This is a genomic window from Franconibacter sp. IITDAS19, assembly GCF_023079515.1.
GTDB lineage: Bacteria > Pseudomonadota > Gammaproteobacteria > Enterobacterales > Enterobacteriaceae > Franconibacter > Franconibacter pulveris.
This window is the reverse complement of record NZ_JALJCP010000011.1, coordinates 115344-199245: the sequence shown is the minus strand read 5'-3', so window position 1 is coordinate 199245 and position 83902 is coordinate 115344. Positions and strand designations below refer to the sequence as shown.

The 83902-nt window shown below is 57.0% G+C and carries 79 protein-coding genes, 4 tRNA genes and 3 pseudogenes (1 of these 86 running past the window's edge); 37 read left to right on the top strand and 49 right to left on the bottom strand.

The window, feature by feature from the left end; translation table 11 throughout:
• From MT962_RS21370 to tamA, 4 genes and pseudogenes are all read right to left on the bottom strand, one after another.
• Positions 1-129 (bottom strand): annotated as a pseudogene (locus MT962_RS21370) (type 1 fimbrial protein); the annotation flags it as partial.
• A gap of 476 nt (positions 130-605) precedes the next feature.
• Positions 606-950, bottom strand: a complete 345-nt coding sequence (locus tag MT962_RS21365; RefSeq protein ID WP_024558105.1) for a gamma-glutamylcyclotransferase — start codon at positions 948-950, stop codon at positions 606-608.
• Between the two features lie 2 nt (positions 951-952).
• Complete coding sequence (locus MT962_RS21360) at positions 953-4735, bottom strand: translocation/assembly module TamB domain-containing protein (RefSeq protein WP_247366372.1); 3783 nt, start codon at positions 4733-4735, stop codon at positions 953-955.
• Entirely contained in the window at positions 4732-6468 is a 1737-nt protein-coding gene (gene tamA / locus MT962_RS21355) for an autotransporter assembly complex protein TamA (protein WP_024558107.1), read from the bottom strand. Before tamA ends, MT962_RS21360 begins: the two co-directional genes overlap by 4 nt.
• Positions 6469-6692: 224 nt before the next feature.
• On the opposite strand from tamA, the gene msrA reads away from it, so the two are divergent.
• Together msrA and MT962_RS21345 are read left to right on the top strand one after the other, a co-directional pair.
• The gene (gene msrA, locus MT962_RS21350) at positions 6693-7331 is read left to right on the top strand and encodes a peptide-methionine (S)-S-oxide reductase MsrA (RefSeq protein WP_024558108.1); all 639 of its coding nucleotides are present in this window, start codon (positions 6693-6695) and stop codon (positions 7329-7331) included.
• A gap of 339 nt (positions 7332-7670) precedes the next feature.
• A complete protein-coding gene (locus tag MT962_RS21345) occupies positions 7671-9002 on the top strand; it encodes a hemolysin family protein (protein ID WP_048887101.1) in 1332 nt (443 codons plus the stop codon).
• A 123-nt stretch (positions 9003-9125) separates the two neighbouring features.
• On the opposite strand, the gene MT962_RS21340 is transcribed toward MT962_RS21345, so the two are convergent.
• Positions 9126-9332 carry a DUF1107 domain-containing protein gene (locus MT962_RS21340; RefSeq protein WP_008501430.1) on the bottom strand — a complete coding sequence of 69 codons (207 nt, stop codon included), beginning with the start codon at positions 9330-9332 and terminating at the stop codon, positions 9126-9128.
• 330 nt (positions 9333-9662) lie between these two features.
• Here MT962_RS21340 and MT962_RS21335 point away from each other — a divergent pair, with 330 nt between their 5' ends.
• Complete coding sequence (locus tag MT962_RS21335; RefSeq protein ID WP_188724458.1) at positions 9663-10220, top strand: YtfJ family protein; 558 nt, start codon at positions 9663-9665, stop codon at positions 10218-10220.
• On the opposite strand, the gene cysQ is transcribed toward MT962_RS21335, so the two are convergent.
• A complete protein-coding gene (gene cysQ, locus MT962_RS21330; RefSeq protein WP_024558111.1) occupies positions 10210-10953 on the bottom strand; it encodes a 3'(2'),5'-bisphosphate nucleotidase CysQ in 744 nt (247 codons plus the stop codon). The genes MT962_RS21335 and cysQ overlap by 11 nt on opposite strands.
• Positions 10954-11166: 213 nt before the next feature.
• Between cysQ and MT962_RS21325 the strand changes: the two genes are divergently transcribed.
• Positions 11167-13113 (top strand): bifunctional 2',3'-cyclic-nucleotide 2'-phosphodiesterase/3'-nucleotidase, encoded by a 1947-nt coding sequence (locus MT962_RS21325; protein WP_247366374.1) that lies wholly within the window; start codon positions 11167-11169, stop codon positions 13111-13113.
• On the opposite strand, the gene MT962_RS21320 is transcribed toward MT962_RS21325, so the two are convergent.
• Positions 13110-13514, bottom strand: coding sequence for a helix-turn-helix domain-containing protein (locus MT962_RS21320; protein WP_024559744.1), 405 nt, complete (start codon positions 13512-13514; stop codon positions 13110-13112). The two genes, MT962_RS21325 and MT962_RS21320, sit on opposite strands and share 4 nt — an antisense overlap.
• 84 nt (positions 13515-13598) lie before the next feature.
• Between MT962_RS21320 and MT962_RS21315 the strand changes: the two genes are divergently transcribed.
• From MT962_RS21315 to MT962_RS21295, 5 genes are all read left to right on the top strand, one after another.
• Positions 13599-14456 (top strand): SDR family oxidoreductase, encoded by an 858-nt coding sequence (locus MT962_RS21315; protein ID WP_247366371.1) that lies wholly within the window; start codon positions 13599-13601, stop codon positions 14454-14456.
• A 100-nt stretch (positions 14457-14556) separates the two neighbouring features.
• Positions 14557-14928, top strand: coding sequence for a lysozyme inhibitor LprI family protein (locus MT962_RS21310; RefSeq protein ID WP_024559746.1), 372 nt, complete (start codon positions 14557-14559; stop codon positions 14926-14928).
• An 85-nt stretch (positions 14929-15013) separates the two neighbouring features.
• Positions 15014-15838 carry an AraC family transcriptional regulator gene (locus tag MT962_RS21305; RefSeq protein ID WP_247366370.1) on the top strand — a complete coding sequence of 275 codons (825 nt, stop codon included), beginning with the start codon at positions 15014-15016 and terminating at the stop codon, positions 15836-15838.
• Between the two features lie 49 nt (positions 15839-15887).
• A complete protein-coding gene (locus tag MT962_RS21300) occupies positions 15888-16469 on the top strand; it encodes a DUF1349 domain-containing protein (protein WP_247366369.1) in 582 nt (193 codons plus the stop codon).
• A gap of 77 nt (positions 16470-16546) precedes the next feature.
• Positions 16547-17530 carry a DMT family transporter gene (locus MT962_RS21295; protein ID WP_024559748.1) on the top strand — a complete coding sequence of 328 codons (984 nt, stop codon included), beginning with the start codon at positions 16547-16549 and terminating at the stop codon, positions 17528-17530.
• Between the two features lie 15 nt (positions 17531-17545).
• On the opposite strand, the gene MT962_RS21290 is transcribed toward MT962_RS21295, so the two are convergent.
• A complete protein-coding gene (locus MT962_RS21290) occupies positions 17546-19210 on the bottom strand; it encodes a methyl-accepting chemotaxis protein (protein ID WP_024559749.1) in 1665 nt (554 codons plus the stop codon).
• Positions 19211-19452: 242 nt separating this feature from the next.
• On the opposite strand from MT962_RS21290, the gene ytfE reads away from it, so the two are divergent.
• Positions 19453-20118, top strand: a complete 666-nt coding sequence (gene ytfE / locus MT962_RS21285) for an iron-sulfur cluster repair protein YtfE (RefSeq protein WP_024558120.1) — start codon at positions 19453-19455, stop codon at positions 20116-20118.
• A gap of 61 nt (positions 20119-20179) precedes the next feature.
• On the opposite strand, the gene cycA is transcribed toward ytfE, so the two are convergent.
• Positions 20180-21592: a D-serine/D-alanine/glycine transporter gene (gene cycA, locus MT962_RS21280; protein WP_024558121.1), complete on the bottom strand. Its 1413-nt coding sequence runs from the start codon at positions 21590-21592 to the stop codon at positions 20180-20182.
• A gap of 283 nt (positions 21593-21875) precedes the next feature.
• Positions 21876-22496, bottom strand: a complete 621-nt coding sequence (fklB, locus tag MT962_RS21275; RefSeq protein ID WP_024558122.1) for an FKBP-type peptidyl-prolyl cis-trans isomerase — start codon at positions 22494-22496, stop codon at positions 21876-21878.
• Between the two features lie 239 nt (positions 22497-22735).
• On the opposite strand from fklB, the gene MT962_RS21270 reads away from it, so the two are divergent.
• Entirely contained in the window at positions 22736-23356 is a 621-nt protein-coding gene (locus MT962_RS21270; protein ID WP_247366368.1) for a LysM-like peptidoglycan-binding domain-containing protein, read from the top strand.
• Positions 23357-23398: 42 nt separating this feature from the next.
• Here MT962_RS21270 and MT962_RS21265 read toward each other — a convergent pair whose 3' ends face one another.
• From MT962_RS21265 to rpsF, 5 genes are all read right to left on the bottom strand, one after another.
• Positions 23399-24328: a DMT family transporter gene (locus MT962_RS21265; protein ID WP_247366367.1), complete on the bottom strand. Its 930-nt coding sequence runs from the start codon at positions 24326-24328 to the stop codon at positions 23399-23401.
• Positions 24329-24480: 152 nt separating this feature from the next.
• Entirely contained in the window at positions 24481-24930 is a 450-nt protein-coding gene (gene rplI / locus MT962_RS21260; protein WP_024554930.1) for a 50S ribosomal protein L9, read from the bottom strand.
• A 41-nt stretch (positions 24931-24971) separates the two neighbouring features.
• The gene (gene rpsR, locus MT962_RS21255) at positions 24972-25199 is read right to left on the bottom strand and encodes a 30S ribosomal protein S18 (RefSeq protein WP_000135199.1); all 228 of its coding nucleotides are present in this window, start codon (positions 25197-25199) and stop codon (positions 24972-24974) included.
• Positions 25200-25203: 4 nt separating this feature from the next.
• On the bottom strand, positions 25204-25518 hold the full coding sequence (gene priB, locus MT962_RS21250) for a primosomal replication protein N (RefSeq protein WP_024559754.1): 315 nt from the start codon (positions 25516-25518) through the stop codon (positions 25204-25206).
• 6 nt (positions 25519-25524) lie between these two features.
• A complete protein-coding gene (gene rpsF, locus MT962_RS21245; RefSeq protein ID WP_024558126.1) occupies positions 25525-25920 on the bottom strand; it encodes a 30S ribosomal protein S6 in 396 nt (131 codons plus the stop codon).
• A 338-nt stretch (positions 25921-26258) separates the two neighbouring features.
• On the opposite strand from rpsF, the pseudogene MT962_RS22340 reads away from it, so the two are divergent.
• Positions 26259-26547: pseudogene (locus MT962_RS22340) on the top strand (hypothetical protein).
• A 57-nt stretch (positions 26548-26604) separates the two neighbouring features.
• Here the strand turns inward: MT962_RS22340 and yjfP are convergent.
• Complete coding sequence (yjfP, locus tag MT962_RS21235; protein WP_247366366.1) at positions 26605-27330, bottom strand: esterase; 726 nt, start codon at positions 27328-27330, stop codon at positions 26605-26607.
• A 207-nt stretch (positions 27331-27537) separates the two neighbouring features.
• Here yjfP and bsmA point away from each other — a divergent pair, with 207 nt between their 5' ends.
• The 3 genes from bsmA (at position 27538) to MT962_RS21220 (ending at position 30355) form a co-directional block, all read left to right on the top strand.
• A complete protein-coding gene (gene bsmA / locus MT962_RS21230; protein ID WP_247366365.1) occupies positions 27538-27852 on the top strand; it encodes a biofilm peroxide resistance protein BsmA in 315 nt (104 codons plus the stop codon).
• A gap of 144 nt (positions 27853-27996) precedes the next feature.
• Positions 27997-28272, top strand: a complete 276-nt coding sequence (locus MT962_RS21225; protein ID WP_024558130.1) for a DUF1471 domain-containing protein — start codon at positions 27997-27999, stop codon at positions 28270-28272.
• A 151-nt stretch (positions 28273-28423) separates the two neighbouring features.
• Positions 28424-30355: a Cache 3/Cache 2 fusion domain-containing protein gene (locus MT962_RS21220; RefSeq protein WP_247366364.1), complete on the top strand. Its 1932-nt coding sequence runs from the start codon at positions 28424-28426 to the stop codon at positions 30353-30355.
• Here the strand turns inward: MT962_RS21220 and MT962_RS21215 are convergent, their stop codons facing one another.
• The 18 genes and pseudogenes from MT962_RS21215 to nnr form a co-directional block, all read right to left on the bottom strand.
• A complete protein-coding gene (locus MT962_RS21215; RefSeq protein ID WP_024557206.1) occupies positions 30356-31990 on the bottom strand; it encodes an isovaleryl-CoA dehydrogenase in 1635 nt (544 codons plus the stop codon).
• 83 nt (positions 31991-32073) lie between these two features.
• Positions 32074-33237 (bottom strand): glutathionylspermidine synthase family protein, encoded by a 1164-nt coding sequence (locus MT962_RS21210; protein WP_247366363.1) that lies wholly within the window; start codon positions 33235-33237, stop codon positions 32074-32076.
• Positions 33238-33807 (bottom strand): DUF1190 domain-containing protein, encoded by a 570-nt coding sequence (locus MT962_RS21205; protein WP_235146799.1) that lies wholly within the window; start codon positions 33805-33807, stop codon positions 33238-33240.
• A gap of 76 nt (positions 33808-33883) precedes the next feature.
• Positions 33884-34282: a DUF350 domain-containing protein gene (locus MT962_RS21200; protein ID WP_024557209.1), complete on the bottom strand. Its 399-nt coding sequence runs from the start codon at positions 34280-34282 to the stop codon at positions 33884-33886.
• A 200-nt stretch (positions 34283-34482) separates the two neighbouring features.
• Positions 34483-35214: a 23S rRNA (guanosine(2251)-2'-O)-methyltransferase RlmB gene (gene rlmB / locus MT962_RS21195; RefSeq protein WP_247366362.1), complete on the bottom strand. Its 732-nt coding sequence runs from the start codon at positions 35212-35214 to the stop codon at positions 34483-34485.
• A gap of 74 nt (positions 35215-35288) precedes the next feature.
• Positions 35289-37742: a ribonuclease R gene (gene rnr / locus MT962_RS21190; RefSeq protein ID WP_247366361.1), complete on the bottom strand. Its 2454-nt coding sequence runs from the start codon at positions 37740-37742 to the stop codon at positions 35289-35291.
• A 34-nt stretch (positions 37743-37776) separates the two neighbouring features.
• Positions 37777-38202, bottom strand: coding sequence for a nitric oxide-sensing transcriptional repressor NsrR (gene nsrR / locus MT962_RS21185; protein ID WP_024557212.1), 426 nt, complete (start codon positions 38200-38202; stop codon positions 37777-37779).
• Positions 38203-38353: 151 nt separating this feature from the next.
• On the bottom strand, positions 38354-39652 hold the full coding sequence (locus tag MT962_RS21180) for an adenylosuccinate synthase (RefSeq protein WP_024557213.1): 1299 nt from the start codon (positions 39650-39652) through the stop codon (positions 38354-38356).
• Between the two features lie 102 nt (positions 39653-39754).
• Positions 39755-39952 carry a DUF2065 family protein gene (locus MT962_RS21175; RefSeq protein WP_024557214.1) on the bottom strand — a complete coding sequence of 66 codons (198 nt, stop codon included), beginning with the start codon at positions 39950-39952 and terminating at the stop codon, positions 39755-39757.
• Positions 39953-40027: 75 nt separating this feature from the next.
• Complete coding sequence (gene hflC, locus MT962_RS21170) at positions 40028-41032, bottom strand: protease modulator HflC (RefSeq protein WP_024557215.1); 1005 nt, start codon at positions 41030-41032, stop codon at positions 40028-40030.
• 2 nt (positions 41033-41034) lie between these two features.
• Positions 41035-42276 (bottom strand): FtsH protease activity modulator HflK, encoded by a 1242-nt coding sequence (hflK, locus tag MT962_RS21165; protein WP_024557216.1) that lies wholly within the window; start codon positions 42274-42276, stop codon positions 41035-41037.
• Positions 42277-42347: 71 nt separating this feature from the next.
• Positions 42348-43631: a ribosome rescue GTPase HflX gene (gene hflX, locus MT962_RS21160; protein ID WP_024557217.1), complete on the bottom strand. Its 1284-nt coding sequence runs from the start codon at positions 43629-43631 to the stop codon at positions 42348-42350.
• A gap of 75 nt (positions 43632-43706) precedes the next feature.
• Positions 43707-44012: an RNA chaperone Hfq gene (gene hfq / locus MT962_RS21155; RefSeq protein ID WP_024557218.1), complete on the bottom strand. Its 306-nt coding sequence runs from the start codon at positions 44010-44012 to the stop codon at positions 43707-43709.
• A gap of 102 nt (positions 44013-44114) precedes the next feature.
• A complete protein-coding gene (gene miaA, locus MT962_RS21150; RefSeq protein WP_024557219.1) occupies positions 44115-45062 on the bottom strand; it encodes a tRNA (adenosine(37)-N6)-dimethylallyltransferase MiaA in 948 nt (315 codons plus the stop codon).
• Positions 45055-46965, bottom strand: a complete 1911-nt coding sequence (gene mutL / locus MT962_RS21145) for a DNA mismatch repair endonuclease MutL (protein ID WP_247366360.1) — start codon at positions 46963-46965, stop codon at positions 45055-45057. Before mutL ends, miaA begins: the two co-directional genes overlap by 8 nt.
• A 9-nt stretch (positions 46966-46974) precedes the next feature.
• Positions 46975-48303 carry an N-acetylmuramoyl-L-alanine amidase AmiB gene (gene amiB, locus MT962_RS21140; protein WP_247366359.1) on the bottom strand — a complete coding sequence of 443 codons (1329 nt, stop codon included), beginning with the start codon at positions 48301-48303 and terminating at the stop codon, positions 46975-46977.
• 13 nt (positions 48304-48316) lie between these two features.
• A complete protein-coding gene (gene tsaE / locus MT962_RS21135) occupies positions 48317-48778 on the bottom strand; it encodes a tRNA (adenosine(37)-N6)-threonylcarbamoyltransferase complex ATPase subunit type 1 TsaE (RefSeq protein ID WP_024557222.1) in 462 nt (153 codons plus the stop codon).
• Positions 48771-50298, bottom strand: a pseudogene (nnr, locus tag MT962_RS21130) (bifunctional ADP-dependent NAD(P)H-hydrate dehydratase/NAD(P)H-hydrate epimerase). The gene tsaE and the pseudogene nnr overlap by 8 nt, the downstream one beginning before the upstream one ends.
• Here nnr and queG point away from each other — a divergent pair.
• Complete coding sequence (gene queG / locus MT962_RS21125) at positions 50297-51436, top strand: tRNA epoxyqueuosine(34) reductase QueG (RefSeq protein ID WP_247366358.1); 1140 nt, start codon at positions 50297-50299, stop codon at positions 51434-51436. The pseudogene nnr and the gene queG sit on opposite strands and share 2 nt — an antisense overlap.
• Positions 51437-51707: 271 nt before the next feature.
• Here queG and MT962_RS21120 read toward each other — a convergent pair.
• The 4 genes from MT962_RS21120 to orn form a co-directional block, all read right to left on the bottom strand.
• A tRNA-Gly gene (locus MT962_RS21120) sits at positions 51708-51783 on the bottom strand.
• Between the two features lie 155 nt (positions 51784-51938).
• A tRNA-Gly gene (locus tag MT962_RS21115) sits at positions 51939-52014 on the bottom strand.
• A gap of 155 nt (positions 52015-52169) precedes the next feature.
• Positions 52170-52245: transfer RNA gene (locus tag MT962_RS21110), tRNA-Gly, on the bottom strand.
• 166 nt (positions 52246-52411) lie between these two features.
• The gene (gene orn, locus MT962_RS21105; protein WP_024557224.1) at positions 52412-52957 is read right to left on the bottom strand and encodes an oligoribonuclease; all 546 of its coding nucleotides are present in this window, start codon (positions 52955-52957) and stop codon (positions 52412-52414) included.
• 111 nt (positions 52958-53068) lie between these two features.
• On the opposite strand from orn, the gene rsgA reads away from it, so the two are divergent.
• From rsgA to mscM, 3 genes are all read left to right on the top strand, one after another.
• Positions 53069-54124 carry a small ribosomal subunit biogenesis GTPase RsgA gene (gene rsgA / locus MT962_RS21100; protein ID WP_024557225.1) on the top strand — a complete coding sequence of 352 codons (1056 nt, stop codon included), beginning with the start codon at positions 53069-53071 and terminating at the stop codon, positions 54122-54124.
• A 106-nt stretch (positions 54125-54230) separates the two neighbouring features.
• On the top strand, positions 54231-55193 hold the full coding sequence (gene asd, locus MT962_RS21095) for an archaetidylserine decarboxylase (protein WP_024557226.1): 963 nt from the start codon (positions 54231-54233) through the stop codon (positions 55191-55193).
• A 24-nt stretch (positions 55194-55217) separates the two neighbouring features.
• A complete protein-coding gene (gene mscM / locus MT962_RS21090) occupies positions 55218-58553 on the top strand; it encodes a miniconductance mechanosensitive channel MscM (protein WP_247366357.1) in 3336 nt (1111 codons plus the stop codon).
• A 142-nt stretch (positions 58554-58695) separates the two neighbouring features.
• Here mscM and epmA read toward each other — a convergent pair whose 3' ends face one another.
• Positions 58696-59673 (bottom strand): elongation factor P--(R)-beta-lysine ligase, encoded by a 978-nt coding sequence (gene epmA / locus MT962_RS21085; protein ID WP_024557228.1) that lies wholly within the window; start codon positions 59671-59673, stop codon positions 58696-58698.
• Positions 59674-59963: 290 nt separating this feature from the next.
• Here epmA and frdA point away from each other — a divergent pair, with 290 nt between their 5' ends.
• The 5 genes from frdA (at position 59964) to MT962_RS21060 (ending at position 63936) form a co-directional block, all read left to right on the top strand.
• The gene (gene frdA / locus MT962_RS21080) at positions 59964-61754 is read left to right on the top strand and encodes a fumarate reductase (quinol) flavoprotein subunit (RefSeq protein WP_024557229.1); all 1791 of its coding nucleotides are present in this window, start codon (positions 59964-59966) and stop codon (positions 61752-61754) included.
• Positions 61747-62481 carry a succinate dehydrogenase/fumarate reductase iron-sulfur subunit gene (locus MT962_RS21075; RefSeq protein ID WP_024557230.1) on the top strand — a complete coding sequence of 245 codons (735 nt, stop codon included), beginning with the start codon at positions 61747-61749 and terminating at the stop codon, positions 62479-62481. The genes frdA and MT962_RS21075 overlap by 8 nt, the downstream gene beginning before the upstream one ends.
• Positions 62482-62491: 10 nt before the next feature.
• Positions 62492-62887 carry a fumarate reductase subunit FrdC gene (gene frdC, locus MT962_RS21070; protein WP_024557231.1) on the top strand — a complete coding sequence of 132 codons (396 nt, stop codon included), beginning with the start codon at positions 62492-62494 and terminating at the stop codon, positions 62885-62887.
• A 10-nt stretch (positions 62888-62897) separates the two neighbouring features.
• Positions 62898-63257: a fumarate reductase subunit FrdD gene (gene frdD / locus MT962_RS21065; RefSeq protein WP_024557232.1), complete on the top strand. Its 360-nt coding sequence runs from the start codon at positions 62898-62900 to the stop codon at positions 63255-63257.
• A gap of 145 nt (positions 63258-63402) precedes the next feature.
• Positions 63403-63936, top strand: coding sequence for a lipocalin family protein (locus MT962_RS21060; RefSeq protein WP_048887124.1), 534 nt, complete (start codon positions 63403-63405; stop codon positions 63934-63936).
• On the opposite strand, the gene sugE is transcribed toward MT962_RS21060, so the two are convergent.
• Positions 63933-64250: a quaternary ammonium compound efflux SMR transporter SugE gene (sugE, locus tag MT962_RS21055; protein ID WP_024560641.1), complete on the bottom strand. Its 318-nt coding sequence runs from the start codon at positions 64248-64250 to the stop codon at positions 63933-63935. The two genes, MT962_RS21060 and sugE, sit on opposite strands and share 4 nt — an antisense overlap.
• A gap of 284 nt (positions 64251-64534) precedes the next feature.
• Here sugE and MT962_RS21050 point away from each other — a divergent pair, with 284 nt between their 5' ends.
• Positions 64535-65140, top strand: coding sequence for a LuxR C-terminal-related transcriptional regulator (locus tag MT962_RS21050; protein WP_024557235.1), 606 nt, complete (start codon positions 64535-64537; stop codon positions 65138-65140).
• 36 nt (positions 65141-65176) lie between these two features.
• Here the strand turns inward: MT962_RS21050 and ecnB are convergent, their stop codons facing one another.
• From ecnB to efp, 3 genes are all read right to left on the bottom strand, one after another.
• Entirely contained in the window at positions 65177-65323 is a 147-nt protein-coding gene (ecnB, locus tag MT962_RS21045) for a lipoprotein toxin entericidin B (RefSeq protein WP_024553405.1), read from the bottom strand.
• Between the two features lie 104 nt (positions 65324-65427).
• Complete coding sequence (locus tag MT962_RS21040) at positions 65428-65559, bottom strand: entericidin EcnA/B family protein (RefSeq protein ID WP_247366356.1); 132 nt, start codon at positions 65557-65559, stop codon at positions 65428-65430.
• Positions 65560-65619: 60 nt separating this feature from the next.
• Complete coding sequence (gene efp / locus MT962_RS21035; protein WP_024557236.1) at positions 65620-66186, bottom strand: elongation factor P; 567 nt, start codon at positions 66184-66186, stop codon at positions 65620-65622.
• A gap of 40 nt (positions 66187-66226) precedes the next feature.
• On the opposite strand from efp, the gene epmB reads away from it, so the two are divergent.
• The gene (epmB, locus tag MT962_RS21030) at positions 66227-67255 is read left to right on the top strand and encodes an EF-P beta-lysylation protein EpmB (RefSeq protein ID WP_024560640.1); all 1029 of its coding nucleotides are present in this window, start codon (positions 66227-66229) and stop codon (positions 67253-67255) included.
• A gap of 129 nt (positions 67256-67384) precedes the next feature.
• On the opposite strand, the gene MT962_RS21025 is transcribed toward epmB, so the two are convergent.
• From MT962_RS21025 to MT962_RS21010, 4 genes are all read right to left on the bottom strand, one after another.
• On the bottom strand, positions 67385-67738 hold the full coding sequence (locus MT962_RS21025; protein WP_029696937.1) for a DUF4156 domain-containing protein: 354 nt from the start codon (positions 67736-67738) through the stop codon (positions 67385-67387).
• 150 nt (positions 67739-67888) lie between these two features.
• Positions 67889-69532 (bottom strand): chaperonin GroEL, encoded by a 1644-nt coding sequence (gene groL / locus MT962_RS21020; RefSeq protein WP_024557239.1) that lies wholly within the window; start codon positions 69530-69532, stop codon positions 67889-67891.
• A 46-nt stretch (positions 69533-69578) separates the two neighbouring features.
• Positions 69579-69872, bottom strand: coding sequence for a co-chaperone GroES (locus MT962_RS21015; protein ID WP_024553409.1), 294 nt, complete (start codon positions 69870-69872; stop codon positions 69579-69581).
• 134 nt (positions 69873-70006) lie between these two features.
• Entirely contained in the window at positions 70007-70483 is a 477-nt protein-coding gene (locus tag MT962_RS21010; RefSeq protein ID WP_024557240.1) for an FxsA family protein, read from the bottom strand.
• 337 nt (positions 70484-70820) lie between these two features.
• Here MT962_RS21010 and aspA point away from each other — a divergent pair, with 337 nt between their 5' ends.
• The 8 genes from aspA (at position 70821) to MT962_RS20970 (ending at position 79544) form a co-directional block, all read left to right on the top strand.
• Positions 70821-72257, top strand: coding sequence for an aspartate ammonia-lyase (gene aspA / locus MT962_RS21005; protein ID WP_024557241.1), 1437 nt, complete (start codon positions 70821-70823; stop codon positions 72255-72257).
• Between the two features lie 117 nt (positions 72258-72374).
• Positions 72375-73676, top strand: coding sequence for an anaerobic C4-dicarboxylate transporter (locus MT962_RS21000; protein ID WP_247366355.1), 1302 nt, complete (start codon positions 72375-72377; stop codon positions 73674-73676).
• A gap of 94 nt (positions 73677-73770) precedes the next feature.
• Complete coding sequence (cutA, locus tag MT962_RS20995) at positions 73771-74094, top strand: divalent cation tolerance protein CutA (RefSeq protein WP_188724439.1); 324 nt, start codon at positions 73771-73773, stop codon at positions 74092-74094.
• Entirely contained in the window at positions 74070-75923 is a 1854-nt protein-coding gene (locus MT962_RS20990; RefSeq protein ID WP_247366354.1) for a protein-disulfide reductase DsbD, read from the top strand. Before cutA ends, MT962_RS20990 begins: the two co-directional genes overlap by 25 nt.
• Positions 75924-75972: 49 nt before the next feature.
• A complete protein-coding gene (locus MT962_RS20985) occupies positions 75973-76548 on the top strand; it encodes a transcriptional regulator (protein ID WP_024557245.1) in 576 nt (191 codons plus the stop codon).
• Between the two features lie 112 nt (positions 76549-76660).
• Positions 76661-76736 (top strand) — tRNA-Phe (locus MT962_RS20980).
• A 565-nt stretch (positions 76737-77301) separates the two neighbouring features.
• Entirely contained in the window at positions 77302-79077 is a 1776-nt protein-coding gene (locus MT962_RS20975) for an S-type pyocin domain-containing protein (RefSeq protein WP_247366353.1), read from the top strand.
• Positions 79077-79544 (top strand): DUF6392 family protein, encoded by a 468-nt coding sequence (locus MT962_RS20970; protein WP_247366352.1) that lies wholly within the window; start codon positions 79077-79079, stop codon positions 79542-79544. Before MT962_RS20975 ends, MT962_RS20970 begins: the two co-directional genes overlap by 1 nt.
• Positions 79545-79620: 76 nt before the next feature.
• On the opposite strand, the gene MT962_RS20965 is transcribed toward MT962_RS20970, so the two are convergent.
• Positions 79621-80217 (bottom strand): NAD(P)H-dependent oxidoreductase, encoded by a 597-nt coding sequence (locus MT962_RS20965; RefSeq protein ID WP_024557249.1) that lies wholly within the window; start codon positions 80215-80217, stop codon positions 79621-79623.
• A gap of 111 nt (positions 80218-80328) precedes the next feature.
• Here MT962_RS20965 and MT962_RS20960 point away from each other — a divergent pair, with 111 nt between their 5' ends.
• The gene (locus MT962_RS20960; RefSeq protein ID WP_247366351.1) at positions 80329-80925 is read left to right on the top strand and encodes a TetR/AcrR family transcriptional regulator; all 597 of its coding nucleotides are present in this window, start codon (positions 80329-80331) and stop codon (positions 80923-80925) included.
• 27 nt (positions 80926-80952) lie between these two features.
• On the opposite strand, the gene MT962_RS20955 is transcribed toward MT962_RS20960, so the two are convergent.
• Positions 80953-82371, bottom strand: a complete 1419-nt coding sequence (locus MT962_RS20955) for an aldehyde dehydrogenase family protein (RefSeq protein ID WP_024557251.1) — start codon at positions 82369-82371, stop codon at positions 80953-80955.
• Positions 82372-82474: 103 nt separating this feature from the next.
• Here MT962_RS20955 and MT962_RS20950 point away from each other — a divergent pair, with 103 nt between their 5' ends.
• Positions 82475-83383, top strand: coding sequence for a LysR family transcriptional regulator (locus MT962_RS20950; RefSeq protein ID WP_247366350.1), 909 nt, complete (start codon positions 82475-82477; stop codon positions 83381-83383).
• Between the two features lie 249 nt (positions 83384-83632).
• Positions 83633-83902 carry the 5' end (the start) of a metal ABC transporter ATP-binding protein gene (locus tag MT962_RS20945; RefSeq protein ID WP_247366349.1) on the top strand. Its footprint extends 414 nt past the window's final position, so only the first 270 of its 684 coding nucleotides appear in the window; the start codon lies at positions 83633-83635; the stop codon falls past the right edge of the window.

Sequence of the window (83902 nt, the reverse complement as noted above, 5' to 3'; positions counted from 1 at the left end):
GATGGAGCACGGTGCGTCGATAATGGAGCCGGTGAAGGTCACTTTACCGTGGCCCTGATCTGCCGCCTGTGCAGACGCCGCCAGAACCAGACCCATTACCGAAGCCAGAGCAACTTTTTTGAAGTTCATACGTATATCCTTTAAAAAATAATTAAGTCCTTGGGGTTAAATACGCAACCAATAAACACAATATTCATAACGCCAATAATAAAAAGCATTCTTTCATATTTCATAAACTGTGCTGCGTAGTGGAGGCTAATTTTAGACTTTAGTGCTATTTCCTCAATCACCAAAGCAATCCAAAATAAGACCTTCCATAAAGCTCGTGAATCAAAATTGAGACTTGCCTCATTAATTCAATTCACTGACGAAATAGAACTTCATGTCCGATTCGTTGTGTATATAAAACACCATAATCAGGCCAAAATAAAATTAAGCATTCTAAATATGGACTTTAATAAAGTTTAAACCTGGACTTTAAATAACAGCGGCGTAACAAACCCGCGTTAAGGCGCTGATTAGCTTTAATAATAAAAGTGAGCGATCAAAGAAGTGTTTTAGGAAATAGAAAGAAAAACCACGCCGAAGCGTGGTTTGGGGAGGGGTTAATTAGCGTCTCTGTCGAGCCAGTTGCCGCTGTCGATACGTGTTAAGCCTTCGACAGGGCGCTGGTAGACATACATCCAGGCACTGCCGTAAGGCGTCTGGATGAGCTGCCGTTTGTATTCGCCGCCGCTGGTACGCAGAGCGTCCAGTTCGGCGAGCGTGGAGGCGTCTATGCGATAGACCTCGCCCGTTACCGTTCCCTCGCCTGGCACCGCACCTGGGTAGTGGCCGAGGCTGTAAAGCTGGTAATGGTCGATGTCATAGTCGCCCAGCCACTGAGCGTTGGTCATCCAGTGGCTGTTGCCTTGTTTGCGTCGTAAACTGCCGTAGACAAATATTCGCATTGCTAAAACTCAAACTGATAGAGCAGATCAAGTGCCTGATCTACGCCAGACACCGCTTCCAGATATAGCTTAGGCATAAGGCGGTAGCGCAGCGTGAGCGTCGCCAGCGAGTCAAAAATACCCACGCCATACTTCACCTGTAGACCCGGCAGTACATAGCCGCTGACCACCACCTGGGACGAGTCGCCCACCCCTTCGGTATCCAGCGCCAGATTCTTCACGCCAAACGTCTCGCCGATTTTACCCACAACCTGCCCACTTTGTGCAACCCCCAGACCAATCAGCATCGACGTCATCGCTTCGCTGTCGCTCTGGTTGCTCTCAAGCCCTTGTCCGCGAAGCAGATAAGAGAGCGCTTCCTGCTGGGACATGGCCGGGTCGGAGAAAACCTCTACCTTAGGCGCGTCCGGCGTACCGGTGACTTTAACGCCTGCGGTAACATCGTTCTCGGTGGCGTCCGGGTTACGAATCGCTTCGATGTTGAACACAGGTTGATCCGGCGGGCCGGCGAAGAGGATTTCCCCTTTACGCACGATCAGATCCTGACCGTAAGCATGGAAGCGCCCTTCGCCATCCGGAATGTTAATCTGGCCGTTAAGCCCCAGCCCTTGCTTATCCTGGCCGACTTTCAGGTCGCCGGTAAGCCGCGCTTTTAGCCCAAAAGCGTCTATCCGCACGTTGTTGCCCACGTGAACGGTCAGATTACTATTAATCGGGATGGATGCGCTCGGGTCTTTTTCTGGTTTCAGATTTTCATCGAGCATAACTTCGTCTTTGGAGACGCCAACGGCGCTTTCCGGCAAGTCCTTCACGACGATACGCGCCCACGGCACGTCGGCGTTGCCGTCGAGCGTGATAAGGTTCGGCGTGGCTTCCAGCACCACGTCCGGCGACACGTCCAGCCTCACCATCGGCGGCACCGTAATGCGCACCCGGCTGCCCTTCGCGGCGATGCGCGCCCGCCAGTTATCGAGCTGGCTCCAGTCGGCGTTGCCGTTAAGGGCAATCTCCCCCTGCTGCGTGCGCACCACGCCCTGCAGGGTTGAGCTCATGCCATTGAAGTTCATCGCCAGTTGGCTTGGCTGCATGTCGAATGGCATAAAGTTGCCTTCGATATCCACGCCGTTAAGCTGCATCTGGCCGAAGAGCTGCGGGCGTTCGGCGTTGCCGCCAAGTCGTAAGTTCGCATTAAGCGTCCCCGCCGCTTTTTCTCCACGCGAGAAAACCGGGTTGGCAATCGCCAGCGAGAAGTTGCGGATATTCACGTTGCCCGCCAGATTACGGCGATCCTGCGGGTCGCTGATTTGCACCTGGCCGTCAAACTGGCCGTTGTTGACCAGGCGAATCAGCCAGTTGAGCTCCGCGCGGTTATTGCGCAGCTCCGCGCTCAGGTTGAGCGTATCGAAAGCGACCGGCAGCGCGTTGTCGTTGACTATCTGCGTTACGCGTACGCCCCGGCCAGCCAGCTGCACTTTGCCCTGCGGCAACCCTTCTTTGGTGGTGTCCCAACTCACGTCCGCGTTGCCGCTGAAGATGCCGCTCGCCTGGGTCGCTTGCGGCATAAAGGGCTTCAGCATCGCCAGATCGAAGCGATTGAGATTCACTACCGCGTGCCCGGCTGCGCCCGCATCCACCGTCTGCGGTACGCAAAGTTCAGCGTTCGGATTCGCCCAGCAATGCGGTCCGATGCTGACTTTCTGCTCTTCGCCACGGTAATCCAGCGCAATGGCGCGGGTCAGGGACCACGGCCCTACCGGCGTTTCGAAGCGGGTGTTATCGAGCGTGCCGCGCCAGCGCGTGGTCTTACGATCGAAGCTGCCGCGCAGATCTAACTGGCCGGAAACCGGCTCGCCCTGCGCGCGCAGCTGGAGCTGGTGCTCTTTTTCGCTGCCTTTCGCCGCAAGCGTAATCAGGCGCATAGTAATATCGCCCTGCACCAGCCGCTCCACGCGTAGGTCAAGGTTGCCCGCTATCTGGTCGGTCGATTTTATATCGCCCTGCAAACGCGCCAGGGCGACAGAAAGCTCCTGCCAGCGCAGGCCGCGTGCGGTAACGTCGGCCTGGAGCTGCGGGGCGTCCACGCTGCCGCGGATCTTCACCAGCCCTTTCGCCGTACCGCCCAGGCCTGGCAATGCATTATCCAGCCCCGGCGCGTCGATAACGGCGTCGAGCGCCAGGTCCTTCACGCCCAGTTCGCCTTTTACGTCCGCCTTATTGCGTCCCAGTTCCAGATGCAGGCCCGGGATGGTCCACTGCATGTAGCTGTTGCCTTTAAGCTGGCCGTTGACGTTCACTTTATTTTGCTTAACGTTGCCGGCGAGCTTCAGCTCCGGCACATCGAGCTGCCAGCTGCTGCCGTAGTAACTGCCGCGCAGTTTCATCAGCCCGTCCAGCTTTGAAGGCCAGTCCGGATACTGTTTCGCGGTATTGATGCCGTTCAGCGCCAGTTCGCCGCGCCAGCTGATGGCCTGACGCCAGTCGAGCAGCGCTTTCAGGGTGGTATGCCCCTGCAGCGCCGCCACGTCCAGCTTATCGATATTGATTTGCTGCTCGTTGCCTTTGCCGTCCAGCGTAATGGTGGCGGGCGGCAGTTGCTCGCCGCGTACCGCGGTGCGGAACGAGAGCGCATAGTCGGTCATCTTGCCGGTGAATTTCAGCTTAATGTCATCCGCCTGGTACTGCTTCGGGCCGGTGAGCGGCCAGTAAAGCTGCTCGCTGGTCAGCTCGAGGTTCAGCGGCAAGCCGGGTTCAGCAAGGCGCGTCTGAGCGCGCAGCACCGCATCGAGCGGGCCGGAGAGGTTAACGCCAAGCTCCAGCTGTTCGCGCAGCGCGCCGCCAAGCTTCAGCTTCACCTTTTCGCCCTTAAGCGGGTCCACATTCAGCGTGCTGTTCAGGGTGATGTCTACCGGCCAGCTGTTGCGAAGCTCCGCCGTGCCGGTGGCGTTCACGATGCCCTGGTTGGAATCGATATCCAGCGCGTCGAGCTTCGTCATGCCGTCGACGCTGCTCACCTTCAGCAGCATAGTGCGCACGGTGATATCGGTATCGCCCGTCAGGCGCAGCTGTTCGCCGCGAAATTCCTGAATGGTGAGGTTCAGCGGCAGATGCACGTCGGTCATCTCCGGCAGCACCGGTTTCGAGAAGAGATCGCGCAGCGTTTCGCCAAGCGGCGCCTCTTCCGGGCGCGGCTTATCTATCTTCGGCTCCACCACCTCTTCCTGCGCCACTTTCGCTACCTTCGGCAAGGCGACCAGCAGCCCCTGAAGGGAAGTGGGCAGCAGCGTCAGGTTGCGATCTTCCCAGCTCAACCCGGAAGTGAAATCCATTACGGAAACGGTGGTGTCATCGATTTTGACGTTGACGTTGTTCAGCGCCACGCGGGAAAGCGTTATGGGATAAGGCGTTGAGAGGTTAAGCGGTCCGCTATCTTCTTCCTCCACTTGCGCGGCAGGCGGCATTTTTTTGGTATCGACCACTACGTTAATATCTTTGAGCGAAAGATCGTTCACGCACAGGCTGCTGTCGCGCAGGCAGCCGAGCTTCACCGCCAGGTGCAGTTCGCCTGCGGTGACATCCACGCCGGGCTGCTCATAGCGCACGTTTTTAAGCGTCAGGTTGCGCCAGCCGCCGGTTACGCTGCCAATATCCAGCCCCGGCACCCAACGATTTGCGGCGTTAAATAAAAGATGCAGGCCGCTGGTCGTCCCCACCAGAAACGCCGCGGTACCCAGCAACAACAAGATAAACACCAGCACGGCGAGGCTGATTTTTTTCCAACGACTCATAATTCAGGCCCCAGACCGATGTAAAACTGCAAACCATGCTCCTCTTTGTCGCCAACCGGCACGGCGAAATCGAGCTTGATGGGGCCGACAGGCGACTGCCAGCGCACCCCGACGCCCGCGCCGGTCTTGAAGTTGCTTTGCTTGATATCGTTCACCGCCTCGCCGGAATCGACAAAGGCTGCGCCCCACCACTTGCCGGTCACGTTGTACTGGTATTCCAGCGACCCGGTAGCGAGCTTTGAAGCGCCGGTCAGCTTGCCGTCATCATCTTCCGGCGAGATAGATTTATATTTGTACCCGCGAATACTGCGGTCGCCGCCTGCGAAGAAGCGCAAATCTGGCGGCACGCGGTCGAAATCGTTGGTCTCAATCCAGCCGAGATTGCCGCGCACGACAAAGCGATGGCGATCGTAGAGGGTGCGGATCCAGACGTTTTGCGCCTGCAGCACCACGAAATCGACATCCGATCCCCAGGCCGTATCGGAGTAGTCGATGGAATAGCGCTGCGAATCGCCCCAGGTGGGCATCAGGCCGCCGCGCGAGCGGGTACGGCTTATCATCACCCCGGGGTAGAGCAGCATCGTAGTATTCGTAACATCCGCCTGCGTAAAGTGGTCGAGACTCCAGCGCAGGTTAATGGCGCGCTGCCAGCCGCTGGAGAGATCCCAGTAGCGAGAGAGCGCAAGGGTCGTGGAATCCGCCTCGGTGTCATTGAGATCGGTGCGCTTAAAACCGCCCTGCACCAGATAATATTGCTCCAGCGGGTTCTTCAGCAGCGGCACCTTGTAGCTGAAATCAAGCTGTTGTTCCGGCGCGGAGATGCTGGCGGTGGTCGAAAAGCTGTGGCCGTAAGAGTTTATCCACGGCTTGCGCCAGGTGGCTTTTACCCGCGGGCCGACGTCGGTGGAGTAGCCCACGCCGGTTTCAATGGTGTTCTCGGTGCGCGGCGATACCACGGCGCGCAGCGGCAGCACCTTCGTCTGTCGGGATTTTTCAAACTCCGGCGCCACCACGACGGAATTGAACCAGCCGGTAGCTGAAAGGCGACGGCTCAGTTCGCCTACGTCGCTGGAGTGGTAGTACTCGCCCTCTTTAAAAGGCACGAGATTCTGCAGGTATTCGTCGCGAATTTGCGAGTTAGCGAAGGTAACTTCGCCGAAACGATAACGTTGACCGCTGTCATAGTCGATATCCCAGAACGCCTGATGGCGCTCAAGCGACACGCCGAGCTGGCTTTTTTTGTATTCGCTGTCGAAGTAGCCCCGACGCAGCGCCACGCTGGTCAGCCCCTTTTTGAAGCTGTCGTAATCATTGTGGTTAAGCACCGTGCCGATGGCCGGGCGCTTTTTTAATAAGGAAAGGTACTCTTCGTCGTTTCGCGCGCCGCCGCGCAAAATCACATCCGTGCCGCCTATGCGCACCGGTTCGCCCGGCGAGACGCGGGCAATCAGCACCTGCCTGCCGCCCTTCGCCGGCGGCGGACGCAGCGTAAAGTCTATTTTCGGTTCGTAATAGCCAAGCGCTTTCAACCCTTCGCGGATGGCGTCATCCACGCGTGCGCGAAAACGCCGGTCTGGTGTCACTTCATCGCTTTCAATGGTAGACAGTTGGGCGCGGACATTTTTTTGCAGCTCTCCGCTCAACCCTTCAACCTGGAGGCGGACGCTGGCGGCGTCAACGGCTCCGCTCGCCAGCAGCAGGCTGGCGCAGCATAACATACGGATTCGTGGCACAATTTCTCCTGAATAGCCTTGTTTCCACCCCGGTCAGGAAACTTTAGTGCCGCTCCGCGGCTTAACAAATCTCCGATTGTGGAGTTGAAAAAGCGACGACACCCCAAATATTTCTTATGTTTAATCTAGTCGCATTCACCAGATTTATTGTGAGCAAAGAGTCGCTCCGTGACAACCGCCGCGCCGCTTTTGCTCGTCCCCCTTATTCCTGGAGGCCCCTCATTATGAGTATTTTCGATAAAAAACAGCTGGTTACTCAGTCCGAGGCGTTGCCGGGCCGTAATACCCCCATGCCTGTAGCAACGCTGCACGCCGTTAACGGCCATTCAATGACCAACGTACCGGACGGTATGGAAATTGCGCTGTTCGCCATGGGTTGCTTCTGGGGCGTGGAACGTCTCTTCTGGCAGTTACCCGGCGTATATAGTACTGCGGCAGGGTATACCGGTGGCTATACACCTAATCCGACTTATCGGGAAGTGTGCAGCGGTCGTACCGGGCATGCGGAAGCGGTCCGCGTCGTCTATGACCCGAAAGTGGTCAGCTATGAAAAACTGCTGCAGGTATTCTGGGAAAACCACGATCCGGCCCAGGGCATGCGCCAGGGCAACGACGTCGGCAGCCAGTACCGCTCGGCGATTTATCCGTTAACGCCGGAGCAGAACGCCGCAGCGCGTGAAAGCTTCAAACGCTTCCAGGCGGCGATGGAAGCGGCGGGCGACCGGCGCCACATTACGACCGAAATCGCCAACGCGACGCCGTTCTATTACGCAGAGGACGATCACCAGCAATATCTGCATAAAAACCCTTACGGCTACTGCGGTATCGGCGGCATTGGCGTTTGCCTGCCAGCCCAGGCGTAACGCGCGTAGAAAAAGGCAGCGTAATGCTGCCTTTTAGCGGGCTTGCGGCGCCCTGCTTCATCCGAGACAAGACCGACAAATTGAATAAAAAATGCGCATTTTCTTCTATAACGTTCGCTCGGAATCGATTATAGTTAGCGCGGCGACTCACCTTTAAATGAGAATGCTTCCCATCAAAGCTGCTGCCCGCTTTTCGCCTACTGGCAGCCTTATCAGGGCTTACGCTATACTAGCCGTTGAATTTGCTGGACTCACACGCTACGAGACAGCATTCACCTGTGTTTTACTCAACAAAAATCCACTTCCCTTCCGAGGATCCGGTCGATGACTGGATAAGATATGTTAAACAGTATTTTGATAATACTTTGTCTGATCGGCGTCAGTTCGTTCTTCTCGCTCTCTGAGATTTCGCTGGCCGCTTCCCGCAAAATCAAACTTAAGCTGATGGCCGACGAAGGCAACATCAACGCGCAACGCATCCTGAAAATGCAGGAAAACCCCGGCACCTTCTTTACCGTCGTGCAGATAGGCCTTAACGCCGTCGCCATTCTTGGCGGTATCGTGGGCGATGCGGCGTTTTCTCCGGCGTTTTACGGCATGCTTATCAACTTCATGTCGCCCGAAGCGGCCGAGCAGGTCAGCTTTATTCTCTCCTTTACGCTCGTCACCAGCCTGTTCATTCTGTTTGCTGACCTGACGCCGAAACGCATCGGTATGATTGCGCCCGAAGCCGTGGCTTTGCGCATCATCAACCCGATGCGCTTCTGCCTGTTTATCTTCCGCCCGCTGGTCTGGTTCTTTAACGGCATGGCGAACGTGATTTTCCGCATCTTCAAGCTGCCGATGGTGCGTAAAGACGACATCACCTCTGACGACATCTATGCCGTGGTGGAAGCGGGCGCGCTGGCGGGCGTGCTGCGTAAGCAGGAGCATGAGCTGATTGAGAATGTCTTTGAGCTGGAGTCGCGTACCGTGCCCTCCTCAATGACGTCGCGCGAGAACATCGTCTGGTTCGATCTGCATGAAGATGAGCAAAGCCTGAAGAACAAGGTTGCGGAGCATCCGCACTCTAAGTTCCTGGTTTGTAATCAGGATATCGACCACATCATCGGTTATGTTGACTCGAAAGACCTGCTCAACCGCGTGCTGGCGAACCAGAGTCTGGCGCTTACCAGCGGTGTGCAGATCCGCAATACGCTGATCGTGCCCGATACGCTAACCCTTTCCGAAGCGCTGGAAAGTTTCAAAACCGCCGGCGAAGACTTCGCCGTTATCATGAACGAATATGCGCTGGTGGTGGGCCTGATTACGCTTAACGACGTCATGACCACATTGATGGGCGACCTGGTGGGCCAGGGGCTGGAAGAGCAGATCGTCGCGCGTGATGAAAACTCATGGCTTATCGACGGCGGCACGCCGATTGATGATGTAATGCGCGTGTTGGATATCGACGAGTTCCCGCAGTCCGGCAACTACGAAACCATCGGCGGGTTTATGATGTTTATGCTGCGAAAAATCCCGAAACGTACCGACTCGGTGAAATTCTCCGGCTATAAGTTCGAAGTGGTGGATATTGATAACTACCGCATCGACCAGCTGCTGGTCACGCGTATCGACAGCAAGCCCACCACGCTTGCGCCGAAACTGCCGGATGAACAATCCGCGGCTTAACTGTTAAGGGCGGCATAGCCGCCCTTTTCTTTTGTCCGCTCCCGGGCGGCTAAATTACCGGATGCCAGAAACACCAACGGCCCCATCGGGGCCGTTTGTCTTACTGCATGCACAACCTTTTAGTTAGGCCATCTCAGTCTGGAGACGCATAACCTGACGGTTTACTTCGGACATTACCGATAAATGCTGCTTGTCCTTCACTTTCGGGACCAGGATTTTGCCCTTATCGAACTCGAAAGCGCCAACATCCTTGATATACAACCGTCCACGAAACAGGATCTTCACGTACTTCGCCACCTGAAGCGGGTTGTAACGTTGGAAAATTTTCATTGTTCTCTCCTGCGAAATCGTACGCCCCTGCGGTCCACATTCGGCCCGACAAAAATAAGGCGCAAATTTTGTTGCCAGAAAACTATAGACCAGAAACCGATTGGTGCGCACTTTACCCGGTCTTATTTACGCTTTTATTACAATCTTTCAGAATTATCTTTTCAAAACGACAAAAACTGCAGAACAACCATACTTTTTTATCAGGAACTGTGCCTCAGCCCGCAAACTGGCATCCCTGTTGCGGGTAAAGCGAACTGAGAGCGTTTATGCTTAACGGGCCGGGACCAAGTGGTCCGATCACCTGCCAACACAAATGATAAGGAGTCAAGTATGACCCTGCGCGGAACACTGGCGCTTACCTGCCTGCTGCTGCCCTTGATGGCTTCGGCACATAACTTTGAGAAGAATCAGCGCGTGGCGCCTGTCGGCATCAGCGACCGGGGCGAGCTGATGTACAGTAACGACAAGTTTAGCTACAAAACCTGGAATAGCGCGCAGCTCCCTGGAAAAGTGCGAGTGGTGCAACATATTGCGGGGCGCGTTTCCGCCAAGGAAAAAAACGCGGCGCTGATTGAAGCCATCAAGGCGGCGAATCTACCGCACAATGCTTACCAGACCACCACTATCGTCAATACCGACGACGCTATCCCCGGCTCCGCCATGTTTGTGCGCAGCAGCCTGGAGGACAACAAAAAACTCTACCCGTGGTCGCAATTTATTGTCGACAGCAACGGCATCGTGGCTAAAGCCTGGCAGCTTGAGCCGGAAAGCTCAGCGGTCGCGGTGCTCGATAAAGACGGGCGTATTCAGTTCGCGAAAGATGGCGCGCTGACGCAGCAGGAAGTGCAGCAGGTGATGGACCTGCTGCATAAGTTACTCAGTAAATAGTGACGCGGAAAGCAGGGTTAAGGAAGGATTCGCGCGGCGTGTAGTCCAGCGTTTTGCCCTGCCAGTCGTGCACGTGCGCCCCGGCCGCCACCGCCACCGCGTGGCCGGCGGCCGTATCCCAGATATTGGTGGGCCCAAACCGCGGATAAAGTTGCGCCTGTCCTTCCGCCACAAGGCAGAATTTCAGCGACGAGCCGATCGATGTGGTCTGGTGCTCGCCCAACTGCTGCAGATACTCTTTGAGCTCTTCGTTGTTGCCATGGGAGCGGCTGATAACCACCAGCGGTGGACGGGCGTCGCGAATGTGAATGGGGTTACGCACGCCGCACTCTTCTTTCCACGCCTTGCCATCCGCTGCGCTGTACATCACGTTCAGCACCGGCGCGTAGACCACGCCCAGCACCGGCTTGCCGTTTTCAATCAGGGCGATATTAACCGTGAACTCGCCGTTGCGCTTAAGGAACTCTTTGGTGCCATCGAGCGGGTCTACCAGCCAGTAGCGCTGCCAGTGCTGACGCACTTCCCAGCCCGGTGGGTCCTCTTCGGAAAGCAGCGGGATATCAGGCGTCAGTGTCTTTAACCCGTCGGCGATAATTTTATGCGCGGCAATATCCGCCGCCGTTACCGGAGAATCATCGAGTTTACTGGTGGCCTCAAGCGGCTTTTTCCCTTCGTAGACGTCCATGATGGCGCTGCCCGCTTCCCGCGCCAGTTGGCAAATCTTCTCTAACATCGTCCACCTCTTTTGTGTCGCGACAGTACTTCCTCGCAGATTAACACATTGTTTTATCGATATGATTTTTATATCACCCCGCGCAGCTTGCGCTATCTGTGAAGCGATCCCAGGTTCCGGACATTTTTTTCTGGCAGGATTCACACTTTTGTAAGCAACAGAAGATAGATACATACACTTTTGTGGCTCTGCTCTTAAAAAAGGACCTGCATGATGATTAAGTTTAGTGCAACGCTGCTCGCCACGCTGGTTGCCGCCAGCGCCCACGCCGCTACGGTGGAGTTACGCATCCTGGAAACCACCGACCTGCACAGCAACATGATGGACTTTGATTACTACAAAGACGCGCCGACTGAAAAGTTCGGGCTGGTGCGCACCGCAAGCCTTATCAGCGCCGCGCGCAGCGAAGCGACGAACAGCGTGCTGGTGGATAACGGCGACCTTATTCAGGGCAGCCCGCTTGGCGATTACATGGCGGCGAAGGGGCTGAATAAAGGCGAAGTGCACCCGGTCTACAAAGCGCTGAATACGCTGAACTACGCCGTGGGCAACCTTGGCAACCACGAATTCAACTACGGGCTTGATTACCTGAATAAAGCGCTGGCTGGCGCGAAATTCCCCTACGTTAACGCCAATATTATCGACGCGAAAACCAATAAGCCGCTCTTCACGCCCTACCTCATCCAGAACACCGACGTAAAAGATAAAGAAGGTAAAACCTGGACGCTGAAGATTGGCTACATCGGTTTTGTGCCGCCGCAAATCATGACCTGGGATAAAGCCAATCTGAGCGGCAAAGTCACCGTCAACGACATTACCGAAACCGCGCGCAAGTATGTACCGGAAATGCGGGCTAAAGGCGCGGATCTGGTCGTGGTGGTCGCCCACTCCGGCCTCGCCGCCGAGCCGTATAAAGCGATGGCGGAAAACTCGGTTTACTACTTAAGCCAGGTGCCGGGCGTAGACGCCATTCTGTTTGGCCACGCCCACGCCGTTTTTCCCGGCAAAGATTTCGCCGCGATTAAGGGGGCGGATATTGCGAAAGGCACGCTCAACGGCGTGCCGGCGGTCATGCCAGGCATGTGGGGCGACCATCTCGGCGTGGTGGACTTAACGCTCAACAACGACGGCGGAAAATGGCAGGTTACACAGGGCAAAGCCGAGGCGCGGCCGATTTACGACGCGGCGGCGAAGAAATCGCTGGCGGCGGAAGAGGCGAATATGGTGAAGGTGCTGAAAGCGGACCACGACGCCACCCGCGAGTTTGTCAGCCAGCCTGTCGGGAAATCCGCTGACAACATGTACAGCTACCTCTCGCTGGTGCAGGACGACCCGACGGTTCAGGTCGTTAATAACGCCCAGCTCGCCTACGTGAAGCATTTCATTCAGGGCGACCCGAATTTAGCAGACCTGCCGGTGCTCTCCGCCGCCGCGCCGTTTAAAGCGGGCGGCCGCAAGAACGACCCGGCAAGTTTTGTTGAGGTGGAAAAGGGTCAGCTCACCTTTCGCAACGCCGCCGATCTCTATCTCTACCCCAACACGCTGGTGGTCGTGAAAGCGACGGGCGCCGAAGTGAAAGAGTGGCTGGAGTGCTCCGCCGGGCAGTTTAATCAGATTGATGTACACAGCACGAAGCCGCAGTCACTGATTAACTGGGACGGCTTTCGCACCTACAACTTCGACGTCATTGACGGCGTGAAGTACCAGATTGATGTGACGCAGCCGGCGAAATATGACGGCGAGTGCCAGCCGGTGAACAAAGACGCCGAGCGCATTAAAAACCTTACCTTTAACGGCAAACCCATCGATCCGAAAATGACTTTCCTTGTCGCCACCAACAACTATCGCGCTTATGGCGGCAAGTTTGCGGGAACCGGCGACAATCATATTGCCTTCGCTTCACCGGATGAAAACCGTGCGGTGCTGGCGGCGTGGATAAGCGCGGAAACCAAACGCGCCGGAGAGATTCATCCGGCGGCGGATAACAACTGGCGCCTCGCGCCCATTCACAGCGACAACAAGCTGGATATCCGCTTCGAAACCTCGCCTTCGGAAAAAGCGGCCGCCTTTATCAAAGCCAACGCGCAGTATCCGATGCAGCAGGCTGGCAGCGATGAGACGGGCTTTGCCATCTATCAGCTAGACTTAAATGTGCGCTAATCCGCGCTGGCGTCCTGCTCCGGCGGGCGGGACGCCAGCACCTGCGGCAGGTTGAGCTCTATCCAGTCGGCCAGCGCCGCCACCTTCTCACTCACCTCCAGCCCAAGCGGCGTCAGGCTGTACTCCACATGCGGCGGAACGACCGGAAACGATTTGCGATTGATGAAGCCGTCATGTTCCAGCCACTGCAGCGTCTGCGCCAGCATCTTTTCGCTTACGCCGCCCACTTTGCGCCGCAGGTCGCTAAAGCGATGGGTGCCTTCGCGCAGCGCCACTAAGATCAGCACGCCCCAGCGGCTGGTGACATGTTTGAGCACATCGCGCGAAGGGCACTGCTCGGCGAAGAGATTCCCGTTACGCATCTGGTCGCTCAGGCTGACAGGAGCGTTGATTTTTTCCATACTTACCTTTTTGTGCGTACTTACTAAAAGTTAGCTTGGGTGATAGTGTGCCACAACAGTCACCCAACATGAAGGAGTAAACCTATGATTGCTATCACCGGCGCTTCCGGCCACCTTGGCCGTCTTGTTATTGCCGACTTACTGAAAACCGTGGCGGCAGAGCAGCTCGTCGCCATCGTACGCGATCCGACGAAAGTCGCCGACCTGGCTCAAAAAGGGGTGCAGGTGAGGCGCGCCGAATATGGCGATGCCGCCGCCCTTCAGGCTGCGCTAACCGGCGTGGAAAAGCTGCTGCTTATCTCCTCAAGCGAAGTGGGACAGCGCGCGCCGCAGCACCGCAACGTGATTGAGGCGGCGAAAGCGGCCGGGGTAACATTCATCGCCTATACCAGCCTGCTGCACGCCGACCGCTCGCCGCTGGGGCTGGCGGAAGAACATGTCGCCACGGAAAAGATGCTGGCGGAATCGGGCATCCCCTTCGCGCTGCTGCGTAACGGCTGGTATACCGAAAATTATCTGGCGAGCGTGCCGCCTGCGCTGGAACATGGCGCGTTTATCGGCAGCGCCGGAGAAGGCAAGATAGCCAGTGCAACGCGTGCGGACTACGCCGAAGCCGCCGCCCGCGTAATGACCCTGGATAATCAGGCGGGCAACGTTTATGAACTGGCGGGCGACGAAGCCTGGACGCTTTCCGACCTGACCGCGCAGCTAAGCGAACTGAGCGGCAAACCGGTGGTTTACCAGAACCTCAGCGAAGCCGATTTTAAAGCGGCGTTGCAGGGCGCTGGCCTGCCGGAGCCGTTCGCCGCCCTGCTTGCCAACTCAGACGTGGGAGCATCAAAAGGCGGGCTTTTTGACGACAGCCGCCAGCTCAGCACGCTTATCGGCCACCCGACCACGCCGCTTGCAGAGAGCCTGCGCGCCCTGCTTCAGACTAACTGATTGATTGCTAATTCTGGCAGGCTGCGCTTTGTCAGCCTGCCCTGTACAATGCGTGCCCTCATTTACGATTCAAGCCTGTGGGCTTAAAAAGGAACGTCCCGTGAAAGCACGCCTTATCGCCTTTTCTCTGCTGCTTGGCAGCGCTTCAGCCTGGTCTATGAGTTGCGACAATCCGCGCAGCGCCTATGACCTGACCTACTGCGCCGCGCTGGAGATGGTGCAGAGCGACCGCGACCTGAACCAACAGTATAAAAACACGATGTCGGTACTCAGCCCTGAGCAAAAGCCGCTGGTGAAAAAAGCGCAAATCGCCTGGCTTAAGGCGCGCGACCAGGCGTGCGCGGAAGGCTCAACCCTGCTGCTGGGCTGCGTAAACGAAAAAATGGCCTCCCGCATCGAACTGCTGAAAAGCATTGAGCGCGAATGCCGCAACGCGGGCTGCGACGACGCCAACCTCTCTCGCGTCGAATAAGCGATACGTTAAATAAACGTTAATAACGGTGGCGTCACACAGGCTTGTTCCTATAATGAAGCCTCATCCTTAGCGGAGAGCCACCGTGCAAGGCGTACCCGAGCAATTTCCTGACGAAAAAGACAGCGCCCGCTTCCGGCAATTGCCGCAGTTGCCAGGCGTTGAGCTTTATCACGCCCATATCGCCCGCTACGCCTTTGAACCGCACACTCACGAGGCTTTCGGCATCGGCACGATTGAACTCGGCGCGGAGCGCTTTCGCTATCGCGGCGCGCAACACGTGGCGGCGGTAAATTCGCTTATCACCATGAACCCGGATGAGCTGCACACCGGCGAAGCGGCGACTCAGGAAGGTTGGCGCTATCGGATGATCTACCTTGAGCCGCCGTTGCTTGAGCAGCTTACCGGCGAGAAAAACTGGTGGTTTAGCGAGGCGGAGCGTCACGACCCGCAGCGTTCGCGCCACGTAGGGCGGCTTATACATCAGCTCTGGACGCAGCCCGACCCGCTCGCCTGGCAGGGCATGCTGCTTGAGCTTATCGACGCCTTTCGCCCTTACGCCCGTCATTCGCCGCCCGCCGCAACGCCCGGACAACAGCGCTTTGACCGGGTGCGCGACTATCTGCACGACAACTATATGCAGCCGCTAACGCTCGACGCGCTGGCGGAGGTGGCGGCCCTTAGCCCGTATCATTTCCAGCGCCAGTTTAAGCGACGCTTTCACGTTACCCCTCATCAGATGCTGATGGCCATTCGCCTGTGGCGCGCCAAGCAATTCCTCGCGCTCGGCATGCCTGCGGCGGAGGTCGCGGCGGCGGCGGGATTAGTCGACCAGTCGCACCTTACCCGCGCCTTCACTCGCCGCTACGGCATCACCCCGGTACGCTACCAGAAACAGGTGGCGCGCTGACATCCTCTGCGCCGCTATACTTCAGGCACATCTTCAGGCGGGAGGCGTTATGAAACAGACAGAAAGCTGGCGCTGGCTCAACGCGCCGCAGCAGTGGACGTTGCGCGATGACGTCCTGCATGCGACCACGGATAATGAAACCGATTTTTGGCAAAACACCTGGTATGGTTTTCAGCGCCACTCCGGCCATGTTTATGGGGTGGAAGCGAGCGGCGATTTCACTTTTCAACTGCGTGTCGAAGGCGACTTCACCACCCTTTACGATCAGGCGGGGCTGATGCTGCTCATTGATGAGCATCGCTGGCTCAAAGCGGGCATTGAGTATAACGACGACGCGCCAATGATAGGCAGCGTGCTGACGAACCCGAACTCCGACTGGGCGACCGGTATTTTCCCGGCGCGGCAAAACCACTTCTGGTTGCGTCTGACGCGCCTGAAAGGCGCGCTGCGCTTGCAGTATTCCACCGACGGCGACATCTGGCCGCTGCTGCGCCTGTGTCCCTTTCCCGAAGCGGAGCGCTATTTTATCGGCGCGATGTGCTGCTCCCCTGGCCGGGCCGGGTTAAAGGTCGCTTTCAGCGAGCTCCAGCTCACCGAACCGCTCTCCAGAGCGCTGCACGACCTGAGCTGAACTGCGCAATTTCATACAATACGCCGGCACGCCTCCCCTTCTAAGCTACAGGGCGGATGAGAAAAGAGAGGCAGTAGATGTTAACAGGCGTGGTGTATGCCCTCGTGGCGGGGCTGTTCTGGGGATTGATTTTTGTTGGGCCGCTGATCGTGCCGGAATACCCGGCGGCGTTGCAGTCGATGGGGCGTTATCTGGCGCTGGGCCTGATTGCGCTGCCCATCGCCTGGCTTGGCCGCGCGCGGCTAAAACAGCTTTCCCGCCGGGACTGGCTCACCGCGCTGGCGCTTACCATGATGGGCAACCTTATCTATTACGTCTGCCTTGCGAGCGCTATCCAGCGCACCGGCGCGCCTGTCTCCACCATGATAATCGGCACTTTGCCGGTGGTTATCCCGGTCTTCGCTAATCTGCTTTATAGCCAACGCGACGGCAAGCTGCCGTGGCGGCGCATGGCGCCTGCGCTGCTTTGCACCGCTTTTGGGCTGGTTTTCGTTAATATTGCGGAGCTCGATCGCGGCCTGCCCGACTTCAGCCTCTGGCGTTACAGTAGCGGCATTGCGCTGGCGCTGGTTTCGGTGGCCTGCTGGGCATGGTATGCGCTGCGTAATGCGCGCTGGCTGCGCGAGAACCCGAACAAGCACCCGATGATGTGGGCGACAGCCCAGGCGCTGGTGACGCTGCCCGTCTCGCTGGCCGGCTATGTGGGTGTCTGCTTCTGGCTGGATGGGAGCCAGGGCGACTTCGCGCTGCCTTTCGGGCCGCGGCCTGGCGTTTTTATCGCGCTCATGGTGGCGATTGCGGTGTGCTGCTCGTGGATTGGCGCGCTTTGCTGGAACCAGGCGAGCCAACGCTTGCCGACGGTTGTCCTCGGGCCGCTGATTGTCTTTGAAACGCTGGCCGGGCTTTTATATACCTTCCTGCTGCGCCAGGCTATGCCGCCGCTGATAACGCTTGCGGGTATCGCGCTGCTGGTGGCGGGCGTGGTGATAGCGGTGCGCGCGAGGCCGGAAAAGCCGACGGTGGAACCTGCGTCGGTGGATGAAAATAAACGCGCCGCATAAAGCGGCGCGTTCTTATCAGAAGGTTTCCCAGTTATTGTCCGCCGGACCGGCAGGCTGGGCTTTCAGCACGGGCGCCGCAACCGGCGTTTTCAGCGCGGTTTTCGTCGCGCCCGCCGCGGCCTGACGGCGCAGCTTGAACACGGCGACCGCGTCGTTAAGGCGCGCCGCCTGTTCTTCAAGCGCGGCCGCTGCGGCGGCGGACTCTTCCACCAGCGAGGCGTTCTGCTGGGTCACTTTGTCCATTTCCGCGACCGCCTGGCCGACCTGGTCGATACCACGGCTCTGCTCGTCCGAGGCAGAAGCGATTTCACCCATGATGTCCGTTACGCGCGTCACCGCGCCCACTATCTCTTTCATGGTGTCGCCCGCTTCGCGCACCAGCGTGCTGCCCGCATCAACGCGGTTGCCGGAGTTTTCGATCAGCGCTTTGATCTCTTTCGCCGCCTGAGCACTGCGTTGCGCCAGCGTGCGTACTTCGCCCGCCACGACGGCGAAGCCGCGGCCCTGCTCGCCCGCGCGCGCCGCTTCCACCGCCGCATTCAGCGCGAGGATATTGGTCTGGAAAGCGATGCCGTCGATAACGTTGGTTATCTGCGCAATCTGACTGGAGCTTGCCGCAATCTCATCCATCGTTTTCACCACGCTGCTAACCACGTTGCCGCCTTTCTGCGCGGTTTCCGAGGCGCTGCGCGCCAGCTGGGTCGCCTGCCGGGCGTTATCCGCATTCTGCTTAACCGTTGCCGTCAGCTGTTCCATGCTGGCGGCCGTCTCTTCCAGCGACGCGGCCTGCTGCTCGGTGCGGGAAGAGAGATCGTTGCTGCCCGCAGAGATTTCGCCGGCGCCGGTGAAGATAGTATCGGTGCTGTCGCGTACGGCGCTGACGGTGTTGACCAGCGCCTGCTGCATTTCATGCAGGTTGCGGGCCAGCAACGCCATCTCGTTTTTGCCTTCCGCGTCGATAGCCTGCGTCAGGTCGCCTGCGGCAATAGTGCGGATGTGGCTTATCACGTCATGCAGCGGCATTAACAGCACCCGACGCATCGCCATCCAGCTTGCGATGATAACGGCGACGACAACCGCCATGATGGCGCTAAGCACCCAAAGGATACGCTTGTAGTCGTTTTCGTTGTCCGTAACGCCCGCGCTGGTAAGCTTCGCCTGCGCTGCGCGCCATTCGCGGTAAACCTTCTGCATGGCGACCTGCTTCTGCTCAGCGTTTTGCTTGAACATCTCCTCCAGGTTGCCCTGCGCCAGGAAAGTGTTCATGCGGGCAAGCGTGGCGTGGTAAATGCCATAGTGCTCTTCCAGACTATCAACAATATGCTCATCCATCCCCGGCGTTTCCGGCAGCGCATAGTATTTATCATAATGGCTCTGCGCTTCCGCCAGCAGGTTGTTCGCATTTTTCACCAGCTCATTGAGCTGCGCACCGTTAATCTGGTTCGCCATGCTGCTTTGCAGGCGCAGCATGCCGCGGTTAAGGGTAACGCGCGCCTGGTTGAGGCTTATCCAGGCGTCGGTAAACTCCGCCACGTTCTGGCTGGAAATCTGAGAGACGGAAAAGTTGTTTTTGTCGTTATTCAGCGCGCTGATAAACACGCCCGCTGAAATGAGCTGCAGCGCGCCCAGAACGCCCAGAACGGTGATTAAGAGAGTTATAACTTTTATACGTTTAAACATGAATTGCCTTATTGCAGGTGTTATCAGACGTGTATCTATCGGCAGGCAAAGCAGCTTGTTTAATAACTCTCCAGCGCATCGCGCCCGCAAACGCGCCTTTCCTGATAGCAATCAGCAAGTTAAATGTGGAAAAAAATTGTGACGCACCTCTCATTTTAATCCCCTGCCTATAAGGGGTTATAGCTTCACTTAAAACATGTATTTAATATGCATCTTATATTCCTGATGATGAGGTAATCCCTATGGCCTTTCGCGATCGGCCCCTTGGCGAGCTGGCGCTTACCATTCCCCGCGCCTCTGCTTTATTCCGTAAATACGAACTCGACTTTTGCTGCGGCGGCAAGCAAACCCTGCTGCGCGCTGCGACCCGGCAGAATCTGGATCTGGAAGCTATCGAAGCTGAACTGGCGACGCTTTCAGAAGAGCCGCTGGAGAAAGCGTGGCATAGCGCGCCGCTGGCGGAGATCATCGACCACATCCTTGTGCGTTACCACGACAGGCACCGTGAGCAACTGCCGGAACTCATTTTGCAGGCCGCCAAAGTGGAGCGCGTTCATGCGGATAAGCCTGGCGTACCGAAAGGCCTCGCCAAGTACCTGACCATGCTGCATGAAGAGCTGACCAGCCACATGATGAAAGAAGAGCGCATTCTGTTTCCGATGATCAAACAGGGCCAGGGCCGCCAGGCGGCAGGGCCGATAAGCGTCATGGAGAGCGAGCATGATGAAGCGGGCGAACTGCTGGAAGTGATTAAGCACGCCACCAATAACGTGACGCCGCCGCCGGAAGCCTGCACCACCTGGCGCGCGATGTATAACGGCATTAATGCGCTGATTGACGATCTGATGAACCACATCAGCCTTGAGAACACGATTCTTTTCCCGCGTGCCCTCGCAGGTGAAAAATAAAAAAGGCGCCCATTGAGCGCCTCTTCGTTTGACCTTTCGGGCCCGATACGTGGGCCCTTTTTTATTTGCGGAAGCTCGCCAGCCGTTTCTTGCCGATAAACAGCCAGCACACGCCCAGCACGACAAACCACAACGGCGTGACCAGTAGCGCCTGGCGGGTATCGTCTTCCAGCGTCAGCAGCGCGATAACAAAGACAAAGAACGCCATACAGACCCAGCACATCAGCTTACCGAGCGGCATCTTGTAGATAGACTTCTCATGCAGTTGCGGACGCTGTTTGCGATAAACCAGGTACGAGCAAAGGATGATGGTCCAGACGAACATAAACAGGATAGCCGATACCGTCGTAATCATGGTAAACGCGGTTATCACGTTCGGGTTCACATAGAGCATGACGACGCCGCCCAGCAGGCAGATACAGGAGAACGTCAGCCCTTTCGCCGGCACGGCGCGCTTAGAAAGTTTGGCGAACGCCTTCGGCGCCACGCCATCCTGCGCCAGCCCATAAAGCATACGGCTGGTGGAGAAGACGCCGCTGTTGGCGGAAGAGGCCGCAGAGGTCAGCACCACGAAGTTAATCAGGCTCGCCGCCGCAGGCAGACCCACCAGCACGAACAGCTCAACGAACGGGCTCTTCGTCGGCACTACCGAGCTCCACGGCGTGACGGACATGATGATAATCAGCGCAAACACGTAGAACATGATGATGCGAATCGGAATGGAGTTGATGGCGCGCGGCAGCGATTTCTCCGGATCTTTGGTTTCCGCAGCCGTGGTGCCAACCAGCTCAATCCCCACAAACGCGAAGACCGCAATCTGGAAGCCGGCAAAGAAGCCGCTCAGTCCTTTCGGGAACCAGCCGCCTTCGTTCCACAGATGCGCGAACGACGCTTCAACGCCGGTCGGCGATTTGAAGTGCATCAGCACCATCACCAGCCCCACCACAATCAGCGAGACGATGGCGACGATTTTGATCATCGCGAACCAGAACTCCATCTCGCCAAACATCTTAACGGTGGCGAGGTTCAGGCTCAGCAGCAGCACCACGACGGCAAGCGAAGCGACCCAGTCTGAAAGACCGGGGAACCAGAACTGGGCGTAGGCGGTTATCGCCACCACGTCCGCCATGCCGGTCACGACCCAGCAGAACCAGTAAGTCCAGCCGGTAAAATAGCCCGCCCACGGGCCCAGCAGGTCGGCGGCAAAATCGCTGAAGGACTTGTATTCGAGATTGGAAAGCAGCAGTTCGCCCATCGCGCGCATCACAAAAAAGAGCATAAAGCCGATTATCATATAGACGAAAATAATCGACGGCCCCGCGAGGCTGATGGTTTTGCCGGAACCCATAAACAACCCGGTGCCGATAGCGCCACCGATGGCAATAAGTTGAATATGGCGGTTAGTGAGATTGCGCCGTAGCGACTGCTCCTCCGGAGCGGCCGTGGTATCGGCGACTTTAACCTGATCTACCATGTTTGTTTCCTGTTGTGTTGTTCAGGCTCTGCTGGCCTCTATATACGCGTTGAAGAGACGATGTCTTTCGCAAAACATCCTCGATATTAGGTAAGAACCGGAAGGTTGAATACTGAGTTTTAAATGCAATGTTAAATATATGTTTAAAATGAGTGTCAAATCACTTTCAGGCCGCGAAACGCATCACAAAAACACTACGGGCGCGAACGTAGCCAGCATAATTGCGCGTTTCTCTACCGTCTTATAAACAAAACCCCCGCCGAAGCGGGGGTTGTGGGTTCCTTTACAGGATTTCCAGCAATTCCACTTCGAATATCAGCGTGCTGAACGGTGGGATAGAAGCGCCCGCGCCGCGCTCGCCGTAAGCGAGGTTGTACGGGATAGCCAGTTCCCACTTTGAACCGACCGGCATCAGGGTCAGCGCTTCAATCCAGCCAGCGATAACGCCGCTTACCGGGAACTCTGCCGGTTCGCCGCGCGCAACGGAGCTGTCGAATACGGTGCCGTCGATAAGTTTGCCGGTATAGTGCACGCGTACGTGATCTTTACGGGAGGGGATCGGACCTTCGCCCTGGGTAATGACGCGGAACTGCAGGCCGGTTTCGGTGCTGTTCACGCCTTCACGCTGGCGGTTCTCTTCCAGATACTTTTCGCCTTCCACCGCCAGCGCTTTCTGGCGCTCGCGACGCACCGCATCGGCGCGTTCATGAATTTCACGCAGCGCGCGATGCACCACGTCTACCGGCACGACAGGCTGATTCCCTTCCAGCGCGTCACGCAGACCCGCCAGCAGCGCTTCCGGCATCAGCCCTTCCAGGCCGGACTCACGCAGCTGCTGACCAACCTGCAGACCAATACCGTAACTTGCTTGCGACTCGATGGTGTCAAAAGAAGGGGTCGTCATGGGTTTTCCTTTCATGAAGTGAAAAAATTCCGCGCAGCATAGCAGCCCTGCCACTCAGGGTAAAACTTTCCGTGGGAAAGATGACAAATTACGGAGAAACGGAAACAATACATGCAGACGTATACAATAAGGCGCTGACGTCACGAAAGATGACATTGCCACAGGCATCAAGCAGTTAGACAACTATACTGGATACACTTGCGCAGGCGACAGCGCGATGACACACACGGGAGGAACGCATGCCTGGACAATTCGCCTTTAAACCCACCCTGGCGCGGATTTGGCACGCCCCGGACCGGCTGCGGATTATGGATCCGCTGCCGCCCTTACATCGCCGCGGCATTATTATTGCCGCCGTGGTTATTATCATCTGCTTTCTCTGGCCTTCGCCGGAAGAGCCCACAAAGCCGGTCACGCGCGACGCCCAGCTCGATATCCGCTCCTCCTCACAGGAGCCGATGCAGGCGGAACTGGTCAATCCGCCCGCCAGCGCCCCGCAAACAACGCAGCCCGTGGAGCCGCAGCCGGTACAGGAGCCTGCACCTGCTGAAAATCAGGCGTCGCAGCCTTTCCAGCCGAAGAATAATGATATCGATCAGCAGTGGCGCACCTATCGCGTAGAGTCGGGCAAAACGCTGGCGCAGCTGTTCCGCGACCATAATCTTCCCGCGACAGATATTTACGCGATGGCGAAAGTGGAGGGTGAAGGCAAGCCGCTGAGCAACCTCCAGACCGGCCAGATGGTGCAGGTTCGCCAGAACGCCAGCGGCGTGGTGACGGCCCTGACCATTGATGTTTCCGAGAACCAGCAGGTGCTGTTTACCCGTCAGCCGGACGGCAGCTTTATTCGCGTCCGTTAAGTCTCTGAAAGCCGGGCAAGCCCGCCCTGCCCGGCGCTCTCCTCAAGCGCTTCTTTTATTTACCCACCAGATCCCCGAGCAAACCAGCACCAGCGCGAGGGCATATTTGATCTCGAAAATGTTTTCCCCGAGGAAAATGGCGGAGAGCACCGTGCCTGCAATCGGCACCACAAAGTTAAACGGCGCTATCATGCTCACCCGGTTGTGCTTGAGCAGCACGCTCCATAACGCGAAAGCGACAGAGGAGAGCAGCGTCAGGTAAGCCAGCACTGCCGCCGCCTTTGCGCTATGCAGCTCCAGCGTGCCGCCTGTCAGATAGCCGCCCGCCACCAGCACGCCGCCGCCAAAGGCGAGCTGCCAGCCGGTCATCACCGTGGGGTCGACAGTCTGGGAAATGCGTTTCCCGTAAAGCGTGGCCGCCGAGAGAATAAACGCCGCCAGCACCACGAAGCCGTCGCCCGTCCAGACAAAGTGAAAATCCACCAGCGAATCGGTAAAGTTCACCAGCATCACGCCTGCAAACCCAAGAACGCAGCCCAGCGTTTTGTTATAGCTCAGCCTGTCGTTCTGGTAGATAAAATGCGCCAGCAACACGCTGAAGAACGTGCCAGTGGCGTTCATGATCGAGCCCTTCACGCCGGTGGTAAAGGCAAGCCCTACATAGAAAAACACATACTGAATCGAGGTCTGCGTGAGGCCCAGCAGGGCCAGCTGTCCGTACTGCTGCGAACTGAGCCTGGCGATAGGTTTTCGCTGCGCAAGGGCGAAAAGCAACAGCAACAGCCCGGCAAACAGGAAGCGGTAGCCTGCGAAGACAACCTTCGACGGGATATCGTCAGTGGCTATCTGAAAGAGTTCATAACCGATCTTGATGACGGGATAAGCGCTTCCCCACAGTAAACAGCAGAGCGTTGCGCCAGCATAAGCGACATTTTTACGGGCAAAAAGAGGGGCCTGAAGCGTGGTTTCCATGGCACGTTCCAAATATAAAATAGCGTTTCATTTTATTATCAAGGAACGGAGGGAGAATAGCCATCATACCAGAACAAAAGCGGGAGCCAGCTAGCTTTAAAAGCAAAACGCCGGCGCAAGGCCGGCGTTTCTACGTAATGATGAATAATAACTTATTCAGCGACTACGTTTACAGTCAGTTTAGCGAATACTTCGCTGTGAACCTGGAAGTCCACTTCGTGCTCGCCAGTGGTACGCAGAACGCCGTTCGGCAGACGAACTTCGCTCTTAGCCACTTCAACGCCTGCTGCAGTTACAGCGTCAGCGATGTCGCGGGTACCGATGGAACCGAACAGTTTACCTTCGTCGCCAGATTTGGACGCGATGGTAACAGAGCCCAGCGCGTTGATTTTCTCAGCGCGAGCTTCAGCAGCCGCCAGAACGTCAGCCAGTTTAGCTTCCAGTTCAGCACGACGTGCTTCGAAGAACTCAACGTTTTTCTTGGTAGCCGGCACAGCTTTGCCCTGCGGAACCAGGAAGTTACGAGCGTAGCCCGCTTTAACGTTTACCTGGTCGCCCAGGCTGCCCAGGTTTGCTACTTTATCAAGCAGAATAACTTGCATTACCTTATCCTCTCAAAGTCGTATTAATGGACCGTGACCGATTACTGATGACGATCAGTGTACGGCAGCAGGGACAGGTAGCGAGCGCGTTTGATAGCGCGAGCCAGCTGACGCTGGTATTTTGCACGGGTACCGGTGATACGGCTCGGGACAATCTTACCGCTTTCGGTGATGTAGTTTTTCAGCGTAGCGATATCTTTATAGTCGATCTCTTGAACGCCTTCCGCGGTGAAACGGCAGAACTTGCGACGACGGAAATAACGTGCCATTTGGCTAGTCTCCAGAATCTATCAATTCAATCTGCTCGGCATGCAACACCATTTTCGTCAGGCCATTTCGCGCCTTGTGGCAGCAGATAAAGCCATGAACGGTAATGTGCGTGCCGACCGTTATACTGTGAGTAACGGCCTGGTTCTCGTGCCCGCTGATAATAACCGGCATCTGACACCACGCCTGCCGGTGAAAACCGGCTTCCTCCTGCACAGAACGGTGCTCAAGCACGAACTGGCAGTGAGGAATTCCTGATGGGCTGACCTTTCGAAGGGGTGCCCTGCACACGGTGCCGGACAACACCAGACGGTTGGCCATCAGTAATTACTCTTCAGAATCCCCAGCATCAGCATCATCTGCGGTTTCGTTTGCGAAATCTTCGCGACGCTCACGGCGCTCGTCTTTCGCTTTAACCATCGGAGATGCTTCAGTCACGGCGTGTTTGGTACGCATAACCATGCTGCGGATAACGGCATCGTTGAAGCGGAAGTTAGTTTCCAGCTCATCGATAACTTCCTGCGGCGCTTCAACGTTCATCAGAACATAGTGCGCTTTGTGCAGTTTGTTGATCGGGTAAGCCAGCTGACGGCGGCCCCAGTCTTCCAGACGGTGGATCTTGCCTTCTGCACCAGTGATAGCACCAGTGTAACGCTCGATCATGCCCGGAACCTGTTCGCTCTGGTCAGGATGGACCATAAAAACGATTTCGTAATGACGCATCGAATTGCTCCTTACGGATTATTCAGCCTCCTGTCTGGGTCAGCCGCGGCCCGGGGAGGCAAGGAACGTGTTAAAGGGCGGCTGAAAAATTGACGCGTCATTCTACTTGCGCCCCTTCGTAAACTCAAGGTAATTGAGCAAATAATTACCTCCCGCGCTCAGGCGCTTTCTAATGTGTTGTTTTGCTGTCTTTAACCGCTCTTCGCCGCTGTTTTTTGCACGACTTGTTCAAAAACGGTCGCTTTTTAAACAAGAAAGTGGCGTTACACTTTTTATAAGGGTCATTAAGAAAGGAGGAACAGCCGAACGTAACTGATTAGCTGTAGTGGAGCGTGCCTATGAAAACCTTCACATTGATTCTTCTGGCTGCGCTTTTACCTGCCGTAAACGCAACCGCAGCCATAGAAATGCAAGGCCCTATGGCCAGAAATATGGACGATGTGCACAGCCTTGGCGTTATTTATATCAACCATAATCGCGCCAGCGGCAGCGAGGCGGATCGGATGATAATTAACAAGACCGGGGTGGTCAGCGCGACGGCGCATCTTCCGCCTGCTGAACCGCAAATCCGGTAATAAATTCAGGATGAATGTGGGTACAGGCATTCATCGACTTACACCAGGATAACCACAACGAGAAAATTGCCAGACCTTTTCCGCCCCCGTTCCGGGGGCTTTTTTCTGTTTATAAATGCGCAGTGAAAAAGCGCGTGGCGGACTCCAGCGCCAGCGGCGTGATGCGATGCTTAACGCCCGCCTCCCATACGCAAGTTAAATTTTTATTCAGTTCCTCGCGCGCCAGCGCATGCTGCAGGCGGAAACTCTCAACCGTAGGCACCACGTCATCGGCTTCACCATGCCATAAAAAAAGCGGCCGATCGGCAAGGTTCTCCAGTTGCCGCCCCGCCTCATAAGGAGCAAGCGGCGCCAGCACGCTGTCGAACGCTTCCGGCGGCGGGAACAGCGTTTTTGCAAGCGAACTATAATAGCCCGACCCCATCAGCGAAGCTACGCAGCGCACCTCGGCATGACGTCCCATGATGCCCAACGCCGTCATGCCGCCCATGGAAGCGCCGCCCACCGCCAGCCGCCCTTCCTCCACCAGATTGGCAGCGAACAAAGCGTCCCGCAGCGCCGGATATTCCGCGAGGTTGCCATGCAGGATAGGCCAGAAACGCTGCGAACGACCTGCCGCATCGCCGTTGAACCGCGCGCCATGTTCTGGCGCGTCCGGCATGACCACGCGAAAACCGACCTGCGCCAGCGCGACGGCGAAATAGCTGTAGACCGTTTTGGATGAGGCAAAGCCGTGATAAAACAGCACCGTAGGTAAAGGCGTGTATCGCTGCCCTGCCGGAAAGGCATGAAGGACTTCGCCTTCGCACAGCCTGTCTGTTGTGATTTCAATCATCGCGAGTAAGCCCCTTGCGTACTATATATGCATATATGGACGTTTTTTGTTCTGTAAAACCACCTTGTCAATCAGGCGGCAGGTTGAGATGTACATTACGCTTTTGGCATCCGCTCACCCGAAAAGCGCGCCTGAGATAACAGAACGGGAACCTCCCTCATACTTTCTGTTTATCCCCAACTACACTGAGGCTATGAGGTAAAGAGAATGGTAATGCAACGAATCGTCCCCCTTTTGCTGGTTTTTACGCTGAGCGCGTGCAGCGCGCTACAGGGTACGCCCCAACCTCCTCCGCCGGTGACTGACCAGCCGCAGGAGATTCAGCGTAATCAAACGCAGGGACTGGTGAAAATCGGCACCGTCACCTCGCTTGAACGCGGTTCGCCTGATGACAGCCTGCGAGAGTTGCGTGCAAAAGCCGCGGCGGCAAAAGCCGATTACTATCAGGTGTTGGTGAACGACGAAACCGTCGTTCCAGGCCGTTGGTATGGCCAGGCGATACTGTTTCGTAAAGCACCATAACAACGGTAATTAAGCAAATTTACACTGCCTTGCGTACGTTGATCGTTACTTGTGCACAATTATCTCCTGTAAAGCCTGACGGACCGGGACCAGAACGCGAAGGAACGCCCTGCTCAGACAGGGTAATGTGAGGAGACGATGATAATGAAACAATCGCTTGCTTTGACCTCCCTGCTGCTTTCCGTAGGGCTTATCACCACCTCTGCCCAGTCGGCGGAAAACGCCAGCGCTGACCGCGTAACCGGGCTTAACGAAATCGGCACCATTTCGGTGAGCGAAGTCGTTGGCAGCCCGCAAGAGGTCGAGCGCATTATCGCCTGGAAAGCGGACGAACAGGGCGCCTCCTACTACCGCATCGTGCAGATGCATGAAACCACCCGCGCCGACAGCTGGCAGGTGCAGGCGATTATCTATGCCTGACGGTGTCATTTTCGCCATGAAATGGCGATTTATACCGCTCGCCATGATCTAAATCATTATTCATAGAAATAAATGGTTACATTTGAGTAATAAATATTCGTCATCTGCTGCCGTTGAACGAGCCAACCCCTAACTTTCTACAGGCTCGTTTATGACACTTTTTTTTCGCCGCTGGGGGCTTGGCGCGAAGCTCTCCTTGCTGACCGGTCTTGCCGTCGCCCTGCTTTTTTTGCTTTTTACGCTCGCCCTAAGCCATAAAGCCAGCCAGCAGCTTGAGGCGCTGGCCGTCGAGGACTTACATAATCAGGCCACCAGCGTGGTGGATATGGTGCAGATGTTCGACAGCAGCCTGAACGCCGAAGTGGCGAGCTACACCACGCTGTTCAACAGCTTTCTGCCGCAGCCTCTTACCCGTGACGCCAGCCAGCCGCAGACTATTAACGGCATTCGCGTGCCGATGCTGAAAGGTGGCGACGTTTCGCTGCATGAAAACAACGCGCTGCCCGATGATTTTCTCGCCCGCACCGGCGCTATCGCCACGCTGTTCGTCCGCAGCGGCGATGATTTCGTGCGCGTAGCGACTTCGCTACGTAAAGAAAACGGCGATCGCGCTATCGGCACGCAGCTTGACCGCGAAAGCCCCGCCTTCGCCGCCATCGCCCGTGGCGAGACGTATCGCGGTCTGGCCTACCTGTTTGGCAAGCGTTACATCACTCAATATCAGCCCGTTAAAGACGCCAGCGGCGAGGTTATCGCCATTCTGTTTGTCGGCGTAGATATCACCGCCTCCTGGCAAGTGATGCGCGAAAAAATCCTTAGCCGCCGCCTGGGCGACAGCGGTCATTTCTATGTGCTGAATGGCGCAGCCGGCAAAAACTACGGCCAGTTTCTGTTCCACAGCAAACAGGAAGGCCAGCTTCCGCAGTGGCCGGACGCCATCCAGCAAACGCTGCTGAAAACGGATTCAGGCACGCTGGAGCGGGAAAACGCCCAGGGCCGTAAGGTGTTGATGAGCTTTACCCGCCTGCCCGGCTGGAACTGGGTTATCGTCGGCGAAGCGGATAAAGCGGTGCTGCTGGCGAACGTCACCACGCTGCGCAACCAGTTCCTGGCGGCCGGCATCATCATTTCTCTTCTCTTTGCCGCCGTCTTTGTCTGGATGACGCGCCGCCTGTTGACGGCGCCGCTGCGTGAAGCGATAGCGCTGGCGCAGCAGTACGCAGCGGGCGATTTACGCTCGGCTATTCAGACCGACAGGCATGATGAAGTCGGCCAGCTTATTCATGCGCTGAACGGCATCGGCAACGGTTTGCAGGAGATTGTGAGTAAAGTGCGCGACGCCGCTGGCGATATCCGTCAGGGCACAACCGCCCTTGCCGCCGACAGCGGAGAGATCAGCGAGCAAATCAACAAGCAGGCGAGCAGCGTGGAAGAGACCTCCGCCAGCATGGAGCAGCTGGCGGCCACCGTGCAGCAGAATGCGGCCAATATGGCGCAGACGCAGAGCCTGGTGAAAGAGGCCTCCCACGCGGTGCATGAGGGGGGTGAAACCGTTGGCAATGCCGTGGTGACGATGGACGCAATCCGCGTTGCGTCGCAGCGCATCGCCGATATCACGCAGGTTATCGAATCCATCGCGTTCCAGACTAACATCCTGGCGTTGAATGCCGCCGTTGAAGCCGCCCGCGCGGGTGAACATGGCAAAGGCTTTGCGGTCGTCGCGCAGGAAGTCCGCGCGCTGGCGGCGCGCAGCGCCAACGCGGTAAAAGAGATTGATGAGCTTATCAGCGACACGCTTGGCAAAGTGAGCGAAGGGCACCAGCTGTCTGAGCAGACGCGCCAGGCGATGGAGGTCATCATTGGCCGCATCGATCAGATAAACCAACTGGTGACAGAGATAAGTCACGCCTCGCACGAGCAATCCGCGGGTATCGGCCAGGTCAATATCGCCATGGCGCAGATTGGCGAAGCGACGCACATCAATGCCGGGCGGGTCTCCCGCAGCGAACAGACGGCGCAGTCGCTACGGGAGAAAGGGCATCATCTCAACGAGCTGGTAAGCCTTTTCCATCTGAAAGGGTAATTACCCCGCCCCGCCGGTGGCGCGCAGCAGCACATCGTTCAGAACCGATTCTGAAAGCTGGCTGCCGCCGCGGGCATCGAGCGCCATCTGGCACCAGGCTTCGGCCATCGGCGGTGTGACGTGTCGGAGTAACTGCGCGCCGACGACAAGCGCGTACAGTTGCTCCGTCAATAACCTGGCGGCAGCCTCCTGCGGCTTACGCAGCTGCTGCTGAAGCTGCCGCCAGGCGCGATCGAAATGGCGATTGCGTCCTTTCACTTCATCAAACTCCGCGTGCAGCATCTCCATCGTCCCTGCGTGGCGCGATAGCACGCGCAGCACGTCAAGACACATAATATTGCCGGAGCCTTCCCAGATGCTGTTGACCGGCATCTCACGGTAAAGACGCGGCAGCTCGTTTTCTTCGCAATAGCCGATACCGCCCAGCACCTCCATCGCCTCGGCGACGAAAGGAATGCCGCCTTTACAGACCGCGTATTTCGCCGCTGGCGTAAAGAGACGGCAAAACGCCGTGTCCCGCTCGTCGCCGCGCTTCTCCCATGCGCCCGCCAGGCGAAACAGCAGCGCCGTTTGCCCTTCAAGCTGCAGCGCCATTCGTCCCAGCACCTGGCGCATCAGCGGCTGTTCAATCAGGTTTTTGCCGAACGCCTGCCGCTGGTGGGCGTGATAAAGCGCCACCGACAACGCCCGACGCATCAGGCCGTGGCTGCCCAGCGCACAGTCAAAGCGGGTCATGCCGCCCATCTTCAGGATCTGCCTGACCCCTTCTCCCTCCTCGCCCACCAGCCAACCGGCGGCGTCAAAAAACTCCGCTTCGCTGCTGGCGTTGGAGCGGTTGCCAAGCTTCTCTTTCAGCCGCTCAAGTCGCACCGCGTTGCGCTGGCCGTCCGGTAAAAAGCGGGGGACGAAAAAGCAGGAGAGCCCGCCTTTCGCCTGCGCCAGCACCAGATGCGCGTCGCTCTGCGGCACCGAGAAAAACCATTTATGCCCCACCAGCCGGTAAGCTTCTCCCGGCCCCGGCTGCGCCAGCGGCTCCGCCCTGGTGGTGTTGCTGAGCACGTCCGAACCGCCCTGTTTTTCCGTCATGCCCATGCCAATCAGCAGGCCGCGCTTCTGCGCGCCAGGCTGCAGGTGGGCATCGTAACGGTCGCTCAGCAACGGCTTTAGCCAGTCCTGAAACGGCGCAGGCAGCGCGCTTTGCAGCAAAGGCGTGGCGGCGAACGTCATGGTGATGGGGCAAAGCGTACCCGCCTCTACCTGCGCATGCAGCACAAAGCGCGCGGCGCGGGCGACAAACGAGCCGTGACGCGCCTCCTCCTGCCAGGGAAGGTTATGCACCCGGTTGGCGCATAGCCCCTGCATAAGCAAGTGCCAGGCGGGATGAAAACGTACATCATCCAACCGCGCGCCGCTGGCGTCATAGCGCAGCAGCTCCGGCGGGTTGGCATTCGCCAGCCGCCCCAGCTCCAGCGATTCCGCCGTGCCGAGCTGCTGGCCGATGCTGGCGAGCAGCTCGGCATCCCACCCTGCACCTTCGCGGTTTACCGCCTCGCGCAACGCGGCGTCGGATAAAAAGAGGTTGCTGTTATTTAAGGGAATGGGTTGGTTAAATACGGTATGCGTTTGCCACGGCATGCTTACTCCCTCCGTTGCGAATCCCGCCACTTATTATGGCAGCGGGGAAAAGGCGCGCGCGGGATGAGGTCACAAAAGTGCGGTTAGCCTGCGATATAGTGCGGCACAAAACGCGAAGTATCTTTGGTAATCAGCGTACTGTCTTCGCGAATGCCCATTCCTGCCGCCTCGTCATCCACAATCCAGCTGCCTATCAGCGTATAGCTGTCGCCAAAACGCGGCAGCGGCTGAAAAGCCTGCCAGACAACCGGCTCTGCGCTATAGCCGCCGCCCTGCTGGTCCACAACATTATGCTGGCCGTCAAAGATAGCGATGTTTTCGCCTTCACGAGAAAAGAGCGGCTTTCGCACATAACTTTCTCCCGGCGCAACGAGCGCCGCGTCGCCATCAAACCAGGCGGGAAGCAGGTTGGGATGGCGCGGGAAAAACCGCCACAGCAGCGGCAGCAGCCCTTTATTGCTCAAAATGCTTTTCCACAGCGGCTCTATCCAGCGCTCATGGCGTTTACGCAGCAGCGGACCGTTATCGTCACGCATCATCCATTCCAGCGGGTAGAGCTTAAAAGCGTGCCGCACAACGTTATCCTGCAAATCCGTCAGCAAGCCGCCCACGCCGAGCCCCAGGTCTTCCATATAGATAAAGCGCGTATCAAGGCCCGCCTGAATGGCGCAATCTTGCAGATAAAGCACGGTGCCGCGGTCTTCATCCGTCTCTTTGCAGCAGCAGAAATAGAGCGGCTCTGCGCCTTTTATTTCGGCAAAGCGGGCGATCAGTTTTTCCTGAATCGCGTTGTACTGATCGGCATGGCGGGGAATTAGCCTCTGGGCGCGCGCATCCTCCAGCCAGAGCCACTGGAAGTAAGCGGATTCATACAGCGAGGTGGGCGTATCGGCATTATATTCCAGCAGCTTTACCGGCCCCTGTCCGCACCAGACAAAATCCATGCGGCCATAGAGCGAAGGGTCTTTTTCCCGCCAGCTGCGCGCAACCGCGTCCCAGTACAGTTCCGGAATAGCCAACTGCGTCAGAATAGCGTCATCGCGTACTGCCCGGTCGACCACCTCAAGACACATCGCATGCAGTTCGTTGGTCGGTTGCTCAATCTGATCTTCAATCTGCTTGAGCGTAAAGCGGTAAGCGCGGCTCTCATCCCAGTAGACCTCGTCATCAATAATATGAAAATTGAAGCCGTGGCTGCGGGCGATGCGCTCAAGCCCTGGGCGCACCGGCACATGATGACGCAGCATCTAGCCTCCCCAACTGCCGTGGGAGCCGGAAGCGCGTCCGAAGCCGCCGCGCGAGAGCGTTTTAACGCTTCGGGTCGCGTAGCCATTCACGCTGGATTTTGAACGGGAGCGCCAGGCGTAATCGCCTGATGTGTTGCGCCAGACCGGGCGGGAAGAATAGACCGAGCCGCCATGGTAATAAGTGCTGTGGCTCTGCTGGTCTTCATCTGGTTTTTGCCGTTTCGCCAGCAGGAAACCAGCCATGACCGGCACCCATGTGCGCCGCGGCGCATCATAAGTGCAGCTCTCGTAACGTTCATAACAGGCAGCCCAGGTCAGCGGCAGCGAAGCCTCTTGCTCAAAGGCGACCTTCGCGTTATCCCAGGCGGCAGTACAGGCTTCACGCGGGTTATCATCGGCTACGCAGGCGTCGACAGACTGATAAAAATAACCGTCGCCATCGTTATCGCTGGCTTTGTCACCGCTTTTAATCGCGAAAAAGGCCGCGCCGCCCATAATGGCAAGCGTTAACACTTTCGGCCCTTTTCTTTTCTTATTGCCTTTATAAATATCCAGATCGGCAGAATTCATTACCGGACTGGGGAGACGGCGTTTCTTGCGCCTCTTCCTTGATGCCGCCATGTTTACCCTTTATTACCGTTGATGTTTACCAGGTCATGCATGCCGCGTTGAGAATGCCGCCCGCCAGCGACGCAGCGCCCATAAATACGCCGGCGGCAATGTTGCCATCTGCGATTTTATTACTTAGCTTCGGCATATAAACCCGCACGCCGCCGTAGATTATAAGCTGAACGACCAGCGCAATCGCCCCCCAAATTAAATAGTCCAGCAGGCTCACAGAGTTGATGGCCGCGCTGGCAAGGGGGATGACATAGCCGAGTATCGCTCCGCTAAATGCGGCGGCGGCCGAGCTATTATTCTCTTTAATTAACTGCCATTCGTTGTACGGGGTGATGCGGGTGTAGATAAACATAAAGCAGTTAATCATCACCAGCCCGATAAAAAAGTAAGCGCAAAACGCCATCAATCCATGGAATGTCTGCACGGTCGCTTCTCCCGATCCGGTTAAAAGTAATGAATTCATCAGGCCTTGCGCCTGTGATGTTTATGGTAGCAGTCTGCGCAGAGTAACTGATTTTGCTGCCAAAACTTTACACTACGCATGGGCTGAAACCGATCTCTTTTTGGTATTTCAGGCAATAAAAAAGCCACTGCGAAGAGTGGCTTAGGGTTCGGTGAGAGCGATTAGCCGCGCTGGCGCACCGCTTCAAACAGACAGATACCTGTGGCGACCGACACGTTCAGCGAGGAGACGCTGCCCGCCATCGGGATGCTGATAAGCTCATCGCAGTGCTCGCGCGTGAGACGGCGCATGCCTTCCCCTTCCGCGCCCATCACCAGCGCCAGCGGGCCGGTCATTTTGCTCTGGTAGAGCGTATGATCCGCCTCGCCTGCCGTGCCGACTATCCAGATATTCGCCTCCTGCAACTGACGCATGGTGCGCGCCAGGTTGGTAACGCGAATCAGCGGTACGCTTTCCGCCGCGCCGCAGGCCACTTTTTTCGCCGTCGCGTTGAGCTGCGCCGAGCGATCTTTGGGCACGATAACCGCGTGTACGCCCGCTGCATCCGCGCTGCGCAGGCAAGCGCCAAGGTTATGCGGATCGGTCACGCCATCCAGGATCAACAAAAACGGCTGTTCGAACTGGGCGATCAGAGCCGGCAGATCGTTTTCCTGATACTGACGGCCCGGCTTTACGCGGGCGATAATGCCCTGATGCACCGCGCCATCCGCTTTCTCATCCAGGAACTGGCGGCTCGCCACCTGAATCGGCACGCCCTGCGCTTCAAGCGCATGAATCAACGGCAGCAGACGCTTGTCTTCACGTCCTTTAAGAATAAACACCTCCTGAAAACGCTCTGGCGCGCGTTCCAGAAGGGCCTGAACGGCATGAATGCCGTAAATCATTTCACTCATGAATAGTACTCATTATGGGCGGCGAACCGCCTTTTTTACTTGCTTCCCTCCCCCATCGGGGGAAGGGATTAAGATCACTCAGCCTGCTTTTTCTTCGCTGCACGCTTCGATTTTGTAGCGGCGGCGATTTTAGCGGTTTTTGGCGAAGGTTTTTTCCCTTTCGCTTTGCCTTTCGGCTCGTCGCGATCGTCACGCTTAGCCTTAGGCTTGCCTTTGCGGAAGGCGCTGTCCGGCTCGAAGTTGACCCGCTTTCCAGTCTGACGACGTCTGCCGCCTTTACTGTTCTCTTTCGCGCCCCGTTTTTCACGTTCGCGAGCCGTTTTCCCCGCACCACGCGGCGCACGTTCGCTGGAAATAAGCGAGAAGTCTATCTTGCGCTCATCCATATTGACCGCCTCCACGCGCACTTCAACCCGGTCGCCCAGGCGGTAGGTCTGGCCGCTGGACTCGCCAATCAGCCGCTGGCCAACCTGGTCGAAGCGGTAATAGTCGTTATCCAGCGAGGAGACATGCACGAGGCCATCGATAAAAAGATCGTTCAGGCGCACAAAGAAGCCAAAGCCGGTGACGCTTGCGATAACGCCGGAGAAGGTGCTGCCAACGTGATCCTGCATAAAGTCGCACTTCAGCCAGTCCGCCACTTCGCGTGTCGCTTCGTCGGCGCGGCGTTCCGCCATGGAGCAGTGCTGACCAAGCTGCAGCATCTCATCCATGTTGTAGTGCCAGCCGCCCGTTTCAGTGCTCTCGCCTTTGTGCCCTTCCTGCTTAGCCACCAGATATTTCAGCGCGCGGTGCAGCAGTAAATCGGGATAACGGCGAATCGGCGAAGTAAAGTGCGCGTAAGATTGCAGCGCCAGGCCGAAGTGGCCGCGGTTCTCCGGATCGTAAATCGCCTGCTTCATGGAACGCAGCAGCATCGTTTGCAGCATTTCATGATCGGGACGATCGGCGATCGATTCCAGCAGCTCTGCGTAATCGCGCGGCTCCGGCTTATTGCCGCCCGGCAGTTCAAGGCCAAGCTCCGCCAGCACCGTGCGAAACGCGGTAATGGCGTCGTTGGTCGGGCGATCGTGGATACGGAACAGCGCCGGCTCTTTGTTCTTTTCAACAAAACGCGCCGCAGAAATGTTCGCCAGGATCATGCACTCTTCGATGAGCTTGTGGGCGTCGTTGCGCTCGGTCTGCTCAATGCGCTCAATACGGCGTTCGGCATTAAAGATGAACTTCGCCTCTTCGCTCTCAAAGGAGATGCCGCCGCGTTCGTCGCGCGCTTCATCCAGCGCTTTGTAGAGGTTGTGCAGCTCTTCGATATGCCTTACCAGCGGCTGGTACTGGCTGCGTAAATCCTGATCGCCCTGCAGTATGTGCCATACCTTGGTATAAGTGAGGCGCGCATGCGAGTTCATGACCGCTTCATAGAATTTGTAGCCGGTCAGACGTCCTTTGGCGGAGACCGTCATTTCGCACACCATACACAGGCGGTCGACCTGCGGGTTAAGGGAGCAAAGGCCGTTAGAAAGCACTTCCGGCAGCATCGGCACCACCTGCGAAGGAAAGTAAACCGAAGTGCCGCGGTTACGCGCTTCTTTATCGAGCGGCGTATAGGGACGCACGTAATAGCTGACATCGGCAATCGCCACCCACAGACGCCAGCCGCCGCCGCGTTTTTTCTCACAGTAAACGGCGTCATCAAAGTCGCGGGCGTCTTCGCCATCAATGGTCACCAGCGGCAGCTGACGCAGATCCACGCGCCCCGCCTTCGCCTCTTCCGGCACCTCTTCTTTCAGCCCGGCTATCTGTTGCTCTACTTCTTTTGGCCAGACATAAGGAATTTCATGGGTGCGCAGCGCCATATCGACCGCCATGCCGGTGCCCATGTTGTCGCCCAGCACCTCAACGATTTTACCCACCGCCTTGGTGCGGCGCGTTGGACGCTGGGTCAGTTCGACCACGACGACAAAGCCCATGCGCGCGCCCATGATCTCTTCAGGCGGAATAAGGATATCAAAGCTCAGGCGGCTGTCGTCCGGCACCACGAACCCTACGCCCGCATCGGTAAAGTAGCGTCCGACGATCTGGCTGGTTTTCGGCACCAATACGCGAACGATGCGCGCTTCGCGGCGGCCTTTGCGATCGGCGCCAAGCGGCTGTGCCAGCACCACATCACCGTGGATGCAGGTTTTCATCTGTTCTGATGAGAGATAGAGATCGTCTTTACGCCCTTCCACACGCAGGAAGCCGTAGCCGTCGCGGTGACCGATAACGGTGCCTTTCAACAGGTCAAGGCGCTCCGGCAGCGCGTAGCACTGGCGGCGGGTAAAGACTAACTGACCGTCGCGCTCCATGGCGCGCAGGCGACGACGCAGCGCTTCCTGCTGCTCTTCGCCTTCAATATTCAGCTCCAGAGCAATCTCTTCACGATTTGCCGGCTTTTCCCGTTTGGTTAAATGTTCGAGAATAAATTCCCGGCTTGGGATCGGGTTTTCGTATTTTTCGGCTTCTCGTTCCTGAAAAGGATCTTGTGACATTGCGGTTCCTCCGTTGTCAGCTGCGGCGCAATGATTATTCCACCAGCAGTAATTTGTAGAGCGGCTGGTTTTCTTCCACTAAATCGGCCAGCGTGTAGTTATCCAGTTCCTGAAGGAAACTCTCCACCGCCTTGTTCAGCGCCTGTTTCAGGCGGCAGGCGGGAGTGATGTGGCAAAACGCGCTGCTGCAGTTCACAACGGACAGCGGCTCCAGCTCGCGCACCACGTCTCCAATGCGAACTTGCGAAGCCGGTTTGCCAAGGCGAATGCCGCCGTTTTTCCCACGTATGGCAGCGACATAGCCTGCGCGGCTCAGCTGATTAATGATTTTGACCATGTGATTACGGGATACGCCGTAGACAGCCGTCACTTCCGAAATACTGGTCATGCGTCCTTCAGGCAGCGATGCCATATAAATCAAAGCACGCAATCCGAAATCGGTAAAACTCGTTAACTGCACATCAACCTCAGAACAGGGCAGGAAAAAACGCGGATCGCCATGTGGCGAGATATATTGATGATAAACCAGCCAGCGATAAGGCCGCTAATTTATTTGAAAAAGGCGGGTAAAAAGGGTGTAAAAAGGGCGCGTCTGGCGCGCCCTTAGACAATTATGCGTCGAACGGATCGCGCAGAATCATGGTCTCGGTGCGATCCGGACCGGTAGAAATGATGTCGATCGGCACGCCAGTCACTTCTTCAATACGTTTGATGTAGTTCAGCGCCGCCTGCGGCAGGCCGCTACGCTCTTTGACGCCGAAAGTAGACTCAGACCAGCCCGGCATCGTTTCATAAATCGGTTCGATACCTTCCCAGTCATCCGCCGCCATCGGGGTAGTGGTGACTTCACGGCCATCCGGCATACGGTAAGCGACGCAGATTTTCACCTCTTCCAGACCGTCCAGCACGTCCAGCTTGGTCAGGCAGAAGCCGGAAAGGGAGTTGATCTGCACCGCGCGGCGTACAGCCACCGCGTCCAGCCAGCCGGTGCGACGACGACGGCCGGTGGTGGCGCCGAACTCGTTGCCCTTCTTGCACAGGAACTCGCCGATGTCGTCAAACAGCTCGGTCGGGAACGGACCGGCGCCCACGCGGGTGGAGTATGCTTTGATGATGCCGAGCACGTAGTCAACGTAGCGCGGGCCGATGCCGGAACCTGTCGCTACGCCGCCTGCGGTGGTGTTAGAAGAGGTTACGTACGGGTAGGTGCCGTGGTCGATATCCAGCAGCGTGCCCTGAGCGCCTTCGAACATGATGAAGTCGCCGCGCTTGCGCGCCTGATCCAGCAGATCGGAAACGTCCACCACCATGGAGGTCAGGATGTCGGCGATAGCCATCACGTCATCCAGCACTTTCTGGTAGTCCACCGCTTCCACTTTGTAGAAGTTAACCAGTTGGAAGTTATGGTATTCCATCACTTCTTTCAGCTTGTCAGCGAAGGTGGCTTTGTCAAACAGGTCGCCGACGCGCAGGCCGCGACGCGCAACTTTATCCTCGTAAGCCGGGCCGATGCCGCGACCGGTAGTGCCGATGGCTTTGGCGCCACGCGCTTTTTCACGCGCTACGTCGAGCGCCACGTGGTAGTCGAGGATAAGCGGGCAAGCTTCGGAGATAAGCAGACGCTCGCGAACCGGGATACCGCGGTCTTCGAGTTCTTTCATCTCTTTCATCAGCGCGGCCGGAGAGAGCACTACACCGTTGCCGATGATGCTGGTGACGTTATCGCGAAGAATGCCTGAAGGAATAAGATGGAGAACGGTTTTCTCACCGTTGATTACAAGAGTATGGCCAGCGTTGTGGCCACCCTGGTAGCGAACCACATATTTAGCGCGTTCAGTCAGAAGATCGACGATCTTTCCTTTGCCTTCGTCACCCCATTGGGTGCCCAGTACGACGACGTTGTTACCCATTTTTCAAAATCACCGTTTGCTTAAAAATGGATTCTAACACCAGCTTCCCGGATGATCAGCACTTTTTGTATACAAATTCAGGCGAAAGCGCCTGAAATTTACTCAGTTAATCGTTTTCGTCAACATGTAGTAGATGACTACGCCCGCAACCACAAGACCGCCGCCGAAGCGCCGCAACAATGTATCCGGCAATTGGGCCATTCCGAGGATCATGCGCCGCCAGATACGCGGAAAAAGCATCGGGCCCAGCCCCTCGAGCACCAGCACCAGCGCGAGCGCCAGGATAATAGTGGTATTCATGATTCCCTTTTCTGCTCCTGTCTTATGATAAAAAAAGAGCCGGTCGAAACCGGCTCTTGTCTGACAATGGCGATATTAACGCGTACTGTTGGCTGGCGTCTTCATGTAGCGGAAGAAATCGCTGTCCGGGCTCAGCACCATGACATCCTGATTGCTACGGAAGCTGTTTTCGTACGCGCGCAGGCTACGGATAAAGGCATAGAAATCCGGGTCCTGGCTGAACGCGTCCGCGAACAGTTTCGCCGCTTCGGCATCACCTTCACCGCGCAAAATACGCGCCTGACGTTCGGCTTCCGCCAGCGTGCGGGTCACTTCGTAATCCGCCGCTGCGCGCAGTTTTTCCGCTTCTTCCTGGCCCTGGGAACGGTGACGACGGGCTACCGCCTCACGCTCGGCGCGCATACGGTTGAAGATAGCTTCGGAGACTTCCGCAGGCAGGTTGATCTGCTTGATGCGCACGTCCACCACTTCAATACCCAACGCCGCCATGCTGTTTGGGTTGATAACCGGCACTTTACCGTTGGTTTCCGCCTGAACGCGCTCTGCGGCTTTGGCAATCGCATCATCCGCAGCTGGCGTAGCCACTTCATCCTCGGTGCCTGCCGAACCAGAGTTCAGCGCGTCGCGCACTTCCAGGGTCAGGCGACCGCGGGAGTCAGTCACGATGTCTTTTACATCAAGACGACCAATTTCAGAACGTAAACGGTCTGAGAACTTACGCTTCAGCAGCACTTCGGCCTGAGAGACATCGCCGCCGCCTGTCGCCAGGTAGTAGCGGCTGAAGTCGCTGATGCGCCACTTGATATAAGAGTCAACGATCAGGTCTTTTTTCTCTTTGGTTACGAAGCGGTCAGCCTGGTTATCCATGGTCTGGATACGGGCGTCCAGCGTCTTCACCGATTCGATAAACGGGATCTTGAAATGCAGACCCGGCTCGAAAACCAGCGGTTTGTTTTCGTTGTCACGCAACACTTTGCCAAAACGCAAAGTGATGCCGCGCTCGCCCTCTTTCACCACGAAAATCGAGGTGTAGAGCACCACCAGCACGATAATGATGATTGCAATAACTGACTTACGCATCGTTATTCACCCCCCTGGCGCTGGAAGTCATTACGCTGCGCGTTGGCGCGGCGCTGGTCCATGATATCGCCAGCGCTGCCGGAAGGCGTCGTGGTGGCGTTGCTGTTGCTGCCTGCAGCAGGCGGTAAACGCAGCAGAGAGTTCGGGCTGTCGCTGGTGGAAGCTGGCGCCGAACCGCCGCCTTTAAGCATCTGATCGAGCGGGAGCACCATCAGGTTGCCGCCTTTATCGTTGACCAACACTTTACGGGTATGGCTAAGCACGCGTTCCATCGTTTCGATATAAAGTCGCTCACGGGTAATTTCCGGCGCGGCTTTATATTCCGGCAGGATTTTCGCAAAGCGAGCCACCTCACCCTGCGCTTCCAGGATAGTTTGCGTACGGTAAGCGCGAGCCTCTTCCAGCGTGCGCTGCGCCTGACCGTTGGCGCGCGGCTGCACTTCGTTGGTATACGCTTCCGCCTCGCGAATATATTGCTGCTCGTTTTCACGGGCCGCGATAGCGTCGTCAAATGCCGCCTTCACCTCTTCCGGCGGACGCGCCGCCTGGAAGTTTACGTCCAGCAGGGTGATGCCCATGTTGTAAGGACGGATGGTTTCTTCCAGTTCACGCTGGGTATCGCTACGAATAACGGTACGGCCTTCGGTGAGGATGCGGTCCATGGTGTACTTGCCGATAACGCCGCGCAGGGCGCTGTCGGTCGCCTGACGCAGGCTGTCGTCGGCGCTGGTCACGCTAAACAGATAACGCTGCGGATCGGTGACGCGATACTGCACGTTCATTTCAACGCGCACGACGTTTTCGTCAGATGTCAGCATGATGCCGGAAGCCGCCAGTTCACGAACGGCTTCCACGTTCACGGCGACAACATCATCAATAAAGGTGGGTTTCCAGTTCAGGCCCGGCTCGACCAGATGACTGAATTTGCCAAAGCGGGTTACCACGCCGCGTTCGGCTTCTTTAATGGTGTAGAACCCGCTTGCGGCCCAGATAATCACAACTGCCGCCGCCACAATGCCTACTACGCGACCGCCCATGTGGCCGCGAGGGCCCTGAGTGGCGCCGCCGGTTCCTTTACCGCCGCCGAAACCGCCAAGCTTCTTGCTTAACTTACGGAAGATATCGTCCAGATCGGGCGGTCCCTGATCGCGACCGCCTTTGTTACCCCCAGAGTTGCCGCCAGGCTTGCTGCTTCCCCACGGGTCGCGGTCTTGTCCGTTATTACCGGGCTGATTCCACGCCATGTTTGTGCTCCATATTTGTTATGCGGTGAGATCCCCCAGAGGGGAAAAGTCTTCAGGCTTACAGCGGCCGGTTAGACAACATAGTCAACCAATGCCGGTTCCTGCTTACAGAGGCGACGCCAGTCCACCACCGGCATGCGCACCTGCATCCCGACACTACCGTCCTCCTCTACCCACTCTTTTTCTATCGCCTGAAGCTGATAAAAACGGCTCCGCAAACGGCCCGCCTCATCGGGAGGTAAATGCAGCGAATGCTGCGCTATCTCACCAGACAGGCGCTCCGTCAGGGCCTGGAAAAGCAGTGGTACGCCTTCACCCGTCTGGGCGGAAAGCCAGACGCGTATGGGCAGATTCTCATCATTGCGATCGATACGCGGTTCGAATTCCTCAAGCATATCGATTTTGTTCATTACCAGCAGAGTCGGGATCTCATTGGCCTCGATCTCTTCCAGCACGGTATTTACCGCATCTATGTTTTCCCGCATGCGCAGGTCAGCGGCATCCACCACATGCAACAGCAGCGTCGCCTGGCGCGTCTCCTGCAACGTAGCTTTAAACGCCGCCACCAGATCGTGCGGCAGATGGCGGATAAAGCCTACCGTGTCCGCCAGCACCGTTTCGCCAACGTCCGGCACGTCAATGCGGCGCAGCGTGGGATCCAGCGTCGCGAACAGCTGGTTAGCCGCATAGACATCGGCTTCGGTTATCTGGTTAAAGAGAGTGGATTTACCGGCGTTGGTGTAACCCACCAGCGAAACGGTTGGAATATCAGCTTTTGCGCGCGACCGACGTCCCTGTTCGCGCTGTTTTTCAACGCGTTCGAGGCGCGACAGGATTTGGCTGATTCGGTTTCGCAGCAAACGGCGGTCGGTTTCCAACTGGGTTTCACCCGGGCCCCGCAGGCCGATGCCGCCTTTCTGGCGCTCAAGGTGAGTCCAGCCGCGTACCAGACGCGTCGCCAGATGGCGCAACTGCGCCAGCTCAACCTGCAGCTTACCTTCATGGGTGCGTGCACGCTGGGCGAAAATATCTAAAATCAGTCCGGTGCGGTCGATAACACGACACTCGCACAGGCGCTCAAGGTTGCGCTCCTGAGCGGGGGTCAACGCATGATCGAACAGCACGACAGACGCCCCAGTGGCTTTCACTGCCTCGGCGATTTCGACTGCTTTACCTTCACCGACATAATATTTTGGGTGCGGAGCTTTACGGCTACCGGTAATCACCTGTAATGCTTCGACACCGGCGGAAGAGACCAGAGATTCAAACTCCTGGAGGTCTTCCATATCTTTGTCTTGCGTAAAGTAGATGTGTACCAGCACCGCCTGCTCACCGGCATCATAACGGTCAAACAAGCGTAAACCCTCTTAAAAGACCAGCGGGGAACACAGATGACCTGGTCCCCCGACATGGAACAACAGCCATCGACTTTATTCGGCGTCTTCGCTGTCTTGCTGCGGCGCAGAAGTTTGCGCGTTATTGCTGTGGTGATAGTTGCTGGAACCGCCACCCGCGCTGTTACTGTGATGAGACACCGGACGAGAAGGCACCACAGTAGAAATCGCGTGCTTGTAGACCATCTGGCTGACTGTGTTTTTCAACAGAATCACGAACTGGTCGAAAGATTCGATTTGACCTTGCAGCTTAATACCATTCACCAAATAAATAGAAACTGGAACACGTTCCCGACGCAGTGCGTTGAGGAACGGATCTTGTAAAGATTGCCCCTTAGCCATTCTATCTTTTCCTTATATGCTTGTTGTTTATACTCATGAGCCCATGGGCTCTGAAAATACATAAAATTTTGCGCACGATACCAATTCAATTGTACACATTCATCAGTGCTTCGCACCAACAACCTGTAATACTTCTTTACGCGCTTGTTCAGGCGCTTCACTGTCAAGCCAGTGAACGTCTTCCCAGCCGCGCAGCCAGGTAATCTGGCGCTTTGCCAATTGTCTCGTGGCGCAAATACCTCGATAAACCATGTCGTCGAATGGGATCTCGCCTGACAGATACGACCACATCTGGCGATAGCCTACGCAACGAATGGAAGGCAAGTCCGTATGCAAATCTCCACGGGCGAAAAGCGCCCTTACTTCTGCTTCAAAACCTGAAGCCAACATCTGGTGAAAACGCTGCTCAATTCGCTGATGGAGCAGTTCACGGCTCGCCGGGGCGATGGCGAACTGGTGCACCTGATACGGCAGAGCTTCTCCTGACGTTTGCGTCAGTTCCGTTAAAGTTTTACCCGAAATGAAAAAAACTTCCAGTGCCCGGGAAAGCCTTTGCGGGTCGTTGGGATGAATACGTGACGCCGCCACAGGATCGATCTCCTGGAGCTGGCGATGCAGCGTTTCCCACCCCTGCTCTGCTGCCTGTTCTTCAATCCGCGCCCTTATCGCCGGATCCGCCGACGGCAAGGGAGAAAGCCCTTCAAGTAACGCTTTGAAGTAAAGCATGGTGCCGCCTACCAGCAGCGGTATCCGCCCTGCTGCGGTGATATCCGCCATCTCCTTTAGCGCGTCGCGGCGAAAATCCGCCGCTGAATACGCCTGCGCTGGATCCAGAATATCGAGCAGGCGATGCGGCGCTTCGGCCAGCTCCTGCGCGCTGGGCTTGGCGGTGCCGATATCCATCCCTTTATAAATCAGGGCGGAGTCGACGCTAATCAACTCTACCGGCAATGTTTTACGTAAATTAATCGCCAGCGCGGTTTTGCCAGAGGCCGTCGGCCCCATTAAAAAAATAGCCTTCGGCAGGCCAGCCTTGCTTACTTCAGTCATGTTTCAGGGCATTCATCGCCGGTTGTAAATCAACAGGTTGTAATAAACCACCAGGCGGTGACTTCACCAGTTGCGGGCAGAGCCGTTCGACATCGGCGAGCAGCGCAATAGCCTGCGCCACGCTCCACTGTTCATGCTCGCTCGCCAGATGGCGGGCCAGCCACAGCGCGATAGCCGCCGCGTCAATCTGACTCTGCTGCGCCAGGTAGCCTATCAGTTCAGGAATCAAGATTTGTAAATTTTGTTGGCGCAAGGGTAAAGGCACCGCCCGAATCGTCACATATTGTGCATCGCTGACCAACTCCATGCCCATTCCGGCAAGAAAAGGCTTAGCGCTGACAAGGGTTTCACGCTCTTCGGGAGAAACTTTAAAGCGCACCGGGATAAGCAGCGGCTGAGCGCAGGGCTTTTCTTCGCCCGGCAACAGCTGCGCCTGTTTAAGCCAACGTTCCGCCACCTCCAGCGCCAGCAACATAAGCCGTCCTTCGCGTTCCAGCAGCGCGAGGTTGTTATGCACAATGGTCAGCACGCGGCCGAAGCTTTGAGCGTGGCCTTCCAGCGCAGGCTGCGTCATCGCGGGCGCAGGCGTTTTCGCTACTGAAGGCGTCCGGGGCGCCTGAGGCGTTTCCAGCAGTTGGCGATAAACCTCGCCCTGCTGTTTCTGATAACCCGGCGTCGCGTGTGGCCAGCTGGCGCCGCCGCCTTTGGCCACCGCCCCGCCGCCGCTTCCGCCCGAGCTCCGCGCAGGCGTGGAGCCTGAGGTTGCCGAAGGCGAAGAGTAGTCAGACACGGGGCGCTCTTTCGCCGCAGCCGGTTCGGCAAAGTGATTCTTCCCCGCAGCTATGCGGTTTTCCGGCTGCCAGCGCGGCGTCTGCGGCGTTTCCAGCGGCAGCGAGCTGGACTGCTGTGCCTGTAGCGCGCTCAGTACGCCCTGGTAGATGAAGTCGTGCACCAGCCGCGACTGATGAAAACGCACCTCGTGCTTGGCCGGGTGTACGTTCACATCCACCTGGTGCGGATCGATTTCCAGATAAAGTACGTAGGCGGGCTGTTGATTAGCGCCGAGCTTGTCTTCACAGGCTTGCCGGATGGCGTGGTTAATCAGCCGGTCGCGCATCATTCGGCCATTGACGTAACAGTATTGAATTTCCGCCAGCGCCGCCGTGGTACCTTTTGGCTCCGCCACCCAGCCGCGAAGGGCCAGGTCGCCATGCTGCCAGTCAATCGCCAGCGCTTGTTCGAGAAATGCAGTGCCGCAGATAGCGCCCAGGCGACGCTCGCGCGGCGCATTTGGCTGCACGGCGCGATACTGACGCACCATCTTGCCGTTATGGTTGAGGTTAATGGTGACGTCAAAGCGCGCCAGCGCGATGCGTCGCACCACCTCGTCAATATGGCCGAATTCGGTTTTCTCGGTGCGCATGAACTTACGCCGCGCTGGCGTGTTGTAGAAAAGATCCAACACCTCAAGAGTGGTGCCGACCGGATGCGCCGCTGGTTTAACGGTCACTTCCATATCGCGCCCTTCCGCATACGCCTGCCACGCTTCTTGCTGATCGGCGGTACGGGAGGTGAGCGTCAGACGCGAGACGGAACTGATACTGGCCAGCGCTTCGCCGCGAAAACCGAGGCTGATAATCGCCTCCAGGTCGTCAAGCGTGGCGATTTTGCTGGTGGCGTGACGCGCCAGCGCCAGCGCCAGCTCCGCTTTACCAATGCCGCAGCCGTTATCGCGAATGCGGATAAGCTTCGCACCGCCGCGTTCAATATCGATATCAATGCGGGTCGCGCCCGCATCGAGGCTGTTTTCAACCAGCTCTTTCACTACCGATGCAGGACGTTCCACCACTTCGCCGGCGGCGATTTGGTTCGCGAGCTGCGGCGGCAGAACCTGAATCGGCATGAAATCTCCTTAATTGGTTACCGCGATCTGATTAACAGCGTCATGGGTAGCGCGGGCGGTCTGGCCCGCGCCGCCGTTATTTTTCGGCGCGGATTGTAACGGGTGTGCGAGGAAGTAATTGCGCAGACCTTTATAAATGGCCTCGGCAAGCTGCTCCTGATAGTCGCTGCTTGCCAGCAATTTTTCTTCGCCGCTGTTGCTGATAAACCCGGTTTCCACTAACAGGGAAGGAATATCGGGCGAGCGCAATACGCCAAGGCTCGCATGTTCCGGACGGCGTTTATGCAAGTCACCCACTCTTTGCAACTGGCTCAATACGCTGGTGGCGACATCATACCCGACGCGCTGGGAATGACCGAACTGCAAATCCAGCACCGCCTGACTTAAATAGGGGTCCGCCTGGCTGTTTGCAAGCACATCCCCTGCGCCGCCGAGCAGTTCCGACTGTTTCTCGTGCTGCTCAAGCCAGCCCGCCATTTCGCTGTTGGCGCGACGGTTTGACAGCACCCAGACCGAAGCGCCCGTCGCTTCGCGGTTTGGCGCGGCGTCGGCATGAATAGAAACCAGTAAGTTAGCGTTCTGCTGGCGAGCCACATCGGAGCGGCCCATCACCGAGATAAAATAGTCGCCGTCGCGGGTCAGCACGCCCTTAAACATCGGGTCGTCATTAAGCAGCGCGCGCAGCTTTCGGGCAACGGCGATGGTGACGTTTTTCTCGCGTACGCCGCCAGGACCAATAGCGCCAGGATCCTGGCCGCCGTGGCCGGCGTCAATCGCGACAATGACCTGATCGGACGAGACAGTAGTATGGCTGCGCGCCGGACGCGTTGCGCTATTGCTGCCAACAACGCTGGTCACACGGTCGTTTTCATTACGAAACGGGTTACTGGCGGGAGTTGACGAACGCGGCGCAGGCGGTGCTGCACGCTTAGCCACAACGGGCGGCGGCGGCGCATCGGCGTTAATGGTAAAAACAACCGTATAGCTGGCGCCGTTTTGCTGCTTCACCGCGCGGGTTTTGCCGTTCTTCGTCAGGTCGACCACCAACCGCAGCGACTGATTGTCTTTCGGCTGACCGGAACGAATGCTTTTCACCAGATTGCTGCCGCTAAAAATCAGCGGCAACCCCTGTATAACGCCGGTTTGCTGAATATCCAGCGCCACGCTGCGTTTATCCTGCTGCGAAAAGGCGTATTCCGGGTCGCCCATAAAGCTCAGGGTGATCCGGGCCTGGTCATCGCCATTGGAAACCTGAATATCGGACAACACCGCCGCCCCGGCCTGAGCGCTCAGCGCCAGCAGTGCCGCTATCAACCAACCTTTTACGCGAGTCATCATCCCGTCATCCTGGTTATTTGGCTAAGCGCGCCAGTAACGAATTGCCTGATGGGGAAACGGCTTTGACGAGCGCTTCGCGCCCCTGCGCCTGATACGATAAGTGAATTTCGACATCCGGGTCGGGCAAGACGCCCGCCCCCTGCTGCGGCCACTCCACCAGGCAAATAGCGTCATTGGCGAAATAGTCGCGAATCCCCATAAACTCCAGCTCCTCCGGATCCGCCAGACGATAGAGGTCGAAATGGTAAACCGTCAGCGTCTCCAGCGCGTAGGGCTCCACCAGCGTGTAGGTGGGGCTTTTCACGTTGCCGTTATGGCCTAACGTCTGCAAAAAACCACGGCTAAAGGTGGTTTTACCCGCGCCCAGGTCGCCATAAAGATAAATGACGGTCGCGCCTTCGCAGGCCTGCGCCACACGCGCGCCGAGAGCGAGCGTCGCCTGCTCATCGGGTAGAGGAATAACACGATTAATCATGGTTTACGTCAATTCACATCCGGGTTAACAAAACGGTGAAGCACTGAAAGCAGATCGGTCGCCAGCATGCCGCGAGCGCCGTAACGGCTGGCGAGGAGGTCCGCCGCCGCGCCGTGCGCCACGCAACCGGCGCAGGCTGCATCATACGGGGAGAGCTTTTGCGCCAGCAAGCCGCCGATAATTCCGCTCAGCACATCTCCCATACCGCCGCTGCCCATACCAGCGTTGCCAGCATCAATAATGCCCGGCCCCGCGTCGTTGCTGGCAACAAGGGTGCCCGCACCTTTCAGCACGACGCAACCGCCATACCGTTTTACCAGACGATCGGCAGAAAGTAAGCGATCACTTTCAACTTCTGATACGGAAACATTCAGCAATCTTGCGGCTTCGCCGGGGTGCGGCGTAAGGATGCGATTGTGACGTTTATCGGGATGGATTGCCAGCAGGTTGAGCGCGTCGGCGTCCCACAGCATCGGGCCGGTAAAGTTCTCTACCTTTTGCAGCGCCTGCTTACCCCATGCCTGCTGACCAAGCCCCGGCCCAACCACCACCACATCAGCCCATTCAAGGCTTTCGCTAAGCGATTGCGGCGTGAGTTCATGCACCATCAGCTCCGGACGAGCGGTCAACAGCGGTGCGATATTCTCTATGCGAGTAAGTACTCGCACCAGCCCTGCGCCCGCTCTTAACGCCGCTTCGCCCGCCATGCGAATCGCACCAGCCGTGCCGTGATCGCCGCCTACTATCACCAGCTTGCCGTTATCGCCTTTATGGCTGGTAGGGCGCCGCGGCCTGAGCCACTCGCCAAGCTGCGAGGCGTCATAGCGGGCAATGGGCGCCTGCTGCCCCGCAAGCCAGGGTTCCAGCCCCAGCGCGTGATGATGCAGAACGCCCACCACATCCCGCGCTTTGCCGGTGAGCAACCCCGGCTTGAGCGCGATAAAGGTGACCGTATGCGCCGCGTTAATCACCGCGCCCGGCGTGGCGCCGGTTTCCGCCAGCAGGCCGGAAGGAATATCGAGCGCCACCACCGGGGCCGGATGGCGATTCGCTTTATCAATCAGACCGGCGACAGGCTCCCGGGGGGCGCTTTTCAGGCCAGTCCCGAGCAGAGCGTCGATGATAAGCGTCACGCCGTCCGGCCAGGCCGTTTGCGGCGAATGAATCATTCCCCCGGCATTAAGCCAGGCCTCACGCGCGGCGCTCGCCTCTTCAGGCAAAGGCGCTTCGCTCTCCTGCGCCAGCAACGTGACGCGAATGCCCGCCGCCTGCGCCAGTCGCGCCACGACATAACCATCGCCGCCGTTGTTGCCGTGACCACACAGCACCAGCCAGTGCTCGCTTTCAGGATAATAATCATAGGCGATATGAAAAGCGGCCTCGCCCGCACGCTGCATCAGCTCGAAGAGCGTGAGGCCAAGAGTGTCCGCCGCCTCTTTTTCTGCTGCCCGCAGCCAGTCTGCGGGCCAGACAGAGTGTGGTATACTACGGCCGTTTTTCTTCATCTGATGGTCCGTCATGTCTGCTCCCCTCGATCTCAACCAGTTAGCGCGCGATATTAAACAATGGGGCGCGGAGCTGGGTTTTCAGCAGGTTGGTATTACCGATACCGACCTGAGCGCCAGCGAGGGCGCGCTGCAGGCGTGGCTCGATAAACAGTATCACGGCGAGATGGAATGGATGGCGCGTCATGGCATGATGCGCGCCCGCCCGCATGAACTCTTACCCGGCACGCTGCGGGTGATCAGCGTACGGATGAATTATCTGCCCGCCAACGCCGCTTTCGCCCGCACGCTGAAAGATCCCTCGCTCGGCTATGTAAGCCGCTATGCGCTGGGTCGCGATTACCATAAGCTGCTGCGTAACCGGCTCAAAAAGCTCGGCGAGCGCATTCAGCAGCAGTGCGCGTCGCTGAATTTTAGACCTTTTGTCGATTCCGCGCCGCTGCTGGAACGGCCGCTGGCGGAAAAAGCGGGACTGGGCTGGACGGGTAAGCATTCACTTATCCTCAGTCGCGATGCGGGCTCGTTTTTCTTTTTGGGCGAATTACTCATCGATCTGCCGCTGCCTGTGGATAAGCCAGTCGAAGAGGGTTGCGGCAAATGCGTAGCCTGCATGACCATCTGCCCCACCGGCGCCATTGTCGAGCCTTATACGGTGGACGCGCGCCGCTGTATCTCTTATCTCACCATTGAGCTGGAAGGCGCTATCCCTGAAGCGTTTCGTCCGCTTATCGGCAATCGTATCTACGGCTGCGACGATTGCCAGCTTATCTGTCCCTGGAACCGTTTCTCGCAGCTCACGGATGAAGAGGATTTCACTCCCCGTCAGGCGCTGCATGCACCGAAGCTGGTAGAACTCTTTGGCTGGAGCGAGGCGCATTTTCTGAAGGTAACGGAAGGATCGGCGATTCGCCGTATCGGGCACCTGCGCTGGCTGCGAAATATCGCCGTCGCGCTAGGCAATGCGCCCTGGGGTGAAGCGAATCTGCAGGCGCTGGAAAAAAGAAAAGGTGAGCACCCACTTCTCGATGAACACATTGAATGGGCGATTGCGCAACAAATAGCCAGACGGAATGCCAATGTTATCGAGGTGCAATTGCCACAAAAACAACGGCTGGTTAGGGTGGTTGAAAAGGGCCTGCCGAGGGACGCCTGAGCTTTCCACAGGCTGTGCATAAAATAAAAAATGCTTTGTCATTCAACGCACAAAAAGTAATCAGCGGCGCATATTAATATTTTGAAATCTTATTAAGTTTAGTATTAACAGGAACTTATATAAAAATTGTAAATAAAATTAACGCGCTTTTCACGCTGTGAAGCGGATCCCGACTGTGGATAAGTCTGTTCAGAAAGTTTTGATGGAAGCAAAAAACATCAGCCCCAGCGCGCTTTGTCGCTGTGGATAATTTATTCGTTCTGGAGAAATTTGGAGCGGGAAACGAGACTCGAACTCGCGACCCCGACCTTGGCAAGGTCGTGCTCTACCAACTGAGCTATTCCCGCTTAATCTTCGTCTTTCATGCTGCCACGGCGTTGGCTTTCTTCACTCACCACAGTCACTTACTCGTGTAAGCTCCCGCAGATTGGTTCCGTTGCCGCCTTGTTGCAACCTGAAATCCTGTGATTAGGATGGTGCTGCCTTTCGGCATTTCAAATTTTGGAGCGGGAAACGAGACTCGAACTCGCGACCCCGACCTTGGCAAGGTCGTGCTCTACCAACTGAGCTATTCCCGCTTAATCTTCGTCTTTCATGCTACTACGGCGTTGGCTTTCTTCACTCGCCACAGTCACTTACTCGTGTAAGTTTCTGCGGATTTGTTCCGTTGCCGCCTTGTTGCAACCTGAAATCCTGTGATTAGGATGGTGCTGCCTTTCGGCCTTTCAAATTTTGGAGCGGGAAACGAGACTCGAACTCGCGACCCCGACCTTGGCAAGGTCGTGCTCTACCAACTGAGCTATTCCCGCCCTGCGTGTTTCACATTTCTGTGTCGTCACGGGAGGCGCATTATACGAGAAATGATTTTCGCCGCAACCCCTTAAACGAATTTTTTCGCGTTTTTTGTTTGAATGCCGATTAATTCGCCAGAGCGGTGATTTTATCGGCAACAGAGGGGTAAAACCCCTCTCCCGGTCACAGCTTAATAAAATGTTCGCGGTAGTAAGCAAGTTCCGCGACCGATTCACGGATGTCATCCAGCGCCTGGTGCGTGTTCTGCTTCTTAAAGCCGTCGAGAATAGCCGGCTTCCAGCGGCGCGCCAGTTCTTTCACCGTGCTGACATCCAGATAACGGTAGTGGAAGTAGGCTTCCAGTTCCGGCATGTATTTAAACAGGAAGCGGCGGTCCTGGCCGATACTGTTGCCGCAGATAGGGGATTTACCTGCCGGCACCCACTCTTTCAGAAAGGCGATAGTCGCCAGCTCTGCTTCGCGATCGCCCATCGCGCTCGCCTTTACACGATCAACCAGGCCGCTGGCGGTATGGGTGCGCACGTTCCAGTCGTCCATCAGCGCCAGCTGTTCGTCTGACTGATGCACCGCAATCACCGGACCCTGCGCCAGGATATTTAAGTCCGCGTCGGTCACCAGGGTGGCGATTTCGATAATGCGGTCGCGCTCCGGATCGAGCCCGGTCATCTCCAGATCGATCCAAATCAGATTGTTTTCATTTCCACTCATGCTATTTTCCACCCTTCTCGCGTCACCCCACGGTGACTCTCAGTTAATTCGTATAAAATAGCGTGTATCATAGAGGTTTTGCCCATCACGGGCGACCAGGAGCCAGGGCGATTGAGTAAAAATAAACTCTCCAAAGGTCAGCAGCGCCGCGTAAAGGCCAATCATCAGCGTCGGCTTAAGCAGTCGACGGAGAAGGCCGATTACGATGACAACCTGTTTGGCGAACCGCGCGAAGGCACGGTCATCAGCCGGTTTGGCATGCATGCGGACGTGGAGTCGGCAGACGGCGCCGTGCACCGCTGCAACATCCGCCGCACTATCCGTTCGCTGGTAACCGGCGATCGCGTGGTGTGGCGCCCGGCGAAAGAGGCCACCGAAGGGGTGACCATCAATGGCATCGTGGAAGCGGTGCATGAGCGCACCTCGGTACTGACGCGCCCGGATTATTACGATGGCGTGAAGCCCGTCGCCGCCAATATCGACCAGATTGTTATCGTCTCCGCCATTTTACCGGAGCTGTCGCTGAACATTATCGACCGCTACCTGGTGGCTTGCGAAACCCTGGAGATTGAACCCCTTATCGTGCTTAACAAAATCGACCTGCTGGATGAAGAAGGCATGAATTTTGTTAATGAACAGATGGATATCTACCGCGGTATTGGTTATCGCGTGCTGCTGGTCTCAAGCCATGCTGAGCACGGGCTGGAAGCGCTGGAGCAGGCGCTTATCGGTCGCATCAGCATTTTCGCCGGCCAGTCCGGCGTCGGCAAATCAAGTCTGCTGAACGCCCTGCTGGGGCTCAAAGAGGATGAAATCCTCACGAACGACGTCTCGGATGTCTCCGGCCTCGGCCAACACACCACGACGGCAGCCCGCCTTTATCACTTCCCGCATGGCGGCGATGTGATTGACTCCCCAGGCGTGCGCGAATTCGGTCTCTGGCACCTTGAGCCGGAACAAATCACCCACGGTTTTGTCGAATTTCACGACTATTTAGGCACTTGTAAATACCGCGATTGCCGCCACGATAATGACCCAGGTTGCGCCATTCGCGCGGCGGTGGAGCGCGGCGAAATCGCCGAAAGCCGTTTCGACAACTATCACCGTATTCTGGAAAGTATGGCGCAGGTAAAAACGCGTAAAAGCTTTTCTGAAACCGACGACTGACAATTAAGCTGGGCGTCGCTAAAATCGCCCCTTTTTTTCTGCGATGCCCGCTCCGCCGCGCGCGGAACGGGCCAGGACTGGCAAAATACTTAGCCTGGAGGCTACCTTGCTAAACGACATCAAACTTTCGCTTCAATACCTTCTGCCGAAACTGTGGCTCACTCGCCTGGCGGGCTGGGGCGCAAGTAAGCGTGCCGGCTGGCTGACCAAACTGGTTATCGACCTGTTTGTGAAATATTACAAGGTCAACATGAAAGAGGCGCAGAAGCCGGATACCGCCAGCTACCGCACCTTTAATGAATTCTTTGTTCGCCCGCTGCGCGACGACGTGCGTCCGGTGAATACCGATCCGAACGTGCTGGTGATGCCAGCCGATGGCGTTATCAGTCAGTTAGGGCGCATCGAAAACGACAAGATCCTGCAGGCGAAAGGCCATAATTACAGCCTGGAAGCGCTGCTGGCGGGCAATTACATTATGGCGGACCTGTTCCGCAACGGCGCTTTCGCCACCACGTATCTCTCGCCGCGTGACTACCACCGCGTCCACATGCCGTGCAACGGTATCCTGCGCGAGATGATCTACGTGCCGGGCGATCTCTTCTCCGTTAACCATCTGACGGCGCAGAACGTGCCTAACCTGTTTGCCCGTAACGAGCGCGTTATCTGCCTGTTCGATACCGAATTCGGCCCGATGGCGCAAATTCTGGTCGGCGCGACGATCGTCGGCAGCATTGAAACCGTCTGGGCGGGCACTATCAACCCGCCGCGCGAAGGCGTTATTAAGCGCTGGACCTGGCCGGAAGGCGAGAGCGAAGGCGCCGTGGCGCTGCTGAAGGGCCAGGAGATGGGCCGCTTCAAGCTTGGCTCTACGGTTATCAACCTGTTCGCGCCGGGTAAAGTCGAGTTGGTAGGGCATCTGCAAAGCCTGTCAGTGACCCGTCTTGGCGAACCGCTGGCGGTCTCCACCGAAGCCGTGGCTGCAGACACTGCGCCTGCCATTATCCCGGCGCAGGAAGTTCAGGCCGAGCGCGAAGCCAACCCGCTGGTCGACGACAAAGAAGAAGGTTAACAGCACAACCAAAGGTAGACTGACGTGCGCCTGATTATCACTATACTGATGGCCTGGTGCCTCAGCCTGGGGGCGTACGCCGCGACGGCCCCCGATGCAAAACAGATAGCCCAGGAACTGGAGCAGGCGAAGGCTGCTAAAGATCAGCCGAATCAGCCGGAAACGGTAGAGACGCTCCAGTCCGCCCTCAACGCGCTTGAGGAGCGTAAAGCCTCCCTCGAGCGCGCCCAGCAGTATCAGGACGTTATCGATAATTTCCCTAAACTATCGCAAACGCTGCGCCAGCAGCTCGGCAGCCTGCGCGATGAGCCCAAAAGCGTGCCTGCGGGCCTGACTACCGACGCGCTCAATCAGGAGATTGTGCAAGTCAGCAGCCAGTTGCTGGATAAAAGCCGCCTGGCGCAACAGGAGCAGGACCGCGCCCGGGAAATCGCCGATTCGTTAAGCCAGTTGCCCCAACAGCAAACCGACGCCCGTCGCCAGTTGAATGAAGTGGAACGCCGCGCCGGCGGCCAGAACGGGGCCAGCGGTCCGCTCGCTCAGGCGCAAAGCCTCGCCGCCCAGGCGGAATCGGCGCGGTTGAAGGCGCTGGTGGATGAACTGGAACTGGCGCAGCTCTCCGCCAGCAACCGTCAGGAGCTTTCGCGCCTGCGCGCGGAACTGGCGCAAAAACAGGCGGAACAGCTGGATGCGTATCTTCAGGCGCTGCGCAATCACCTCAACAACCAGCGGCAGAAAGAGGCGGAACAGGCGCTGGAGAGCACCGAGATGCTCGCTGAAAACAGTGCCAACCTGCCGCCAGAGATCCTCCAGCAGTTTAAAATCAACCGTGAACTCTCGCAGGCGTTGAACCAGCAGGCGCAGCGCATGGATCTCGTCGCCTCGCAGCAGCGCCAGGCCACCGGACAGACCCTGCAGGTACGCCAGGCTTTAACCACGCTTCGCGAGCAGTCGCAATGGTTAGGCGTTTCCAACGTGCTTGGCGAAGCGCTGCGCGCGCAGGTAGCGCGTTTACCCGAAATGCCTAAACCGCAGCAGCTTGATACCGAAATGGCCCAGCTTCGCGTTCACCGCATGCGCTATGAGGATTTGCTGAATAAACAGCCCCAGTTGCGCCAGATCCGTCAGGCGGACGGCCAGCGACTGACCGCCGAGCAGAACCGTATCCTTGAGGCGCAGCTGCGCACCCAGCGCGAATTGCTCAACTCGCTGCTTCAGGGCGGCGATACGCTGCTGCTGGAGCTGACCAAGCTGAAAGTCTCCAATAGCCAGCTTGAGGATGCGCTTAAAGAGGTGAACGAAGCGACGCACCGCTATCTGTTCTGGACCTCGGACGTCAGCCCGCTCACTTTCGCCTGGCCGCTGGAAATCGTGCAGGATCTGCGCCGCCTGATTTCGCTCGATACCTTCGGCCAGCTTGGCAAAGCCGCCATCATGATGGTGACCAGCAAAGAGACGCTGTTGCCGCTTTTCGGCGCGCTGCTGCTGGTAGGCTTTAGCATTAGCTCACGCCGCCATTTTACCGCCTTCCTTGAGCGCTCCAGCGCGAAGGTGGGTAAAGTGACGCAGGACCACTTCCGCCTGACGCTGCGCACCGTTTTCTGGTCGGTACTGGTGGCGTCGCCGCTGCCGGTGCTATGGGCGACGCTCGGTTACGGCCTGCGGGAGGCCTGGCCTTACCCTATCGCCGTGGCGGTCGGGGATGGCGTAACGGCGACGGTTCCGCTGCTGTGGGTGGTCATGATTTGCGCCACCTTTGCCCGCTCCAACGGCCTGTTCATCGTCCACTTCGGCTGGCCGCGCAACCGCGTGGCGCGGGCAATGCGCTATTACCTGATGAGCATCGGCTTCATTGTGCCGCTTATCATGGCGCTCATCATGTTTGATAACCTCAACGACCGGGAGTTTTCCGGCTCGCTTGGGCGACTGTGCTTTGTGCTGATTTGCGGCGCGCTGGCGATAGTCACGCTAAGCCTCAAGCGCGCGGGCATTCCGCTTTACCTTGATAAAGAGGGCAACGGCGATAATTGGGTAAACCGCCTGCTATGGAACCTGATGCTGTGCGCGCCGCTTACCGCTATTCTCGCGGCGGCGGTGGGCTACCTGGCTACGGCGCAGGCGTTGCTGGCGCGTCTGGAAACGTCGGTCGCCATCTGGTTCCTGCTGCTGGTGGTCTATCACATTATCCGCCGCTGGATGTTTATTCAGCGCCGCCGTCTGGCGTTTGATCGCGCCAAGCAACGCCGTGCGGAGATCCTCGCCCAGCGCGCCCGCGGCGAAGAAGAGCCGGTCCAGTCGCACAGCACGGAAGGAACGGCGGAAGTGGAAGTGGCGGAGATCGATCTCGATACCATCAGCGCCCAGTCGCTGCGGCTGGTGCGCTCGATCCTGACGCTTATCGCCCTGCTCTCGGTCATCGTGTTGTGGTCGGAAATTCATTCAGCGTTTGGCTTCCTTGAGAACATCACGCTGTGGGACGTGACCTCCACGGTGAAAGGGGTGGAAAGTCTGGAGCCGATAACGCTCGGCGCGGTGCTTATCGCCATTCTGGTGTTCATCGTCACGACGCAACTGGTGCGTAACCTGCCTGCGCTGCTGGAGCTGGCGCTGCTGCAGCACCTTGAATTGACGCCCGGCACCGGTTACGCCATTACCACTATCACCAAATACCTGCTGATGCTGTTCGGCGGGCTGGTGGGCTTCTCGATGATTGGCATCGAGTGGTCAAAGCTGCAGTGGCTGGTAGCCGCGCTGGGTGTAGGGCTTGGCTTTGGTTTACAGGAGATCTTCGCCAACTTTATCTCCGGCCTGATTATTCTCTTCGAAAAACCGATCCGCATTGGCGATACGGTAACCATTCGCGATTTAACCGGCAGCGTGACGCGCATTAACACCCGCGCCACCACCATCAGCGACTGGGACCGCAAAGAGATCATCGTGCCGAACAAGGCGTTTATCACCGAACAGTTCATCAACTGGTCGCTCTCCGACTCGGTTACCCGCGTGGTGCTGACAGTGCCCGCGCCGGTGGACGCCAACAGCGAAGAGGTCACGCAGTTACTATATCGGGCCGCAGAGAAGTGCAGCTATGTGATAGACAACCCGCCGCCGGAAGTCTTCCTGGTGGATCTGCAACAGGGCATTCAGCTGTTTGAGCTGCGCATCCACGCGGCGGAGATGGGCCACCGCATGCCGCTGCGCCATGAAATCCATCAGCTGATTTTGCAAGGTTTCCGCGAGCACGGCATCGACCTGCCCTTCCCGCCTTTCCAGATGCGTCTCGAAAGCCTGGACGGCAGGCGCACCGCGCGAACCTTCACCTCCGCCGGGAAAACCACCCGCGCGCCGGGAAGCTTGTAATAAAAAAGGGAGCCAGATGGCTCCCTTTTTTTCGGGCGAATCGACAGACGAAAAGAGTGTGTTGCCGGGCCAGGGTGGGCGTCGTTATTAGCGCTGGAACGCGCCATTTGCGATGCATATTCCCGTCAGCGTTAAGCGCTTATCAGGCCCGGTCCACCGTAAAAGCAATCACCTCAGACAGGCTTTCCGCGCCCAGCGCCAGCATAATCAGGCGGTCAACGCCCAGCGCCACGCCGGAACAGTCCGGCAGGCCCGCTTCCAGCGCGCCCAGCAGGTTATAATCCACCGGCTGCTGTTCCAGCCCGCGCGCTGCGCGCTTGCGGTTATCCTGCTCAAAACGCTGGCGCTGTTCGCGCGCGTCGGTCAGCTCGTGGAAACCGTTCGCCAGCTCAATACCTTTAAAATAAACCTCGAAACGCTCCGCCACGCGGTGGTCTTCCGTGCTGATCTGCGCAAGCGCCGCCTGGCTTGCCGGGAAATGGTAGACAAAGGCCGGACGCTCTTTACCGATGTGCGGCTCTACGCCCATGGTGAACAGCAACTGCAGCAGCGTATCGCGATCCTCTTCCGTATCGGCGATGTTGCTTAAATCGAGCCTCGCCGCCGCTTCCCGCAGCTGGGTTTTATCCGCCGACAGCGGGTCGATTTCAAGGTGGCGTAAAAATGCTTGCTGATAAGAGAGGCTTTCCGCTGGCTGGCACTCCAGCACCTGCTGCAGCAGGTCATCTACCTCATTCATCAGGCGGTACATATCATAGTGCGGACGATACCACTCCAGCATGGTGAATTCCGGGTTGTGGTGACGCCCCATCTCTTCATTACGGAAGCTGCGGCAAAGCTGGAACACCGGGCCGCAGCCCGCCGCCAGCAAGCGCTTCATGTGGTATTCCGGGCTGGTCATCAGGTAGAGATCGAGCCCCTGCGAATGGCCAGGGCCCACGAAGCGAGTTTTGAACGGGAAAAGGTGAATATCAGTCACCGTCGCCTGGCTCATGCAGGGGGTTTCCACCTCCAGAACGCAGCGGTCCGCAAAAAAACGGCGGATCTCCGCCATGATCGCGGCGCGCTTCAACAGGTTGGGGATGGATGCGCTCGGCTGCCAGCTGGCCGTCTCGCTCATGGTGCTTTTCTCCTAAGACAAACAAGGGCACGAAGTCTACTCGTTACCGCGCCACGAGACAAATTTTGCGCAATAGCGGTTTATCCTTCGCCCCCACCCTGAGCTGGATGATAAAAGCCTGCCAGAACGGCAAAAAAATCGATCGGGTCAAATTTCCTTATCATTGGCGCGGTTATACTCGATTACCCACAAAGGAGCAGGGGAATCGTTTCGCAGCGGCGTCAGCTTGTCGTTTTTACTCCCCCTGGGCAGTAACGCGTTGCGAAAAAACCAAAATCTGGAGGAATGTCGTGCAAATCTTTCAAGCCGATCTTGCCGTGATAGGCGCCGGTGGAGCGGGACTTCGTACTGCCATAGCCGCAGCGCAAGCCAATCCCAATGCGAAAATCGCTTTGATTTCTAAAGTTTATCCTATGCGCAGCCACACCGTCGCCGCTGAAGGCGGATCGGCGGCTGTCGCCCAGGATCATGACAGTTTCGATTACCATTTCCACGACACTGTTGCTGGCGGCGACTGGCTCTGCGAGCAAGATGTCGTTGACTACTTCGTGCATCACTGCCCGACGGAGATGACCCAACTGGAGCAGTGGGGCTGCCCCTGGAGCCGCCGCCCGGACGGATCGGTGAATGTGCGCCGCTTCGGCGGCATGAAGATTGAGCGTACCTGGTTCGCTGCGGATAAAACCGGCTTCCATATGCTCCACACTCTCTTCCAGACCTCCCTACAATTTCCGCAAATTCAGCGCTTCGACGAACATTTCGTACTCGACCTGCTGGTTGATGACGGCCAGGCGCGCGGACTGGTAGCGATGAACATGATGGAAGGCCAGCTTGTGCAAATCCGCGCCAACGCGGTGGTGCTGGCCACGGGCGGCGCAGGCCGCGTCTATCGCTACAACACCAACGGCGGCATCGTTACCGGCGACGGAATGGGCATGGCGCTGGCGCATGGCGTACCGCTGCGCGACATGGAATTTGTGCAGTACCACCCCACCGGGCTGCCCGGCTCCGGCATCCTGATGACCGAAGGGTGTCGCGGCGAAGGCGGCATCCTGGTGAATAAAGACGGCTACCGCTACCTGCAGGATTACGGCATGGGCCCGGAAACGCCGCTTGGCGAGCCGAAGAACAAATATATGGAGCTCGGCCCACGCGATAAAGTCTCGCAGGCTTTCTGGCACGAATGGCGCAAGGGCAATACCATCGCCACGCCGCGCGGCGATGTGGTTTATCTCGATTTGCGCCACCTCGGCGAGAAAAAACTGCTGGAGCGGCTGCCGTTTATCTGCGAGCTGGCGAAAGCCTATGTCGGCGTCGACCCGGTAAAAGAACCGATTCCGGTGCGTCCGACGGCTCATTACACCATGGGCGGCATCGAAACCAATCAGCAGTGCGAAACTCGCATCAAGGGGCTCTTTGCCGTAGGGGAATGTTCAAGCGTCGGGCTGCACGGCGCCAACCGCCTTGGCTCTAATTCGCTGGCGGAGCTGGTGGTATTTGGCCGCCTCGCGGGCGAGCAGGCGATGGCCCGGGCGAACGAAGCGCAACCGGCGAACGAGGCAGCGCTTAGCGCGCAGGCCACCGACGTTGAAGGGCGCCTGAAAGCGTTGGTTAATCAGCAGGGCAATGAAAGCTGGGCGAAAATTCGCGATGAGATGGGCCTTTCCATGGAAGAAGGCTGCGGTATTTATCGCACGCCAGAGCTGATGCAGAAAACCATCGACAAGCTTGCCGAGCTGCAAGAGCGCTTTAAGCGCGTTCGCATTACCGACACCTCCAGCGTTTTCAATACCGATCTGCTCTACACCATTGAGCTGGGTCATGGCCTTAACGTCGCCGAATGCATGGCCCATTCCGCTATGGCGCGTAAAGAGTCGCGCGGCGCGCACCAGCGCCTTGATGAAGGTTGTACTGAGCGCGATGACGTCAACTTCCTGAAACATACCCTCGCCTTCCGCAATGCGGACGGTACTACCCGTCTCGACTACAGCGACGTGAAAATCACGACGCTGCCGCCAGCGAAACGCGTTTACGGGGCGGAAGCGGAAGCGGCCGAGAAGAAGGAGCAGGCGAATGGCTGAGATGAAAAACCTGAAAATAGAAGTGGTGCGCTATAACCCGGAAACCGACAGCGCCCCGCACAGCGCGTTTTACGAGGTGCCCTGGGATGAGCAAACGTCATTACTGGACGCATTAGGCTACATCAAAGATAACCTGGCGGCGGACTTAAGCTATCGCTGGTCGTGCCGCATGGCGATTTGCGGCTCCTGCGGCATGATGGTCAACAACGTGCCGAAGCTTGCCTGCAAAACGTTCCTGCGCGACTACCCCGGCGGCATGAAGGTCGAGGCGCTGGCGAACTTCCCTGTAGAGCGCGATTTGGTAGTCGATATGACCCACTTTATCGAAAGCCTCGAAGCGATTAAGCCTTATATCATCGGCAACCCGCGTACGCCGGAGCAAGGTCCGAACACCCAGACGCCGGCGCAGATGGCGAAGTATCACCAGTTCTCAGGCTGCATCAACTGCGGCCTGTGCTACGCCGCTTGCCCGCAGTTCGGCCTGAACCCGGAGTTTATCGGCCCGGCGGCTATTACGCTTGCCCATCGCTATAACCTCGACAGCCGCGATCGCGGCAAAAAGGCGCGCATGGCGCAACTGAACGGCCAGAACGGCGTCTGGACCTGCACCTTCGTCGGCTTCTGCTCAGAAGTGTGCCCGAAACATGTCGACCCGGCCGCCGCTATTCAGCAGGGCAAAGTGGAAAGTTCGAAAGACTTTCTGATTGCCACCCTGAAACCTCGCTAAGGAGCGCTCAATGACGACTAAACGTAAACCTTATGTGCGGACCATGACGCCCACCTGGTGGCAAAAGCTGGGGTTCTATCGCTTTTATATGCTGAGGGAAGGTACGTCCATTCCCACCGTCTGGTTCAGCATTGTGCTGATTTACGGCCTGTTTGCCGTAAAAAACGGCCCGGAATCCTGGGCGTCGTTTGTCGGTTTCCTGCAAAACCCGATTGTGGTGATTTTAAACCTGATAACGCTTGCGGCAGCGCTGCTGCATACCAAAACCTGGTTCGAACTGGCGCCTAAAGCGGCCAATATCATTGTTAAAGACGAAAAGTTGGGCCCGGAGCCGGTAATAAAAGGGTTATGGGCGGCAGCCGCCGTCGTGACCGTTGTGGTTCTGTTTGTCGCCCTGTTCTGGTAAGGAGAAAGCCGTGATAAATTCCAACCCGAAACGTTCCGACGAGCCGGTCTTCTGGGGGCTGTTTGGCGCAGGCGGCATGTGGGGCGCTCTTTTTGCGCCGGTTATCGTGCTGCTGGTCGGCATCCTGCTGCCGCTCGGTCTCTATCCGGGCGAGGCGTTAAGTTATGATCGCGTGCTGGCGTTCGCCCAGAGTTTTATCGGCCGCCTGTTTATCTTCCTGATGATTGTTCTGCCGCTGTGGTGCGGATTACACCGCATCCATCACGGCATGCACGACCTGAAAATCCATGTGCCGAGCGGCAAATGGGTATTCTATGGTCTCGCCGCCATCCTGACGGTGGTGACGTTAATTGGGGTCATTACGCTTTGAAAAGCCCTTAGCAAAAAAGCCTGCCGGTCGGCGGGCTTTTTTTATGCGCGGCGTCATCCTTTTCGCCTCTGTTCGTCGCCGCAGCCATAAGCAAAAACTTCCCGCCCCTTCTACACTTAGCAAAAAAGGTCAAAAGGAATGCGTTATGAGACTTCTGCCCATCGTTACCACCGCCGCCGTTGCGTTTCTGGTCGTCGCCTGTAGTACCCCAACGCCTCCCCGCGGCGTTACCGTTGTCGAAAACTTTAACTCCACCCGCTATCTTGGAAAATGGTATGAAATCGCCCGTTTTGATCACCGCTTCGAACGGGGACTTGAACAAGTCACCGCAACCTACAGCCTGCGCGAAGATGGCGGCCTGAACGTCGTCAACCGCGGCTATAATGTTGATCGCGGTATGTGGCAGGAAACCGACGGACGAGCCTACTTTACCGGTAGCCCTAATCGCGCCGCGCTGAAAGTTTCGTTTTTTGGCCCCTTCTATGGCGGCTATAACGTGATCGCGCTGGATAAAGATTACCAGCATGCGCTGGTGTGCGGGCCGAATCGCGACTATCTGTGGATACTGTCCCGAACGCCGACCATCAGCCCGCAGGTAAAACAGCAAATGCTGGATGCCGCGACCCGGCAGGGTTTTGCCGTGGAAAAATTGCTGTGGATAAAGCAGAAACCGGTTTAATGCGTACTGAATTTTAGCCCTACAATTCCCACGACTATTAGGGCGAGGCTCGCGATACGCGCGAGACTCGCCGATTCCCCTAACAGCACGATGCCAGCGATGGCGGCGCCAACCGCGCCAATCCCTGTCCAGACCGCATAAGCGGTGCCAGTAGGCAGCGTTTTCATAGCAAATGACAGCAAAACAATGCTGATAATCATTGAGGCGATGGTAATCAGGCTCGGCAGCAGCCGGGTAAAACCGTGCGTGTATTTCAGGCCGACAGCCCAAACCACTTCAAGCAGACCAGCGATAAGAAGAATAAGCCAGGACATAAAGATGACTCCCGTTCGTGCTGGGGTCGTCCCCGATCCATAAGACGCGCTTACGGGTCGTCCCGTAAGGCCAGTGGAAAAACGTATAGATGATCCCTCTGCCAGCGCAGAAAAGCAACCCACCCGACTGAATTTCGGTTAAGAACAAGATTTTAGATAAGAAACGCGTTAAGCGCAGAAATAGGCGTCATAGTGCCCGTAGATCCACGATTTATCGCCGTTAAATCCTCTTATGATGGTTATTCAGTGACCTCTTGTCCGACCCCCTGATTACGAAGCTAACCATGTATAAAATTTTACTCATTGACCACTGTTATTTTAGCCGTCTTGGCATGGTGGGCTGGCTCAATCACTCTGAGTACTTTGAAGCGCCTTTTGCGATCACAGCAACAGACCACCTTCTGCGCGCAAGGGAGTACATCCTGCAATGGCAGCCCGATCTGGTTGTGGCCGACCTGCATAGTTTTATGTCGGATATTCATCACATCAGTCAGCTTTCTTCTATTTTCGCCGCCTGCGGTAAATACACCCGCCTGTTATTGCTGCAAAGCGGCACGTCAGAAGCGCTGGAACATTATTGCGAAACGCATAAGCCATGGAAGACGGTTGAAAAGTCTATCCCGCTTGGCAATTTGCAAACCGTTATTGAAGAGGCGATGCAAACGCAGCCGCTAACGCGTGAAGCTCGCACCGTAACGTCTCTGCTCACCTTGCGTGAAGAGCGAATTTTAAAATGGTGGACGGACGGAATCGCAAATGAAGTGATTGCCCGCAATATGGGGATCGCGGTTAAGACGGTTTACACCTACAAGCGGAATATTCGCATGAAGCTCGGCGTGGATAACCGCTTCTCGCTGTTTGTTCCGCAGCAGGAACTGCGGGTGGAATAAACGGTACGGCACAGTCAGCCGTACCGCCTACTGAGATTACTGCTGGGCTTTAGTGGCCGCGCCGGAAATTGCGCTGCCGCCGCTCTGAATATCTTCGCCCACGCCGCGAGTGGTGTTGCAGGCAGTCAGCAGAGAAGAAAGCACCAGTGCAGAAAAGAGCGCCGCCATTGTTTTCTTAGCCATAATTTCTTCCTTTTGTTACCAATGTTGTTTGTGTATAGCCACTTAAGCATAGACAAATTCCCGGAAAGCGACGGGAAAGGAGAAATTTTTAGGAGAATTAGAGGCTAGCGGGCAGCGCGTTCTATCGCATTGCCAAGTTGCTGCACATCTTCAACGATACCGCGCGCGGTGTTGCAGCCGCTCAGAAGCGCGCCGGAAAAGAGCGCCAGAAGAAGATAGCTAATAAAGGTTTTCATCGGTTTGCCATCCCTGAAGCAACGGTGTGGCGGACGCCACACCGCATAGCGAACGTGAACTTATTTCACGCGAGATACGTATTCGCCAGAGCGGGTATCTACTTTAATCACTTCGCCAATCTGTACGAACAGCGGCACTTTCACCACAGCGCCAGTGGACAGGGTAGCAGGTTTGCCGCCGGTGCCTGCGGTATCGCCTTTCAGACCCGGATCGGTATCAACGATTTCCAGTTCAACGAAGTTCGGCGGCGTAACGGAGATAGGCTGGCCGTTCCACAGGGTCACGATGCACTCAGCCTGATCCAGCAGCCATTTCGCGTTGTCGCCTACGGCTTTGGCGTCAGCAGCCAGCTGCTCGAAGGTTTCGTTGTTCATGAAGTGCCAGAACTCACCGTCGTTGTAGAGGTAAGTCAGGTTCATATCCACAACGTCTGCGCCTTCGGCGGAGTCGGTGGATTTGAAGGTTTTTTCGAGGCGGGAACCTGTCAGCAGACGGCGCAGCTTAACGCGCGCGAACGCCTGACCTTTACCCGGTTTCACGAATTCGCTGGATTCAACGGCGTAAGGTTCGCCATCCAACATGATTTTAAGACCGGCACGAAAATCGTTGCTAGAATAAGTCGCCATAAGGCCCTCTGAAATTGTTAACTGGTAGCTAAGCCACAAAATGGCGCATATTGTAACCCTAAATCCCCCATCCAGAGAAGATTGGTTATCGCAACTTGCCGATGTTGTTACCGATCCCGATGAGCTGCTTCAGCTTCTGAATATTGATACAAACGCCGAACTGCAGGCCGGACGAGACGCCCGTCGCCTGTTTGCGCTGCGCGTGCCGCGCGCGTTTATCGCCCGCATGGAGAAGGGAAACCCCAACGATCCGCTTTTGCGTCAGGTACTTACTTCACGCGAAGAGTTCATCGCCGCGCCCGGCTTCTCCACCGATCCGTTGGAAGAGCAGCACAGCGTGGTGCCGGGACTGCTGCATAAATACCGCAATCGCGCCCTGCTGCTGGTAAAAGGCGGTTGCGCGGTAAATTGCCGTTACTGCTTCCGCCGCCATTTCCCCTATGCGGATAACCAGGGCAACAAGCGTAACTGGCAGGCGGCGCTGGATTACATCGCCGCACACCCGGAACTTGATGAGATAATCTTTTCCGGCGGCGATCCGCTGATGGCGAAAGACAGGGAGCTGGACTGGCTGATAGCTGGCCTGGAGGCTATCCCGCATATCAAAAGGCTGCGCATTCACAGCCGTCTGCCGATAGTCATTCCGGCGCGTATTACCGATGAGCTGACAGCGCGGCTTGAACGTTCCTCGCTTCAGGTATTGCTGGTCAACCATATCAACCACGCCCGCGAGATTGATGAGGAATTTCGCGGCGCGATGGCGCGGTTGCGCAAAGCGGGCGTGACGCTGCTAAACCAGAGCGTGCTGCTGCGGGGAGTAAACGATAGCGCCCCGACACTTGCCGAGCTCAGCAACGCGCTGTTCGATGCGGGCGTGATGCCCTATTACCTGCATGTGCTGGATAAAGTGCAGGGCGCAGCGCATTTCATGGTCAGCGATGAAGAAGCCCGACGCATTATGCGCGAACTGCTGACGCTGGTTTCTGGTTATATGGTGCCGAAGCTTGCCCGCGAGATTGGCGGCGAGCCGAGCAAAACGCCGCTGGATTTGCAGCTGCGCCAGAACTGATCTAGCCAGATGAAGAGAGGATGGCGGCACTGACGCTTAGCCACCCTGCGTCGTGCAGATAGGCTGTTTTTACAAAGCGGGTAAGCGCACCCGCCCTTTTCAACAACGCTTATTCGCCGCACCGCCCGATCAGTTCGGGCACTTATAGACCTGGCCGGTCATTTTGCTGGCGGTCGGCACAAAGCTTGAAAGCAGGTTCTGCGTTGGGCTGCTTACGCCGTAAACCACATTGCCGCCCATCTGCGCAGCTTTATTGCGCAGATCGTTTGCCGCGCCGCGCATTGAGCCGCCTTCTTCTCCCTGTTGGCCGGAGAGCCAGTTGCTCTGTTCGCCGGTAGCGCTGCCGACCAGTTGGCATTCATTACCAGGCTTATCTTCCACAAAGCGAACGCTCTGACCCGCCGCTGTCAGCTGATTGCTGGAGCTACACCCTGCCAGCAGCAGTGCTGCCACAACCATTCCTGCTGAGACTTTCACGCGCATGTTATTCCTCGTTATCAGTGTGCTGGACACAGTCTGCCCGGTAAGACCTTATACTAAAAAGATGACCAAAAGAAAAACCCCCGACCATTTCTGGTACGGGGGTTCTCTTATTTCTGGGGGTCGCCCGTCATACACGACGGGCGAAGGCGATTACATCATGCCGCCCATGCCGCCCATGCCGCCCATACCGGCAGCGCCTAAGTCGGCTTTATCTTCTTTCGGCAGGTCGGTCACCATGCATTCGGTGGTGATCATCAGGCCCGCTACGGAAGAAGCGTACTGCAGTGCAGAACGGGTGACTTTGGTCGGATCCAGAATACCCATGTCGATCATGTTGCCGTATTCTTCGGTCGCCGCGTTGTAACCGTAGTTACCGTCGCCCGCTTTCACGTTGTTCGCCACAACAGACGGCTCTTCACCGGCGTTGGAAACGATCTGACGCAGCGGCGCTTCCATTGCGCGCAGCGCAACTTTGATACCGACGTTCTGGTCTTCGTTCTGGCCAGTCAGCGCAGCCAGTTTAGCCGCTACGCGCACCAGCGCCACGCCGCCACCGGCAACCACGCCTTCTTCCACCGCAGCACGGGTAGCGTGCAGGGCGTCTTCAACGCGCGCTTTCTTCTCTTTCATTTCGACTTCAGTCGCAGCGCCTACTTTGATTACCGCAACGCCGCCTGCCAGTTTCGCTACGCGCTCCTGCAGTTTTTCACGGTCGTAATCAGAGGTTGCTTCTTCGATCTGCTGACGAATCTGACCAACGCGGCCCTGGATTGCTGCTTCGTCGCCCACGCCATCGATGATGGTGGTGGTGTCTTTGTTGATAACCACGCGTTTCGCCTGGCCCAGGTCTTCCAGCGTCGCTTTTTCCAGCTCCATACCGATCTCTTCAGAGATAACGGTACCGCCAGTCAGGATAGCGATATCCTGCAGCATCGCTTTACGACGGTCGCCGAAGCCCGGCGCTTTCACCGCAGCGACTTTCACGATGCCGCGCATGGTGTTAACCACCAGGGTCGCCAGCGCTTCGCCTTCAACGTCTTCAGCCACGATAACCAGCGGTTTGCCGGCTTTCGCAACGGCTTCCAGCACCGGCAGCATTTCGCGGATGTTAGAGATTTTCTTATCAGCCAGCAGGATGAACGGGCTTTCCAGTTCTACTGCGCCAGTTTCCGGTTTGTTGATGAAGTACGGAGAGAGGTAGCCGCGATCGAACTGCATACCTTCAACCACGTCCAGCTCGTCCTGCAGACCGGTGCCTTCTTCAACGGTGATAACGCCTTCTTTGCCCACTTTCTCCATGGCTTCCGCGATCAGGGTGCCTACGGTTTCGTCGGAGTTAGCGGAGATGGTGCCTACCTGAGCGATAGCTTTAGAGTCGGAGCACGGCACAGAGAGCGCTTTCAGCTCTTCAACCGCCGCCAGCACTGCTTTGTCGATGCCGCGCTTGAGATCCATCGGGTTCATACCCGCCGCTACTGCTTTCAGGCCTTCGTTCACAATAGCCTGCGCCAGAACGGTTGCCGTGGTGGTGCCGTCGCCTGCCGCGTCATTCGCTTTGGAGGCCACTTCTTTCACCATCTGGGCGCCCATGTTCTCGAATTTGTCTTCGAGTTCGATTTCACGAGCAACGGATACGCCGTCTTTGGTGATAGTCGGTGCGCCGAAGGATTTATCCAGCACCACGTTACGGCCTTTCGGGCCCAGGGTAACTTTCACTGCATCTGCCAGCACGTTTACGCCGCGCAGCATTTTCACACGAGCGTCGCTACCGAATTTTACGTCTTTAGCTGCCATATCTTTTTTCCCTTAAATTCGTACGTTCAGTTAGTCGCGCGTGAAATTACGCTTCAACAATTGCCAGAATGTCGCTTTCGGACATGATCAGCACTTCCTGATCGTCCAGCTTCTCGGTTTTCACACCATAGCCATCATTGAAAATCACGATGTCGCCCACTTTCACATCCAGCGGCTTCACTTCGCCATTTTCAAGGATGCGGCCATTGCCAACAGCCAGCACTTCGCCGCGGGTGGATTTGCCCGCCGCGGAGCCGGTCAGAACGATGCCGCCAGCAGATTTGGATTCAACTTCTTTACGCTTGACGATCACACGATCATGCAATGGACGAATATTCATTGATAGCTCTCCTTTGAGAAAGTCCGTATCAGTTATGGGTTAGGCCGAAGCACGTATGCTCGCGGCTGGTGCCCTGAGAGATGGGGATGGGGTTTTCCCCCTTCAAGGGGGAAAATAAAAATTTTTTCGCTTTTTTATCGATCATCGCGATCGCGCTCTTCCAGACGCTTCGGCCCTTCGTCCTTACGCTGGTATTCGCCATCGAAAGTATTGCCGCCGCCCGCGCCCGCGCTAAAACCGCCGCCCGGCATGCGGCTAAAGCGCAAGTGGGGAAGCAGTTTCAGCGTCAGGTGTTTTTGCACCGGCGGCAGCAGCAGCAACAGGCCGAGGAAGTCTGTGAAGAAGCCGGGTAACAATAGCAGGAAACCGGCGATGATAAGCGAAACGCTTTTTACCATTTCCGCCGCCGGGCTTTCGCCCGCCGCCATTTTCTCCTGCATCAGCAGAAAGTTTTTCAGCCCCTGGTTGCGCACCAGCGACATGCCGATAACTGAAGTGAAGATAACCAGCACCAGCGTCAGGAAAACGCCCAACGCATGCGCGACCTGAATAAAGAGAGATATCTCAATGTAAACATAGAGAAAGATAGCAATAAAGGGTATCCAGCGCACCGGCACCTCCTGTTCTGGCGAACGCCGTTCAGCGGTCGCAAATAAACGTTTTTTCAGCAGATTAGTCAGAGATGGAGGCGCGGTAGCCAACATTCAATCGCTTTGCCGCGATATTTTTCTCGAAATTAATAAGCGGTGATGCATTTCACAGATTAATAATTGTTATGTCCCGTCGGCGACAATAAGTGATCCAGATTACGGCTTTTCGCTATCATCAGCATATCATCACGGGCACCAGGCCAAATGAGGCTAAAAATGTTGGTCATCGCGGCTCCATAACCACATATCTCCTGCGTGTTTGGTGCAAACTTAGTCAGATTAAGCAAAGAAGGTTCACATGTTAAACAACATTCGTATCGAAGAAGATTTGTTGGGTACCAGGGAAGTTCCAGCGGACGCTTATTACGGCGTTCATACTCTGCGTGCGATTGAAAACTTTTACATCAGCAACAACAAAATCAGCGACATTCCGGAATTTGTGCGCGGCATGGTAATGGTCAAAAAAGCCGCCGCCATGGCGAACAAAGAGTTGCAAACCATTCCGAAAAGCATCGCCAACGCCATTATTGCTGCCTGTGATGAAGTGCTAAACAATGGCAAGTGCATGGATCAATTCCCGGTAGACGTTTACCAGGGCGGCGCAGGCACTTCCGTCAACATGAACACCAACGAAGTGCTGGCCAATATCGGGCTGGAGCTGATGGGTCACCAGAAAGGCGAATACCAGTATCTGAACCCGAACGACCATGTGAACAAGTGCCAGTCCACCAACGACGCTTACCCGACCGGCTTCCGTATTGCGGTATACGCCTCTATCGTGAAGCTGGTAGACGCCATCAACCAGCTGGGCGAAGGTTTTCAGCGCAAAGCGGTAGAGTTTGAAAAAATCCTGAAAATGGGCCGCACCCAGTTGCAGGACGCAGTGCCGATGACGCTGGGCCAGGAATTCCATGCGTTTACCGTGCTGCTGAACGAAGAGACCAAAAACCTGCTGCGCACCGCGGAGCTGCTGCTGGAAGTGAACCTTGGCGCCACCGCTATCGGCACGCGTCTTAACACGCCGGACGGCTATCAACACCTGGCGGTGCAGAAGCTGGCGGAAGTGAGCAACCTGCCGGTGGTGCCGGCGGAAGACCTGATTGAAGCCACCTCCGACTGCGGCGCTTACGTGATGGTGCACAGCTCGCTGAAACGCCTGGCGGTTAAGCTGTCGAAAATTTGTAACGACCTGCGCCTGCTCTCTTCCGGTCCGCGCGCGGGCCTGAATGAAATCAATCTGCCGGAACTCCAGGCAGGTTCCTCCATCATGCCGGCGAAAGTGAACCCGGTCGTGCCGGAAGTGGTAAATCAGGTTTGTTTTAAAGTTATCGGCAACGACACCACGGTAACCATGGCGTCTGAAGCGGGTCAGCTGCAGCTCAACGTCATGGAGCCGGTTATCGGCCAGGCGATGTTCGAATCTATCCACATCCTGACCAATGCCTGCTACAACCTGCTGGAGAAATGCGTCAACGGCATCACCGCCAATAAAGAAGTGTGCGAAGGTTACGTTTATAACTCCATCGGCATCGTGACTTATCTCAACCCGTTCATCGGCCACCACAACGGCGATATCGTCGGCAAGATTTGCGCCATGACCGGCAAGAGCGTACGGGAAGTGGTGCTGGAGCGCGGCCTGCTGACCGAAGCGGAGCTCGACGATATCTTCTCGGTGCATAACCTCATGCACCCGGTTTACAAAGCCAAACGGTATACCGATGAAAGCGAACAGTAATCCCTATTCAGGGTAAACTTACAAAGGCACGTCCATTAAGGACGTGCCTTTTTCGTTTTCAGGGGCTACGAAAACACAACAAATTTTTATCAACTCGTTAAAACAAGGAAGACCACTATGTTTGGTGCTGAACTCGTCATCGTCTTGCTGGCGATATATCTCGGAGCCAGGCTCGGCGGCATCGGTATCGGCTTTGCCGGCGGGCTGGGCGTGCTGGTGCTGACCCTGCTGTTCCAGATTAAACCTGGGGCGATTCCCTTTGACGTTATTGAAATTATTATGGCGGTTATCGCCGCTATCGCCGCAATGCAGGTGGCGGGCGGAATGGATTACCTGGTGAGCCTGGCGGAGAAACTGCTGCGTCGTCATCCAAAATACATCACGTTTATCGCGCCGCTGGTCACCTGGTTTATGACCATTCTCGCCGGCACCGGCCATACCGCGTTTTCCACGCTGCCGGTCATTACGGAAGTGGCCAAAGAGCAAGGCATTCGCCCGTCCCGTCCGTTATCCATCGCCGTGGTGGCGTCGCAAATCGCCATCACCGCCTCCCCGATTTCCGCCGCCGTGGTCTTTTTCGCCGGTATTCTTGAGCCGCTGGGCGTCAGCTATTTGACGCTGCTCGCCATCTGTATCCCGGTGACGCTCATCGCGGTGATGCTGACGGCTATCGTCTGCAACTTTCTGGGCGCCGAGTTAAAAGACGACCCGGTTTATCAGGAACGTCTGGCAAAAGGCGAGGTAAAGCTGCGCGGTTCCCAGGTTTTCCAGATTAAGCCGCACGCCAAACGCGCGGTAGGCCTCTTCCTGGTGGGCATTGTCGCCGTCATGTTCTACGCCACCGCCATCAGCCCGACCGTGGGGCTTATCGCAAACCCGGTGCTGCCGCGCAACGAAGCGATTGTGGTCTTTATGCTGACCATCGCCACGCTGATTTGCATTACCTGTAAAGTCGATACGGGCGAAGTGCTCAACGCCAGCACCTTTAAGTCGGGCATGAGCGCCTGTATCTGCGTGCTGGGCGTCGCGTGGCTTGGCGATACGTTTGTTAAACACCATATCGACGATATTCAGGCGGTGGCGGGCAACCTGCTGCACAGCTATCCCTGGCTGCTGGCGGTAGTGCTGTTCTTCGCAGCCACCCTGCTTTACTCGCAGGCGGCGACCACGAAAGCATTAATGCCCGCCGCGCTGATGCTCGGGGTAAGCCCGCTCACCGCCGTCGCCTCTTTTGCTGCGGTCTCGGCGCTGTTCGTGCTGCCGACCTATCCGACGCTGCTGGCAGCAGTAGAGATGGACGATACGGGTTCGACCCGCATCGGCAAATATGTCTTTAACCATGCCTTCCTGATCCCGGGCGTTATCGCCATCGCGCTCTGCGTGATTCTGGGTTTTGTTATCGGCGGCCTGCTGCTGTAACGCCGCGTAAAGACGGGCCGTTCGCGGCCCGTTGCCTTATTCCCCGTCCTCTTGCGTGGTATAGTCTCTTTTTTCGCTGACAGGGGAAAACGCTATGACCCTACCCGACGCCGTTGTTGTTCTCTGTACCGCGCCCGATGAAGCCACCGCGCAGGATCTGGCGGCAAAAGTGCTGGCGGAAAAGCTTGCCGCCTGCGTGACCCTGTTGCCAGGCGCGTCTTCGCTCTATTACTGGGAAGGCAAACTTGAGCAGGAGTATGAAGTCCAGATGCTGCTGAAAAGCGATGTCGCTCGCCAGCAGGCGCTGCTGACCTGCCTGAAAACTCACCATCCGTACCAGACCCCGGAACTGCTGGTTCTGCCAGTGCTCCACGGAGATAACGACTACCTCTCATGGCTCAACGCATCTTTACGCTGATTCTGCTGCTTTGCAGCACCTCAGCTTTCGCCGGACTCTTTGATTCACCGGGCAAAAGCCAGTTTGTTCCCGCAGACCAGGCTTTCGCCTTTGATTTTCAACAGCGCGATCAACAGGTTGTGCTGAACTGGCAAATTAAGCCCGGCTACTATCTCTACCGCCAGCAAATCAACATTACGCCACAGAAAGCGACCATAACGCCGCCCACCCTGCCGCAGGGCGCCTGGCATGAAGATGAGTTTTACGGCAAAAGCGAGATTTATACGCAACAGCTCACTCTGCCCGTTACGCTCACCCATACCGAACAAGGCGCCGCGCTTAGCGTGACCTACCAGGGTTGCGCCGAAGCGGGCTTTTGTTACCCGCCGGAGACCCGCATAGTGCCGCTCAGCGCTGTAGCATCGGGCGCGCCGGAAGCCGGGACAAATGCCGGAGCGGATTCCGCCCGCACGCCGCACGCCATCATGCCGCCTCTCCCGTCAGAGAAGGCGGCGGGCGCCAATGGCCCGCTGAAAACGGGCGGCACGGCGCACCCGGCCGGTAATGGAGAAACCCACGTCGCTGATGGCGCAGATACCGTTTTTCCGCCTGCCGGAGAGCGCCCTGAGGCAGGGGCCGCGCTTCCCTTCTCCGCCCTGTGGGCGTTGCTGATAGGCATTGGCGTTGCCTTTACCCCTTGCGTGCTGCCGATGTACCCGCTTATCTCCGGCATTGTGCTGGGCGGCAGGCAGCGCCTTTCCACCGCACGGGCGCTGTTGCTCGCGTTTATCTATGTACAGGGCATGGCGCTCACCTATACCGCCCTGGGACTGGTGGTCGCAGCCGCCGGGCTGCAATTCCAGGCGGCGCTGCAAAGCCCCTGGGTGCTGATTACGCTCTCTGTGGTTTTTGTTTTGCTGGCGCTTTCCATGTTCGGTCTTTTCACGCTGCAACTGCCTTCTTCGCTGCAGACGCGTCTGGCGCTGATGAGTAACCGCCAGCAGGGCGGCTCGGCAGGCGGCGTATTCGCGATGGGCGCTATCGCCGGGCTTATCTGTTCGCCCTGCACTACCGCCCCGCTCAGCGCCATCCTGCTTTATATCGCGCAGAGCGGAAACGTCTGGCTTGGCGGTGGCACCCTCTATCTCTATGCGCTGGGGATGGGACTGCCGCTTATTCTCATCACCGTTTTCGGCAACCGGCTGCTGCCGAAAAGCGGCCCGTGGATGGAACAGGTCAAGGTCGCTTTCGGCTTTATCATTCTCGCCTTGCCGGTGTTCCTGCTTGAGCGCGTGCTGGGAGAAACCTGGGGGCTGCGGTTGTGGAGTCTGCTGGGCATCACGTTCTTCGGCTGGGCGTTTATCGCAAGCCTTAAGGCGGAAAAAGCCTGGCTTCGCGTCGTGCAGATTGCGCTGCTCGCCGCCGCGCTGGTCTGCGCCCGCCCGCTGCAGGACTGGGCGTTTGGCGCGCCCGCCGCAACCACTCAGGCGCATTTAAGTTTCACACGCATTTCCAGCGTCGATGATCTCAACCAGGCGCTGGCGCAGGCGAAGGGCAAGCCGGTGATGCTGGACCTCTATGCGGACTGGTGCGTCGCCTGCAAAGAGTTTGAAAAATACACTTTCAGCGAACCGGCAGTGCAAAACGCGCTGAAAAATACGGTTCTGTTGCAGGCGGACGTTACCGCCAACAGCGCGCAGGATACGGCTTTGCTTAAGCATTTGAGCGTGCTGGGGTTGCCGACGATTTTGTTCTTTGACGCCGAAGGCAATGAGCGCCCTGCGGCCCGCGTGACAGGTTTTATGGATGCCGCCGCGTTTAATGCGCATTTGCACAATCAAGCGCTGTAAACGACACTTTGAGTGGGAAAAACCGTTGGGATGAACGGAGGAGCGAACCGTGCAACGTGAAGAAGTTTTAGAGCACGCCCTGCATATCCTTGAACAACAAGGACTTGCTAACACCACGTTCGAGATGGTGGCCGCCAGGGCGGATTATCCGGTTGAGGAGATGCAGCGTTTCTGGCCGGATCGTGAGGCGCTGCTGTATGACGCGTTGCGCTATCACAGCCAACAAATCGACGCCTGGCGCAGGCAGCTTATCCATGATGAAGAGATGCGCGATGAAGATAAACTGCTGGCGCGCTATGACGCCCTTTCCGGCTGCGTGGATAACGAGCGCTATCCCGGCTGTCTGTTTATCGCCGCCTGTTCGTTTTTTCCGGACCCGACGCACCCGATCCACCAGCTTGCGGATCAGCAAAAGCGCGCGGCCTGGGAATTTACCCACGCGTTGCTGACGCGTCTGGAAGTAGACGATCCGGCGATGGTCGCGGAGCAGATGGAGCTGGTGCTGGAAGGGTGCCTCAGCCGCCTGCTGGTTAAACATAACCGGGCGGATGTGGATACCGCGCGTCGGCTGGCGGAAGATATCCTGCGTCTGGCGCTGTGCCGCCAGGGCGGCGCGCTAACCTGAGCTTAGCTTTCGCCGTTTTTGCATGAAAAGCAGGCAATCGACACAGTTTTACCGATTTTTTATGACAAAGCCGTTGACGCCCCGCGGCCTTTACGGTTTAATGCGCCCCGTTGCCCGGATAGCTCAGTCGGTAGAGCAGGGGATTGAAAATCCCCGTGTCCTTGGTTCGATTCCGAGTCCGGGCACCACTTATTCAGAGAACCCAGCCTATGGCTGGGTTTTTGCTTTTGGGGGTTCCGGACTCTTCATCGAACGACGTTCGATTGTTCGCCACCTCCCTGTGGCTCACCCCTGCGGGGCCAGCGCGGAACGCGCTGTGCAAAAACGCTCCCGGCGTTTTTGTCCGAGTCCGGGCACCACTTATTCAGAAAACCCAGCCTATGGCTGGGTTTTTGCTTTTTGGGGGTTCCGGTAAATTTCTGGTCGTGATCACCGCTGAGGCCACTGCCCTGCTTCTGCCATCCAGCATGAATAGTTCTCTTAAGCAGCTACCACCCCCTCCGGTCGCCGTAGCCCTGTCTGTCAGAATTCAAATTCCCAATAGACACTATTTCCACATGAGTACCCGGCTCACGGATTCATTGCACGGCTACATCCGGTCTTTGTCCGGTCTGAATTAAAACGCATACCACCTGCTTTGAACCCTCCCCACTCCCTCCTACATCAAACCGAACGCTTTTCACCCTGATTGATTTAGCTTTAGTCACCTTTTGGGTATTATTTCTCCGATATCAATATGATTCATGAGGGATTATGGCTACGGGATACTTTCTGTATCATCTGGATAAAACCAGATGCGGGGGGCGAATTCTTTCCGGTGCGTCTGACACCGATTACGAAATCGGCGGCATTGTACGACAGCAGGTCCGGGAGGGAGACCCGGTGACTTGCGGGAAGCATGAGGGGCTTTTCCGCGTCTGTGGTGGCATGGGAGATACCTACGAAGTCGGCGGCGTCCTGAAAGAGTGGGCGGGTTCGCTGGATAGTTACAGCTCCTGCCCCTGCCGGGCCCGGTTCGTTCCGACAGTATTTTCACACTATTATGAAAGTGATTGTAATGCCGGTCGCTTGGCCGAGCGGGAACGGGAAGCCAAACAGGCTGAGGCTTCTGCTGCACTGGTCGGGAGTGGAACACAGGGGGAAGGGTCTGACGGCGTGAAACTGGCCCCTGTACCAGTTTTTGCCAAATCTTGCCTGCGCGGGGCCGGATGTACCGATGCCGGAACCGAGGATGAACCACAGGCAAACTTTGCTGCGATGAGCATTTACCAGTCACTGCCTGCTTCTCCGCCCCCAGAGTCATCCTCAACGGCAACCAGCAATGAGCCAGAACAGCACACTCAGGCGGCGAAGAAGACAAAGACCGCCTCCGAGCTGACTGATGCCGTGCCGGAGAGAAAAAAATCCCTGTTCGATAAAGTAACGGGATTCTTCTTTGGTGAAGCGGAAGCAATGCCACTTCTCCCGCCTCCGGTTGTTATGGGCGGTTCAGCCGAAGCAGGAATGGCAGCAATGGCAGGAGGGGCTACAGCAAAAGCGAATCAGGACGCAGCGAAGGCATTAACGTACCAGATGAAACACCTGTCCGGGCCGGAGGTGTGGGAAAGCCGGTTTGAGCTGAATTTACCGTTCGTGGTCATGGGGGCAGTACTGCACTCAATGCTGAAAGGCGAAAAGACAGACCTGCTGACAGAGGAGAAATTGCTCGCGGTAGCTCAGAGCGGCGGTACGGTACCAACGCGAGTACGCTATAACTGGGTGGAAGACCCGGAAACTGGGCGACTGAAAGCCGTGGGCTATCACACTAGCCTGGAAAGTGGGCGTGATCAGGTGAAAGTCAGGCTGATGGAAAAGCGGTTTGACGGGAAATACCGCTTTTGGGGCGATGATTCAGGGGGGAAGATCCATATAACCTGGACACCGGTCGATGCACCGGGAGGTGACCCGCAGGGCGGGAATACCGGGAATGATGAAGAACCGGTAGGTTTAGAGCCGTTACCGGGGCTGGAATACCCGGACATTGATGATGTGAGGATTCTGGTTACACCGGTGCCGGAAGAGAGGGACTTCCGGGATTACATTCTGGTGTTTCCGGGCAACGTCCATCCGCCGATCTACATCTACCTCAGCAAGCCTCCGGTAGAATTGTTGGAGGTCGATTTATACAGCAACTTCACAGGTAGGCCGCGAAATGGCACTCATGCTGATCATATGCCATCGGCCGCAGCAGTACGAGCCTACCTACGACGTGAATTCCCAGACGCAAAACCAGCCGAAATTGACCGTATGGCGAAAGACGTTGCGTCCATCATCATTCCTGCTGATATTCACCAAAAACTCAGTGCCACTTATGGCGGCAGAAATAGCCCTACGCAAATACAGCAAGACTCCAGAGATTTGCGAGCAGCTGTAGAACGAGACATTGAGACCATACGCCCCGAGCTTAAACAGCGTGGCGTAACAGATAGTCAAATCGATGAAGCCAAAGCTAAGATGCATCAATTAAATCAGGAACAGGGATTATACTAATGACCGTTAATGTCGAAGCATTGATTCGCTGCTTAGGTAAGCGGTATCAGGAAATTTTTGATGCAGGATTGATTCCCTACAAGACCAAGCCGACAGGTTACCCGGGAGATCCTGACCTCACGTTAAGCATGATGAATGAAGGGCTTTACTTAGCCTTTAAGCGCGAAGGTGCAACGCTTTTCTCCATTGAGCTTTTTTTACAGAATGAGAAGAAAGCGAACTATAAATTTCCGAATGAGCTGCCATCTCCCTTACAGCCTGAAATGGTGCGATCTTGGGTGCATTCACAATTTGGCTCTCCTGACAGGTTCTTGCCTCCCCGGAAGCGGTTACGCCAAGAGATTGGCTACACAGATTTGTTCACCGTAACGGATTTTCATATTCCGATCAGTATGCAAGTCGATTACGACTTGCAGGAGCGAGTCAAAGAGGTGGCATTCATAGCAACATCAGAACTCCGCTGGTAACAACCACAACGGCTCCTAATGAGGACGTTCTCGCGGGCATACCTGCCCGCAGGTTCAGAAGGATGTGGCCCGCGTTTTAGCGTCCCGCCGTAAAAATCCGCCGCCCAATTCCCTGCGCCACTTCAAGGCACGCTTCAGGCGTTTCCAAATCCGGCAGCAACAGGATTTCCGATGTCATCACCGGCGCGCCGCAGTAATCGAAAATGCCATGATCGATTTGCGCCTTCATCGCCGCGTTGTAGCCGTGCTTTTCATAGGTGCGTCTTCCCGCCCCGCCGAGACCTACCAGGTGTATGGGCAGGCGCGTCAGTTTTTTCACGACCTTGTCATCGCCGTTATCCTCATAAGCCCAGCCGTTGCCAAAGACGCGGTCAATCCAGCCTTTCAGCATGCCCGGCATCGTCCACCAGTAAACCGGAAAAACCAGGACCAGCGCATCGGCGTTATCAATGCGCCGTTGCTCGGCTATCACATCAGCCGGAAAAGCGCGGGCTTGCTGAAAAGCCTCATAATCCTCGGCAGAAAAAACCGGGTTAAACCCTTCCTGGGTAAGGTCGGCAATTTCAACGCTGTTTTCGCGGCTGGCGGCGGTGATGCCCTGCGCAACAGCAGTCGCAACGCGGTGGGTCAGGGAATTTTTAACGGGATGGGAAACAACGATCAGTGCATGCATAGCGATACTCCTGTTGTCATTAAGCGGGGTCAGACGTAACCTTTCTATACGGTCAGTAACCTACCAATAGTAACTTACCTTTGGTATATTAGCATGTCAACGGAGGAAATCATGCCGGAACCTCATACTCGCCTGCGTTTATCGCGGGAAGCGCGTTACGCGCAACTGCTCGACATGGCCTGGCGGATTATTCGCGAAGAGGGCACTGAGGCCCTGACGCTTGGGCATCTGGCCGAGCGGGCTGGCGTGACAAAGCCGGTGGTGTACGATCATTTCACCAGCCGATCGGGCCTGCTGGCGGCGCTTTATCGTGAGTATGACGAGCGTCAGACGGCGAAAATGAACGAAGCCCTGCGCAATGCAGAGCCGAAGCTGGAAACGCTGGCTGCGGTTATTGCAGACGCGTATGTCGCCTGCGTACTGCACCAGGGGCGCGAAATGCCAAGCGTAATGGCGGCGCTCAGCGGTACGCCGGAACTGGAAAAACTCAGACAGGATTACGCCGTCGCCTTTACGCGCCAGTGCCGTGAGATTTTCGCTCCCTTCTGCACCAGCGCCCCGCTTACCGACGCCCCGCTCTGGGCGATGTTCGGCGCCGCCGAATCGCTCTGCTGGGCCGCCGCAAAAGCGATGATTACGGAACAGCAGGCCAGAGACGAACTGCTTGAGGTAATCATCGCCATGGTTCACCGGCAGAGAACCGAATAACAGGAGCATAACCCGTCGCCTTGCGGGTTAGCCCACCAGCAACGTTTTCGGCTCAAGATAAGCTTCCATCCCCCATCGTCCCATCTCTCTTCCCAGGCCGGACTGCTTAACGCCGCCAAACGGCGCTTTCGGTTCATGGATAAGCGTGTTAACCAGCACGCGCCCCGCGTCAATCTGACGCGCCACTCGCTGACCGCGCGCCCGGTCGCCGCTTAGCACCAGCGCGCTTAAACCGTAAGTGGTGTCGTTGGCGATAGCGACCGCCTGCGCCTCATCCTCATAAGGAATGAGGACCAGCACCGGGCCGAAAATCTCTTCCCGCGCAATGCGCATCTGGTTATTTGCCCTGGTAAAGACGGTTGGTTTTACACACCAGCCTTTCGTCATACCTGCTGGCCGTCCTTCACCGCCAGTCAACAACGTCGCGCCCTCTTCTCGCCCCAGGCGAATATAACTCTGTACACGCTCCCACTGCTTACGGCTTACCATTGGACCGATAACCGTTGCGGGATCGCGCGGGTCGCCAGATTGAATTTCACCCACCGCCAGCGCAATCGCCTGTTCAAACTCACTTAATCTGCTCTGCGGCACCAGAATACGCGTACCGGCAATACAGGCCTGGCCGCTGTTCATAAAGCCTGCCGCCAGCGCCAGCGCCACCGCCTGCCCGACAGCGGCATCGTCCAGGATCACGGTGGGCGATTTTCCGCCAAGCTCCAGCGTTACGCGCTTAAGGGTTGCCGCACCGCCCGCCACTATCCCTTTTCCTACGGTAGTTGAGCCGGTAAAAGAGATTTTCGCGATATCCGGATGGCGGGTTATTTCCGCGCCGACAACCTCTCCGCGCCCGGTAACGATATTCAGCACGCCAGCGGGAATCTCAGCGGCGTGCAGCGCTTCGGTCACAATCTGCGTCTGAATAGCGCTCATTTCGCTGGGTTTGATCACCGCCGTGCAGCCCGCCGCCATCGCCGTCGCCAGCTTGTTGCAGATAAAGCCGGCGTTGCTGTTCCAGGGCGTGATAAGCCCCGCCACGCCCACAGGCGTCATCACCACCTGCGCGCTTCCCGCCTGCACCTCAAAATCAAACGCCTCAAGCGTGGTTATCGCTTCCAGAATCGCGTCGCCAGGGTAGGTCGCCATCCAGTCGGCGCGGGAAACCGGCGCGCCGTATTCGGTGACTATCGCCTCGCGCAGAGCGGCTTCGCGCTCAACGATTGCCGCATGCATGCGTTTTAAAACGTCAATGCGCTGCGCCTTGCTGGTTTGCGACCACGCCGGAAACGCCGCTTTCGCCGCCGCAATAGCGCACCGCGTATCTTCTTCGTCAGCCAGACGTACGGTACCGATGATCTCTTCCGTGGCCGGGTTGAACAGCTCAAACCGCTCACTGCCGTGCGGCGTTACGAATTCACCGTTAATATAAATTTTGTCGATATGTTGCATGCGATTCTCTCCTGCATGGATGATGCGGAGAGTATAAAAAGCCTGTACTGCGCTGATAAGCGGGGTTATAACGCACAGACTGTACCGAAAATCGGAATAATTCATGCATCGAACCGGCCTGACCGAACTCGAAGTGGTGCTTGCTGTCGCCCATCGCAAAAGCTTCCGCGCTGCGGCACGGGAGCTGGGAATGTCAGCAACAGCCGTGAGCAATGCTGTCGCCGGGCTGGAAGCGCGCCTGCAAACGCGGCTTTTTCACCGCTCCACCCGCAGCGTTGCCCTCACCGAAGCGGGGCAACGCTATGTTGACCGCATTGCGCCAGCGCTGGTCGAGCTTCGGCGCGCCGCAGAAGAGATAAAGGCGGCCCCCGAACAGCCTGCCGGCACCCTGCGCATTAACGCGCCACCGGAAGCGGTCTCGCTGCTATTCGACCCGCTATTGCGACACTATCTGGCGCGTTTCCCCCATATGCGGCTCGATATCAGTTCCCAGTCGAAAATGGTGGATATTATCGCGGAAGGTTTTGATGCGGGTATCAGGCTGGCGGAGGCGGTGCCGCAGGATATGATTGCCGTTCCGCTGACCGACGACGCGAGGATGTTGATTGTCGGCAGCCCCGACTATTTTGCAAAGCACGGCAAGCCGCAAACGCCGGACGATCTCACACGGCATCAGGGAATCGGCATGCGTCTTTCCCACGGCGGGGTTTACCAGTGGGAACTGGAACACCACCAGCAAAAATTTACCGTCAGCATGACTAACCGCGTAGTGTTCAGCGAAATGCGGAGCATACGCCAGGCGGCTCGCTGCGGCTTCGGTCTGGCGTTTGTCTCTGAATGGTTTATTCGCGAAGACCTGGCGAGCGGGCGTTTAATCAGCGTGCTGGAGCCCTGGTGCCCTTCCTTTGGCGGCCTGCGGCTTTACTATTCCGGCCGACGGCATGTGCCGGCCGGACTAAAAGCGTTTATCGATCTCGCCCGGGAATTGCGCTGTGCGCAAACCGCGCCCTGAGCGGGGTCGCAACCCCGCCTCTTCTCTTTTTCCTGTCGAATCAAGATAACGCAGCCGCGTGTTCACATCCGCTGCGTTGAGTGTTATGTTATATCATAACAATAAACAACGGTGCGCATTTATGTCTCGTTTTGCCATTTCACTTTCCCGCCAAACGCTGCTGACGCGCTCAGGCTTATCACGTGCCTGCAGCATAACGTTGCTGCTTGTCCTGCTGTGGGGCGCCATCCGCTGGGCCACATTGCTGCCATGATAACGCTTAATAACCTTGTTACCGGTTACGCGGGAAAAAGGCTGACCTGCCCGCTCAACGGCGCTTTCCGCCCCGGAAGCCCTACGGCCATTGTCGGCGTAAACGGCTGCGGCAAATCGACGTTGCTCAAAACCCTGGCCGGTTTCCTGCCGCCCCTTAGCGGCTCCGTAAGCTGGCCTGGCGACAAGAAAATCATCGGCTGGCTGCCGCAACAGAACGAACTGGATCATGGCTTCCCGCTGACGGTCAGCGACGTGGTGGCGATG

Coding starts and splice junctions, on each gene's coding strand:
- MT962_RS21365 (WP_024558105.1), bottom strand. CDS start 950: ATGCGAATATTTGTCTACGGCAGTTTACGACGCAAACAAGGCAACAGC.
- MT962_RS21360 (WP_247366372.1), bottom strand. CDS start 4,735: ATGAGTCGTTGGAAAAAAATCAGCCTCGCCGTGCTGGTGTTTATCTTG.
- msrA (WP_024558108.1), top strand. CDS start 6,693: ATGAGTATTTTCGATAAAAAACAGCTGGTTACTCAGTCCGAGGCGTTG.
- MT962_RS21345 (WP_048887101.1), top strand. CDS start 7,671: ATGTTAAACAGTATTTTGATAATACTTTGTCTGATCGGCGTCAGTTCG.
- MT962_RS21340 (WP_008501430.1), bottom strand. CDS start 9,332: ATGAAAATTTTCCAACGTTACAACCCGCTTCAGGTGGCGAAGTACGTG.
- MT962_RS21335 (WP_188724458.1), top strand. CDS start 9,663: ATGACCCTGCGCGGAACACTGGCGCTTACCTGCCTGCTGCTGCCCTTG.
- cysQ (WP_024558111.1), bottom strand. CDS start 10,953: ATGTTAGAGAAGATTTGCCAACTGGCGCGGGAAGCGGGCAGCGCCATC.
- MT962_RS21325 (WP_247366374.1), top strand. CDS start 11,167: ATGATTAAGTTTAGTGCAACGCTGCTCGCCACGCTGGTTGCCGCCAGC.
- MT962_RS21320 (WP_024559744.1), bottom strand. CDS start 13,514: ATGGAAAAAATCAACGCTCCTGTCAGCCTGAGCGACCAGATGCGTAAC.
- MT962_RS21315 (WP_247366371.1), top strand. CDS start 13,599: ATGATTGCTATCACCGGCGCTTCCGGCCACCTTGGCCGTCTTGTTATT.
- MT962_RS21300 (WP_247366369.1), top strand. CDS start 15,888: ATGAAACAGACAGAAAGCTGGCGCTGGCTCAACGCGCCGCAGCAGTGG.
- MT962_RS21295 (WP_024559748.1), top strand. CDS start 16,547: ATGTTAACAGGCGTGGTGTATGCCCTCGTGGCGGGGCTGTTCTGGGGA.
- MT962_RS21290 (WP_024559749.1), bottom strand. CDS start 19,210: ATGTTTAAACGTATAAAAGTTATAACTCTCTTAATCACCGTTCTGGGC.
- ytfE (WP_024558120.1), top strand. CDS start 19,453: ATGGCCTTTCGCGATCGGCCCCTTGGCGAGCTGGCGCTTACCATTCCC.
- cycA (WP_024558121.1), bottom strand. CDS start 21,592: ATGGTAGATCAGGTTAAAGTCGCCGATACCACGGCCGCTCCGGAGGAG.
- fklB (WP_024558122.1), bottom strand. CDS start 22,496: ATGACGACCCCTTCTTTTGACACCATCGAGTCGCAAGCAAGTTACGGT.
- MT962_RS21270 (WP_247366368.1), top strand. CDS start 22,736: ATGCCTGGACAATTCGCCTTTAAACCCACCCTGGCGCGGATTTGGCAC.
- MT962_RS21265 (WP_247366367.1), bottom strand. CDS start 24,328: ATGGAAACCACGCTTCAGGCCCCTCTTTTTGCCCGTAAAAATGTCGCT.
- rplI (WP_024554930.1), bottom strand. CDS start 24,930: ATGCAAGTTATTCTGCTTGATAAAGTAGCAAACCTGGGCAGCCTGGGC.
- rpsR (WP_000135199.1), bottom strand. CDS start 25,199: ATGGCACGTTATTTCCGTCGTCGCAAGTTCTGCCGTTTCACCGCGGAA.
- priB (WP_024559754.1), bottom strand. CDS start 25,518: ATGGCCAACCGTCTGGTGTTGTCCGGCACCGTGTGCAGGGCACCCCTT.
- rpsF (WP_024558126.1), bottom strand. CDS start 25,920: ATGCGTCATTACGAAATCGTTTTTATGGTCCATCCTGACCAGAGCGAA.
- yjfP (WP_247366366.1), bottom strand. CDS start 27,330: ATGATTGAAATCACAACAGACAGGCTGTGCGAAGGCGAAGTCCTTCAT.
- bsmA (WP_247366365.1), top strand. CDS start 27,538: ATGGTAATGCAACGAATCGTCCCCCTTTTGCTGGTTTTTACGCTGAGC.
- MT962_RS21225 (WP_024558130.1), top strand. CDS start 27,997: ATGAAACAATCGCTTGCTTTGACCTCCCTGCTGCTTTCCGTAGGGCTT.
- MT962_RS21220 (WP_247366364.1), top strand. CDS start 28,424: ATGACACTTTTTTTTCGCCGCTGGGGGCTTGGCGCGAAGCTCTCCTTG.
- MT962_RS21215 (WP_024557206.1), bottom strand. CDS start 31,990: ATGCCGTGGCAAACGCATACCGTATTTAACCAACCCATTCCCTTAAAT.
- MT962_RS21210 (WP_247366363.1), bottom strand. CDS start 33,237: ATGCTGCGTCATCATGTGCCGGTGCGCCCAGGGCTTGAGCGCATCGCC.
- MT962_RS21205 (WP_235146799.1), bottom strand. CDS start 33,807: ATGAATTCTGCCGATCTGGATATTTATAAAGGCAATAAGAAAAGAAAA.
- rlmB (WP_247366362.1), bottom strand. CDS start 35,214: ATGAGTGAAATGATTTACGGCATTCATGCCGTTCAGGCCCTTCTGGAA.
- rnr (WP_247366361.1), bottom strand. CDS start 37,742: ATGTCACAAGATCCTTTTCAGGAACGAGAAGCCGAAAAATACGAAAAC.
- MT962_RS21180 (WP_024557213.1), bottom strand. CDS start 39,652: ATGGGTAACAACGTCGTCGTACTGGGCACCCAATGGGGTGACGAAGGC.
- MT962_RS21175 (WP_024557214.1), bottom strand. CDS start 39,952: ATGAATACCACTATTATCCTGGCGCTCGCGCTGGTGCTGGTGCTCGAG.
- hflC (WP_024557215.1), bottom strand. CDS start 41,032: ATGCGTAAGTCAGTTATTGCAATCATCATTATCGTGCTGGTGGTGCTC.
- hflK (WP_024557216.1), bottom strand. CDS start 42,276: ATGGCGTGGAATCAGCCCGGTAATAACGGACAAGACCGCGACCCGTGG.
- hfq (WP_024557218.1), bottom strand. CDS start 44,012: ATGGCTAAGGGGCAATCTTTACAAGATCCGTTCCTCAACGCACTGCGT.
- miaA (WP_024557219.1), bottom strand. CDS start 45,062: ATGACTGAAGTAAGCAAGGCTGGCCTGCCGAAGGCTATTTTTTTAATG.
- mutL (WP_247366360.1), bottom strand. CDS start 46,965: ATGCCGATTCAGGTTCTGCCGCCGCAGCTCGCGAACCAAATCGCCGCC.
- amiB (WP_247366359.1), bottom strand. CDS start 48,303: ATGATGACTCGCGTAAAAGGTTGGTTGATAGCGGCACTGCTGGCGCTG.
- tsaE (WP_024557222.1), bottom strand. CDS start 48,778: ATGATTAATCGTGTTATTCCTCTACCCGATGAGCAGGCGACGCTCGCT.
- queG (WP_247366358.1), top strand. CDS start 50,297: ATGTCTGCTCCCCTCGATCTCAACCAGTTAGCGCGCGATATTAAACAA.
- orn (WP_024557224.1), bottom strand. CDS start 52,957: ATGAGTGGAAATGAAAACAATCTGATTTGGATCGATCTGGAGATGACC.
- epmA (WP_024557228.1), bottom strand. CDS start 59,673: ATGAGCGAGACGGCCAGCTGGCAGCCGAGCGCATCCATCCCCAACCTG.
- MT962_RS21075 (WP_024557230.1), top strand. CDS start 61,747: ATGGCTGAGATGAAAAACCTGAAAATAGAAGTGGTGCGCTATAACCCG.
- frdC (WP_024557231.1), top strand. CDS start 62,492: ATGACGACTAAACGTAAACCTTATGTGCGGACCATGACGCCCACCTGG.
- MT962_RS21060 (WP_048887124.1), top strand. CDS start 63,403: ATGAGACTTCTGCCCATCGTTACCACCGCCGCCGTTGCGTTTCTGGTC.
- sugE (WP_024560641.1), bottom strand. CDS start 64,250: ATGTCCTGGCTTATTCTTCTTATCGCTGGTCTGCTTGAAGTGGTTTGG.
- MT962_RS21050 (WP_024557235.1), top strand. CDS start 64,535: ATGTATAAAATTTTACTCATTGACCACTGTTATTTTAGCCGTCTTGGC.
- ecnB (WP_024553405.1), bottom strand. CDS start 65,323: ATGGCTAAGAAAACAATGGCGGCGCTCTTTTCTGCACTGGTGCTTTCT.
- MT962_RS21040 (WP_247366356.1), bottom strand. CDS start 65,559: ATGAAAACCTTTATTAGCTATCTTCTTCTGGCGCTCTTTTCCGGCGCG.
- efp (WP_024557236.1), bottom strand. CDS start 66,186: ATGGCGACTTATTCTAGCAACGATTTTCGTGCCGGTCTTAAAATCATG.
- epmB (WP_024560640.1), top strand. CDS start 66,227: ATGGCGCATATTGTAACCCTAAATCCCCCATCCAGAGAAGATTGGTTA.
- MT962_RS21025 (WP_029696937.1), bottom strand. CDS start 67,738: ATGCGCGTGAAAGTCTCAGCAGGAATGGTTGTGGCAGCACTGCTGCTG.
- groL (WP_024557239.1), bottom strand. CDS start 69,532: ATGGCAGCTAAAGACGTAAAATTCGGTAGCGACGCTCGTGTGAAAATG.
- MT962_RS21015 (WP_024553409.1), bottom strand. CDS start 69,872: ATGAATATTCGTCCATTGCATGATCGTGTGATCGTCAAGCGTAAAGAA.
- aspA (WP_024557241.1), top strand. CDS start 70,821: ATGTTAAACAACATTCGTATCGAAGAAGATTTGTTGGGTACCAGGGAA.
- MT962_RS21000 (WP_247366355.1), top strand. CDS start 72,375: ATGTTTGGTGCTGAACTCGTCATCGTCTTGCTGGCGATATATCTCGGA.
- cutA (WP_188724439.1), top strand. CDS start 73,771: ATGACCCTACCCGACGCCGTTGTTGTTCTCTGTACCGCGCCCGATGAA.
- MT962_RS20990 (WP_247366354.1), top strand. CDS start 74,070: ATGGCTCAACGCATCTTTACGCTGATTCTGCTGCTTTGCAGCACCTCA.
- MT962_RS20975 (WP_247366353.1), top strand. CDS start 77,302: ATGGCTACGGGATACTTTCTGTATCATCTGGATAAAACCAGATGCGGG.
- MT962_RS20970 (WP_247366352.1), top strand. CDS start 79,077: ATGACCGTTAATGTCGAAGCATTGATTCGCTGCTTAGGTAAGCGGTAT.
- MT962_RS20965 (WP_024557249.1), bottom strand. CDS start 80,217: ATGCATGCACTGATCGTTGTTTCCCATCCCGTTAAAAATTCCCTGACC.
- MT962_RS20960 (WP_247366351.1), top strand. CDS start 80,329: ATGCCGGAACCTCATACTCGCCTGCGTTTATCGCGGGAAGCGCGTTAC.
- MT962_RS20955 (WP_024557251.1), bottom strand. CDS start 82,371: ATGCAACATATCGACAAAATTTATATTAACGGTGAATTCGTAACGCCG.
- MT962_RS20950 (WP_247366350.1), top strand. CDS start 82,475: ATGCATCGAACCGGCCTGACCGAACTCGAAGTGGTGCTTGCTGTCGCC.